The 99,899-nt window shown below is 72.4% G+C and carries 84 protein-coding genes, 1 tRNA gene and 1 pseudogene (1 of these 86 cut by a window edge); 31 read left to right on the top strand and 55 right to left on the bottom strand.

The window, feature by feature from the left end:
- Nucleotides 1–146: 146 nt before the first annotated feature.
- The 3 genes from ACIBO1_RS08795 to rsgA all read right to left on the bottom strand — a co-directional run bounded on the left by ACIBO1_RS08795 (nt 147) and on the right by rsgA (nt 4,926).
- Nucleotides 147–632 (bottom strand): Rieske (2Fe-2S) protein, encoded by a 486-nt coding sequence (locus ACIBO1_RS08795; protein WP_396742869.1) that lies wholly within the window; start codon nt 630–632, stop codon nt 147–149.
- Nucleotides 633–788: 156 nt separating this feature from the next.
- Nucleotides 789–3,770: an excinuclease ABC subunit UvrA gene (uvrA, locus tag ACIBO1_RS08790; protein ID WP_396742866.1), complete on the bottom strand. Its 2,982-nt coding sequence runs from the start codon at nt 3,768–3,770 to the stop codon at nt 789–791.
- Nucleotides 3,771–3,900: 130 nt separating this feature from the next.
- A complete protein-coding gene (gene rsgA / locus ACIBO1_RS08785) occupies nt 3,901–4,926 on the bottom strand; it encodes a ribosome small subunit-dependent GTPase A (RefSeq protein ID WP_396742863.1) in 1,026 nt (341 codons plus the stop codon).
- 121 nt (nt 4,927–5,047) lie between these two features.
- On the opposite strand from rsgA, the gene ACIBO1_RS08780 reads away from it, so the two are divergent.
- Nucleotides 5,048–5,764: a maleylpyruvate isomerase family mycothiol-dependent enzyme gene (locus ACIBO1_RS08780; RefSeq protein WP_396742860.1), complete on the top strand. Its 717-nt coding sequence runs from the start codon at nt 5,048–5,050 to the stop codon at nt 5,762–5,764.
- 7 nt (nt 5,765–5,771) lie between these two features.
- Nucleotides 5,772–6,425: an MBL fold metallo-hydrolase gene (locus tag ACIBO1_RS08775; RefSeq protein ID WP_396742857.1), complete on the top strand. Its 654-nt coding sequence runs from the start codon at nt 5,772–5,774 to the stop codon at nt 6,423–6,425.
- A gap of 126 nt (nt 6,426–6,551) precedes the next feature.
- Here the strand turns inward: ACIBO1_RS08775 and ACIBO1_RS08770 are convergent, their stop codons facing one another.
- Nucleotides 6,552–7,160: a DedA family protein gene (locus ACIBO1_RS08770; RefSeq protein WP_396742854.1), complete on the bottom strand. Its 609-nt coding sequence runs from the start codon at nt 7,158–7,160 to the stop codon at nt 6,552–6,554.
- Nucleotides 7,161–7,398: 238 nt separating this feature from the next.
- Here ACIBO1_RS08770 and ACIBO1_RS08765 point away from each other — a divergent pair, with 238 nt between their 5' ends.
- Entirely contained in the window at nt 7,399–7,602 is a 204-nt protein-coding gene (locus tag ACIBO1_RS08765) for a cold-shock protein (protein ID WP_111219891.1), read from the top strand.
- A gap of 63 nt (nt 7,603–7,665) precedes the next feature.
- Here the strand turns inward: ACIBO1_RS08765 and ACIBO1_RS08760 are convergent, their stop codons facing one another.
- The 3 genes from ACIBO1_RS08760 to ACIBO1_RS08750 all read right to left on the bottom strand — a co-directional run bounded on the left by ACIBO1_RS08760 (nt 7,666) and on the right by ACIBO1_RS08750 (nt 10,913).
- The gene (locus ACIBO1_RS08760) at nt 7,666–8,562 is read right to left on the bottom strand and encodes a hypothetical protein (RefSeq protein WP_396742850.1); all 897 of its coding nucleotides are present in this window, start codon (nt 8,560–8,562) and stop codon (nt 7,666–7,668) included.
- Nucleotides 8,563–8,725: 163 nt separating this feature from the next.
- Complete coding sequence (locus tag ACIBO1_RS08755) at nt 8,726–10,393, bottom strand: CocE/NonD family hydrolase (RefSeq protein ID WP_396742847.1); 1,668 nt, start codon at nt 10,391–10,393, stop codon at nt 8,726–8,728.
- Between the two features lie 4 nt (nt 10,394–10,397).
- Entirely contained in the window at nt 10,398–10,913 is a 516-nt protein-coding gene (locus ACIBO1_RS08750; RefSeq protein WP_396743300.1) for a MarR family winged helix-turn-helix transcriptional regulator, read from the bottom strand.
- Nucleotides 10,914–11,102: 189 nt separating this feature from the next.
- Between ACIBO1_RS08750 and ACIBO1_RS08745 the strand changes: the two genes are divergently transcribed.
- Nucleotides 11,103–13,232: an MMPL family transporter gene (locus tag ACIBO1_RS08745; RefSeq protein WP_396742844.1), complete on the top strand. Its 2,130-nt coding sequence runs from the start codon at nt 11,103–11,105 to the stop codon at nt 13,230–13,232.
- Here the strand turns inward: ACIBO1_RS08745 and ACIBO1_RS08740 are convergent.
- Together ACIBO1_RS08740 and ACIBO1_RS08735 are read right to left on the bottom strand one after the other, a co-directional pair.
- The gene (locus ACIBO1_RS08740) at nt 13,178–14,068 is read right to left on the bottom strand and encodes a transglycosylase SLT domain-containing protein (protein WP_396742841.1); all 891 of its coding nucleotides are present in this window, start codon (nt 14,066–14,068) and stop codon (nt 13,178–13,180) included. The genes ACIBO1_RS08745 and ACIBO1_RS08740 overlap by 55 nt on opposite strands.
- Nucleotides 14,069–14,170: 102 nt before the next feature.
- Nucleotides 14,171–15,541: a DedA family protein gene (locus tag ACIBO1_RS08735; RefSeq protein ID WP_396742838.1), complete on the bottom strand. Its 1,371-nt coding sequence runs from the start codon at nt 15,539–15,541 to the stop codon at nt 14,171–14,173.
- A gap of 126 nt (nt 15,542–15,667) precedes the next feature.
- On the opposite strand from ACIBO1_RS08735, the gene typA reads away from it, so the two are divergent.
- Both typA and ACIBO1_RS08725 read left to right on the top strand, forming a co-directional pair.
- Complete coding sequence (gene typA / locus ACIBO1_RS08730; RefSeq protein ID WP_396742835.1) at nt 15,668–17,536, top strand: translational GTPase TypA; 1,869 nt, start codon at nt 15,668–15,670, stop codon at nt 17,534–17,536.
- Between the two features lie 8 nt (nt 17,537–17,544).
- Nucleotides 17,545–18,444, top strand: a complete 900-nt coding sequence (locus ACIBO1_RS08725) for a serine hydrolase (RefSeq protein ID WP_396742832.1) — start codon at nt 17,545–17,547, stop codon at nt 18,442–18,444.
- On the opposite strand, the gene ACIBO1_RS08720 is transcribed toward ACIBO1_RS08725, so the two are convergent.
- On the bottom strand, nt 18,398–19,192 hold the full coding sequence (locus tag ACIBO1_RS08720; RefSeq protein WP_396743297.1) for a tyrosine-protein phosphatase: 795 nt from the start codon (nt 19,190–19,192) through the stop codon (nt 18,398–18,400). The genes ACIBO1_RS08725 and ACIBO1_RS08720 overlap by 47 nt on opposite strands.
- 185 nt (nt 19,193–19,377) lie before the next feature.
- Here ACIBO1_RS08720 and ACIBO1_RS08715 point away from each other — a divergent pair, with 185 nt between their 5' ends.
- Complete coding sequence (locus ACIBO1_RS08715; protein WP_396742829.1) at nt 19,378–20,295, top strand: NlpC/P60 family protein; 918 nt, start codon at nt 19,378–19,380, stop codon at nt 20,293–20,295.
- Nucleotides 20,296–20,337: 42 nt separating this feature from the next.
- Here the strand turns inward: ACIBO1_RS08715 and ACIBO1_RS08710 are convergent, their stop codons facing one another.
- Both ACIBO1_RS08710 and pnuC read right to left on the bottom strand, forming a co-directional pair.
- On the bottom strand, nt 20,338–21,459 hold the full coding sequence (locus tag ACIBO1_RS08710) for an AAA family ATPase (protein WP_396742826.1): 1,122 nt from the start codon (nt 21,457–21,459) through the stop codon (nt 20,338–20,340).
- Entirely contained in the window at nt 21,456–22,109 is a 654-nt protein-coding gene (gene pnuC, locus ACIBO1_RS08705) for a nicotinamide riboside transporter PnuC (protein ID WP_396742823.1), read from the bottom strand. The genes ACIBO1_RS08710 and pnuC overlap by 4 nt, the downstream gene beginning before the upstream one ends.
- A gap of 101 nt (nt 22,110–22,210) precedes the next feature.
- On the opposite strand from pnuC, the gene ACIBO1_RS08700 reads away from it, so the two are divergent.
- Entirely contained in the window at nt 22,211–22,504 is a 294-nt protein-coding gene (locus tag ACIBO1_RS08700; protein ID WP_350696498.1) for an antibiotic biosynthesis monooxygenase, read from the top strand.
- A 159-nt stretch (nt 22,505–22,663) separates the two neighbouring features.
- Here ACIBO1_RS08700 and ACIBO1_RS08695 read toward each other — a convergent pair whose 3' ends face one another.
- Together ACIBO1_RS08695 and uvrB are read right to left on the bottom strand one after the other, a co-directional pair.
- On the bottom strand, nt 22,664–23,623 hold the full coding sequence (locus ACIBO1_RS08695) for a helix-turn-helix domain-containing protein (RefSeq protein WP_396742818.1): 960 nt from the start codon (nt 23,621–23,623) through the stop codon (nt 22,664–22,666).
- A gap of 111 nt (nt 23,624–23,734) precedes the next feature.
- Entirely contained in the window at nt 23,735–25,843 is a 2,109-nt protein-coding gene (uvrB, locus tag ACIBO1_RS08690) for an excinuclease ABC subunit UvrB (protein WP_396742815.1), read from the bottom strand.
- 300 nt (nt 25,844–26,143) lie between these two features.
- On the opposite strand from uvrB, the gene ACIBO1_RS08685 reads away from it, so the two are divergent.
- Nucleotides 26,144–27,910 (top strand): hypothetical protein, encoded by a 1,767-nt coding sequence (locus tag ACIBO1_RS08685; RefSeq protein ID WP_396742812.1) that lies wholly within the window; start codon nt 26,144–26,146, stop codon nt 27,908–27,910.
- A gap of 10 nt (nt 27,911–27,920) precedes the next feature.
- Here the strand turns inward: ACIBO1_RS08685 and coaE are convergent, their stop codons facing one another.
- Both coaE and rpsA read right to left on the bottom strand, forming a co-directional pair.
- On the bottom strand, nt 27,921–29,099 hold the full coding sequence (coaE, locus tag ACIBO1_RS08680) for a dephospho-CoA kinase (protein ID WP_396742809.1): 1,179 nt from the start codon (nt 29,097–29,099) through the stop codon (nt 27,921–27,923).
- A gap of 139 nt (nt 29,100–29,238) precedes the next feature.
- Nucleotides 29,239–30,726, bottom strand: coding sequence for a 30S ribosomal protein S1 (gene rpsA / locus ACIBO1_RS08675; RefSeq protein ID WP_117227135.1), 1,488 nt, complete (start codon nt 30,724–30,726; stop codon nt 29,239–29,241).
- A 328-nt stretch (nt 30,727–31,054) separates the two neighbouring features.
- On the opposite strand from rpsA, the gene ACIBO1_RS08670 reads away from it, so the two are divergent.
- From ACIBO1_RS08670 to ACIBO1_RS08650, 5 genes are all read left to right on the top strand, one after another.
- Nucleotides 31,055–31,879: a class I SAM-dependent methyltransferase gene (locus ACIBO1_RS08670; protein WP_396742806.1), complete on the top strand. Its 825-nt coding sequence runs from the start codon at nt 31,055–31,057 to the stop codon at nt 31,877–31,879.
- A gap of 38 nt (nt 31,880–31,917) precedes the next feature.
- Complete coding sequence (locus ACIBO1_RS08665; RefSeq protein ID WP_396742803.1) at nt 31,918–32,136, top strand: DUF2945 domain-containing protein; 219 nt, start codon at nt 31,918–31,920, stop codon at nt 32,134–32,136.
- Nucleotides 32,123–32,551, top strand: coding sequence for a DUF3140 domain-containing protein (locus tag ACIBO1_RS08660; RefSeq protein ID WP_396742801.1), 429 nt, complete (start codon nt 32,123–32,125; stop codon nt 32,549–32,551). The genes ACIBO1_RS08665 and ACIBO1_RS08660 overlap by 14 nt, the downstream gene beginning before the upstream one ends.
- 142 nt (nt 32,552–32,693) lie before the next feature.
- On the top strand, nt 32,694–33,446 hold the full coding sequence (locus ACIBO1_RS08655) for an SDR family NAD(P)-dependent oxidoreductase (RefSeq protein ID WP_396742798.1): 753 nt from the start codon (nt 32,694–32,696) through the stop codon (nt 33,444–33,446).
- 7 nt (nt 33,447–33,453) lie between these two features.
- On the top strand, nt 33,454–33,870 hold the full coding sequence (locus ACIBO1_RS08650) for a MerR family transcriptional regulator (RefSeq protein ID WP_396742795.1): 417 nt from the start codon (nt 33,454–33,456) through the stop codon (nt 33,868–33,870).
- A 19-nt stretch (nt 33,871–33,889) separates the two neighbouring features.
- Here the strand turns inward: ACIBO1_RS08650 and polA are convergent, their stop codons facing one another.
- The 8 genes from polA to ACIBO1_RS08610 all read right to left on the bottom strand — a co-directional run bounded on the left by polA (nt 33,890) and on the right by ACIBO1_RS08610 (nt 43,985).
- Nucleotides 33,890–36,589 (bottom strand): DNA polymerase I, encoded by a 2,700-nt coding sequence (gene polA, locus ACIBO1_RS08645; RefSeq protein WP_396742792.1) that lies wholly within the window; start codon nt 36,587–36,589, stop codon nt 33,890–33,892.
- A 123-nt stretch (nt 36,590–36,712) separates the two neighbouring features.
- Nucleotides 36,713–37,423 (bottom strand): ABC transporter ATP-binding protein, encoded by a 711-nt coding sequence (locus ACIBO1_RS08640; RefSeq protein WP_131053259.1) that lies wholly within the window; start codon nt 37,421–37,423, stop codon nt 36,713–36,715.
- A complete protein-coding gene (locus ACIBO1_RS08635) occupies nt 37,413–38,372 on the bottom strand; it encodes an ABC transporter ATP-binding protein (RefSeq protein WP_396742788.1) in 960 nt (319 codons plus the stop codon). The genes ACIBO1_RS08640 and ACIBO1_RS08635 overlap by 11 nt, the downstream gene beginning before the upstream one ends.
- A complete protein-coding gene (locus ACIBO1_RS08630; protein ID WP_396742785.1) occupies nt 38,365–39,522 on the bottom strand; it encodes a branched-chain amino acid ABC transporter permease in 1,158 nt (385 codons plus the stop codon). Before ACIBO1_RS08630 ends, ACIBO1_RS08635 begins: the two co-directional genes overlap by 8 nt.
- Nucleotides 39,519–40,517 carry a branched-chain amino acid ABC transporter permease gene (locus ACIBO1_RS08625; RefSeq protein ID WP_396743294.1) on the bottom strand — a complete coding sequence of 333 codons (999 nt, stop codon included), beginning with the start codon at nt 40,515–40,517 and terminating at the stop codon, nt 39,519–39,521. The genes ACIBO1_RS08630 and ACIBO1_RS08625 overlap by 4 nt, the downstream gene beginning before the upstream one ends.
- Nucleotides 40,518–40,563: 46 nt before the next feature.
- Nucleotides 40,564–41,715, bottom strand: coding sequence for a branched-chain amino acid ABC transporter substrate-binding protein (locus tag ACIBO1_RS08620; protein WP_396742782.1), 1,152 nt, complete (start codon nt 41,713–41,715; stop codon nt 40,564–40,566).
- Between the two features lie 364 nt (nt 41,716–42,079).
- The gene (locus ACIBO1_RS08615) at nt 42,080–43,252 is read right to left on the bottom strand and encodes a hypothetical protein (RefSeq protein ID WP_396742779.1); all 1,173 of its coding nucleotides are present in this window, start codon (nt 43,250–43,252) and stop codon (nt 42,080–42,082) included.
- Between the two features lie 109 nt (nt 43,253–43,361).
- Nucleotides 43,362–43,985: an ANTAR domain-containing response regulator gene (locus ACIBO1_RS08610; protein ID WP_396742777.1), complete on the bottom strand. Its 624-nt coding sequence runs from the start codon at nt 43,983–43,985 to the stop codon at nt 43,362–43,364.
- A 106-nt stretch (nt 43,986–44,091) separates the two neighbouring features.
- Here ACIBO1_RS08610 and ACIBO1_RS08605 point away from each other — a divergent pair.
- A tRNA-Leu gene (locus ACIBO1_RS08605) sits at nt 44,092–44,168 on the top strand.
- A gap of 32 nt (nt 44,169–44,200) precedes the next feature.
- On the top strand, nt 44,201–44,947 hold the full coding sequence (locus ACIBO1_RS08600) for a helix-turn-helix domain-containing protein (protein WP_396742774.1): 747 nt from the start codon (nt 44,201–44,203) through the stop codon (nt 44,945–44,947).
- 15 nt (nt 44,948–44,962) lie between these two features.
- Here the strand turns inward: ACIBO1_RS08600 and ACIBO1_RS08595 are convergent, their stop codons facing one another.
- On the bottom strand, nt 44,963–46,120 hold the full coding sequence (locus ACIBO1_RS08595; protein ID WP_396742771.1) for a trans-sulfuration enzyme family protein: 1,158 nt from the start codon (nt 46,118–46,120) through the stop codon (nt 44,963–44,965).
- 102 nt (nt 46,121–46,222) lie between these two features.
- On the opposite strand from ACIBO1_RS08595, the gene ACIBO1_RS08590 reads away from it, so the two are divergent.
- Nucleotides 46,223–46,702 carry an Lrp/AsnC family transcriptional regulator gene (locus ACIBO1_RS08590; RefSeq protein WP_131053250.1) on the top strand — a complete coding sequence of 160 codons (480 nt, stop codon included), beginning with the start codon at nt 46,223–46,225 and terminating at the stop codon, nt 46,700–46,702.
- A gap of 56 nt (nt 46,703–46,758) precedes the next feature.
- Entirely contained in the window at nt 46,759–47,763 is a 1,005-nt protein-coding gene (locus ACIBO1_RS08585; protein ID WP_396743290.1) for an LLM class flavin-dependent oxidoreductase, read from the top strand.
- Between the two features lie 234 nt (nt 47,764–47,997).
- Here ACIBO1_RS08585 and ACIBO1_RS08580 read toward each other — a convergent pair whose 3' ends face one another.
- Nucleotides 47,998–50,268 (bottom strand): cellulose binding domain-containing protein, encoded by a 2,271-nt coding sequence (locus ACIBO1_RS08580; protein WP_396742768.1) that lies wholly within the window; start codon nt 50,266–50,268, stop codon nt 47,998–48,000.
- A 212-nt stretch (nt 50,269–50,480) separates the two neighbouring features.
- On the opposite strand from ACIBO1_RS08580, the gene ACIBO1_RS08575 reads away from it, so the two are divergent.
- Complete coding sequence (locus ACIBO1_RS08575; protein WP_396742765.1) at nt 50,481–51,911, top strand: pyridoxal-dependent decarboxylase; 1,431 nt, start codon at nt 50,481–50,483, stop codon at nt 51,909–51,911.
- A gap of 112 nt (nt 51,912–52,023) precedes the next feature.
- Here ACIBO1_RS08575 and ACIBO1_RS08570 read toward each other — a convergent pair whose 3' ends face one another.
- From ACIBO1_RS08570 to ACIBO1_RS08550, 5 genes are all read right to left on the bottom strand, one after another.
- A complete protein-coding gene (locus ACIBO1_RS08570; RefSeq protein WP_396742763.1) occupies nt 52,024–53,001 on the bottom strand; it encodes a sulfite exporter TauE/SafE family protein in 978 nt (325 codons plus the stop codon).
- Nucleotides 53,002–53,247: 246 nt separating this feature from the next.
- Entirely contained in the window at nt 53,248–53,709 is a 462-nt protein-coding gene (locus ACIBO1_RS08565; RefSeq protein WP_350696461.1) for an Rrf2 family transcriptional regulator, read from the bottom strand.
- 59 nt (nt 53,710–53,768) lie between these two features.
- Nucleotides 53,769–54,656, bottom strand: coding sequence for an acyl-CoA thioesterase (locus ACIBO1_RS08560; protein WP_396742760.1), 888 nt, complete (start codon nt 54,654–54,656; stop codon nt 53,769–53,771).
- Nucleotides 54,653–56,101, bottom strand: coding sequence for a pyruvate kinase (gene pyk / locus ACIBO1_RS08555; RefSeq protein WP_396742757.1), 1,449 nt, complete (start codon nt 56,099–56,101; stop codon nt 54,653–54,655). The genes ACIBO1_RS08560 and pyk overlap by 4 nt, the downstream gene beginning before the upstream one ends.
- A gap of 255 nt (nt 56,102–56,356) precedes the next feature.
- Entirely contained in the window at nt 56,357–56,725 is a 369-nt protein-coding gene (locus tag ACIBO1_RS08550; protein WP_117227117.1) for a YciI family protein, read from the bottom strand.
- A gap of 251 nt (nt 56,726–56,976) precedes the next feature.
- Here ACIBO1_RS08550 and ACIBO1_RS08545 point away from each other — a divergent pair, with 251 nt between their 5' ends.
- Complete coding sequence (locus ACIBO1_RS08545) at nt 56,977–57,849, top strand: aldo/keto reductase (RefSeq protein WP_396742753.1); 873 nt, start codon at nt 56,977–56,979, stop codon at nt 57,847–57,849.
- 246 nt (nt 57,850–58,095) lie between these two features.
- Here the strand turns inward: ACIBO1_RS08545 and ACIBO1_RS08540 are convergent, their stop codons facing one another.
- Both ACIBO1_RS08540 and ACIBO1_RS08535 read right to left on the bottom strand, forming a co-directional pair.
- On the bottom strand, nt 58,096–58,995 hold the full coding sequence (locus ACIBO1_RS08540) for an esterase/lipase family protein (protein WP_396742750.1): 900 nt from the start codon (nt 58,993–58,995) through the stop codon (nt 58,096–58,098).
- Between the two features lie 235 nt (nt 58,996–59,230).
- Nucleotides 59,231–60,040 carry a TerC family protein gene (locus ACIBO1_RS08535; protein ID WP_396742747.1) on the bottom strand — a complete coding sequence of 270 codons (810 nt, stop codon included), beginning with the start codon at nt 60,038–60,040 and terminating at the stop codon, nt 59,231–59,233.
- Between the two features lie 149 nt (nt 60,041–60,189).
- Between ACIBO1_RS08535 and ACIBO1_RS08530 the strand changes: the two genes are divergently transcribed.
- Nucleotides 60,190–61,542 (top strand): pentapeptide repeat-containing protein, encoded by a 1,353-nt coding sequence (locus ACIBO1_RS08530; protein WP_396742744.1) that lies wholly within the window; start codon nt 60,190–60,192, stop codon nt 61,540–61,542.
- A gap of 95 nt (nt 61,543–61,637) precedes the next feature.
- Here the strand turns inward: ACIBO1_RS08530 and ACIBO1_RS08525 are convergent, their stop codons facing one another.
- Entirely contained in the window at nt 61,638–62,441 is an 804-nt protein-coding gene (locus tag ACIBO1_RS08525) for an aminotransferase class IV family protein (protein WP_396742741.1), read from the bottom strand.
- Between the two features lie 25 nt (nt 62,442–62,466).
- Here ACIBO1_RS08525 and ACIBO1_RS08520 point away from each other — a divergent pair, with 25 nt between their 5' ends.
- Nucleotides 62,467–62,859 carry a MerR family transcriptional regulator gene (locus ACIBO1_RS08520; protein ID WP_396742738.1) on the top strand — a complete coding sequence of 131 codons (393 nt, stop codon included), beginning with the start codon at nt 62,467–62,469 and terminating at the stop codon, nt 62,857–62,859.
- A 184-nt stretch (nt 62,860–63,043) separates the two neighbouring features.
- Nucleotides 63,044–64,135 carry a J domain-containing protein gene (locus ACIBO1_RS08515; protein WP_396742735.1) on the top strand — a complete coding sequence of 364 codons (1,092 nt, stop codon included), beginning with the start codon at nt 63,044–63,046 and terminating at the stop codon, nt 64,133–64,135.
- A 17-nt stretch (nt 64,136–64,152) separates the two neighbouring features.
- On the opposite strand, the gene ACIBO1_RS08510 is transcribed toward ACIBO1_RS08515, so the two are convergent.
- The 7 genes from ACIBO1_RS08510 to gltB all read right to left on the bottom strand — a co-directional run bounded on the left by ACIBO1_RS08510 (nt 64,153) and on the right by gltB (nt 76,101).
- Nucleotides 64,153–64,575 carry a hypothetical protein gene (locus ACIBO1_RS08510; protein ID WP_396742732.1) on the bottom strand — a complete coding sequence of 141 codons (423 nt, stop codon included), beginning with the start codon at nt 64,573–64,575 and terminating at the stop codon, nt 64,153–64,155.
- 24 nt (nt 64,576–64,599) lie between these two features.
- Nucleotides 64,600–64,863, bottom strand: coding sequence for a DUF6244 family protein (locus ACIBO1_RS08505; protein WP_350696440.1), 264 nt, complete (start codon nt 64,861–64,863; stop codon nt 64,600–64,602).
- 206 nt (nt 64,864–65,069) lie between these two features.
- Nucleotides 65,070–66,032, bottom strand: coding sequence for a hypothetical protein (locus ACIBO1_RS08500; protein ID WP_396742729.1), 963 nt, complete (start codon nt 66,030–66,032; stop codon nt 65,070–65,072).
- 3 nt (nt 66,033–66,035) lie between these two features.
- Nucleotides 66,036–68,663: an FtsK/SpoIIIE domain-containing protein gene (locus tag ACIBO1_RS08495; protein WP_396743287.1), complete on the bottom strand. Its 2,628-nt coding sequence runs from the start codon at nt 68,661–68,663 to the stop codon at nt 66,036–66,038.
- Nucleotides 68,664–68,854: 191 nt separating this feature from the next.
- A complete protein-coding gene (locus ACIBO1_RS08490) occupies nt 68,855–69,655 on the bottom strand; it encodes an SGNH/GDSL hydrolase family protein (protein ID WP_396742726.1) in 801 nt (266 codons plus the stop codon).
- 214 nt (nt 69,656–69,869) lie between these two features.
- The gene (locus ACIBO1_RS08485; protein WP_396742723.1) at nt 69,870–71,378 is read right to left on the bottom strand and encodes a glutamate synthase subunit beta; all 1,509 of its coding nucleotides are present in this window, start codon (nt 71,376–71,378) and stop codon (nt 69,870–69,872) included.
- A complete protein-coding gene (gene gltB / locus ACIBO1_RS08480) occupies nt 71,371–76,101 on the bottom strand; it encodes a glutamate synthase large subunit (RefSeq protein WP_396742720.1) in 4,731 nt (1,576 codons plus the stop codon). The genes ACIBO1_RS08485 and gltB overlap by 8 nt, the downstream gene beginning before the upstream one ends.
- A 149-nt stretch (nt 76,102–76,250) precedes the next feature.
- Between gltB and ACIBO1_RS08475 the strand changes: the two genes are divergently transcribed.
- A complete protein-coding gene (locus tag ACIBO1_RS08475) occupies nt 76,251–77,096 on the top strand; it encodes a GNAT family N-acetyltransferase (RefSeq protein WP_396742717.1) in 846 nt (281 codons plus the stop codon).
- A 131-nt stretch (nt 77,097–77,227) separates the two neighbouring features.
- Here ACIBO1_RS08475 and ACIBO1_RS08470 read toward each other — a convergent pair whose 3' ends face one another.
- The 5 genes from ACIBO1_RS08470 to trpC all read right to left on the bottom strand — a co-directional run bounded on the left by ACIBO1_RS08470 (nt 77,228) and on the right by trpC (nt 82,795).
- Nucleotides 77,228–78,415, bottom strand: coding sequence for an FAD-dependent oxidoreductase (locus ACIBO1_RS08470; protein WP_396742714.1), 1,188 nt, complete (start codon nt 78,413–78,415; stop codon nt 77,228–77,230).
- A 4-nt stretch (nt 78,416–78,419) separates the two neighbouring features.
- Nucleotides 78,420–79,571, bottom strand: a complete 1,152-nt coding sequence (gene lgt, locus ACIBO1_RS08465) for a prolipoprotein diacylglyceryl transferase (RefSeq protein ID WP_396742711.1) — start codon at nt 79,569–79,571, stop codon at nt 78,420–78,422.
- A gap of 140 nt (nt 79,572–79,711) precedes the next feature.
- Entirely contained in the window at nt 79,712–80,515 is an 804-nt protein-coding gene (gene trpA / locus ACIBO1_RS08460; RefSeq protein ID WP_396742708.1) for a tryptophan synthase subunit alpha, read from the bottom strand.
- A 70-nt stretch (nt 80,516–80,585) separates the two neighbouring features.
- Entirely contained in the window at nt 80,586–81,821 is a 1,236-nt protein-coding gene (gene trpB, locus ACIBO1_RS08455) for a tryptophan synthase subunit beta (protein ID WP_396742705.1), read from the bottom strand.
- 170 nt (nt 81,822–81,991) lie between these two features.
- Complete coding sequence (gene trpC, locus ACIBO1_RS08450; RefSeq protein WP_350696790.1) at nt 81,992–82,795, bottom strand: indole-3-glycerol phosphate synthase TrpC; 804 nt, start codon at nt 82,793–82,795, stop codon at nt 81,992–81,994.
- Between the two features lie 442 nt (nt 82,796–83,237).
- On the opposite strand from trpC, the gene ACIBO1_RS08445 reads away from it, so the two are divergent.
- A complete protein-coding gene (locus tag ACIBO1_RS08445) occupies nt 83,238–83,498 on the top strand; it encodes a hypothetical protein (protein ID WP_396742702.1) in 261 nt (86 codons plus the stop codon).
- Between the two features lie 16 nt (nt 83,499–83,514).
- Here ACIBO1_RS08445 and ACIBO1_RS08440 read toward each other — a convergent pair whose 3' ends face one another.
- From ACIBO1_RS08440 to ACIBO1_RS08425, 4 genes and pseudogenes are all read right to left on the bottom strand, one after another.
- Nucleotides 83,515–84,093 carry a Trp biosynthesis-associated membrane protein gene (locus ACIBO1_RS08440; RefSeq protein WP_396742699.1) on the bottom strand — a complete coding sequence of 193 codons (579 nt, stop codon included), beginning with the start codon at nt 84,091–84,093 and terminating at the stop codon, nt 83,515–83,517.
- 114 nt (nt 84,094–84,207) lie between these two features.
- A complete protein-coding gene (locus ACIBO1_RS08435; protein WP_396742696.1) occupies nt 84,208–85,761 on the bottom strand; it encodes an anthranilate synthase component I in 1,554 nt (517 codons plus the stop codon).
- A 43-nt stretch (nt 85,762–85,804) separates the two neighbouring features.
- Entirely contained in the window at nt 85,805–86,236 is a 432-nt protein-coding gene (gene hisI, locus ACIBO1_RS08430; protein WP_396743283.1) for a phosphoribosyl-AMP cyclohydrolase, read from the bottom strand.
- A gap of 180 nt (nt 86,237–86,416) precedes the next feature.
- Nucleotides 86,417–86,740, bottom strand: a pseudogene (locus ACIBO1_RS08425) (phosphoribosyl-AMP cyclohydrolase); the annotation flags it as partial.
- Nucleotides 86,741–87,267: 527 nt separating this feature from the next.
- Here ACIBO1_RS08425 and ACIBO1_RS08420 point away from each other — a divergent pair.
- Genes ACIBO1_RS08420 through ACIBO1_RS08410 form a run of 3 tightly spaced genes read left to right on the top strand, consistent with a single transcriptional unit; the run spans nt 87,268 to nt 89,385 of the window.
- Nucleotides 87,268–88,005 carry an ABC transporter ATP-binding protein gene (locus tag ACIBO1_RS08420; protein WP_396742693.1) on the top strand — a complete coding sequence of 246 codons (738 nt, stop codon included), beginning with the start codon at nt 87,268–87,270 and terminating at the stop codon, nt 88,003–88,005.
- A complete protein-coding gene (locus ACIBO1_RS08415; RefSeq protein WP_396742690.1) occupies nt 88,005–88,760 on the top strand; it encodes an ABC transporter permease in 756 nt (251 codons plus the stop codon). The genes ACIBO1_RS08420 and ACIBO1_RS08415 overlap by 1 nt, the downstream gene beginning before the upstream one ends.
- Nucleotides 88,761–88,788: 28 nt before the next feature.
- Entirely contained in the window at nt 88,789–89,385 is a 597-nt protein-coding gene (locus ACIBO1_RS08410) for a TetR family transcriptional regulator (RefSeq protein WP_396742687.1), read from the top strand.
- 7 nt (nt 89,386–89,392) lie between these two features.
- On the opposite strand, the gene ACIBO1_RS08405 is transcribed toward ACIBO1_RS08410, so the two are convergent.
- From ACIBO1_RS08405 to ACIBO1_RS08395, 3 genes are all read right to left on the bottom strand, one after another.
- Nucleotides 89,393–90,127, bottom strand: coding sequence for a DUF2470 domain-containing protein (locus ACIBO1_RS08405; protein WP_396742684.1), 735 nt, complete (start codon nt 90,125–90,127; stop codon nt 89,393–89,395).
- A 110-nt stretch (nt 90,128–90,237) separates the two neighbouring features.
- Nucleotides 90,238–92,022: an ABC transporter ATP-binding protein gene (locus ACIBO1_RS08400; RefSeq protein WP_396742680.1), complete on the bottom strand. Its 1,785-nt coding sequence runs from the start codon at nt 92,020–92,022 to the stop codon at nt 90,238–90,240.
- Between the two features lie 55 nt (nt 92,023–92,077).
- Entirely contained in the window at nt 92,078–93,946 is a 1,869-nt protein-coding gene (locus tag ACIBO1_RS08395) for an ABC transporter ATP-binding protein (protein WP_396742677.1), read from the bottom strand.
- A gap of 147 nt (nt 93,947–94,093) precedes the next feature.
- On the opposite strand from ACIBO1_RS08395, the gene ACIBO1_RS08390 reads away from it, so the two are divergent.
- The 3 genes from ACIBO1_RS08390 to ACIBO1_RS08380 all read left to right on the top strand — a co-directional run bounded on the left by ACIBO1_RS08390 (nt 94,094) and on the right by ACIBO1_RS08380 (nt 97,748).
- Nucleotides 94,094–94,723, top strand: coding sequence for a TIGR03085 family metal-binding protein (locus tag ACIBO1_RS08390; protein ID WP_396742674.1), 630 nt, complete (start codon nt 94,094–94,096; stop codon nt 94,721–94,723).
- Nucleotides 94,724–94,847: 124 nt separating this feature from the next.
- Nucleotides 94,848–95,786, top strand: a complete 939-nt coding sequence (locus ACIBO1_RS08385) for a terpene synthase (RefSeq protein WP_396742672.1) — start codon at nt 94,848–94,850, stop codon at nt 95,784–95,786.
- Nucleotides 95,787–95,924: 138 nt separating this feature from the next.
- Nucleotides 95,925–97,748, top strand: a complete 1,824-nt coding sequence (locus tag ACIBO1_RS08380) for an AMP-dependent synthetase/ligase (RefSeq protein ID WP_396742669.1) — start codon at nt 95,925–95,927, stop codon at nt 97,746–97,748.
- Nucleotides 97,749–97,820: 72 nt separating this feature from the next.
- Here ACIBO1_RS08380 and ACIBO1_RS08375 read toward each other — a convergent pair whose 3' ends face one another.
- Nucleotides 97,821–99,131, bottom strand: coding sequence for a low temperature requirement protein A (locus tag ACIBO1_RS08375; RefSeq protein ID WP_396742667.1), 1,311 nt, complete (start codon nt 99,129–99,131; stop codon nt 97,821–97,823).
- A gap of 67 nt (nt 99,132–99,198) precedes the next feature.
- Nucleotides 99,199–99,899 carry the 3' portion of a PLP-dependent aminotransferase family protein gene (locus ACIBO1_RS08370; protein WP_396742664.1) on the bottom strand. The gene runs 757 nt beyond the window's last position, so the window shows 701 of its 1,458 coding nt (coding positions 758–1,458); its start codon lies off the right edge, out of view — the gene reads right to left on this strand; its stop codon occupies nt 99,199–99,201.

Here is a 99,899-nt window from a genome sequence, read left to right as displayed (position 1 = left end):
GGCGGGGGTGGGGGGGGGTGCGGCCCCCCCCGGCCACCCGGTTGGGGGGTGGGGGGGGGGGGGCGGGGGGCCCCCCCCCCCGGCCCCCGGGGGGGGGGGGGGGGGGCCCCCCCCCCCCCCCCCGCGCCCGTACTCACGTACCCCGGTCAGGCCAGCGAGATCTGGTCCCCGTCGACCTTGACCTCCTTGGCCGGCAGGCCGGTGGTCGCCGGCCCGGCCTTGACCGAGCCGTCCTCGATGGAGAACTTGCTGCCGTGACAGGTGCAGTTGATCGTCCCGCCGTCGACGTTCGACACCGGGCAGCCCTGGTGCGTGCAGATCGGGTCGAATCCCTTGAACTCGCCGGCACTGGGCTGGGTGATCACCACGCCCTGCGCGGCGAAGACCGCTCCCCCGCCGACCGGGATGTCGGCGGTCCTGGCCAGTGACTGGGCCCCTTCACGGTCCCCGCCGCCGGGGTCACCGGTGTTGGTGACCTCCGGGCCGCCGCTGGTCGGGGCCGCGCCGTCACCGGAGTCGTCACCGCCACCGCACCCGGCCAGCACCACCGCCGCACCGACCGCGCCCACGCCGGTCAGCAGGCTCCGTCGGGTACGCGTGTCCGGTCCGGCCAGCACCTGTTCGTCACTCATGCTGCCTCGCTTCTCTGTTCGGCTACCACCGTGCATGATCCGTGGCTACATCTCACGACACGCACCACTCTGCCCGGTGGTTCACCCGATCGGCCACTCGGGCGTACCCCAACGGGTGGCCCGGCCGTCGCCACGGGCGACGGCCGGGCCTGCCGATCAGCGGGTGGCGGCCGCCTTGCGAGCGCGCGTCGTGGCCCCGGTCGCCTTCGCACCGTTGGCCTTGGCACCGCCGGCCTTGGCACCGTTGGCCTTGGCGGCCCGGGCGGTGGCCGCCTTCGCGCCCTTGGCCGTGCCGTCGAGCTTGAGCACGCTCCGCAGGAACTGCCCGGTGTGGCTCTCGGTGACCTCGGCGACCTCCTCCGGGGTGCCGGTGGCGAGCACCGTGCCGCCCCGGTGGCCGCCCTCCGGGCCCATGTCGATCAGCCAGTCGGCACTCTTGATCACGTCGAGGTTGTGCTCGATGGTGATCACCGTGTTGCCCTTGTCGACCAGCCCCTCCAGCACCAGCAGCAGCTTGCGGATGTCCTCGAAGTGCAGGCCGGTGGTCGGCTCGTCGAGCACGTACACCGTCCGTCCGGTGGACCGCTTCTGCAGCTCGGAGGCGAGCTTGACGCGCTGCGCCTCACCGCCGGAGAGCGTCGGCGCCGGCTGGCCCAGCCGGACGTAGCCCAGGCCCACGTCGACGAGCGTCTTGAGGTGCCGGTGGATGGCCGGGATGGCGGAGAAGAACTCGGCCGCCTCCTCGATCGGCATCTCCAGCACGTCGGAGACGGTCTTGCCCTTGTAGTGCACCTCCAGGGTCTCCCGGTTGTACCGGGCGCCCTTGCAGACCTCGCACGGCACGTACACGTCGGGCAGGAAGTTCATCTCGATCTTGATGGTGCCGTCGCCGGAACACGCCTCGCAGCGCCCGCCCTTGACGTTGAACGAGAACCGCCCCGGCCCGTACCCGCGGACCTTGGCCTCGGTGGTCTCGGCGAACAGCTTGCGCACGTGGTCCCAGACGCCGGTGTAGGTGGCCGGGTTCGAGCGCGGCGTCCGGCCGATCGGTGACTGGTCGACCCCGACGACCTTGTCCACGTGCTCCAGCCCGCCGACCCGGGTGTGCCGACCGGGCACCAGCCGGGCGCCGTTGATCTGGTTGGCCAGCACCGCGTAGAGGATGTCGTTGACCAGGGTCGACTTGCCCGACCCGCTGACCCCGGTGACGGCGATCAACTGGCCCAGCGGGAAACTCACCGTCAGGTTGCGCAGGTTGTGCTCGCGGGCGCCCTGCACCACCAGTTCCCGGCCCGGCGTCTGCGGGCGACGCCTCGCCGGGATCGGGATCTCCCGGCGACCGGAGAGGTACGCCCCGGTCATCGACTCCGGGTTCGTCAGCAGTTCCGGCACCGAGCCGCTGTGCACGATCTGCCCGCCGTGCTCCCCGGCACCGGGACCGATGTCCACGATCCAGTCGGCGGTGCGGATGGTGTCCTCGTCGTGTTCGACCACGATCAGCGTGTTGCCCAGGCCGCGCAGCCGGACCAGGGTCTCGATCAGCCGGTGGTTGTCGCGCTGGTGCAGCCCGATCGACGGCTCGTCCAGCACGTAGAGCACGCCGACCAGGCCGGAACCGATCTGGGTGGCGAGCCGGATGCGCTGCGCCTCACCACCGGAGAGCGTGCCGGCGGCCCGGTCCAGGGAGAGGTAGTCCAGACCGACGTCGAGCAGGAACCGCAGCCGGGCGTTGATCTCCTTGAGCACCCGCTCGGCGATCAGCTTCTGCCGATCGGTCAGCTCGATGCCGGCCAGCAGGTCGGCGCACTCGCCGACGGACAGGTTGCACACCTCGGCGATGCTGCGCCCGGCCAGCGTGACGGCGAGCACTTCCGGCTTGAGCCGGGCACCGCCGCAGGCCGCACAGGGCACGTCACGCATGTACCCCTCGTACTTGTCCCGGGACCACTCCGACTCGGTGTCGGAGTGCCGGCGCTCGATCCACTGCACCACGCCCTCGAAGCCGGTGTAGTACGAGCGCTCCCGGCCGTACTTGTTGCGGTAGCGCACGTGCACCTGGTCGTCGGAGCCGTGCAGGATGGTCTTCTGCGCCCGCGACGGCAGCGCCCGCCACGGGGTGTCGACGGTGAAGTGCTCGGCCTCGCCGAGCGCCTCCAGCAGCCGCAGGAAGTACTCCAGGTTGTGTCCGGTCGCCCAGGGCTGGATCGCGCCCTCGCGCAGGCTGCGCTCCGGGTCCGGGACGACCAGCTCCGGGTCGACCTCCTTCTTGGTGCCCAGGCCGGTGCACTCCGGGCAGGCGCCGTACGGCGCGTTGAAGGAGAAGACCCGGGGCTCCAGGTCCTCGATCGCTAGCGGGTGGTCGTTCGGGCAGGCCAGGTGCTCGGAGTAGCGACGCTCCCGGTCCGGGTCGTCCTCGGCCAGGTCGACGAAGTCCAGCAGCACCAGCCCGGCGGAGAGCCCGAGCGCGGCTTCGACCGAGTCGGTCAGCCGCTGCTTGGCGCCGGCCTTGACGCTGAGCCGGTCGATCACCACCTCGATGGTGTGCTTCTCCTGCTTCTTGAGCTTCGGCGGGTCGGTGAGCTGGTGCACCACCCCGTCGACCCGGGCCCGGGCGTACCCCTTGGACTGCAGCTCGGCGAAGAGGTCGACGTACTCGCCCTTGCGGCCGCGCACCACCGGGGCGAGCACCATGAAGCGGGTGCCCTCCGCCATCGCCAGGACCCGGTCGACGATCTGCTGCGGGCTCTGCTTGGAGATCCGCTCGCCGCAGACCGGGCAGTGCGGCACGCCGACCCGGGCGAAGAGCAGCCGCAGGTAGTCGTAGACCTCGGTGATGGTGCCGACGGTCGAGCGCGGGTTGCGCGAGGTCGACTTCTGGTCGATCGAGACCGCCGGGCTCAGCCCCTCGATGAAGTCGACGTCCGGCTTGTCCATCTGGCCGAGGAACTGCCGCGCGTACGACGACAGCGACTCGACGTAACGGCGCTGCCCCTCGGCGAAGATCGTGTCGAAGGCCAGGCTCGACTTGCCCGACCCGGACAGCCCGGTGAACACGATCAGGGCGTCCCGGGGCAGGTCGAGGCTGACGTCACGCAGGTTGTGCTCACGTGCGCCACGAATGATCAAACGGTCGGCCACGGTCCGTGTACTCCCGGGTGAGAATGACGAAGGAAGATCTGTCCGCTTTCGGGTCGAACCCGAGGTTATGGGGGGTGCCCCAGCGGTTGTGCCGGCGCCGAAAAAGCGCCCCGGCAACTGTAGACCCGCCCTACGACAATCTGCCCCGACGGCGGGGCCGCCGGGCGGCGCGCCGCCGGGTTTCGTGAGCGATCTCGCGGTGCAACCGCCGCCAGCTCTCCCAGCGCCGGGCGGTCAGCTCGCCCGCCCGCAGCGCGTCCTGCACGGCGCAGCCCGGCTCGGCCTCGTGCCCGCAGTCGCCGTACCGGCACTCGGTGGCCAGGGCGGCGATGTCGCCGAAGGCCCGGTCGAGCCCGGCCGCGCCGTCGAGCAGACCGACCGCCCGGACGCCGGGGGTGTCCACCACCGCCCCACCGCCCGGCAGCGGCACGAGCGCCCGCCAGGTGGTGGTGTGCCGGCCCTTGCCGTCCACCCGCCGGATCGCCTGGGTCGGCATCACTGTCGCCCCGGCCAACGCGTTGACCAGGCTCGACTTGCCCGCACCGGAGGGCCCCAGCAGGCCGAGGGTGCGACCGGCACCGACCTCGGCGCGCAACGGGTCCAGACCGGTCCCGCGCTCGGCGCTGACCGGTAGCACCGGCACGCCGGGGGCGAGCGCCGCGAGCTGCCGCGCCACCGCGGCCGGGTCGGCCGCCAGGTCGGTCTTGGTCAGCACCACCAGGGGACGGGCGCCGGACTCGTGGGCCAGCGCCAGCAGCCGCTCGACGCGGGCGGCGTCCGGCTCCGGGTGCACCGCCTCCACCACGGCGGCCACGTCCAGGTTGGCGGCCAGCAGGTGACCGGCGGCGTCCTTGCCGGCGGTGCGCCGCACCAACGCGGTACGCCGGGGCAGCACCGCCTCCACCGTGATCCGGGCGTCGGGCCAGCGCCCGAGCAGCACCCAGTCGCCCACGCCGGGCAGCCGGGTGGGGTCACCGGCGGCGGCGACCAGCACCGCCCCACCCGAGGTGGCGCGCACCGGCCCCGCCTCGGTCAGGACGGTGCAGACCCCACGGTCGACCCGGGCCACCCGGCCCGGACGATGATCGGTACGGATCCGTCGCAGGTGCGCCGCCCGCTCGGCGTCCCAGCCCAGGGCGGTCAACGTGATACTCATGCTCGACCGCCACCTCTTCCACTCCGGCGTCGTCAGTCACCGCAGACGGTAGGCCCGGCGACGCCGCGCCGGAAGTGAATTCCCCGGCGACGCGGCACGCCCGGACGGCTAGGGTCGGAACGTGACGACGGATCCCCTTTTACTGACCGGTGACGTGACCGACGCCACCGCCCGGCTGCTGCGGACGGCGGCCGCTTTCGACACCGACGACCTCGCGACACCGTCGCTGCTGCCCGGCTGGACCCGCGGGCACGTGCTCGCCCACGTGGCCCGCAACGCCGACGGATTCGCCAACCTGCTCACCTCGGCGCGCACCGGCGAGCCGATCCCGCAGTACGCCAGCGCGGAGGCACGCGACGCCGACATCGAGACCGGCGCGTCCCGCCCGCCCGAGGAGCACCTGGACGACCTGCGCCGCAGCGCGGACCGCTTCATCGAGGCGGTCGCCGCGATGCCGGTGCCGGCCTGGGCCGCCACCGTCGAGACCCGACGGGGTCCCTGGCCGGCCGCCCTGCTGGTCTGGGGACGACTCCGGGAGTTGGAGATCCACCACGTCGACCTGGCCGCCGGTTACCAACCGGCGGACTGGTCGCCGACCTTCGGCCACCGGCTGCTGCACGAGGTGGCCACCGGCTTCGCCGGCCGCGACGACGCGCCGCCGATGGTGCTGCGCTTCGACGGCGCCGGCCACGAACTGGTGGTGGGCGAGCGCGCGGGGGCGCCCGTCGTCACCGGTCCGGCGGCGGAACTCGCCGCCTGGTTGACCGGCCGCAGCACCGGCACCGCCCTGACCGTCGCCCCCGACGGTGACCTGCCCCGCCCACCGGAATGGATCTAGGAAGACGATGACCTACAGCGGAGATGTCACCCCCGGCGGCCCGCCGGCCGTACGCGAACTCGACGCCCTGACCATCACCAAGGTGTCGGTCGGTCCGATGGACAACAACGCGTACCTGCTGCGCTGTCGGCACACCGGTGATCAGGTGCTGATCGACGCCGCCAACGAGGCGCCCCGGCTGCTGGAGCTGATCGGTGACGGCGGGCTGCGCACCGTGATCACCACCCACCAGCACATGGACCACTGGGTGGGGCTGGAGGAGGTCGTCGCCAAGACCGGGGCCCGCGCGCTGGTGCACGCCGACGACGCCCAGGGGCTGCCGATCGAGGCGCAGCCCCTGGCCGACGGCGACACGGTGCCGGTGGGTGACTGCACGCTCGAGGTCATCCACATCAAGGGGCACACGCCGGGTTCGGTGGCGCTGCTCTACCGCGACCCGGCCGGCACCGGGCACCTCTTCACCGGAGACAGCCTCTTCCCGGGTGGTGTTGGAAACACCGACCAGGACCCGGAGCGCTTCGCGGCGCTCATCGACGACGTGGAGCACAAGCTGTTCGACCGGCTGCCCGACGAGACCTGGTTCTATCCGGGCCACGGCCGGGACTCGACGCTCGGCGCGGAACGCCCGCACCTGGCGGAGTGGCGCGCCCGGGGCTGGTGAGGCCGGGGCAGATCGCGCCGCCAGGCGCGCGTCGCGGCGATGCCCCTCGTGGGTGCGCCGGGCCCGCGCCTGGCGCGCCCCGCACGGGTCCGACAACGCGCGGCGATCCGGACCGGTGTCCGCGGCTCAGGGTGTGACCTCGCGCAGCCGGCGCCGCACGCCGACCAGCACCAGGGCGGCCAGCAGGAGGCCGCCGACCATGGTGACCAGCATCGGGCTGGCACCACCGGGCAGCAGCCCGACCAGCGAGCGCGACGCGGTGCCCACCGCCAGATAGAGCCCGGCCCACGCGCCCGCGCCGAGCGAGGCGAAGCCGAGGAAGCGCGGATACGACATGTTCAGGCCGCCGGCCGCCAGCGGCAGCAGCGCGTTGAATACCGGCAGGAACGGGGCGACCAGCACCAGCCGGCCGCCGTTGCGACGCAGGATGACCTCCGCGGTGGCCCAGCGGCTCTCCCCGACCCAGCCACCGAAGCGGCTGCGACGCAGGTCCGCGCCCCACCGCCGGCCGACGAGGAAGGTCAGCGACCATCCGGCGAGGCATCCGGTGACCACGGCGACGAAGGTCGCCAGCCCCGTGGTCGGGCTGCCGACCGCCACGGCGGCGAGGATCGCCACGTCGCCGGGGACGAGGACACCGAACAGCGGGACCGCGTCGAAGAGCATGACCACCCCGAGCACCGCCATCAACAGGGCGACGGGAAGTTCTCCGACCTGGGCCAGCTGGTTCGCCATGCCCCGTACGCTATTGCCTGACCCTGGGTGTGGACATCAGGATTCCTCCCCACACTGCGGCTGGTGTGCTCCGGGTCATCCCTGATCCGGTTCTCCACCGCCTGGATCGCCCCGCCGACGACTCCCTGAGGCGCTTCGCCCCGCAAATCCGCTATTCACCGGTTACTGTCGGGAAGGTATCGGGCGGCCACCGGCGTGGAGTCCGGCGGTCGCCCGCCTGGAACAGGGAGAGAGACGCATGGCAACCGGCACCGTGAAGTGGTTCAACTCGGAAAAGGGCTTCGGCTTCATCGAACAGGATGGTGGAGGCCCGGACGTCTTCGTCCACTACTCGGCCATCGCGAGCAGTGGCTACCGGGAGCTGACCGAGGGCCAGAAGGTCGAGTTCGACGTGACCCAGGGGCAGAAGGGGCCGCAGGCGGACAACGTCCGACCGATGTGACCCGTGCCGGGGTGGCGGCGGCCGGCCCACCGGCCGCCGCCACACGTGCACCGGTGCCTCGCCTCAGGCGGCCAGCCGCCGGCCCAGTTCCTGCACGACCTGCTCGGCCACGGTCGGCGGGATCGCCGCCGCGATCTCCTCGGGGGTGAGCCCGGCCAACACGCCGGTGATGATCGCCTGCTCGTCGGTGAAGTCGCGGTTCGCCAGCGACTCCACCGCCGCCTGCAGCGCGGTCAACTGCGCGCCCAGGCTCCGCAGCGTCGGGTGCCCGACCTTGAACTTCGGGTCGGTGTGGTCCTCACCCATGGTCGTGCGGGTGTACGTCTGCCCGATCGGGTTGCGCCCGTCCAGGACGGTGAGGTTGCGGTGAACGGTCTTGAGCCAGTTGTGCTCCTCGGGGGTCATGTCCGTCTCCTCCTGCTCGGGCGTGATGAGTCCGATGGTGGTCAGGTAACGGCGGAACAGCGGCGTCTGGTCACGTCCCGCCTTGATCGAGTCGCGGAAGAAGCTGAAGTGGGTGTGCCACAGGTGGGAACGGTCGCCGGTGCTGCGCCGCCCCAGTCGGTCCCACCGCCGCACCACCTTGCCGTCCGGTGAGTAGATGATCTCGCGGATGTCCCGGGTGTCCGCCGTGTTGGCGGCGCACTGGGCCACACACCAGGTCGAGAACGTGGACAGGTCGTGGTGGCGACCGCCGCTGCTGACCCGGAACATGCCCACGTCCAGCGCGGCCGCGTCCAGGGTCAGACCGTTGCGGTCCCGGGGCGACTCGACCACCGAGTAGTCGTTCGCGACGACTCGGTCCGACCCGGTGTGGTACCCCCCGCGGTGGTTGGCGTCGCCGACGATGCCGACCTCGTTGGGTTCCAGGTCCTCGTCGCGTACCCGGTTCGGATCGCGGTTGAGGTGCTTGAGCAGCAAGCTGCGGACGGCCATCAGGTTCGCCGGTGCCCGCGTCATGGTTCCCCCTCTGCTGATTCGTCGGGGGCCGGGCACGGCAGTGACACCGCGTGCGCGGTAGGAAGGCTGCACAAGCGCTCCCGGCCAGTGGTTGCACAGCGCCGGGCGTACTCCCACCATAGCCCCACTTCTGGACGAATGCCCAGCTCAGAGCCGCTTTGTTTCAGCTTGGAGAAGGCTGTGAGGCAGAGTGGACGACCGATAGGACCACTGCGGACGGATGCTCCGGGTCGTGAATGATCTCCCGACGTCCACCACGGAGAGTGACGGCAGCGCCCAGTGGTTCACCGGTGCCCGGGTTGCGCGCGTACCGGGGATGGGCCCCGCCGGAGACCTGCAACCGCAACCGGTGCCCGGGGGCGAAGCGGTGGGCGGCCGGCCACATCTCCACCGGCACCGCGACCGCGCCGGTGGCGTCCGGCCGGAACCGTTGCGGGTCGACGCGTACCAGCCCGTCGCACACGTTCCAGGAACGGCCCCGCCGGTCCACGTCGCACAGTCGCACGAAGACGTCCAGGTGGGCCAGCTCGCTCCGCAGGTGGATCTCCGCCCGCACCGGACCGATCACCTCGACCGCGTGCGTCAGCGGGTCGGTGGTGAAGGTCAGCACGTCGGGCCGGGCCTCGACCGGACGGTTGTCGAACGGCCCGGCGCGCTGGGCCACCAGCAGCGGGCCGCCCAGCGAGGGGGTCGGGTCGGCCGGGTCGTACCAGAAGGCGTCCGGCGGTGACGGCACCGGCGCCGAGGTGCGCAGCGCGAAGCCCGGGTGCAGGTGCCACCGGACGGTCCGGGCCGGTGGTGGCCAGTCGGGCAGGTCACGCCAGCCGCCACCAGCACCGCCCAGGTGCACCCGCACCGGCGCGTCGCCGACCGGCTCGGCGGCGCGGTCGTTGAGGTGCTCGTCGAGCCAGCCCAACCCCTCGCGCAGCGCGGCCACGAACAGGCCGGGACTGCCGTGGGTCCACGGCCCCACCACCAGCCTCGGCCGGGCGCCGGTGGCGCGCAGGGCAGCGTAGTCGCGCAACTGGGCGGGCAGGAAGATGTCGTGCCACCCGCTGACCATCGCCACCGGGGCCCGCACCCGATCGAGCCGGTCGTCGAAGACCCGGGTACGCCAGTAGTCGGCCTGTGGGGTGTGGTGCTCCAGCCACTGCTGGAAGAACGGCACGGTGACCCCGGTGGCGATCCGGTCCGCCTCGACCAGCGGCAGGTGCGCCAGGGCGGCGGCCAGCCGGGGTTGGCCGCGTTTGAGCTCCCACTGCCGGGCCAGCCACGGCACGGTCTGCGCCTGGAGCAGCTCCACCCAGGTCAGCACCGTGTCCAGGGCGAACGACTCACCCGCGTAGGTGGAGTCGCGGGTGGTGGAGGCGGTGGCCACGGCGACCATCGCCCGCAGCTCCGGACCCGCGTCGGCGGCCAGCGCCCACTGCACGAAACCCTGATAGCTCGCGCCGAACATGCCGAACGCACCGCGCCACCAGGGCTGCCGGCGCAGCCAGTCGAGGGTGTCCAGCCCGTCGTCGCGCTCGAACACGAACGGGTCGAAGGACCCGCCGGAGCCGAAGGTGCCCCGGCAGGACTGGATGACCACGTGGAATCCACGCTCGGCGGCGAGCCGGCAGAGCAGCCGCATCGGCCCGCCCCGCCCGTACGGGGTACGGATCAGCACGGTGGCCGCGTCCGCCAGGTCGGGGCGGTAGTGGTCGGTGCGCAGGATCACCCCGTCGCGGGCCCGCACCGGGATGTCCCGGGTGACGGTGACCCGACGGGTACGCGCCGGCGGCAGTCGCAGCGCGGCCCCGGCGAGCGCCGACGTCAGCCGATCCCACATCGGCTCAGTCCGTCCGGCGGCGGGGCGACTCGGGTCGGGCGCCGCGGACCGTGTCCCGGTGTTCCCGCAGCGACGTGCCCATGGCCGAGATGAAGCGGTACACCACCTCCAGCTCGTCGTCGCGGAAGCCGCTCATCACCCGGTCGGTGCGCTCGCCCAGCGGCCGAAAGAAGTCCATCGCCAGCGCGGCACCCCGGTCGGCGTAGCGCAGCAGGATCTTGCGCCGGTCGGTGGGATCGCGGTCCCGCCGGATGTGCCCGCCCCGTTCCAGCCGGTCGATCAGGGCGGTGACCGATCCGGAGGAGATGCCGAGGTGTTCGCCGAGCCGCCCGGGCGTGATCGGCGCATCGGCCAGCTCGGCGTCCATCACCGCGATCAGCGCCTGCAGGTCGGTGACGTTGAGGCCGTGCTGCCCGGCGAAGGCGTGGCCCACGTGCTGGGCGTCCACGCCGTAGCGGCGCAGCTCCGCGGTGATCTCGGCGATCAGCAGGTCCCGGCGGGTATCCCGCCGCCGGTACATCCCCTGAGCCGCCACGTCGCGCCGCTTCCCCTCCCGAACGCCCGCGTCGGAGCATACCCAGCCGGACGCTCTCCACCGTTGTCGAGATTCTCACCCCGCCAGTAGTTGCCACATCTATCTTGATGGGTAAAACTCTCGACTGTCTAGATATCTGGCTGTCGAGAGACCTGTTTCGAGGGGCCCTTACGGATGTCCGTGTTAACCCGCGTCGCGCGCAGCCGCCGCGCAGCCTGGCTCACCGTTCTGCTGACGGTCGTCTTCGGCGCGATCGTCTTCGCCCTGCCCACCCCCGACAACCCGGCACCGGTCTCCGCCACCGGGCTGTCCGAGAGCTGGGAGTCGACCCAGGTCGAGCTACTCCAGGACGAACTACCCCAGAGCGACGTCGCCGCCGCCGTGGTCGTGGTCAGCCGCGACGACGACGCCCCGCTGACCGACGCCGACCGGGCCGCGATCACCAACGGCACCACCGGGCTCAGCGAGTTCGCCGTCGGCGGCCAGGTCGTCCCGCCCCAGGTCTCCCCCGACGGCACGGTCGCCCTGGTCATCGTGCCGATGTCCACCGCCGACGGCCAGGACGCGGTCACCGCACAGGTGGCCGAGCTGCGCGAGGCACTCACCGCACTGCCCGGGGAGCTGACCGTCGAGGTCACCGGCGGGCCCGCCTTCACCGCCGACCTGACCAAGGTCTTCGAGGGCGCCGACCTCACCCTGCTGGCCTTCACCGCCGCCGTCGTCGCGGTCCTGCTGCTGGTCACCTACCGCAGCCCGCTGCTCTGGCTGGTCCCGCTCACCATCGTGGCGGCCACCGAACAGATCACCCTGCGCGCCCTGGACACCATCATCCCGGCGGTCGGCATCAACTTCGCCGGTGGCGCCGTCACCGGCATCGCCAGCGTCCTCGTCTTCGGTGCCGCCACCAACTACGCCCTGCTGCTCATCGCCCGCTACCGCGAGGAACTGCGCCGCGAGGAGGACCGCTTCGTCGCGATGCGCAAGGCCCTGCGTCGCACCGCCGAACCGATCCTGGCCAGCGGCGGCACCGTCATGCTCGGCGTACTCACGCTGCTGCTCAGCGAACGGGAACTCAACCGTGCCCTCGCCGTGGCCTGCGCCACCGGCATCCTGCTCGCGATGGCCTCGGCGCTGCTGGTGCTGCCCGCCGCCCTAGTGCTCGGCGGCCGCCGCCTGTTCTGGCCGCTGGTGCCCGAGGTCGGCAGCGCCGGCCGCGAGGGCCGCATCTGGGGCCGCCTCGGCGCCGCCGTGATCCACCGCCCGGTGCCCGTCGCGGCACTGGCCACCCTGCTGCTGGCCGCGCTCGCCCTGGGTGGGCTGGGCCTGCGCACCGGCCTGTCCGAGACCGAGCAGTTCCGGGTCGAGCCGGAGGCGGTGGCCGGCGCGCAGACTCTCGGCCGTGCCTTCCCCGCCGGCACCACCCAACCCGTCGCCGTGATGACCAACCCGAGCGCCGTACCGGCCGTCACCGAGGCCGCCACCACCGTCGACGGGGTCGCCTCCGCCCGGCCCGGCCCCGCCGGAGACGCCGTCGCCCAGATCGACGTCGTCCTCGACGCCGAACCCGGCACCGCCGCTGCGAACCGCACCCTGGCCGCGCTGCGCGACGCCGTCGCCGCGGTACCCGACTCGGCGCCCCCGGCCCCGGCCGGCGTCGACGACGTCTCCGGCGCCCTGGTGGGCGGCAGCCTCGCCGGCGACTACGACTCCGCCGCCGCCGACAACCGGGACCTACGGGTGATCCTGCCGCTGATCCTGCTGCTGGTCGGCGCCGTGCTCGTCCTGCTGCTACGCGGCATCATCGCGCCGGTGCTGCTGGTGGTCACCGTGGTCGCCTCGTACTTCGCCAGCCTCGGCGGCGCGTGGCTGCTCTTCGACCACGTCCTGGGCTTCCCGGCACTGGACACCACGGTCCCGCTGCTGGCCTTCGTCTTCCTCGTCGCGCTCGGCGTGGACTACAACATCTTCCTGGTCACCCGGGCCCGGGAGGACGCCCGCGCCACCGGCACCCGCGAGGGAATGCTCTCCGCGCTCCGCGCCACCGGCGGCGTCATCACCAGCGCCGGCATCCTGCTCGCCGCCGTCTTCGCGCTGCTCGGCGTGCTGCCACTGATCACGCTGACCCAGATCGGCATCATCGTCTGCCTCGGCGTCCTGCTGGACACCCTGCTCGTCCGCACGGTCGTCGTGCCGGCGCTGGCGTTCCTGCTCGGCGAGAAGTTCTGGTGGCCGGGCCGGATCACCCGCGATCAGAACCCCAGGCAGACGCACTCCGACATGAGCGCCCGCACGTTGCGCACGTAACCCGGATTGGGGATGGCCAACGGCTCTCCTGGCCGGGCCACCGCCCCGTGACCGAAGTTGTACGCGGCGATCACCGCGTTGAGCAGGCAGGAGTCCAGTACGCCCGAGGTGCACAGGCTCGCGTCCAGCCGGTAGTCGGCGTCGAAGTACATGTCGCCGATGTACTTGGTGAGCCACGCCAGATAGGTGCCGCCGAGGTAGGCGTTGTCCCGGTAGTCCCACACGTCGTAGCTCTGCCCGAACCGCTGGTTCATCCAGGTCGCGGTGTCCGGCATCACCTGCATCAGGCCGATGCCCTCGTCGCAGGCGACGATGTTGGACTGCCACCCGCTCTCCTGCCAGGCGGTCGCCATGATCAGGTTCAGCGGGACGCGGATGTCCGGCGCGGAGGTCGGCCAGTAGGTCCGGCCTGCCGCGTCGGTCAGCGCCGCCTTGGCCTGCGCCCGGCTGGCCTGCTCGCCCTTGTACGTGGGCCGGCAGCCACTGGGCGCGGGCTTCGGCGGCTTCGGCGGCACGTTGGTCTCCGTCGGCGGCTTCGGCACCGCCCGGGGTGCCGGGGCGCTCCGTCGCGGTGTCGGCCGCACGCTCGCCGTCGGTGACGGCGCGGCAGCCGACCGGGGCGCGGCCCCCATCGACTGGACCGCCCTCGGCGTGGGACTGGCCTCGTCCGGCGCCTCCGACTCGGTGGCCGGCGTCGGCTCCGCCGCCTCCGTCGGCAACGCGACCGGCGCGGGCACCTCCGTCGCGGGAGCGTCCACTCTGGCGCAACCTCCCCCGGTCGCCAACAACACTCCGGCGAGCAGCGCGGCGCCCAGCCTGGTGACGCTCCGTCCCATGTCGACCCCCTTCGGCAGTGACGAGCCCGCCGCACCCTAACAGCCACAGGTCGTGATTCGGGGCCCGCACATCCACCCCGCCCAGGTCAACCCCCCTCTCGGCTACACCGCCGAGCCGTAGCCCGGATCGCCCCGCGGCCCGGCGGTCACCGCCCGGTCCCGAGTGGCCCACGCCACCATGAACACCGCCGGCCACGCCGCGCCCAGCAACACCGCGCCCACCGTCCCGCTGGCCGTGCTCATCCCCAGATAGAGCCGCGCCCCGCCGATGGCGACCACCCCGACCGCCGCGACCGTCCAGGCCGCCACCGCCAACGGCCACCGCGCACCCCGCGACAGCAACCAGGCCAGCGTGCACAGACTGGCGGTGACCACCACGTTCTGCGTGGAGAACAGCACCGTCCGACCTCCGGCGGCCAGGTCGGCCACCACCGCCAGCACCACCAACGGCACGAACGCGCCGACCGTGCCGACCACACTGAGCAGGTCCGCCTGCCACGGCCGGTGCCGCCACGCCTGCACCAGCGCCACCACCGCGACCACCACGATCAGCGACGAGCCACGCAGCACCGACACCGCCGCCTGCGTCGCCTCCACCGCGTCCGGCGTACGCCGGGCCGCGAACCATCCCGCGATCGCCCCGTCCACCAACGCGAGACCGCTGTGCCGGACCACCGTCCGCAACGTCCAGGTGATGACCAGACCGACCACGAACAACAGCACCACCCCGGCCGCCAGGTTCGCCAGCAACGCCCACGCCGGACCGAGCCGCAGGCTGAGCAGGAAGAACAGCAGCCCGTACCGGGCCGACAACCACCGCAGCGGCGGCAGCCGCGCGGCCCGGGTCAACAACGCCCGCGCCGGATCCGGATTACGCCCCAGCCACCGCCCGACCAGCACCACCGCGAGCAGGGCCGCGATCAGCACCAGCACCGCGCCGGTGGCCCGACCGAGCAGCCGCGACACCGTCTCGTACGACTCGCCCGCCAGGTGCCCCACCAGCACCGACCCGCCCACCCAGGTCGCCACCCCGGCCAGGTTCCACGGCGCGAACCGGCGGTACGGCATGCCCGCCGCACCCGCCAGCCGGGGCACCAGCGTCCGGGCGAACGCCACCCAGCGGGCGGTCAGCACACCCCGCCCGCCCATCCGGCCGAGCATCGCGTCCGCCCGCGCCCACCGCTGCGGTCCCACCCGCGCACCCCACCGGCTCGCCCGCAACCAGGGCCCGTAGCGCCGCCCGGCGCGGAACGCCACCGCGTCCCCCGTCGCCGCCGCGACGACCATCACCGCCAGCGCCGGACCGAGCCGCAACGTCCCCGTGTACGTGAGGAAGCCCACCAACAGCAGCGTGGCCTCGCCGGGCGCGACCAACCCGACGAGCAACGCCGTCTCGGCCGCGACCACCAGGGCCGCCACCACGTAGATCAGACCCGGTGGCAAGCTCTGCACCGAGTTCAGCAGGTCGTGCACGGCGCCCCCGGATCACCTCGGCAGGACTGCCCTGCAAGTGTGACAGTGCTCTCCGTCACCGCGCGGCCCCACTCTCTGGTGACCCCGACGCCACGCGGCTACCGACCAGGCGGGAGGATGGAGCTCATGCAGCTGCGCACCGACCTTCGCAACGTCGCCATCATCGCTCACGTCGACCACGGCAAGACCACCCTGGTCGATGCCATGTTGCGGCAGGCCGGCGCCTATGGCGCCCGGGGCGAGGTGACCGAGCGGGTGATGGACTCGATGGACCTCGAACGCGAGAAGGGCATCACCATCCTCGCCAAGAACACCGGCGTGCGCTACCTGCCGGCGGACGGCTCCGACCCGGTCACCATCAACATCATCGACACCCCCGGCCACGCCGACTTCGGCGGCGAGGTCGAGCGCGGCCTGACCATGGTCGACGGCGTGGTGTTGCTGGTCGACGCCAGCGAGGGCCCGCTGCCGCAGACCCGGTTCGTGCTCCGCAAGGCCCTCAAGGCCCGGATGCCGATCATCCTCGTGATCAACAAGGTGGACCGACCCGACGCCCGGATCAAAGAGGTCGTCGACGACACCTACGAGCTCTTCCTCGACCTCGACGCCGACGAGGAGCAGATCGACTTCCCGATCGTCTACGCCTGCGCCCGCGACGGCATCGCCTCGCTGACCCAGCCCGCCGACGGCTCCGTACCCCAGGACAGCCAGAGCCTGGAGCCGCTGTTCCGCACCCTGCTGGACACCATCCCGCCGCCCGCGTACGACGAGCAGGCCCCGCTGCAGGCCCACGTCACCAACCTCGACGCCTCCCCGTTCCTCGGCCGCCTCGCGCTGTGCCGGGTCCGGCAGGGCACCATCGCCAAGGGCCAGACCGTGGCCTGGTGCCGCACCGACGGCAGCACCCAGCGGGTCCGCATCTCCGAGCTGCTGATGACCGAGGGCCTGGAGCGCAAGCCCGCCGACTCGGCCGGCCCGGGCGACATCATCGCCGTCGCCGGCATCCCGGAGATCATGATCGGTGAGACGCTCGCCGACGCGGAGAACCCGCAGCCGCTGCCGCTGATCACCGTCGACGAGCCGGCCATCTCGATGACCATCGGCACCAACACCTCGCCGCTGGTCGGCCGGGTCAAGGGCGCCAAGGTCACCGCCCGCATGGTCAAGGACCGGCTGGACAAGGAACTCATCGGCAACGTGTCGCTGCGGGTCCTGCCCACCGAGCGCCCGGACGCCTGGGAGGTGCAGGGCCGGGGCGAGCTGGCGCTGGCGATCCTGGTCGAGCAGATGCGCCGCGAGTCCTTCGAACTGACCGTCGGCAAGCCGCAGGTGGTCACCCGCGAGATCGACGGCCGCACCTGCGAGCCGGTGGAGCGGCTCACCATCGACTCGCCCGACGAGTACCTCGGCGCGATCACCCAGCTCCTGGCCACCCGCAAGGGCCGGATGGAGCAACTGGTCAACCACGGCACCGGCTGGATCCGGATGGAGTGGCTGGTCCCGGCGCGCGGCCTGATCGGCTTCCGCACCGAGTTCCTCACCGAGACCCGCGGCACCGGCATCCTGCACCACGTCTTCGAGTCGTATGAGCCGTGGTTCGGCGAGCTGCGGACCCGCAACAACGGCTCGCTGGTCGCCGACCGGTCCGGCGCGGTCACCGCCTTCGCGATGACCAACCTCCAGGAACGCGGCCAGCTCTTCGTCGAGCCCACCACCGAGGTGTACGAGGGCATGATCGTCGGGGAGAACTCCCGCTCCGACGACATGGACGTCAACATCACCAAGGAGAAGAAGCTCACCAACATGCGCTCCTCCACGGCCGACGAGACCGAGAAGCTGATCCCGCCGCGCAAGCTGTCGCTGGAGCAGGCCCTCGAGTTCTGCCGCGAGGACGAGTGCGTCGAGGTCACCCCCGCCGCCGTACGCATCCGCAAGGTCGTGCTCGACCAGACCCAGCGGGCGCGCACCGCCGCCCGCCGCAAGCACGCCGGCTGACCCCTGCCATGTCCGCCGACGACCTCGACGCGCGGCTGGACCGGGAACCCGGCACGATCTCGGTGTACGCGGGGCGGCTCGACGCCCCGCCCACCTGGACCCGACACGCCGAGGCCACCCACTACGCGGCGAGCACCATGAAACTCGCGGTGCTCGCCGCGTTGCACCGCACCGCCGAGACCGGACGGCTCGACCTGGACACCCCGGTGCCGGTCCGCAACCGGTTCACCTCCGCACTCCCGGACGCACCCGCGTACTCCTGCGTCCGGGAGTACGACAACGACCAGGACGTCTGGCACCGGCTCGGGCGGGAGGAACCACTGCGCTGGCTCGCCGAACGGATGATCGTCCGGTCCAGCAACCTCGCCACCAACCTGGTCCTCGAACACGTCGGCCGACCCGCCGTCGCCGAGGTCTGGGCGGCGGCCGGCGCCCGGCACAGCGTCACCGCCCGGGGCATCGAGGACCTCGCCGCCCGCGACGCGGGCATCACCAACCTGGTCACCGCCGCCGACCTGGCCGCCCTGCTGCGCGAAGTCGCCGTGGGGGCCACCCGCCCCGGACCGATCGCCGCACCCACCGCCTGCACCGCGATGCTCGACGTGCTCTGCGCCCAGCAGGTCCGTCAGGACATCGCCGAGGGCCTGCCCGCCGGCACCCGGCTGGCCCACAAGAACGGCTGGGTACGCGGGGTACGCCACGGCGCCGCAGTGGTCTTCCCCACCGACGCCGACCCGTACCTGCTGGCGGTGTGCACCACCACCCCGCTGACCGCGCAGCAGCCCAGCGGCCCGGCCGACGCGCACGCCCGCCGGCTGGTCGCCGACATCTCGTCCCGGCTGTGGCGCGACCGGCACCACCTCACTCCAACAGGTTCGCCCGCAACGCCGCCACCGTCTCGTCGGTGACCCCCAGCCCGTCCCGCAGGTACGCGTCGAACGACCCGTGCACCCGCCGCACCTGCGCGTACCCGGCGTCCAGATACTCCGGGCGGACCTCCAGCACCGGACGCACCGCCGCGTCGTCCACCCCCGGGTGCCGCCGCCGCATCGCCTCGATCAGCACCTCGCGCAGGCTCTCGGTCAACTCGTTGTTGGCCAGGTAGTCGGCCCGGATCGCGGCCTCGTCCACGCCCAGGGCGTGCAGCAGCACCACGGTCAGCCAACCGGTGCGGTCCTTGCCCGCCGAGCAGTGGTACACCAGCGGCAGGTTCGCCGACTCGGCCGCCAGCCGCACGGCAGCGCCGAAGCCCGCCCGGGCCGACTCCCCGGTCACGAACCAGCGATAGATGTCTGCCATCGCCGCCGGTGTCCCCTGCCGCGCCAGGTCCGCGTACCCGTCCAGGTCGTGCCCGAGCAGCACCGCCGAGACATAGGTGAAGACCGGATGGGCCGGGTCGTGCACCGGCAGGTGCACCACGGTCGGCGCGCCGACCAACCGGTCCGGCGGGGCCACAGACACCTCCGAGCGGTCCCGCAGGTCCACCACGCACGCCGGACCGAGCCCGGCCAGCACCGTCAGGTCCTCGTCGGTCAGCCGGCCCAGCGCCGGGGTACGGATCAGCCGCCCCGGCCGTACCCGCCGTCCCCGCGCACCGACCAGACCACCCAGGTCCCGCGCGTTGGGCGCGCCCACGAGCCGCCAGTCCCGTTCCAGGCCCACGTTCTCACCTTCCCCTCGCCGTACCCCGCGCCCACCAGGGTGCCCGATCCGACGATCACCACCGCACGCCCGGTGCAGGCAGAAGTGACCACGCCACCCGGAGTAAAGATGCGGACTGAGGATTGTCGACCGTCGAGAACTTTCCTATCGTCCGGACCCAGGGGTGCAACCGGCCGGGGGTGGGTGTGCGACACGGTGCCGAAGCGGTGGTCCGGGTCGCCGTCGCCACCCTCTGGCGATGTCCCGACGAGGTGCGGGCGGTCGACGCCCCGGCACTCGGCGCACCGGCCGAGGTCGGGGCGTGGATCGCCGGCCTGGACGCCGGTCAGCAGGTCGACTCCTGCGTGCTGAGCCAACTCCTGCTCGGCGAGCGGGTGCTGGTCACCGAGGTCCGACCGGACGGCTGGGCGCACGTGGTGGCGCTCGAACAGCCCTCGGCACGGCTCGATCCGCGCGGCTATCCGGGCTGGTTGTCCGCCGCCCAACTCGCCCCGTTCACCGCCGCCGAGCGTGACACGCCGGTGGTCGTCGACGCCCGGGTCACCGCGCTGCGCACCGGCCCGAGCGGACGTGTCGTGCTCCCCGGCGTCGTCCTCGGCACCCGACTGGCCGCCGCCGGTGCGGCCGTCGACGGCTGGCGTCCGGTGCACGCCCCCGGGTACGCCGACCCGCTGTGGCTGCCGGCGGCGCACCTGGCGACCGCGCCGACCGCTCCACCCGACGTCGCGCAGGTGGCCGCCCTGGCGGCACGACTCGTCGACGTCGGCTACCTGTGGGGCGGCCTGTCCGCGTACGGGATCGACTGCTCGGGCCTGGTGCACCTGGCCTGGCGACGGCTCGGAGTGCGACTCCCCCGCGACGCCGCCGACCAGGCCGTCGCCACCCACCCGGTGGCGCTCGGCGCCGAACGGCCGGGTGACCTGTACACCTTCGCCCGGCCCGGCGAGCGGATCCACCACATCGGCATCGTCACCGCCGCTCCCCGGCGACACGACGAGCGGCGGATGCTGCACGCCTGTTTCCGGCACCGCCGGGTGGTGGAGGAACGGCTGCCCGAGGAGCGCACCGCCACTCTCGTCGGCGCGCACCGCATCTGAGCCGCCCGTCAGGGTGACCTGGCACGCTCTCGCTAGAGCTTCCTAGGAGGCTAGGTGTCGTGGGGTGGCCGGGAGCAGCGGATCGGCCAGGGACCACCCGGCCGCCAGCAGCGCGTCGCAGGCGGCCACCGCGGTGGCCAGCCGCTCGGCGTGCGAGCCGCGTAACGCCACCGTCGGCACCCCGCACCCGGCCAACTCGGTACGGAACCGCTCGGTCATCCAGGCCCGCAGGTGCTCGCCGTCGCGCAGGCCGTCGTCGTCGAAGGGCACGCCCTCGTGGTCGGTCAGCAGATACTGCGCCGGACGCCGGGCCGCCGCCCGCACCGCCGGTGAGGTCGAGCCCAGATACCGCTCCTCCCAGACGGCCGTCGCCCGGGCGTCCGTGTCGCAGAACAGCAGTGGGCCGCTGACCCGGGCCGCCGCGTCCTCGGCCGCCTGCTGACCACGGACCACCTCGACGAAGTCGTCCCGATCCCAGGTCACGTCGAAGACCGTCGCCGAGGGCTCCCGCCGACGCAGTCGCGCCAGCTTGCGGGCGGTCAACTCGCGGCCGTACTCGGGGACCCACACCGTGCCGTAGTGCGCGGCCAGGGCCTGCGCCATCGTCGTGGTGCCGCTCGACTCGGCGCCCACCACTACGACCCGGCGGACGAACCAGGCCCGCACCGCCGGACTCAACCACCGCCAGTGCGCCACCGGATCGGCCCGGACCGCCGTGCCGGAGACCGGCACCGTACGCCGGTCCAGGTCCACGCAGACCGCCACCGCGTCGAAGCGACGGGCCAGCTCCGCGCCGTACTCCTCGGAGGAGAAGACCGCGTCCACCGGCTCGGGCCCGACCGCCTCCCGGAACACCGCGCAGTGCGCGTCCCACACCGCCGGATCGGCGTAGTCGACCGGATGGTCGTCGTAGCGACCCACCACCCGCACCCGGCCGCTGCCCGCGTGCGCCTCCCGTAACCAGGCGACCCGCTCGGCGAGCGGAATCGACTCCCGCCGCGACGGCGCGACCACCACGGTCACCGTCGCGCAACGGGCCGCCGCCGCCTCGATCAACGCGTGGTGCCCGGCATGCGGCGGATAGAACTTCCCGACCACCATGCCGTGCCGGAACCGGGACGCGGCCCCGGACGAGGTGGGCGTCGGGTCGGTCTCGCCGCTCACGCGACCACCGGCGCCGGACCGGGCGGCACCGGCGCGGGTGACTCACGCCGCCGCAGGTCCGACCGCCACGCCCGCAGACCCACCACGCAGAGACCGAGGAAGATCACGTACAGCACGGCGGTCAGCCAGAGTCCCTTGTACCCGTACAGCGGGATGTAGATCAGGTCGGCGGCGATCCACAGCCACCAGCTCTCCACCAGCTTGCGGGTCTGCCCGTACGTGGCCAGCAACGACAGCGCGGTGGTGAGCGCGTCGGGCAGCGGCACGGTCGAGTCGGTGGCCCGGTCCAGCAGCAGCCAGATCGCACCGGTGAGCAGCACCCCGGCCACGCCGAGCCCCAGCCACTCCCGCCGTCCGGTGCGGGTCACGGTGAGCCGGCTGCGCCGCTCGCCGCCGTAGAGCCAGTGCCACCACCCGTAGCAGCCGAGAGCCACGTAGACCAGTTGCAGGCTCGCGTCGGCGTACAGGCCGGCGGTCCAGAACAGCAGCCCGAGCAGCAACACGTTGGCGATGCCGATCGCCCAGTTGGCGATGTGCTGCCGGGCGATCAGCCAGACGTTCACCACGCCGGTGCCGAAGCCCAGCAGCTCCGCCCAGCTGATGCCCGCCCCGGCGACGCTGAACGCCGTGCTGGTGAGCCAGTCGATCACAGGTCCTCCCGGTCCTTCGCGGGCTCACCCTAGAGCGCCGACCGGCGGCGGAACAGACCCCGGCGGCCACCTCGACCCCGCCGCCGTGCGAGGCTGCTGACATGGTGCTTGAAGTCGCGCTGATCGACGTGATTCCCGGGCAGGAGGACGAGTTCGCCGCCGCGTACCGCACGGCGCACCCGGTCCTTGCCGACACGCCCGGCTGCCGGTCGGTCCGGATGACCCGGGGTGTCGAGTCCCCCACCCGGTTCGTGCTGCTGGTCGAGTGGGACTCGGTCGAGGCGCACGAGGTCAACTTCCGGCAGACCGACCGCTTCGCGCAGTGGCGCGGGCTGATCGGCCCGTACTTCGCCGGTCCGCCGCTCGTCGAGCACTTCGTCGACGTACCCGCCTGACGACACCGGCTGCCGGGCTGCCACCCGGGAAGTGTCGTACCCCTCGTCTATCGTGCCCGCGACGCGCGGTCGCCGGTCCCGACGGGCTCGGGGGCGCGCCGGGCCCGACGGCCGCGCGTCCCCATCCGATCACCCGCGTCCCGTCAGAAGCGGGCCGCGTCAGCCGGCGAGGCGCTCCGCGTCGCGCTCCACGGCCGGGGCCTCCTCGGCGGGTGGCGGCACGGCGTCCTCGACGGGGTCGGCGGGCCGGGGGATCTCCGGCCGCTCGACCTGCCGGGCCAGCACCGAGGCGGTCTCCGTGGCCGGCAGCGCCACCGCGGACAGCCAGTCGATCATCCGTTCGTAGCGCGCGATGTCGGCCTCGGCGACCAACCGCAGGTCGGTGGTGAGCGTCTCCAGCATCACCGTGCGGGGATCCGCCGGATCGGGAAAGACATACCAGGAGAACCCGGCCAGCGGGTGCACACCGTGGTGCGGCGCGGCGTCACCGGGCACCAGCCGGATGGTGACGTGCGGCAGCTCGGTCAACGCCACCAGGTGCCACACCTGCTCCCGCCAGACGTCCACCGGCATGCCGTCGGGGGCGCAGACCCGCTCGTCCAGCAGGGCCGTGTAGTGCGGCGGATCGTCCCGACGCAGCACCTGCTGCCGCAGCCCGCGAGCCCGCACCTCGGCCTCCAGGTCCAGCTCGGGAGCGATCAGCGCCGCGGCGGTCAGCCTCAGCCGGGCGTACGCCGGGGTCTGCAACAACCCGGGCAGCACAGCAGGCTGGTATTCGACGATGCCGGCCGCACCCGCCTCCAACTCCGCGTACGCGCGTTGCCGCTCCCCCATCTCACCCAGCGCCCGGGACCAGCCGCGACCGGCCGCCGCGTCCCGAGCGATGACGATCAACGCCTCACGCTGCGGTGCCGGCACCTGATAGACGTCGAGCAGGTCGAGCACGTCGGCCAGGTCCGGCCGGCTCTGGCCCAGCTCGATGCGGGACAACTTGGACGTGGACGCCCACCCGAGCTGACCACAGACCTGCTCCAAGGTGAGCGACTCCCCGCGGCGTAGCTGGCGCAACTCTGCACCGAGCCGTACCCGGCGGATGACAGGACTTGCTGACAACGGCATCCCGGCCTCCCCACCGTCGGAGAGTACGCAGGACAGTCACGCACGGCAATACCTCGCTTGCGCTATGCAACGAACCGATATCACCGCGCGCCACCACACCCGCTGCGGCGGTCAGGTCACCCCGGCAGCGTCCATCCCCCGCAACTCCTTCTTGAGGTCGGCGACCTCGTCGCGGATCCGGGCGGCCAACTCGAACTGCAACTCCCGCGCGGCAGCCAGCATCTGGTCGTTGAGCTCCTGGATGAGCTGCGCCAACTCGGCCCGCGCCATGCCCTCGCGAGCCGGGGTGGCCGCACCGCCTCGGGACCGGCTGCGGGTCTCCTTGACCGGCGCCTTGCCCCGCGACAACTGACGCACCGCACCACCGACCCGGGTCGCCTCGGTGTCCTCCGCCTCGCGGTAGATGTCGTCGAGAATGTCGTGGATCTTCTTGCGCAGCGGCTCGGGACTGATCCCGTGCGCCTCGTTGTGCGCGATCTGCTTGGCCCGGCGCCGGTCGGTCTCCTCGATCGCGGCCGCCATCGACGGAGTGATCTTGTCGGCGTACATGTGCACCTGGCCGGAGACGTTCCGGGCCGCCCGACCGATGGTCTGGATCAACGACCGGCCACTGCGCAGGAAGCCCTCCTTGTCCGCGTCCAGGATCGCCACCAACGACACCTCGGGCAGGTCCAGACCCTCCCGCAGCAGGTTGATGCCGACCAGCACGTCGTAGTCGCCCCGGCGCAACTCCCGCAGCAGCTCGACCCGACGCAACGTGTCCACCTCGGAGTGCAGGTAACGCACCCGGATGCCGTTCTCCAGCAGATAGTCCGACAGGTCCTCGGCCATCTTCTTGGTCAACGTGGTGACCAGGATCCGCTCGTCGCGCTCGGTGCGCAGCTTGATCTCGTGCATCAGATCGTCGATCTGGCCCTTGGTGGGCTTGACCACGACCTCCGGGTCCACCAGGCCGGTCGGGCGGATCACCTGCTCGACGTACTCACCCTGGGCGTGCTCCAGCTCCCACGGCCCCGGGGTGGCCGACAGGAAGACCATCTGGCCGACCCGCTCCAGGAACTCGTCGAAGCGCAACGGACGGTTGTCGGCGGCGCTGGGCAGCCGGAACCCGTGGTCGATCAGCATCCGCTTACGCGAGGCGTCGCCCTCGAACATGCCGCCGATCTGCGGGATCGTCACGTGCGACTCGTCGACCACCGTGAGGAAGTCGTCGGGGAAGTAGTCGAGCAGACAGTGCGGCGGACTGCCGGGCAACCGGCCGTCGATGTGCATCGAGTAGTTCTCGATGCCGGAGCAGAAGCCGACCTGCCGCATCATCTCGATGTCGTACGTGGTGCGCATCCGCAGGCGCTGCGCCTCCAGCAGCTTGCCCTGCCGCTCCAGCTCCTCCAGGCGCTCACCCAACTCGGCCTCGATGTCGCGGACCGCCCGCTCCATCCGCTCCGGCCCGGCGGCGTAGTGCGTCGCCGGGAAGATCAGCAGATGGTCGACCTCGCGCACCACGTCCCCGGTCAGCGGGTTGAGGTAGTAGAGCTTCTCCACCTCGTCGCCGAAGAGCTCGATGCGGACGGCGAGTTCCTCGTACGCCGGGATGATCTCCAACGTGTCGCCCCGGACCCGGAACGTGCCCCGCTGGAAGGCCATGTCGTTGCGGGTGTACTGGATGTCGACCAGCCGGCGCAGCAACTGGTCCCGGTCGAGTTCCTGGCCGACGGCGACCCGCACCGCGCGGTCCAGGTATTCCTCCGGGGTGCCCAGGCCGTAGATCGCCGAGACGGTCGCCACCACCACCACGTCGCGCCGGGTGAGCAGCGACATGGTGGCCGAGTGCCGCAGCCGCTCGACCTCCTCGTTGATCGAGGAGTCCTTCTCGATGTACGTGTCGGTCTGCGGGATGTACGCCTCGGGCTGGTAGTAGTCGTAGTACGAGACGAAGTACTCCACCGCGTTGTCCGGCAGCAGCTCGCTGAACTCCTTGGCGAGCTGGGCGCAGAGCGTCTTGTTGGGCGCCAGCACCAGCGTGGGCCGTTGCAGCCGCTCGACCAGCCAGGCGGTGGTGGCGCTCTTGCCGGTGCCGGTCGCGCCGAGCAACACCGTGTGCCGGTCACCACGGCGGACCCGTCGCTCCAGGTCGTCGATCGCCGCCGGCTGGTCACCGGCCGGCTGGAAATCGCTGACGACCTGGAAACGGCCGTCGAGCCGGGGAATGTCGAGCGCCATGACGTCAACCGTACGCCCGGGGACCGACACTCCGCCGCGACTACAGGCGGCACCTGATCGGCTTCGATATTCTCATTGTGTGGTTCTTCTCACCCGGCTACGATTTTTCCGTAGGCCGCTCGCGGCGGCCGACCGGGCCGGTGGCGGGCCCCACAGGCCACGCCGCCCCCGGCACCGAAGGCCGCAGCACCCGGCATGCCCGGCGTGCGCGCCCGACGTGGTCGCGCCGAACGCGCAGACCGGCCGCCGCGAGCGCCGCCACCTCGTCACCCCAGCCCGGTCCGTCCCGTTCAACCTCCCGTGAAGGACACCTCACGACCGGCCTCCGACGACACCGGCCCCGGCGACCCGCCCGACGCGCACACCCCGCCTCCGGCGCACACCCCGGCGGACGCGCGCATCCCGCCGGACGCGCACACCCCGGCCGACGCGCACACGACGGCCGACGCGCACCTCACGGCCGACCGTCCGACGGACGGCCCCTCCGGACGGGACAGCCGCCGCCACCGCGCCGGTGCCCGTCGGCACCGCTCCGGCATCACCCCACCGGCGATCCTGGGCCTGACCGGGCCCGATCCGGCCACCGGAGCACCCCGACCGCGCCCCGGCGTCCGCCGGGCGGCCGTGGTGCACGGCATGCTCGACCCGGCGGCCGGCAACCCGGCCGAGGACGACGACCTCACCGGCGCCGACCAGGAGGTCGAGCAGTTCCGGCAGGCCGCCGCCCGACGTCGCCGCGTCGTCCTGGCCGCACTCGCACTGACCGCCGCGGCCTCCGCCGTCACCCTGGTCGCGACGCTGGTGAACTGGACGCCCGCCGCGCCGCCCGCCCGCGAGCTGACGGCGGCCGAGCGGGACCGGTTGGCCGCCATGCGGGTCGTCAACTACCGGGACGTCCGCGCCGGGCTGCACCTCACCGTCAGCGGCACCGCCGGCCGCACCGACCTGCTCGGCTGGGTCGACTGGGCCCGCCGACTGGTCTACCTCGACGTCAGCGGTCCCGGCGCCGGCCCGCTGCGCGGACTGGCCCAGGCCACCCCCACGGTGACCGTGGTCCGCCCCGACCCGGAGGCGATGTCGACCCCCGCCATGCCACCGCTGATGCCCCCGGGCGGCGGCTGGCGACTGCCCGCCGACCCGAGCCTCGCCCCCCTGCTTCACCTGCTCTTCGACCTCGCCCGCGACCGGCCCGAACCCGCCGACCACCTGACCGGCCGCTGGCTGCGACACGAGCAGGTCGACGGCGAGACGGTCGACGTGCTGGAGGCGACCCTGCCGCGCCCCGCCCCCTCCCCGACCGGGTCGCCCACCGCCGCGCCCCGCACCGCCCCCGGCGACACCGCCCGGTACTGGCTGGACGCGGCCGGACGGCTGCACCGGCTCGAGACCGCACTGCCCGGCGTCGGCACGGTGCACCTGGAAGTGCACCGCGCCGACCGACCCACGCTGCGCCCGGTCGACGCGTTGGGCGGCCGACCCGGCCTGCCCCGTGCCCTCACCACCGCCGAGCGGGACCGCTGGCGACGGCTGCCGGCCCGACTGCGCGCCGCCGGTGGCGCCACCGTCACCCTGGTCGGCCCGGTCGGCACCGGCCTCGACCTGCGTGGCTCCGGCTGGTTGAGCTGGACGGCGGGCACCGCGTACCTGGGCGTCACCGAACTCGACGCCACGGACCGCCGCGTCCTGGTCCGGCACGACCGACATGCGGTGACGCGGATCGAGACCCGGCCCGCCACGGATCCGGCGGCACGGCCACCGCTGCCACCCCCGGCCACCGGCTGGCGGACCGGCCCGCATCCCACCTCGGCGCTGGATCCGCTGGTGTCCGCCGCGCTGCGGGCCGCCCGGGGCACCGGTCCGCAGGGCAGTACCCGCCGGGTGCGCGGCGACAGCCACGACGGCGTCCCGGTGGACGTCGTCGAGGTCCAGACCGCCCGGGGACCGACCCGTTACTGGGTGGACCGCACCGGGCTGCTGCGCCGACTGGAGGCCCGGACCCCGGCCGGGGCCTGGGCACAGCTCGACCTGACCGTCGAGCGGGTGCCCCGGCTGACCCCGCCGACCTGAGAGCGTCCGGTCAGGGACGCCACCCCGTCTGGGCGGCCCACTCCTCGGCGCGCAGGTGCTCCTCGTCGAACCACGGGTCCTTCGCCGTGGCGTACGCGCCGCTCTCCGGCGCGGAGGCGGCCAGCTCCCGCTTGAGTCCCAGGTACGCGGCCCGCCGGTCCGGATCGGCGCGCAGGTGGTCGCGCATCAGCAGGGCGTACCGCCAGCCGGGTGAGCCGGTCTCCCGGATGTGCAGGTGCACCGGACGGCCCGGATCGGCGCTGCCGTGCAGCCGCTTCTCCCACCGGCCGCCGCCGGTGCGCGCGGTGTCCCACCACTCGCCGGGCAACCGGGGGAACCCGGCGTCGGCGAGCCGGTCGGCCATCGGCCCGTCCGCCTCGGCCAACGACGACACGCTGAGCTGGATGTCGACGACGTCCTTGGCGGCCAGTCCGGTGACCGCGGTCGACCCGATGTGGTCCACGCGCAGGTCGGCGGGGGCGACCGCGTGCCGGATCCGGGCGGCCAGCCGGGCGTACTGCTGCGGCCAGGTCGGATCGGGTTCGATCAGGCGTACCCGGTCCAGCCGGACCGGCCGTCGCTGCCGCAGGTTGGCCTCGTAGGGCACCAGCCGGTCCCGCCAGAGCGCGTCGACCGCCGCGTGCAACTCGTCGAGGGTGCCGTCGTTGGTGAGCAGCGCGTCCGCCGCCGCCGCGCGTCGGGCGTCGTCGGCCTGCGCGGCGATCCGCCGCTCCACCTCGTCGCGGCTCATCCCCCGGTCGCGGGCCAACCGGCGCAGCCGGGTCTCCACCTCCGCGCGCACCACGACCACCAGGTGGTACGTGGCGGCCAGCCCCACCTCCACCAGCAGCGGCACGTCGTTGACCACCACGGCGTCCGGTGGCGCCGCGGCGACCAGTTCCGCCGTACGGGCCCGCACCCGGCCGTGCACGATGGCCTCCAGCCGGCGGCGGGCCGACTCGTCGGCGAAGACCAGTTCGCCGAGGGCGGCCCGGTCCAGGGTGCCGTCGGCGGCGAGTACCCGTTCGGAGAAGGTCGCGACGACCTCGGCCAACCCGTCGGTGCCGGGGGCGACGACCTCCCGCGCGATCCGGTCGGCGTCGACGAGTACCGCCCCGCGCTCGACCAGCCGGCGCGCCACCGCGCTCTTGCCCGAGCCGATCCCGCCGGTGAGTCCGATCTTCAACACGGCACCAGTCAACCTGACCAGGACGGTTGCGCCAAGCCCGGGTGGCGGGGGTCGCGCGTGCGGGCCGGTCGACGGCGAGGGCCCCGCCTCGACCCGGTTGATCCAGGTCGGGGCGGGGCCCGTCGTCGTCAGCAGCGGGTCACTTACCGCCGGCGAGCTTCTCCCGCAGAGCGGCGAGCGCCTCGTCGGTGGCCAGGGTGCCCGCGGGCTCCTCGGCCTGACGGCTCGGGGCCGCGCTGGTCGAGGTGGTGGTGCCGGTCGGGGCGGGCTGCGGGTTGGCAGCGGCCTCGGCCTCGGCGGCCCGAGAGGTCTGCACCTGCTTCTGGTGCGCCTCCCAGCGCTGCCGCGCCTCGGCGTACTGGTTCTCCCAGGTCTCGCGCTGCTTGTCGTACCCCTCGAGCCACTCGCCCGTCTCCGGGTCGAAGCCCTCCGGGTAGATGTAGTTGCCCTCGTTGTCGTACGTCGCGGCCATGCCGTAGAGGGTCGGGTCGAAGTGCTCCTCGCCCTCGACGAAGCCCTCGTTGGCCTGCTTGAGCGACAGCGAGATCCGGCGGCGCTCCAGGTCGATGTCGATGACCTTGACCATGACCTCGGAGCCGACCTGCACGACCTGCTCGGGGATCTCCACGTGGCGCTCGGCCAGCTCGGAGATGTGCACCAGGCCCTCGATGCCGTCGTCGACGCGGACGAACGCGCCGAACGGCACCAGCTTGGTGACCTTACCCGGCACGATCTGCTGGATCGCGTGGGTGCGGGCGAACTGCCGCCACGGGTCCTCCTGGGTCGCCTTCAGCGACAGCGAGACCCGCTCGCGGTCCAGGTCGACGTCCAGGACCTCGACCTCGACCTCCTGGCCCACCTCGACCACCTCGGAGGGGTGGTCGATGTGCTTCCAGGACAGCTCGGAGACGTGCACCAGACCGTCCACGCCGCCGAGGTCGACGAACGCGCCGAAGTTGACGATCGAGGAGACGACGCCCTTGCGGACCTGCCCCTTCTGGAGCTTGTTGAGGAACTCGGTGCGCACCTCGGACTGCGTCTGCTCCAGCCAGGCACGACGGGACAGGACCACGTTGTTGCGGTTCTTGTCCAGCTCGATGATCTTGGCTTCGAGCTCGCGGCCGACGTACGGTTGCAGGTCGCGCACACGCCGCATCTCGACCAGGGAGGCGGGCAGGAAGCCGCGCAGCCCGATGTCGAGGATGAGGCCACCCTTGACCACCTCGATGACCGAACCGCGGACGACACCGTCCTCGTCCTTGATCTTCTCGATCGTGCCCCAGGCCCGCTCGTACTGCGCCCGCTTCTTGGAGAGGATCAGCCGACCCTCCTTGTCCTCCTTCTGGAGGACGAGGGCCTCGATGTGGTCACCGACCGAGACGACCTCTGCCGGGTCCACGTCGTGCTTGATCGACAACTCACGAGAGGGGATGACACCCTCGGTCTTGTAGCCGATGTCGAGCAGGACCTCGTCCCGATCGACCTTGACGACGGTGCCTTCGACAATGTCGCCGTCGTTGAAGTACTTGATGGTCTCGTCGATCGCGGCGAGGAAAGCCTCCTCAGAGCCGAGATCGTCGACGGTGACCTTGGTGGCGCTCGAGGGGGCCTCGATGCTGCTCGTCATGTGGGCGGTTGCTCCGGTCGGATGGTGTGTCACAGCAGGCTGGTGTCGCGGTGACCTGTGCGCGCCAACGGATCCGCCGGCGGACCCACCACCCGGAAATCGCTGAACGAGATCTTGATGTGACTCCGTCGACCGCGCACCTGCTCCCTGCCGAGGCACACGATCCGCGAGCGCATCGTCTACCCTACCCGCTGCATTACCACAGCGTGCAAGCCCTCCCGTCTCCTCATCACCTCACCACCCGCGAAAGCGGAGATTTCGGCCAGCCGGTGCCACGACACCCCGGCCCACCGTCGTACCACCCCCTCCGGACGCCTAGCGTGAGCGGGTGAACGACGACAACCGGGTGACCCGGCGCCGGGTCGGCGACGCCGAGATCCGCCACGCCAACCGCCGCTGGTGGGACACCGACGCCGACGCCTACCAGGCCGAACACGGGGCCTTCCTGGGCGACGTGGACTTCGTCTGGTGCCCGGAGGGGCTGCGCGAGGCCGACGCCCGGCTGCTCGGCGAGCTGGCTGGACGCCGGGTGCTGGAGGTTGGCGCGGGCGCGGCGTCCTGCGCCCGCTGGCTGGCCACCGAAGGTGCCCACCCGGTCGCGGTGGACCTGTCCGCCGGCATGTTGCGCCACGCCGCCCGCGCCGCCGAGCGCAGCGGCGTACGCGTACCGCTGGCCCAGGCCGACGCGCTGGCGCTGCCCTTCGCCGACGCCAGCTTCGACATCGCCTGCACGGCGTTCGGCGCGGTGCCGTTCGTCGACGACTCGGCGGCCCTGATGCGCGAGGTGCACCGGATCCTGCGCCCCGGCGGTCGCTGGGTCTTCTCGGTCACCCACCCGATGCGCTGGATCTTCCTCGACGACCCCGGCGAAGGCGGACTGACCGCCGTGCACTCCTACTTCGACCGGCAGCCGTACGTGGAGCAGGACGAGGGCGGCGTGGCCACCTACGTCGAGCAGCACCGCACCCTCGGCGACCGGATCCGCGAACTGGTCGGTGCCGGATTCCGCCTGGTGGACCTGGTGGAGCCGGAGTGGCCGGCGGGACACGAGGGGATCTGGGGGCAGTGGAGCCCGCTGCGCGGCCGGCTCTTCCCCGGCACCGCGATCTTCGTCACCGAGCGACCCGACCGAACTGTCGGCGCGCGCCCGTAGCCGCCGTTTCCGTCCCACTCCCCCGGGTAACCCGCGACATGGCCGAGAAGGAGTTCCGCCGAGGCGACCACGTCTCCTGGGCCAGCCACAGCGGCCGGGCGCACGGCGTGGTGCAGGAGAAACTGACCGAACGCACCCGGGTACGCGGACACACCGTCGACGCGTCCCCGCAGGCCCCGCAGTACCGCATCCGCAACGACGACTCGGGCCGGGACGTCGCCCACCATCCGGAGGTGCTGCGCCGTGAGCGGGACTGACGACCAGCAGACCTACCGGGAGTTCACCGAGGCGGTGAACATGAAGCCCGGCGAGCTCCAGCAGTGGCTGGAGACGCCGGAGTCCAAGCACGTCGGCTGGCAGAAGAAGGGGACCGAGGGCGGCGAGTCGGTCGGCCACGAATCCGGCCGCCGGATCGTCGACCTGCTCCGCCGTAAGCGGGACCAGCTCAGCGCGGCCGACTACAAGCACATGCGCAAGGTCGTCGGCTACGTCCGGCGGCACATGGCCCAGCGACCCAGCGGCGACGTCCGCGAGACACGCTGGCGGTACTCGCTCATGAACTGGGGTCACGACCCGGTCAAGGCCCCGCTGCCCCCGCCCGGCGGCCCGTCCCGCAAGGCACTGGAACGACACGGCAGCCCACCGAAGAACCGGCGCGGCCCGGCACGCTGATCCCGACGCGGCCAGCGCCCCGACCCAGGTGCGGTCGAGCGTGCCGAGTTCCGCGCAGCCCGGCGCGGCGACCTCGGCGGACCTGCCCCGGCCGAGGTGCGGCTTGACCCTGCCACTGACGGCAAGGTCGGACGATCGCGGCATGAACGATCACATGCCACGCCGGGTCGTCGTCGTGACGGGTGCCGGCACCGGAATCGGCCGGGCCGCCGCCCGGGCGTTCAGCTCCGCCGGGGCCCACGTCATCGCGGTGGGCCGCCGCGCCGCGCCGCTGGCGGAGACCGCCGCCGACCACCCGCTGATCGCCCCGCTGGCCGTCGACGTCACCGCCGCCGACGCGCCCGACCGGGTGCTCCGCGCCGCCGTCGACCGCCACGGACGCCTGGACGTACTGGTCAACAACGCCGGCATCGCCGGCGGCGGTGACCTGGCCGACCTGGACGAGACGGCAGCCCGCCGGCAACTGGAGACCAACCTGCTCGCCCCGGTCCGGCTGGCGCACGCCGCCGTTCCGGCGCTGACCGCCACCCGGGGCGTGATCGTCAACGTCACCACGGCGGTCGGACAGCGCGCCTGGCCCGGCTCCGCGCTCTACGCCGCCGGCAAGACCGCCCTCGACTCGCTGACCCGAAGCTGGGCGGTGGAACTGGCGCCGCGCGGCATCCGGGTGGTGGCGGTCGCCCCCGGCGCGATCGACACCCCGATCGGTACGCACCAGGGCCTCGACCCGCAACAGCGCGCGGCGGTACGCGCCTGGCAGCTCGCGCACACCCCGCTGGGCCGGATCGGCCACCCCGAGGAGGTAGCGTGGGCGATCCTGCGGCTCTGCGAACCGGCAGCCGCCTTCGTCACCGGGGTGGTGCTGCCGGTCGACGGCGGAGCGGTCGTCGCATGAGAGGACGGTGCCCGGATTGCGGATCGGGGAACTGGCCCGGGTCACCGGCAGCACGCCCCGGGCGCTGCGCCACTACGAGGAACACGGCCTGATCGACTCGCACCGGACCGCCAACGGCTACCGCGAGTACGACGACCGGGCCGTCGTCCGGGTCCGCAACATCCGGCACCTGCTGGCCGCCGGGCTGACGCTGACCGACGTCCGGGCGTTCCTGCCCTGCCTCGACGGGGACGTGGCCGCCGCGGCGCCCTCCCCCGTCGGGCTCCGGATCGCCCGGGACCGTCTGGCCGTGCTGGACGCCCGCATCGCCGCCCAGGTGGCGCTCCGCGACCGGCTCGCCGCCGCGCTGCGCGACGCCACCCCGGCCACCGGCCTCGACACCGCCACGCCGGCCGCGTCCCCGGACACCGCGCTCACCGTCTGACCGCTGACCGCCGTACGGGTCAGTGGTCGGCGCTGTTCCAGTCCCGGCCCTCGCCGACCGACACCTCCAGCGGCACGGAGAGCGGGTAGGCCGCACCCATCTCGCGGCGTACCAGCTCCTCCAGCGCCGTCCGTTCGCCCGGCGCCACCTCGAAGACCAGTTCGTCGTGCACCTGCAACAGCATCCGGGACCCCAGGCCCGCCTCCCGCAACGCGGTGTCGACGTGCAGCATGGCGACCTTGATGATGTCCGCCGCCGAGCCCTGGATCGGGGCGTTGAGGGCCATCCGCTCGGCCATCTCACGCCGCTGCCGGTTGTCGCTGACCAGGTCGGGCAGGTATCGGCGGCGACCGAGGATGGTGGAGGTGTAGCCGTCCTGGCGGGCCCGCGCCACCACCTCGTGCAGGTAGTCGCGGACCCCGCCGAACCCGGCGAAGTAGTCCTCCATCAGTCCCCGCGCCTCCTCGGCGGTGATGCCGAGCTGCTGGGACAGACCGAACGCGCTCAACCCGTACGCCAGGCCGTAGTTCATCGCCTTGATCTTGCGGCGCTGGTCCGGCGTGACCTCGGTGACCGGCACCCCGAAGACCGACGAGGCGGTGGCGGCGTGGAAGTCGGCGCCGGAGTTGAACGCCTCGATCAACGCGTCGTCCGTCGACAGGTGCGCCATGATCCGCATCTCGATCTGGCTGTAGTCGGCGGTGAGCAGGCATTCGTATCCCTCGCCCACCACGAACGCGCGACGGATCCGGCGCCCCTCCTCGGTGCGGATCGGGATGTTCTGCAGGTTCGGCTCGGTGGAGGAGAGTCGGCCGGTGGCGGCCACCGTCTGGTTGAACGTGGTGTGGATGCGCCCGTCGTCGGAGACCGATTTGAGCAGACCGTCCACGGTCGACTTGAGCTTGGCCACGTCACGGTGCCGCAGCAGGTGGTGCAGCAACGGGTGCTCGGTCTGCGCGTAGAGCCACTGCAGGGCGTCCGCGTCGGTGGTGTAACCGGTCTTGATCTTCTTGGTCTTGGGCAGGTTCAGCTCACCGAAGAGGATCTCCTGGAGCTGCTTGGGTGAACCCAGGTTGAACTCCCGGTCGACCACCGCGTACGCGCCCTGGGCGGCGGCCTTCACCTCGGCGGCGAAGTGCGCCTCCAACTCCGAGAGGTAGTCGGTGTCGGCCGCGATGCCGATGCGCTCCATGGCGGCCAGCACCCGCATCAGCGGCAGCTCCACCCCGGCCATCAGCCGCGCCGACTGCTCCCCGTCGCGGGACAGCTCGGCGTCGATCGCCTCGGCCAGGTCGAGGGTGGCCCGGGCGTGCAGCATCAGGTTCTGCTCGGCCTCGCCGTCACCGCCCAGCCCGTCCAGCGTGAGCTGGCCGTCGTCGGGCGTGTCGACCCGCAGCTCGCGGTGCAGGTAGCGCAGCGCCAGGTCGGTCAGGTCGTACGAGCGCTGGTCCGGGCGGGCCAGGTAGGCCGCGATCTGGGTGTCCCGGGCGATGCCGGCCAGGGACCAGCCGTGCGCGCCGAAGGCCAGCACGGCCGGTTTGCTGTCGTGCAGCACCTTGGGCCGGCTCTCGTCGGCCAGCCACCCCGCCAGGGCGGTCTCGTCGTCCTGCGCCAGCGCGGCGGGGTCGAACCAGGCCGCCGCGCCGTCGGCGGTGGCCAGCGCCATGCCGGTGACCGCGGCGGTGTGCCGGCGGTTGGGGCCGGTGTCCAGCTTCACCGCGACGCCGACCGGCGTGCCGGCCGTCGCGTGCGTCTCCAGCCACCCGGCCAGCGCACCGGGCGCGGCGAGCACCTCGCCGGTCAGGTCGAAGCCGGCCTCCGCCTCCGGCTCCACGGCGTCGAGGTACTGGTAGAGCCGGTCCCGCAGGATGCGGAACTGGAGGGTGTCGAAGACCTGGTGCACCGCCTCGCGGTCCCACCCCTGCCAGCGGGCGTCCTCCGGCCGCACCGGCAGGTCGAGGTCGGTGACCAGGCAGTTGATCTCGTAGTTGCGGATCACGTCGGCCAGCCGCTCGCGCAGGCTGTCACCGGCCTTGCCCTTGATCTCGTCGGCGCGGGCGATCACACCCTCCACCCCGCCGTACGTGTTGATCCACTTGGCCGCGGTCTTCGGGCCGACGCCCGGGACACCGGGCAGGTTGTCGCTGGTCTCGCCGACCAGCGCGGCCAGGTCGCGGTAACGCTGCGGGCCGACGCCGTACTTCGTCTCGATCGCGGCCGGGTCCATCCGGGCCAGGTCGGAGACGCCCTTACGCGGATAGAGCACGGTGACGTGGTCGCCGACGAGTTGGAAGGCGTCCCGGTCACCGGTGCAGATCAGCACCGGCATGCCCTGGTCACGGGCCTGGCAGGCGAGCGTGGCGATGACGTCGTCGGCCTCGTAGCCCTCCTTCTCCACCACCGGCACCCGCAACGCCTCCAGGACCTCCTTGACCAGGCTGACCTGGCCCTTGAAGTCGGTCGGCGTCTCGCTGCGGCCGGCCTTGTACTCCGCGTACTTCTCGGTGCGGAAGGAACGGCGGGACACGTCGAAGGCGACCACGATGTGCGTCGGCTGCTCGTCGCGCAGCACGTTGATCAGCATGGAGGTGAAGCCGTAGACGGCGTTGGTCGGCTGCCCGGTCGTGGTGGAGAAGTTCTCCACCGGCAGGGCGAAGAACGCCCGGTATGCCAGGGAGTGTCCGTCGACGAGGAGCAGGCGCGGCGTCGTAGCTGTCACGGCAGCGACTCTAGCCCGTACCCCCGACACCCCCCGCGCGGCGGCACCGGCGGCCGACCGGAAACGTCGACGGCCGCCCACCCCCGGACACGGGGACGGGCGGCCGTCGACGGCACGCGGCGACTAGGCCACGCCCAGGTACGCCTCCTTGATCGAGGGGTCGTGCAGGAGCTCCTGCCCGGTTCCCTCCTTGACGATCCGCCCGGTCTCCAGGACGTACGCCCGGTGCGCGCGGGAGAGCGCCTGCTGCGCGTTCTGCTCCACCAGCAGCACCGTGGTGCCCTGCTGGTTGATCTCCACGATGATGTCGAAGATCTGCTGGATGATCATCGGGGCCAAGCCCATCGACGGCTCGTCCAGCAGCAGCAACTTCGGCCGGCTCATCAGCGCCCGACCGACGGCGAGCATCTGCTGCTCACCGCCGGAGAGCGTGCCACCGGCCTGCTTGCGACGCTCGCGCAGCCGGGGGAACAGCTCCAGCACCTTCTCCAGGTCGGCGGCGATGCCGGCGTGGTCCCGCCGGGTGTACGCCCCCATGTCCAGGTTCTCCAGCACCGTCATGCCGGGGAAGATCTGCCGACCCTCGGGTGACTGGCACAGACCCCGGACCACCCGCAGGTCGGCACGGAGCTTGCTGATGTCCTCGCCGTCGAAGGTGATCCGACCGCCGGACAGTGAACGGATACCGGAGATCGCCCGCATGGTGGTGGTCTTGCCGGCGCCGTTGGCACCGATCAGGGCCACCACCTCGCCCTCGTTGACGGTGAGGCTGATGCCGTGCAACGCCTCGATCCGACCGTACGAGACGCTGACGTCGTTCAACTCAAGCAGCATCGGCGGGCTCCCCCAGGTACGCCGCGATCACCCGCGGGTCTCGACTGACCTCGGCCGGCAGACCATCGGCGATCTTGCTGCCGAACTCCAGCACCACGATCCGGTCGGTGACACCCATCACCAGCCGCATGTCGTGCTCGATCAGCAGCACCGTCACGCCCTTGTCCCGGATCCGGCGGATCAGCCCGAGCAGATCCTCCTTCTCGGCCGGGTTGAACCCGGCCGCCGGCTCGTCCAGGCAGAGCAGCTTCGGCTCGGTGCCGAGCGCCCGGGCGATCTCCAGTCGTCGCTGGTAGCCGTACGGGAGGTTGCGCGCCGCGTCGTTCGCCCGGTCGGCGATGCCGACGAAGCGCAGCAGCTCCATCGCCTTCTCCTCGGCCGCCCGCTCCTCCAGGATGTGCCGGGACAGACCGAAGGTCTTGGCGAAGGAACGCCGCACCTGCTGCCAGGTCCGCACGATCCCGCCGGAGGCGGTGACCTGCGGCAGCTCCTCCTCCTTGGGCCGCACCCGGTAGAGCCGGAACAGCGCGCCGGGCACGCTCGTCTTGTGCCGGGAGTCCGTCCCGACCATGACGTTTTCCAGCGCGGACATCTCCGGGAACAACCGGATGTTCTGGAACGTCCGGGAGATGCCCATCCGGCTGATCTGGTGCGGCTTACGGCCGGTGACCCGCTCACCGCGGAACCGGACCGCGCCCGACGTCGGCTTGTAGACCCCGGTCATCACGTTGAAGCAGGTGGTCTTGCCGGCGCCGTTCGGCCCGATCAGGCCGAGGATCTCGCCTTCCTTGATCTCGAAGCTGATCCCGTTGAGCGCGACCACGCCACCGAAGCGCAGCGTGACGTCGTCGATCTCCAGCAGCGTCTTGCGTGGTCCCGGCTGCGCCGGGATCTTCGGCGCCGCCGGGGTCTCGGTCTCGTCGGACGGGGTGTTGGTCTCGTCAGACATGAGCGGGCGCCTCCTCTGCCTCCGCCGCGCGGTCCTTCAGCTCACGGGCCCGCCGTCCGCTGGGGATCAGGCCCTGCGGACGCAGGATCATCACCAGCACCATGGCCAGACCGAAGGCCAGCCACCGGTAGTCGGCGACCTCACGGAACCGCTCCGGAAGGTACGCCAGCAGCACCGCGCCCACCGAGACGCCGACCATGTTGCCGGACCCACCGACCACGACCATCGCCACGAACAGGATGGACAGGTTCACGTTGAACTGGGTCGGGTCGATGAAGGCGTACCGGCTGGCGAACAGGAAGCCGGCGAAACCGCCGAGCGCCGCACCGATGGCGAACGCCCAGAGCTTGAACTTGAACGGGTAGACACCCATCACCGCCGCGGCGTCCTCGTCCTCCCGGATGGCCAGCCAGGACCGGCCGACCCGGCTGTTCTCCAGCCGGCGCACCGCGAAGACCATGAGCAGCACGACGCTGATCGCCAGCCAGTACCACGGCTTGACGTCGACCAGCCCGAAGACCTGGTTGTCCGGCGAGGGCGGACCCTCCGGCCCGGGAATCGCCGAGATGCCCTGCGGGCCCCGGGTGACGCCCTCCAGGTTGCGGGCCACGATCCGGATGATCTCGCCGAAGCCGAGCGTCACGATGGCCAGGTAGTCACCGCGCAGTCGCAGCGTCGGCCAGCCCAGGATCACCCCGGAGATCAGCGACATCACCAACGCGATGAACACACAGATCGCCCAGGCCACCGCCCAGGTCGTCGGGAGGTTGAACTCCGCCTGGATCCACTTCACGACCGGCGAGTTCACCGAGCCGAACAGCGCCACTGCGTACGCGCCGATGGCGAAGAAGCCGATATAGCCCAGGTCCAGCAGACCGGCCAGGCCGATCACGACGTTGAGACCGATCGCCACCAACACGTAGATGGCGCAGGTGAACAGCACACCGGCCCAGTTGCTACCGCCCGAGATCGAGTCGGTGCGCAGCCAGGTCAGGCCGGGGATGCCGAGCAGCGGCAGGTAGTAGAGGAAGATCACGAAGGCCACGAAGGACAGCGACCGCTGCCACTTCGGCAGTGCCCGCCACCGGTCGCCGACCGAATGCAGCGCATTGGTGCGCTTACGGTCCAGGTCACGAATCTTGTCGATCATGCTCGGGCCCTCCCCAGCGACTCGCCCAGAATGCCGGTCGGGCGGAACATCAGCACCACGACCAACACCACGAAGGCGATGACGTCCTCCCAGTTGGACGCGAAGATGGTGGCGCCGTAGACCTCGACGATGCCGAGGAACAGGCCGCCCAGCAACGCGCCGCGCAGGTTACCGATGCCGCCGAGGACGGCCGCGGTGAACGCCTTGAGGCCGAGCACGAAACCGATGCTGTTCTGCGTGAAGCCGAAACGCATGCCCCACAGCAGCGCCGCCGCGCCCGCCATGATGCCACCGAGCACGAAGATCAGCATGATCACGCGCTCCTGGTTGACGCCCATCAGGGCCGCCGTCTCCGGGTTCTGCGCCACCGCCCGCACACCCCGGCCGTACCGGGTGCGGTTGATGAACCAGTCCAGCACCGCCATCATCGCCACCGCGGACACGATCACGATCAACTGAACGTTGTTGATCTCCGTGTTGCCGATCGTGAACAGGGTCTTCTGCTCGATGATCGTCGGCATGCCGAGGATGATCCGGCCGCGGCCGAACATGGACGGCACCAGATCGCCCAGCAGCTTCGGCAACACCAGGCCGAAGACCTCCACCAACACCAGCGACAGACCGATCGCGGTGATCAGGAAGATGAGGGGCGGCGCGTTCTTGCGCCGCAGCGGTCGGTACGCGACCCGTTCGATCGCCAGGGCCGTGCCGCCGGAGGCTATCGCCGCGACTATCAGGCCGAGTACCAGGAAGAGCACCGCTTGACCGAGCGGCGGGTTGTTCTCCACCCCGAAGGCCGTCCACAGGCCGAGCACCGCGAAGGTGCCCACCATGAAAACCTCGGAGTGAGCAAAGTTGATCAGGCGCAGGACGCCGTACACCAGGGTGTAGCCGAGAGCGATCAGGGCATAGATCGCCCCCTTGGACAACCCGTCGACGGTGTGCTGACCGATGTGGCTGAAGAGGTCCGCGAAATTCACCAGGTCTCCTTGCATCGAGTGCGGCCGGGGGATCACCCCGGCCGCACCCCGATACTGTTCGTCAGCTGAGCTTGAGCTCCTGCAGCGGAGAGATCTCCGTGCCCTTGATCTGGTAGGCCCAGATGACAACCCTCGACGGGTCCACGTCGCCGTTGGCGTCGAACTTGATGTACTTCGACACGCCCTGCTTGTCGTAGCTCTTCACGTACTCCAGGACGTCTGCACGGGTGTTCTTGCCGTCCTTGAAGGCGTCGATGAAGATCTGCGCGGCGTCGAAGCCCTCAGCGCCGTACGAACCCGGCAGCTGGCCGTACTCGGCCTGGTAGTCGGCGGTGAAGGTGCCACCGGCCTTGTCCGGCGGGAGGCACGGGCAGGTGATGATGGAGCCGTCGGCGCCACCGGACGCACCGGCCGGGAACGCCGGGTCGTACAGGCCGTCCGGACCGATGAACTTCGCCTGCACACCGGCGGCACGCATCTGGCGGACCAGCGGCGCGGCCTCACGGGTGTAGCCACCGTAGAAGACGAAGTCGGCGTTCGCCGCCTTGATCTTGGAGATCGTCGCCTCGAACTGCGACTGCCGCTCCTGGATCTTGTCGCTGGCGGCGATCGTGGCACCCAGGTTCTTGGTCAGCTCGGCGGTGATACCGGCGCCGTAGGCGCTGGCGTCGTCGATCAGGAAGACCCGCTGCGCGTTCTCGCCCTTCAGGTAGGTCGCCACGGCGCCCGCCTGGGTGCCGTCGTTGCCGACCACCCGGTAGAAGGACTTGTTGCCCTTCTGGGTCAGGTCGGTCCGGGTCGCCGACGGGGCGACCATCACGAGACCGGCGGCCTCGTAGACCGGCATGGTGGCGTCCGACTCACCGGAGAAGTGACCACCGATGACACCGAGGAACGAGTTGTCACCCGCGACCTGGTTCGCGACCGGGGTGGCCTGCGCCGGGTCACCCTGGGTGTCGAACTCGACCATCTCGACCTTGCAGTCGGCGTTCGCGTCGTTGTGCTGCTTGACCGCGAGCTTCGCGGCGTTCAGCGACGGCAGCACCAGACCCGCGTTGTCGCCGGTGAACGCACCGAAGATGGCGATCTTGCCACCGCAGTCACCGGACGCGGTGTTGTCGCCGCTGCCGCCGGCGTCCTGGCACCCAGCGGCGGCGACCAGCACCGCGGCGAGCGCGGCAGTACCCAGCGCCCTTGAATAGCTTCGCCTCACGGCTTCCTGACCTCCTCCAGAAGCAGGTGGGCACCGGGACCCGGCGGGGCGGCGACAAGGTGTGGCCCGTCCACCGCGCACCGGGCAGGGACGCCCCCTGCATTACGGCTCGTGCTGGCGGAGCGTACCCACACTCATTCGGCCAAGGAAGAGGTCGGAGCGGGGTCTGCGAAACCGTTACGAAGAGAGACGCCAACCCTGCCACTCCCGTAACAGGTCAATCCGCTGACCGGTCGTTAGCCGACACCTGTCCGCCAGTTGGAACACCCCGGAACACCGCCGACACGCCCGGCCGGACCTGCCGTACGGCACCCCCGTGAAGATCAGGTTTCCACCTCGAAAACCACCGAGAGTGACGACTGGATCACTCCGACGACGGGTCGGGGCGGCCCACCCACACCGAGGTCCGCACCCCGTCGTCGACCGCCAACCACCACCGCCCACCGTCCGCCGACAGAGCCACCGCCCGAGCCGCCCCGACCGGCGCCGCCACCGGTAGGTCCACCGGCCGCCAACCGTCACCCCGGTCGCCGGAGAGCCAACCGCCGTACCGCTCGCCGTCGGAGACCACCGCAAGCACCTGCCCGCCGGAGACGGCCAGCCCACCGACCGACGGCACCCCGCCCGCGACCTGACCGAACCCGCCCGCCGCCGTCCACCCGGCCGGCTCCTGACGCCACGCGCCGAACGCCCGCCCGCGCAACCCCACCCCCAGCGGCACCCCGTCGACCAGGACCACCCGCTGCATCTCCTCGTACTCCTGGCCGCCCGGCAGGACCGTCCGCCGCCAGGTACGCCCGTCCGGCGAGGTCCACGCCGCCGGATCCCGGTCGATCCGCCCCGGCGCCAACAGCCCGCCCACCGCCACCCAGCCGGACGGCCCCGCCACCGCGTCGAACGCCCAGGTCACGCCCTGGCCGTCACTGGCCAACTCCGGCGCCCCCTCGACGATCGCGAACTCCGCCGCGTCCGACGACACCCAGGCCGCCGCCCCGCCGGCCCGGTTCCCGACGATCAACCACCCGTCCGGGCCACCGGTCAACCGGGACACGTTGACCGCCTTCGGGCCGCCGTACAACTCGAACGAGGCCGCCACCTCGACCAGCGTGCCGTCCCGACGCTGCCACCAGGTGCTCACCCGGGGATTGCCGTGCGCGCCACCGACCTTGCCGCCGACCGCGGCGACCGCGCCGTCCCGGCAGCCCACGGAGAACAGCACACTCTGCCGTCCATAGAACGAGTCCGCGATCATCGGCACCGGCGTCCACGTCGCACCGTCCAGGCTGGACCAGACCGCCGGACTGGTGGCCCCGGCCGGATCCGCCACCGCGCCGGCCGCATACCAGTGCCCGGCGCACACCACCAGATCGCGCACCAGGACCCGGCCCGACTCAGACGGGCTCGGCAACTCCACGCGCTCCCAGTGCAGCTGTGCCGGCTGCGGGCCGGCGTCGTCCCGCTGCGGCGCCGGACACCCCGCCAGCACCATCGCCAGCAGGCCACTCACCACCAGGAACAACCGCCGAACACGGGACACGCCCAGACGACGCGCCCCGGATCGCCGCGTCAGCGTGGAACGCCGGGCACCCATGCCGCCAGATGCTAACGGCCGCCCGGCATCGCGACTGCCCCGTGACGGCGAGCGGTCAGGGAGCCGGGCGGGTGGCCTCGCCGCCACCGGCGGTCTCGGCGAGAATCCGCTCGGAGACCTCCTTCATGGTCATCCGGTGGTCCATCGCGGTGCGCTGGATCCACTTGAACGCCTGCGGCTCGGTCATGTTGTAGGTGGTCATCAGCGCGCCCTTGGCCCGCTCGACGCTCTTGCGGACCTCCAGCCGGTCGTTGAGCCCGGCGACCTCGGCCTCCAGCGCGGCGATCTCCGAGTAGCGGGAGAGGGCGATCTCCACCGCCGGCACCAGGTCGGACTTCTGGAACGGCTTGACCAGGTACGCCATCGCGCCGGCCGCCCGGGCCCGCTCGACCAGGTCACGCTGGCTGAACGCGGTCAGGATGATCACCGGGGCGATCCGGGCACCGGCGATCCGCTCGGCGGCGGCCAGTCCGTCCATGATCGGCATCTTGATGTCGAGAATGACCAGATCGGGCTTGAGCTCCTCGGCCAGGCGTACGGCGGTCTCGCCGTCGCCGGCCTCCCCGACCACCTCGTAGCCTTCCTCGGCCAACATCTCGGCCAGGTCCAGCCGGATCAGCGCCTCGTCCTCGGCGATCAACACCCGCCTGCGCGCGGCATCCGTCTGCGTCTCGGCCACGAGCCACTCCCACCCAGTCTGTGCCCGACACCCGCGGTACCGGGTGTCGCCGCTCCTAGCGTAGTGGGTAACCTATGGGCCGACGCGACAGGCGTTGAGCGCGAACGTCCCCGTATTCCAATTGGCAGAGAAACGGAGCTCAAACCTCCGACAGTGTGGGTTCGAGTCCCACCGGGGACACCAGAAGTGTCGCACGGGCGTTCGAGAATGCCCCGGTGCACCCACCCGATCTGCGTCTCCGAGCGCTGCGGTTGCACCGCGACGGCGCGACCGTCGCGGAGGTCGCCCGCGTCGTCGGGCTCCCCTACCCCACCGTCCGCCACTGGTGCCGGGTCCAGCCGGAGCCGAGGCAGCGGAGCACGGCAGCGCGCTGTTTCCGGTGCCGCGACGTCGAGAATCCGACAGACCCCGGCCAGTACGCCTACCTGCTCGGTCTCTATCTCGGTGACGGACACCTGGTCACCGCCGCCCGGGTGCCGGTGCTCCGGATCGCCTGTTCGCAGACCTGGCCGGGGCTGGTCGACGCGGCCGAGACCGCCATGAGAAGCGTCCTCGCCTTCTCGGTGCAACGCGTCCCGTCCGCCGGCTGCGTCAGCGTGCAGAGCTACGGCACCCACTGGCCGTGCCTGTTGCCGCAGCACGGTCCGGGCCCCAAACACCGCCGGCCGATCGTGCTGACGGCCTGGCAACGGCCGATCGTGCAGGCACACGCCGGCAGCTTCCTGCGCGGCCTGTTCCACTCCGACGGCTGCCGGTTCGCCAATCGGGTCACGGTGCGGGGCCGGACGTACGTCTATCCGCGCTACATGTTCGTCAACGAGTCGACCGACATCATGGCGTTGTGCCAGTGGGCACTGGACCTGCTCGGTGTGGCCTGGCGGATGAACCGCCGCAACAGCCTCTCCGTCGCGCGCCGGGAGGCGGTCGCCGTGCTGGACCGTCACGTCGGGCCGAAGTGCTGACCGCGCCCCGACGGGTCAGACGGTGGCGAGCGCCTGGGCCAGGTCGACGCAGAGGTCCTCGGGGTCCTCCAGTCCGACCGAGAGCCGCAGCAGGCCGCCGTCGGGTTTCGCGTCGCCGTCGACCGGGCGGTGGGTCAGCGACGCGGGGTGCTGGACGAGGGTGTCGACGCCGCCGAGCGAGACCGCGTGGGTGATCAGCCGGCAGGCACCGGCGACCGCCGCCGCGGCGGGGGCGCCACCGCGTACCCGGAAGGCGAGCAGGCTGCCGGGACCGGCGAGCTGGCGGCCGATCAGCCCGGCGTGGTCGTCGAGTCCGGGGTGGTGCACGCGCGCGACGGCGGGGTGGTCGGCGAGCCAGGCGGCGATCTTCTCCGCGCCGGCCTGTTGGGCGCGGACCCGCAGCGGCAGCGTCTGCAGTCCCCGGTGCAGCAGGTACGCGCCGAGCGGGTGCAGGACCGCACCGGTGAGCGCGCGGACCTGGCGCAGCCGGGCGGCCCAGTGCGGATCGCAGGCGACCACGCCGGCGAGGACATCGCCGTGGCCGCCGATGCTCTTGGTGGCGCTGTGCAGCACGAGCGCGGCGCCGTGGCGGGCGGGTTGTTGGAGGACCGGGGTGGCGACGGTGTTGTCGATCAGCAGCGGTACGTCGCCGGCGGCGTCGGCGAGGGCGCGGATGTCGACGAGGTCGAGGGTGGGGTTGGCGGGGGTCTCGGCGACGACCAGGGCGGTGTCGGGGCGGACCGCGGCGGCGACCTCGTCGGGACGGGCCCAGGTGACGTCGGTGCCGAGCAGACCGGTGGCGAGCACATGGTCGGTGCCGCCGTAGAGCGGGCGGACGGCGACCAGGTGTCGTTTCCCGTCGCGGGTGGCGGCCAGCAGGGCGGCGGTGAGTGCGGCCATGCCGCTGGCGAAGGCGACCGCGTCGGTGGTGCCTTCGAGTTCGGCGAGGGCGGTCTCGAAGCGGGCCACGGTGGGGTTCCACAGCCGCTGGTAGACGGCGCTGGTGCCGGGGGTCGGGGTGCCGCCGGTGGCGAGGAGTTCGTACGCGTCGCCGCCGTCGTGGACCGAGGGCAGCGGGTTGGTGGTGGAGAGGTCGATCGGGGGCACGTGGACGCCCAGCGCGGCGAGGTCGTCGCGGCCGGCGTGCACGGCTCGGGTGTCCACGGTCGTCATGGCGGCAAGGATCGAACATCACGCACTGAGGGGGCAATACTTCCGAAGATCATTCGCTCTTACCCCTATCGGGCGTGATGATGTTCAGTGGAGGATGGTGTCATGCCCCTCGTTCCGAACGATGTGCGGCCGTTCGCGGCCCTGGACGACACCGATCGCGCGATCCTGACCGAGTTGGCCGCCGACGGGCGGTTACCGAACAACGCGCTGGCCGAGCGGGTGGGGGTGGCGCCGTCGACGTGTCTGGCGCGTACCCGGGCGTTGCGGGAGTGCGGGGCGATCCGGGGTTTCCACGCCGAGGTGGATCCGGCGGCGGTGGGGTTGCCGTTGCAGGCGCTGGTGTCGGTGCGGCTCACCGAGCACGCGCGGGCGGCGGTGGACGCGTTCCGGACGCGTTCGGTCCGGCTGCCGGGGGTGGTGTCGGTGTTCCACGTGGCCGGGGCGGAGGACTACGTGCTGCACGTGCGGGCGGCGTCGGCGGAGGCGTTGCGGGACTTCGTCCTCGACTACCTGGCCGTCGATCCGGCGGTGCAGCACAGCCAGACCAGCCTGATCTTCGAGCAGGCGCGGGGAATGGGCTGACTCACGTCGGCCGCCGGTGGGGAACAAAGGCGGCCTCCGGCGGGTTGGCCAGCCGTGTGATCGACGTACCGTTGTCTGTCCTCGACCTGGCCCCCGTCGCGGCCGGCGCCTCCGCGACCGAGGCGTTGCGGCACACCACCGAGTTGGCGCGGCGTACCGACGAGTGGGGCTACCACCGGTTCTGGGTGGCCGAGCACCACAACATGCCGGCCATCGCGTCGTCGGCGCCGGCGGTGCTGCTCGCGCACCTGGCCGCGCACACCGAGACCATCCGCCTAGGGTCCGGTGGGGTGATGTTGCCGAACCACGCGCCGCTGGTGGTCGCGGAGCAGTTCGGCACGTTGGAGGCGTTGCATCCGGGCCGCATCGACCTGGGTATCGGTCGCGCGCCCGGCACCGACCAGGTGACCGCGTTGGCGTTGCGCCGGACGATGGAGGGGTTGTCGGCGGAGGGTTTCCCCCGGGAACTGGCCGACCTGATGGAGTACTTCAGCGAGGACGGGTCAGGGCCGATCACGGCCACCCCGGGGCGGGGGCAGCGGCCGGCGGTGTGGTTGCTCGGGTCCAGTGGGTTCAGTGCCCGGCTGGCGGGTGCGCTGGGGTTGCCGTTCTCGTTCGCGCATCACTTCAGCGCACAGAACACGCTGCCGGCGTTGGCGTTGTACCGGCAGAGTTTCCGGCCGTCGCAGTGGTTGGAGCGGCCGTACGCGATGGTGGCGGTGAACGCGGTGTGTGCGGAGACCGACGAGCGTGCCGAGTGGTTGTCCGGGCCGGCAGGGTTGTCGTTCCTGCGGCTGCGGTCGGGGCGGCCGGAGCCGCTCGCCTCACCGGAGGAGGCGGCGGCGTATCCGTACACGGATCTGGAGCGGGAGTTCGTGGTGCAGCGCCGGGAGGGTCAGGCGCTCGGTTCGCCGGAGACGGTCCGTCGGCAGTTGGGTGAGTTGCTGGCGCGGACCGGTGCGGACGAGTTGATGCTGACCGCGATGGTCTACGACGTGGCCGACCGGGTGCGCTCGTTCGAGCTGATCGCGACCGAGGTGGCCGGGGGTTTGCGTCACTGAGGGAGTAACGCAGGTCACAGCGGTTCGGCGGGCGTGAAACACGATCTTCACGACAGCGTCACCCTCGCGACGCGGAGGCCGCTTAACTTTATTACCGGTGGTGGTACGGCACTCCCCGGTCGGGACGGGTCGGGGGTGCCGCGGTGTGGGGCACCGGGCTGCGATTGTGCGGATTCCGCGATCGCGGCCCGGTGCCTGTCCGTTTCTCGGCCTGCCGCCTTCTCCCCTTCGACGTCAACGCAGGTAGATGCGCGGTGCCGGCGGGGTGCTCATGCCGTCGCCGAGGAAGAAGCTCGGGTGCGGCGGCTGGTTGTAGGCGGTGTTCTGCCAGGCGACGGCCACCCGGTACTGCAGGTCGTGCATGAGGGTGGGCAGGCGGGTGCCGGTCTGCGTGGGCGTGCTGTAGATCCGCAGGGCCCGGTTGTCGCTGGTCCGCCAGACGACCTCCTCCCGCCAGTCGCCGAGGATGTCGCCGGAGAGCGCGGGCGTCGACTTGGTGCCGTTGTTCGAGGCCACGTCGCTGCCGGTGAGCAGGCGGGTGTCGCCGTTGGGGCCGTACTTGTCGATGCGGGTGGCGTCGAGCAGTTCGCGGACGGGGTCGCCGTCCCACCAGATCAGGAAGTTGGTGGAGGACGGTTTGCGGCCGACGTTCTGGCCTCGGGTGTTGGTCAGGCCGCTGACGGCGGACGACCAGGATTCGGCCCCGGGGCTGCCGGCCCAGATGTCACCGGCGACGCCTCGGCCGTTGTCGCCGGCGGCCGGGGTGGACCAGATGCGCTGTCCGGTGCGGGCGTCGGCGAGGTAGGAGCTGGGCTGGCTGCCGCTCTCGTTGACCTTGAACACTTCCAGGCCGGGACGGGTCGGGTCGAGGTCGCCGACGTGCATGGCGTCGCCGTGGCCGGTGCCGGTGGAGTGCAGCAGGCGGCCGTTGTCGTCGATGGTGGCGGCGCCGTAGACGATCTCCTGTCGGCCGTCGCCGTCGACGTCGGCCACGGAGAGGTTGTGGTTGCCCTGGCCGGCGGCGGCGCCGTTACCGGAGGCGTTGGAGTCGAAGGTCCAGCGCTTGGTCAGGCTGCCGTTGCGGAAGTCCCAGGCGGCGATCACCGCGCGGGTGTAGTAGCCCCGGGCCATGATCAGCGAGGGGCGCTGTCCGTCGAGGTAGGCGGTGGCGGCGAGGAACCGGTCCACCCGGTTGCCGTAGTTGTCGCCCCAGGAGGAGACGGTGCCGCGGGGCGGGTCGTAGGCCACGGTGGACAGGGCGGTGCCGGTGCGGCCGTCGAACATGGTCAGGTATTCGGAGCCGGCGAGCACGTATCCGCTGGAGTTGCGGTGGTCGGCACTGGCGTTGCCGATGACCTGGCCGGTGCCGGAGCGGGTGCCGTCGGCGGTCTTCATGGCCACCTCGGCGTCACCGTCGCCGTCGTAGTCGTACACCTGGAACTGGGTGTAGTGGGCGCCGGCCCGGATGTTGCGTCCCAGGTCGATGCGCCACAGGCGGGTGCCGGTCAGGGTGTACGCGTCGACGTAGACGTTGCCGGTGTAGCCGGACTGCGCGTTGTCCTTGGCGTTGGAGGGGTCCCACTTGACGACGAACTCGTAGCGGCCGTCGCCGTCGAGGTCGCCGACGCTGGCGTCGTTGGCGGCGTAGGTGTAAGCCTCGCCGCTGGGCGTGGTGCCGCCCGGCGGGATCTGCAACGGCACGTCGAGGTAGCCGGCGGGGAACTGGAGCGCGGGCGCCGAGGCGGCCTGTTCGACGCCGCCGACGACGGCCCGCACGGTGTACGTGCTGCCGGCGGCGGCACCGTTGTCCAGGTAGTTGGTGGCGCCGGTGATCGGGGTGGCGGTGACCCGGGTGCCGCCACGGTAGAGGTGGAACGCCACGCCGGAGGTCTCGGTGCCCAGCAGCCGCCAGGAGACCAGGTTGCCGGAACCTGCGCGGACGCTGACGAGTCCCCGGTCGAGGTTCTCCGCCTGCATGGTGCCGGCCGGCGGGGTGGTGGGCGGCGGAGTCGTCGGCGGCGGTGTGGTGGGCGGTGGCGGTGTGGTCGGGGTGGGCGTGACGGGCGGGAGCGTGGTGGTCGGCGGGGTCGTGCCGCCGGTGCAGGTGGTGCCGTTGACGGCGAAGACGGTCGGCGCGGGGTTGCTGCCGGACCAGGAGCCGTTGAAGCCGAAGGCGGTGCTGGCTCCGGTGCCGAGCGCGGCGTTGTAGTCCACGTTGCGGGCGGTGACCTGGGTGCCGGACTGGCTGACGGTGGCGTTCCAGGCCTGGCTGACCTGCTGACCGGCAGGCCAGGTCCAGGTGACGGTCCAGCCGGTGAGCGGGTCGCCGAGGTTGGTCACCGTGACGCCGGCGCCGAAGCCGCCGGACCACTGGTTGGTGACCCGGTAGTCGACGCGGCAGCCGGCGGCGGCGGCCGAGGCGGTGAGGGTGGTCAGCCCTCCGGCCGCGACGATGGCGGCGGTGGCCGTGGCCAGCAGAGCGGCCCGGCGGGTGGTGCGAGGCATGGTCGTCCCTCCGAAGGAGGTCACGCGCGGTACCCGCCCGTGCGCCGGCGTGCCCTGTCCGACGGTGACGTCCCGCGCTGAAGGCAGAGATTCCGACGCATCGACGTCGGTACACGCGGCCCCGCGCAGCTGTGATGCTAGGGCAAGCGCTTTCTCGACACAATCGCGCCGGATGCTTGCCACCACGTCCCCCTTCTTGATCGACTCACGCCATGGCAGGGCACATGACACCCGACGAGTTCCGTCAGGCCGGGTACGCGGTCGTCGACTGGATCGCCGACTACTGGGCCACCCTCGACAAACGGCTGGTCACCTCGCCGGACCCGCCCGGCACCGTCGCCGCCCGGCTACCGGCCGGACCGCCCACCCACGGCGAACCCCTGGAGGCACTCCTCGCCGACCTGGACTCGCTGGTGACGCCCGGGCTCACCCACTGGCAGCACCCCGGCTTCTTCGGCTACTTCCCGGCCAACACCAGCGGACCCAGCGTGCTGGGCGACATGGTCAGCGCCGGGCTCGGCGTGCAGGGGATGCTCTGGGCAACCGGCCCGGCCTGCACCGAGATGGAGACGGTGCTGCTCGACTGGCTGGCCGACCTGATGGACCTGCCGCAGAGGTTCCGCTCCACCGGCCCCGGCGGCGGGGTCATCCAGGACTCCGCCTCCTCCGCCACGCTGGTGGCCACCCTGGTGGCGGTGCACCGGGCCGCGCGGGGACGGTGGCGGCAGGTCGGCGTGGACCGGCGGTACCGCGTCTACACCTCCACCGAGGGGCACTCCTCTGTGGAGAAGGCGGCCCGCATCGCCGGGCTCGGCGCCGACGGCGTACGGCTGATCGAGGTGGACCCGGACACCCGGGCCATGTCGGCGTCGGCGCTGCGCGCCGCGATCGAGGCGGACATCTCCGCCGGGGTGATTCCCGCCCTGGTGGTGGCGACCGTCGGCACCACCTCCACCACCGCCGTGGACCCGTTGCCGCAGATCGGGCCGATCTGCGCCGAGCACGGCGTCTTCCTGCACGTCGACGCCGCGTACGCGGGCTCCGCCGCGGTCTGTCCCGAACTGCGGTTCGGCCACGACGGGCTGGAGTACGCCGACTCCTACTGCTTCGACCCGCACAAGTGGCTGCTGACCGGCTTCGACTGCGACGCGTTCTGGGTGGCCGACGCCGGTGAGCTGGTCGAGGCGTTGACCGTGCTGCCCGAGTACCTGCGCAACGCGGCCACCGAGTCCGGTGCGGTGATCGACTACCGGGACTGGCAGGTGCCGCTGGGCCGGCGCTTCCGCGCGCTCAAGCTGTGGTTCGTGCTGCGCTGGTACGGCGTCGAGGGACTACGGGCGCACATCCGCAGCGGTGTCGCCCTGGCCGCCCGCTTCGCCGACCGGGTACGCGCCGACGACCGCTTCGAACTGGTCACCGGGCACCCGTACGCCCTGGTCTGTTTCCGGCTGCGCGGCGACGACGAACCGAACGAGCGGCTGCTGGCGGCGGTGAACGCCACCGGTCGCGTCTATCTGACGCACACCCGGGTCGCCGGCCGGCACACGCTGCGGCTGGCCGTCGGCGCGCCGCAGACCACCGAGGTCCACGTGGACGAGGCGTGGGAGTTGGTGTCGCAGGCCGCTCGCACCGACGCCGACTGAGTCGGGCACCGGCGCGAGGTCCGGGCCGGGACCACCCGGGCCGCGGGCGCGGGCCCTCGGCGTGCCGGGAGCGGGTCGCCGAGGGCGGTGCGGCAGCGGGTGACGCGGGCGGTCAGCGGTCCGCGCCGGAGAGGGCGCGGGTGCTGCTGTCGGCCTCGGTCGGCGCGGCGTCCGCCTCGGCGGGCGACGTGGCAGCGTCGGTCGGTGCGGTGGCCGCCGCGAGCGCGTCCGCGCGGCGGGTCCGCCGCAGCACCCGCACCGCCAGCACCAGCGCGGCCGCCCAGCCGGCGGCCAGCAGCAGGTAGACCACCACCGGCACGGCGCTGGGCAGCTCGGCGGCGCCCAGCAGGACGCGGGCGTTGGTCAGCACGATCACGCCGCCGACCGCCGCGCCGAGCATCTGGGCCGGGATGATCCGCACCAGGTAGGCCGCGATCGGCGCGGCGATCAGACCACCGGCGAGCAGGGCGAGCACGATCGGCAGCAGGAAGCCTTCGGTGCCGAGGCCGATCAGGAAGCCGAGGCTGGCCGAGGAGGCGACGACGAACTCGGAGGTGTCCACCGAGCCGATCACCTTGCGCGGCTCCATCCGCCCGGACGCCAGCAGGGCCGGCGTGGCGACCGGCCCCCATCCGCCGCCGCCGGTGGCGTCGACGAAGCCGGCGACCAACCCGAGCGGGCCGAGGAAGCGCCCGCGCAGCCGGCCCGCGGCCGGGTTGCGGCGCAGCGGCCGGGAGAACCGGACGAGCAGGTACGCGCCGAGGGTGAACAGGATGGCGGCCATCCAGGGGGCAGCCGAGTCGGTGGAGAGCCAACTGAGGAAGGTGGCCCCGGCGAACGCGCCGATCGCGCCCGGCAGGGCGATGCGGCGTACCACCCGCCAGTCGACGTTGCCGAACCGCCAGTGCGCCGCTCCGGAGGCGAGCGTGGTGCCGATCTCGGCCAGGTGCACCGAGGCGGACGCCGCAGCCGGCGCGATGCCGACCACCAGCAACAGGGTCGTGGACGTCAGTCCGTAGGCCATGCCGAGCGCACCGTCGACCAGCTGCGCGGCCAGCCCGACCAGTGCGATGACGAGCAACTTGCGCACGGACGCCCCCTACTTTTCGGCATCTCCTATCAACTTGGTCGAGAATGCGGTACGCAGTGCCCTCCGGTCAACCCCCTGATCGGTCAGTGAGACGACGCATGGATGTCGCACCCCGGACCGCGCGCGTGATCGTGGCAGTGCACCTGCACGACACGCCGGGCCGGGACCACCTACGCCGCCACGGTCAGGGCCGTCGGCTTTCCCGGCGAGCGGGATCAGGGCCGTCGGCTCCCCCGGTGGGCGGGATCAGGTCCAGGCGCGCGGGTCGGCGACCAGCTTGGTGACCTGCTCGGGCAGGGTGCCCTGGGCCACGTCGGCCACGGTGACCAGTTCCAGGATCTGGCGTTCGCTGGCGCGCAGGGCGATCCAGACGTCCTGCAGGGCGCGGGCCGCGCCGTGGTAGCCGAGTTGTTCGGGGCGCTGGCCACGGATGTGGGCCAGTGGTCCGTCGATCACCCGGATCACCTCGGCCAGGGAGATCTCCTCGGCCGGACGGGCCAGCCAGTAGCCGCCCTCCGGTCCCCGCTGTGCCTGCACGATGCCGCCCCGGCGCATCTGCAGCAGGATGCTCTCCAGGAACTTCGGAGGGATCTCCTGGGCGCGGGCGATCTGGTCGGCGGTCACCGGGCGACCGCGCCCGGCCCCGGTCACCGAGGCCAGCTCGGTGACCGCGCGGAGGGCGTAGTCCACCCGAGCGGAGAGTCGCATGCCGGACAGGTTAGCGGGCCGCCCGATCCGGCCGGACGATCACCCCTTGACCGATCGGTTTACTCCCCCACCCGGCGCAGCAGACCCTCCTGCACGACGCTCGCGATGTGCCGGCCGTCGACGGTGAACAACTGGCCGGTGGCCAGACCGCGCGCACCGGAGGCGGACGGGCTGCCGCAGTCGTAGAGGAACCACTCGTCGGCGCGGAACGGGCGGTGGAACCACAGGGCGTGGTCCAGGCTCGCCCCGACCACCCCGCCCGGCCCCCACACCTCACCGTGTACGGAGAGCACCGAGTCGAGCAGGGTCAGGTCGGAGGCGTACGTGAGGGCGCAGGCGTGCAGCAGCGGGTCGTCGGGAAGTTTGCCGTCGATCCGCATCCACACCCGCTGGTGCTTCTCGGCCGGGCGGTCGCCGGGGCGTACCCAACCGGGTTCGCCGACGTACCGCACGTCGATCGGGCGCGGGATCTGCCCCCAGATGCCGAGCCGTTCCGGATAGCGGGCCAGCCGGTCGGACATCGTCGGCACGTCCTGTGGGGCGGGCACGTCCGGCGGGACCGGGGTCTGGTGGTCGAGCCCCTCCTCGTGCCGCTGGAACGAGGCGGACATGAAGAAGATCGGCTTGCCGTGTTGCAGGGCGACCGAGCGGCGGACCGAGAAGGACCGGCCGTCGCGGATGTTCTCCACCTCGTACGCGATCGGCTCGGCCGGATCCCCGGCCCGGACGAAGTAGCCGTGCAGCGAGTGGACCACCCGGTCCGGGGCGACGGTGCGCCCGGCCGCGACCAGTGCCTGGCCGGCGACCTGACCGCCATAGACCCGCTGCGGGCCGACCGGAGGACTCATCCCCCGGAACGACATGGTGCCCGTCGACTCCAGGTCGAGCACCTCCAACAACTGGTCGACGGCGGCCTGGCCGACGATGGTCCCCTCGCCTTCGGTCACTGCAACGCCCTCGCGGTGGCGGCGTCGACGAGCGATCCGAGCTGGTGCACCCGCAGCGTGTTGGTCGAGCCGGGGCTGCCGGGCGGGCTGCCCGCCACGACCACCACCAGGTCACCGGGGTTGCCCCGGTTGAGTCCGAGCAGCGCCTGGTCGACCTGCCGGAACATGTCGTCGGTGTGCTGGACGAACGGCATCAGAAAGGTCTCCACGCCCCAGCAGAGGGCGAGCTGCTGGCGCACCTCGGGGACCGGGGTGAAGGCCAGCAGCGGCAGGTCGCAGTGCAGCCGGCTGAGCCGACGCACGGTGTCACCGGTCTGCGAGAACGCGACCAGCGCCTTCGCCCCGATGGCCCGGGCGATGGAGGAGGCGGCGACGGTGAGCGCTCCGCCGTGCGTACGAGGGTCGTGCTGGAGCCGGGGCACGGCGATGGACCCGGCCTCGGTGGTGGTGACGATCTTGGCCATGGTGCTGACCGTGAGCACCGGGTACTTGCCGACGCTGGTCTCGCCGGAGAGCATCACCGCGTCGGCACCGTCGAGCACGGCGTTGGCCACGTCGGAGGCCTCGGCGCGGGTCGGCCGCGAGTTCTCGATCATCGAGTCGAGCATCTGGGTGGCCACGATGACCGGCTTGGCGTTCTCGCGGCAGAGCTGCACGGCGCGCTTCTGCACCAGCGGGACCTCGTCCAGCGGCAGCTCCACGCCGAGGTCGCCACGGGCGACCATGACCCCGTCGAAGGCCAGCACGATCGCTTCCAGGTGGTCGACGGCCTCCGGCTTCTCGACCTTGGCGAGTACGGGCCGGTGCACGCCGACCTCACTCATGATCGAGTGGCAGAGCTTGATGTCGTCGGCGGAGCGGACGAACGAGAGCGCCACCAGGTCGACACCGAGACCGAGCGCGAACCGCAGGTCGGCGGCGTCCTTCTCGGAGAGGGCCGGCACGCTGACCGCGACGTTGGGCAGCGAGACGCCCTTGTTGTTACTGACCGGCCCGCCCTCGGTGACCAGCACCCGGATGTCGTTGCCGGTCACGTCGGTGACCTCGACGGCGACCCGGCCGTCGTCGATCAGCAGCCGGTCACCGGGCTTGACCTCCTGCGGAAGGCGGCGGTACGTGCAGGAGACGCGCTCCTTGCTGCCCAGGATCTCGTCGCCGGTGATCACGACGGAGTCGCCGGTACGCCACTCGTGCGGCCCGTCGGCGAACCGGCCCAGCCGGATCTTCGGTCCCTGCAGGTCGGCCAGGATCGCTACCGGCTGACCGGTCGCCTCGGCTGCCTCCCGGACGAGCCGATAGACGGCCTCGTGGTCGGCGTGGCTGCCGTGGCTGAAGTTGAGCCTCGCCACATTCATGCCGGCCTCGACGAGCCCACGGATGCGCTCGGGCGACGAGGTGGCGGGGCCAAGAGTGCAGACGATCTTCGCGCGGCGTGTCACGCCCATCAGGCTAGTCTCTCCTCCAGGTCGGACCACGGGCCGACCCCTTGCGCATGGCGGAACGATTGTCCAACGCTGCGCGCCGTAACGCGCGCAGCCGGCGGGCGAAAGCCGCACCGGACGTCAACGGCGGGCAACAGCGACCGCGCGCCGGAATGGTACGCCCCTGACACCAATGGGCGGCGAGGCGCTCCACTCCGGTGACCGAGGGTACTCGCGACATCACGGTACGAAGATCGTCCGCCGAATCCCGTCCCCGCCTCAGCTTTCTGTCTTGGCCAGCGGAAACTCCAACGAGCCCGCCGGGCAGAGGAAGGTCATCACGTCCACCCGGTAGAGCTCGGCCTGCACGGCCGGGTCGGCCTCCATCACGCTGCGTACGTCGTCCACGGAGCCGGTGCGCGCCAGCCCGAATCCGAGCGGCGGGTCCGGTTCCCGGGCGTCGTTGCCGTCCACCGCGCCGGCCACCAGGATGATCCCCCGGCGCTGCAACGCCGCCATGTGCTCGGCGTGCTCGGCCTGGAGGCGCTGGATGGTCTCGGCCGGCAACGCCCGCCCGGCGGCACCCGGATACAGCACGATGCACTCGAACGTGTCGAGCGCGAAGTCGACCCGCGGCTCTCCTGCCATCACGTTCCTTTCCGCAGCTCACCCGCGCCCTGCGGCGGCACGCACGGCGGTACCCCCGAGCGTCTCACGCCACCGGTGACCGGCACCGGCAGCTCATCGGATTCCACCCAGCCGTGCCGGTTGATCAACATGGTCGGGGCGGGCCACGATCGGATACCCGCTCGCGGCGGTGTATCCGCCGCACCAGGGGAAAGGTGTATCCCAGGGTGACCAGCGCCGGTCATCGACGAACGACACGATGGGAACGACGAATGGCGAGCGAGACCGACCCGCGACCCGCGAAGTCCTCCGGCACCTACCGCATCGGCGGTGAACTGACCGTCGACCGGCTCGGCTACGGGGCCATGCAGATCACCGGCCCGGGCGTCTGGGGTGACCCGAAGGACCCGGCCGAGGCTGTCCGGGTGTTGCGCCGGGCCTACGAGCTGGGCGTCACCTTCATCGACACCGCCGACTCGTACGGGCCGTTCGTCTCCGAGCTGTTGATCAAGAAGGCGCTGCACCCGTACGCCGACGATCTGGTCATCGCGACCAAGGCCGGCCTCACCCGCAGCGGCCCGGGCGTGTGGCGCCCGGTGGGTCGACCGGAGTATCTGCGCCAGCAGTGCGAGCTGAGCCTGCGCCACCTGGGCCTGGAGAGCATCGCGCTCTACCAGTTGCACCGCATCGACGCGAAGGTGCCGCTGGAGGACCAGCTCGGCGAGCTGGTGCTGCTGCGCCAGGAAGGCAAGATCCAGCACATCGGGCTCTCCGAGGTGACCGTCGCGCAGGTCGAGGCGGCCCGCCGGATCGCGCCGATCGTCTCGGTGCAGAACCTCTACAACGTGGCCGACCGCAGCGCCGAGGAGGTGCTGACCTACTGCGAGGCGAACGACATCGCGTTCATCCCGTGGTTCCCGATCGCCACCGGCGAGCTGGCCCGCCCCGGCGGCCCGCTGGACGCCATCTCCACCGAGCACGGCGCGACGCCCGCCCAGCTCGCGCTCGCCTGGCTGCTGCGCCGCTCGCCGGTGATGCTGCCGATCCCCGGCACGTCGTCGGTGGCCCACCTGGAGGAGAACGTCGCCGCCGCCACCATAGAGCTGACCGACGCCGAGTACGAGTCCCTCGCCACCGCCACCTGACCCACCCCACGACCCTCACCGCCACGACTCTCCGCGCGACGGCCCTCCGCGCGACGGCCCTCCGCGCGACGGCCCTCCGCGCGACGGCCCTCCGCGCGACGGCCCTCCGCGCCGATCATGGAGTTGTGGTGGCGACGAAACGGGCGCAATCGCCACCTTTCTTCGCCACAACTCCATGATCGCCGAGGCGGGCGGGGCGGGATGCGGGCGGGGAGGGGCGGGGGCGGAGTGGGGTGGGAGGGGTGGTCAGAGGGCCAGGCAGGCGGGGTTGACGGGTTGGTCGCGGAGGGCTTGGCGGATCACGGAGTACGTGGTGCCGTCGGCCACCAGACCGAGGTGCCCGACGACGCGGAGTGGACACCTGGACTGGATCAGCACGTTCGTCGCCCCGTCGGCCAGCGTGGCGTTGTCGACCGGGCGGACCAACTCGTCCTGCCAGGTACGCACGGTGGTCCAGCGGACCTGGCCGGGGGTGTCGTCACCGGCGTTGAGGGCGGCGAGGAACGGCGAGCCGATCGTCATCTGCTGGCAGGCGACCACTCCCGCACAACTGCCCAGGCCGAGGAAGGCCACGATGTTGGCGACGTACGTGCCGTACTGCGGGGTGCCCAGGCTGACGTACCGCCCGACGGCGTCCCCGCCGCCCAGGTTCTTGATGTAGTAGCGGCTGACCAGGCCGCCTTCGGAGTGGGCGACCAGGTCGACCTTTGCCGCGCCGGTGCCGGCGCGGATCTGGCTGACAAAACTGCGCAGGCTTCCGGCGGACGCGGTGATGTCGCCGAGCCCGAGGTTCGGCAGCGGATAGATCCAGACGCGGTACCCGTCGGCGCGCAGTCGCGCGGCGAGCGGTTCGTAGACGGCGGCGAAACCGCTGAGCCCGCCGACGACGATGACCGGGTTGGCCCCGGCGAGGGCCCGCAGTCCGTCGGCGGCGGCGGGGATGGGGTCCCCGGAGACGGAGCCGACCGAGGCAGCGCTTCCGGGAGTGACGCCGGTGGGCCTGGCGGCTCCGGAGACGGTGGCGGCGGTCGCGTTCGCTGGTGTCGCCGCACCGTCGGGGACGGTGCGGGCGGCGGCGGCGGCGGGGAACGTCAGCACGGCGGTGAGGGCGAGGGCCAGGACGGGGACAGCCTTTCGGAGCAGCATCGCTGCACCTCCCAAGGGGGATCCCGGGATCTCCGGGTGGAGGTGGTGGGGGTGTCCGATCGACCGTGCCTCGATGATGCGGGCCACAATCCGGAAACGTCAATGAAAAGTTACGCGCGGGTAGCGATCTCTTCGCCGCCACCGCACGAACACCGCGGAGAGCGGAGCACACCGCCGGACGGCGGACGCCGCACGCACCGACCGGGTGCGTGCGGCGTCCAGAGTGGTACGGGCGTCAGCCGGCCGGGGCCTTCTCCGGCTCGGGCTCGGCCTCGGGTCGGGCGTGACCGTTCTTGACGTACGTCGGGTGCAGTTGCACCGGCTGGTTCTCCTGACGGCGTCGCTGACGCGACCGGACCCGCAGGTTGAGGAACTCCACGAAGATCGAGAAGGCGATCGGGCCGTACACGTAGCCCTTCGGGATGTGCTGGTCGAGACCCTCCGCGATCAGGCTGGCGCCGATGATCAGCAGGAACGACAGGGCGAGCATCTTGACCGTCGGATGCTGGTTGACGAAGGCGCTCACCGCATTGACCGAGACCAACATGATGATCATCGCGATCACCACGGCGGCCACCATGATGGCGAGTTCGTCGACCATGCCGACCGCGGTGATCACCGAGTCGAGCGAGAAGACCACGTCCAGCACCAGGATCTGCGCGATGACCACACCGAACGAGGCGGCCTTCTTGCCCGACTTGGCGTGGTCGGATCCCTCCAGGTGCTCGTGGATCTCGTACGTCGCCTTGCCGACCAGGAACAACCCGCCGAGCAGCAGGATCAGGTCCCGCCCGGAGATCTCCTGTCCGAGCACGGTGAACAGCGGAGCGGTCAGGCCGATGATCCAGGACAACGAGGCCAGCAGGATCAGACGGGTGATCAGGGCGAGCGAGATGCCGATCATCCGGGCGCGGGCCTGCTGATGCTCAGGTAACCGGCCGGACAGGATCGAGATGAACACGACGTTGTCGATGCCCAGCACGATCTCCAGCAGGAGCAGGGTCGCGAACGCGATCCACAGCTCGGGACTGGTCAAGAATTCCATTCCATCCTCGACTTCCAGACCGCCGCCGGGTGGGCCCCCGGAGACATCGGCGGATCTGCGTACGCATGGCGTACCGTGCCGGAGGTCCCGCCGCAACCCCAGACGGGCGGCACCGGCGGACGGCGCAGTTCGATGGCATGCTGTGAGCCGTGCGCGGCACCTCGCCCCCCGACGAGCGTCTCCGGGTCATGCCCTGGTGGCTGATCCTGATCGGGCTGCTGGTCGCCGCCCTGCTTGGCTGGTGGGTGCTGGACTGGCTGCTCGGTGAGGCCGACCGGGCCGCCGCCCCGGACACCCGGGCCGGCCTGCGCATCGACGCGATCCGCACTGGACTGACCGTGGTCGCCGGCACCGGCGGCGGGCTGGCCCTGCTGCTCGCCGCCCGCCGGCAGTGGATCAGCGAGCGGGCGCAACGACACCAGGAGACCGTCGCCGCCCGGGACCAGGAACACCGCGACCGGGTGCAGGCGCACGTCGAGGCGGTCGCCGAGGCCGGGCAGCGGCACCAGGAGAGTCAGGCCGACGCCGCCGCGTACGACGCCGCCGAGCGCCGACTCACCGAGCTGTACACCCGGGCCGTGGAGCTACTCGGCAACGACAACGCGGCGGTACGCCTCGGTGGACTGCACGCCCTGGAACGCCTCGGTCAGGACAACCCGGCACAGCGCCCGACCATCGTGGCGGTGCTCTGCGCGTACCTGCGGATGCCGCCGCCGGACGACGACGCGCGCGAGTCGGAGGTACGCCGTACCGCGCAGCGGGTGGTGACCGCGCACCTGCGCGCGGACGGCGACGCGTTCTGGCCCGGTATGCGACTGGACCTGACCGGCGCCCGCCTGCACGACCTCGACGCGTCCGGGTGCACCCTCGACGACGCCGACCTGACCGGTGCGACGTGCACCGGCGTCACCCGGTTACGCGGTGCCCGGCTCGGTGGTCGGTTGGTGCTCGCGGCCACCTTCGACGAGCTGGTGCTGGACGCGGTCACCGGCGACGCGGAGATCGTGCTGGACGACGCCCGGGTCACCGGCGGGCTGTACGCCGACGACGCCGAGTTCGGCGGGCGGGTCACCGCCCGGCACGCCACACTCGGCGAGACCTTCTGGCGCGGCGCCACGTTCCGCCGGTCGGTCACCTTCGACCACGCCACGTTCGGCGGCAGCGCGTTCTTCCCCCAGGCGTCGTTCCTCGGCGGACTGTCCATGGAGCACACCGCCTTCGGCGGCCACGTCGATTTCCGGAGCACCCACTTCGCCGACCTGGCCCTGTTCCGCTGGACCGAGTTCGCCGCCGATGTCTGGTTCACCGGCGCCCACTTCCCCGGCACGGCGAACTTCGGTCGTGCCCGCTTCCACGGCCCGGTCAGCTTCGAGTCCGCCACGCTGGCCCACCGCCCCCGGGTCGACCGGGCCCGCGCGACGACGTCCGCCGCCCACGTCTGGCCCGACGGCACCACGGTCGCGCCCCTGGACGACGACTGGCTCCTGCTCACCGACCCGTGAACCGGGCCGAGCAGTTCGGCCTGGACTCCCCCACCCCCGCCCCCGCCCCGTCGCCGTCGCCGGTGAGCAGGAGCCCGTTTGTCATGCCCCTTTCCTCATGGCGAGGTGAGCGGTTCGGCCCGGTAGGCCCGGTGCAGCAGGGACACGAAGGACGGCGCCTCGGGCAACGGCACCGCGTCGATCCGGTGCACCGGCACACCCGGCGTCCAGGAGTTCATCACCACGCACCCCGCCATCGTCGGCAGGTCGGCAACGGTGACCTCCTGCACGCGCTGCGGGACGCCGAGGCGGTCCACCTGGCGGCGGACGATGCCCATCGTGGTCCCGCCGAGCATCTCCGCGTCGGGCCACACCACCGACGTGCCGTCCCAGAAGGCCAGGTTCCAGATCGTCCCCTCACTCAACCGTCCCCGCCGGTCGACGAAGGCGGCGTCGTCGGCACCTCGCCCCACGGCCTGACGGAGAAGATGCGTCTTGGCCACCTCGCCGACGTGTTTCACCTCCGGGAGGACCCGTTCGTACTCGACCGTCGCCAGCGTCAGCGGCCCCGGCGGCCCGGAGGCCGCCGGCCCGGTCCGGACCAGCACCGCCAGTTCGTCGTCCGGAGCGGGCAGGGTGAACTCGCCCGCCGACGAGTACACGGTGGCCAGCAACGAGACATCGTCCGGGCTCTGCGCCAGCGCCGCCCGAAGGTGGGCACGGACCCGCTCGTCGGGCACCACCCGACCGAACATCCGTGCCGAGGCGGACCGCAGCCGCTCCAGGTGCAGGTCGAGGCCCCGCACCTGTCCCCCGCGTACCTGCATGGCGGTGAAGTGCGCGTGGCCCGCGAAGGCCAGCGGCGCCAGGTCCTCAGCGGTCGCCGTCCGGCCGTCGCGCTGCACAACGAAGTACGTCATATCGGCACCGTACGATCTGACATCGGTGTCAGTTTCCAGTGCGGATGAGGCAGATCACATCGGGATGAAGATCGGCGAACTGTCACGCCTCACCGGCGTCAGCCCCCGGCTCCTGCGCTACTACGAGGAGCAGGAACTGCTCACCTCGGACCGGACCGGGCGTGGCCACCGGCGTTACACCGGCGACGCCCCGATGGTGGTCGGCCACATCCGGGCGCTGCTCGCCGCCGGGCTGACCACCAGCGTCATCCGCGAGGTGCTGTCCTGCGTGCGGGGCCCCGGCCTGGAACTCGAACACTGTGCCGCACCGACCCTGTCGGACCAGCTCCGCAGCCTCGACGCCCGGATCTCCACCCTCCAGAACGCCCGGACCGCGCTCGTCCGACTCCTCACCACCACCGCCGAACAGCCCAGGTGACCACCACACCTGCCCGTCGGCCCGGATCGTGGCAGTGCAGCTGGCACCGGCCCGGCGTGTCGAACAGCTACAGTGCCACGCTCCTGCTCGGTGGGTCGCAGGCGATTCGACGACCGCGCGGATCGACGGACACTGTTACCATCGCCGCAGCCAACGCTCCGCACTCGTGAAGACCGGCGAACACATGTCTCCTGACGGCCAGGATCCGTACCTTCTCCTCGGCGTCACCCGGGATTCGACGCCGGCACAGATTCGGGAGCGCTATCGCATTCTCGTGCAGGTCTGGCACCCGGACCGGCACCAGTCGAGTCCGGAGAATGTCCGAGCCGAGGCGACCCGGCAGATGCAGCAGATCAACGCCGCGTACAAACTGCTCCTCGACGGTCATGGTCGGGACAGCCGCGAAGATCGGACCAGCGGCGGCGGGACCGGCAGCGGCGGCGGGAACGGTCAGCGCGAGACCTTCGAGCAGGAACAGGAGCGGCGCACACGGGAGCGCGACGCCCACGAACGGGACATGCGGGAACGCGAGGCCCGTAGGCGTGCCACCGAGGAACGGGAGGCGCGCGAGCGCGAGGCCGAGGAACGCGAGGCCCGCGAACGCGAGACGCGCGAGCGGGAACGGCAGGAACGCGAACGGGAGGCCCGCGAACGCCAGCATCCCTCGGCACGGTGGACACATCCGTCGTACGATCCGGCGGCGCTACCGGAGTCACCGGCCATCCGCCCGATCACCGTGTCACTGCCGAACGGCGAGGAAGGGTACACACTCCGGGCGTACGTCGACGATCAGAAAGAGCAGGCCCTCTTCCTCGGTGCCGACGGTGACCTGCTCCTGTTCCGGTCACCGGAATCGTTGCACCGGTATCTGACCGAGCCCGGAGCCCACGAACTGGCCGCCGTACCCGGTTGGGACGATTTCATGAACTGGGCGCTCCGGACGGGGATGCGCGACGACGACGAGCAGTCGTACGACTTCGACCTGATCGTCTACAACCTAAGGTTCCCGATCACCGAATGGGTGCCGCGTCTGTTCATCGGCCACCGCGACCTCGTCCTGGAACTCGCGGAGGCGTTCGAGTGGGACGACGTACGCCGCCTGTTACGCGTGGGATCGCCGCTTGACGAACTCGACGATCTGATGCGCGTGGCGGACCGGCCGCTCAGCGGGTGGAAGGCACGCCGCCAGCTCGGCCAACTCCAGTCTGGGCCCGTCAACCGTGCCTGGCGACAGGTGATCCGGCTCGTCGGAGCCCACGTCCGCTGGCTGCGGTGAGCAGGTCGCCCCGGCGGTCACGCCACGTCGTCGGGGGCGACGCGTACGGCCAGCGCGGTCGCCGCGAGCGCCTCGGCGAACTCCGGGGTCGTCAGCACGGTGACGGCGACACCGGGTCCGACCAGCCAGAACGCCTGCACATCGTCGGTCAGCCCAGGACCGTCGCCGTGCGGGAACTCGGTCAGCCGCCACTGCGCCGGATCACGCTCGTGATACTCGGTAAGGAAGTCGCGCACCGCGTCGAGGTCGGCCAGGCGCTCACCCCGCAGCACGTGGACGCGGAGGTCCACCTGGTGGCCGTCGGCCGTCGGCCGCTCCCAGAACCGGCTGGTGAGGCGGACGTCCTCCCACTCGCTGGCGAAGTCCGACACCTCGTCGCCGACACCGGGCGGCACGTGCCCGATGTGGAACCCGTCGACCGTCCCGCCGTCGCGGTCCACCCGCCACCTCCTTGATCGCCCCGGTCAGTTGCCCAGCGCGCGTACCTTGGTGATCGTCTCCTGGACGTGCTGCCGGGCCGGGCCACCGCCCTCGGCGGCCTGCGCGAGCGCCTGCCGGTACGAGTCGATCATCCCGATCAGCGGACCGGCGGCCACACCCTGCAACGCGCCCGCGACGAGTTGCCGCGCCTCGGCCGCATCCTGGGCGGCGGCGGCCGTCTTCGCCTTCGCCTCGTCCAGCTTCTGCGCGGCTGCCGCCAACCGGGCGATCATCTCCGCTGCGCTCACATGCCCTCCCCGGCTCGACCGCCCCCGCGACCACACAGGAGCGTACGAGATCCGTCCCCACACCGCGACCACCCGCACCGCGCACCGGGGTTCACTGAGAGGTGGGTAGATCTGTTGTCGTTCCAGCGACAACAGATCTACCCACCTGAAACACGCAGCGCAGCCGGGCCACGCAGCGCAGCGACCATGCCGGCGCAGGGGCCGGGTCAGCGCAGCGCGCGGAACAGCAGCAGGTAGCCGCAGTAGGCGAGCGGCACGGCGAGGAAGCAGAGCAGGAAGCCCAGCAGCGGGTACCGGGGCGGCGTGGCGGCACCGCTGGCGGGCCGCCCCCACTTGCCGAGCACCAGCCAGGCGCCGATCAGGGCCGCTGCGGGCAGACCGGCGCACATCCAGGCGATCAGGGTGCCGAAGCCGACCGCACCGACGCCGGAGGCGAGCACCATCACCAGCATCAGCACCACGGCGACACCGGAGAAGCCGAGGTACACGGCGACCGCCCGAGCCATCGGCGACCAGCCCGGCAGCAGCGCCGGCCGCTGGGCCAGCATCTCGGCCTGCTGGGCGTACCTGTCCGCCTCGTCCGCCCAGCGCCGCGCCAACTCCAGCTCCGTGGCCGGGTCGACCGTTCCGGCCCGCTGGGCCGGCACCCCCGCCTCCGTCGCGCTCACCGCCACCGGCAACGCCCGGTCCGTCTGCCCCGACTGCGGGTACGCCCCGACACCCGACCGCCCCGGCGCGGCGGCTGCGCCGCCGATCCCCACCGTCCCCGGCGAACCCGACGGGCCCCCGGACACCGGCTGGTGGCCGGCGGCAGCCGGTGGCTCGGGCATCCCCGAGACCGACCCGGCACCCGACGTTCCGCCCGACGGCCCGGAATCGGGCGATCCGGAGACCGGCACACCCGACACCGGCGCGGCACCCGGGGGCATCGGCGGGCCGGAACCGGGCGGGAAACCCGGCGGCGGGACCGCGGTGCCCGGGTCCACGCCGATGGTGCGGCCGAGGTGGTCGAGGCGCTGGCCCTGGGCGAGCAGGCGTCGGTGCAGGTAGTCCACGGTGGCACCGAGGTGACGGTGTCGTTCGGTCTTGGCGGCGGTGTCCTGTTCACCGGCGCGCTGCTGTGCGGAGAGGTGCCGCAGCAGCGCGGCGTACTCGTCGAAGCTGGACACGCCTCACTCCTGCCCGTCGGGGGTGTGCCCGTCCCGGGCGAACGGCACGATCAACCGGACCCGCTGGTCGTGCCGGTCCACCAGCAGCGCCCGGTCGGCCCGGGGCGTGTACGCGAGGTCGTGCACGCCGAGGTGCAGACCGAGGTCGGCGCCGGGCACGTTCAACGCGACCAGGCAGGCCACGTCGTCGCGGTTCTGGGTGCCGCCGAGGTCGTCGGCGAGTCGACGCAGGCCACGCCACCAGCCGAGCAGGTGTACCCCGTGGCCGGGGCCCTGGCGCAGCAGGGTCCGCAGGTCGTCGTGGCCGGAGCGGAAGGTCGCCGGATCGGTCTCGGCGAGCCGTCCGGCGGCGGCGTCCACCCCGAACACCACCAGATAGGTACGCGCCGCAGCGACCGGTCCGCCGGACGGCGCAGACGGGTCGGGCGCGCCGGCCCCGGGCACGCCGGGATCGGACGTACCGGCGTCGGGAGTGGCGGCCCCGAGGGTGCCGATCCGGGCGCGCAGGGCGGCGGTGTCGAGCCGCTGCACCGGATGCCCGGCGGCGGTGAGTTCGGCGGCGGTGTCGTCGGCGGCCGAGTCGGCGGCGGCGACCAGCGGGGCGAGCAGGAAGGTTGCCTCGCCGGGGGTGTGCTGCCGGGCGAGGCTCAGAGTCGCGGCGCGCAGCACCTCGGCACCGGTGGGCGAGGTGCCCACCACGGCCAGGTGCCGGCCGGGGGCGGTGTCCATGATGAACATGGCGGTGGTGCCGTCCACGTCGACCGTCCGGCCGACCAGCGCCAGGGGACGCCGTCCGCCGGGGCGTAGACCGGTGAAGGTGGCGTCGGCCTCGACGCGCGCGGTGTCGTACCCCCGGAACACCGACGGTGGGCGCGCGCCGGGCGGGCGGGCCTGCCACAGGTCGTGCCGTAGCCGGGTCAGCTCGCCACCGGCGGCGTGCGCGTCGGGGAACCGGATCACGGTGTTCGCGCCGGGCGCACCGGCGGCGGTGTTGACCACGGCTGAGCCGACCGGCAGCGTCGCCGCCGCGTCGTTGAGCTGGTCGAGCACTCCCCCGCCGCCGGCCAGCGCCACCCGCAGCGCGAACTGACCGAAGACCGCCTCGGCCCGCCCGTAGAGCGCCTCGATCCCCGTCGTGCTCTGGCTGGCGAGCACCAGGTGTACGCCGTACGAGCGGCCCTTGCGGGCCAATTCCTCCAGCAGGTCCACCGATTCGCGGGCGAGCGGGTCGTTGGCGGCCAGCAGCACCTGGAACTCGTCGATCACGGCGACGATCCGGGGCACCGGCGTGTCGGCGGGCAGGTCGGCGAGCTTGGTGACGCCGTGGCGTTTGAGTGCGGTGGCCCGCCGGTGCAGTTCGCGGCGCAGCTCGCGGAGCACGGCCACGCCGTACTCGCGGTCGCTCTCGATGCCGACGGCACGGGCGTGCGGCAACCACGACGGGTCGTGTCCGGTGGGGACGAACTCGGTGAAGCTCACCCCCTCCTTGAAGTCGAGGAGGTAGAGCTGCAACTCGGCCGGCGAGTAGCGGGCGGCCAGGCCGTAGAGCACGTCGAGCAGGAAGACCGTCTTGCCGGCGCCGGTGCGTCCGCCGACCAGCCAGTGCGGGGTGGCGTCGTCGAAGGCCATGCTGAACGGGTCGCGTCCGGCGCGGCCCACCACGGTACGCAGGCCGGCGCGGGCGGAGGCGGTCCAGCGCTGCCCGGGCAGCAGGTCGGCGAAGCTGACCGCCGCGCCGCGCCGGGCGGCGTCGCCCAGGTGGGTGGCGAGGGCGGCGACCGAGGCCGGCGGCGCGTCGCCGTCCAGACGCACCGGGACGCTCAGCCCGCTGCCGTCGGCGCTGAACGGCGTTCCGGGCGGGTCACCGACCCGGGCCAGCCTGCCGACGTCCCCGGATGACGGCCCGCCCTGCCCGCCACCGACGTGGGACTGGTCGCCGGCCAGCCGCACCACGGTGGTGTGGCCCAGGGGTGGCGCGGACTCCCCCGGGCCGGTCGCCGGCCAGCCGGCCAGCAGGACGCAGACCGCTGCGGCGGGCCCGGCGTGGGTGAGCGCGGCGAGCCGGGCCGCCTCGCGGGGCGACGGGACGGACGCGGCGACCACCAGCAGGAGTTCCTGGTCGGGCCGGTCGGCGCGACGCGCGTCCCGGGCGTGCTGTTCGGCGGCGTCGAGCAGGGCGGTGACATCGGCGTCGGTGGTGGCCGGTGGGTCGATCACCCCGGCGTCGGTCAGGGGCCGCAGTGGACCGAAGGTGGCACCGAGAGCGGCCGTGTCCAGCCCGGCGACCCGGACGCCGCCGGGCGCGGCGGTGGCCAGCAACCGCAGCACGAGTGCCCGCAGCAGGGCGGCCACGGCCGGGTCACGGGCGTCGGTGTCGACCGCCAGATGGTGCCCGGCACCGAGCGGCAGCAGCACCGGGAATCCGCCACCGGCGACGACCGCTGCACCGACGCGTACCGGCACGGGCTGGTGCACCAGGGGCGTACCCGGCGTCGGGGTGGCCAACGCGGTGCCGACCCGGGCCAGCCGGGCCACCAGGTCGGTGTCGGCCGCCGGGGTGATCGGCACCGCACCGCGCAGCGCGTCACGGGCGGAGTCGAGGTGGGCCCGGGCGGCCCGGTGGGCGGCCATCGCCTGCCCGTACGCCGACGCGAGCCTGCCCAACGTGTGCCCCTCCGCCGACGGCCGCCTGGTCCGCTGAAACCCTAACGGACAGCGGCGATCCGGGCACGGTCCCGTCACCGCCGGGCGTGTGATGAAAGGAAGGGTCCCCTGCTAACGCCTCGTGTATAGCAGGGGACCCTTCCTAACATCGCGAGCGGTCAGCCGGTGACCGCGTTGAGCGCGGGCAGGTAGCCGTACCGGTAGCCGTCGGCGTTGGGGTGGTACGCCTCGATGACGCCGGTGACGTCGCGGATCCATGGCTGGGCGCCGCAGACGCCGTGGCCGGCGAAGGTGGGCCGGGTGTCGGCGAAGGTGGCGCCGGCTGCGGCCGCCCGGTCGGCGGTCACCTCGGCGAGGACGTCGGCCGCCTCGTTGAGGATGGTGCGCTTGTAGGTGCTCATCGCCAGCAGCCCGCAGGAGCGGGTCTCGAACAGACGCGGGTAGCCGAGCACGATCAGCCGTGCGTTCGGAGCGCGCTCGCGGATGGCCGCGTACGTGCGGTCCAGCCGGGCCGGAAGGGTGCCGGTGGCGAAGGCCTTGGCCTCGTTGACCGCGCTGGTGCAGGTGGAGGTGCTGCCGAACCGGCAACTGGTCATCACGTCGGCGAATCCGGCGTCGTTGCCGCCGACGGTGATGGTGACCATCGTGGTGGTGGCGCTGAGCGCGCCGAGTTGGTTGGCGAGCACGTCGGCGGTGACCGCGCCGCCGCAGGCCGGGAAGCGGAAGCTGGCCACCGCGTTGGCGGCGGCCCACAGTGGCGCGTACGACTTCTGGCTGCGTAGGCAGGTGGACAGGTCGTACGGGCCGGCGCCGACCCCGGAGGAGTACGAGTCGCCGAGCGCGACGTAGTGCACGGGTGCGGCGGCCTGGGCGGCGGTGGGGACGGCCAACGCGCCGAGGGTGGCGGTGGCGAGGGCGACCAGCGTGGCGAGGGCACGGGCCAGCGGACGGTGGGACATGACGGACCTCCACAGAGGGTGGTGGTGGAGCCCGTGGACCGCGCGCGTGGCCAGGGGTTGTTACTAGCCGGTAATGCTATCGAAACATGCAGATGAAGTGAATAGCCCGCGCTTCGCAGACACGACACGCCCGGCCGATCGCGGCCGGGCGTGTGTGTGCGGTTGTTAGGAGGGGTCCCCTGCTATGCACGAGGCGTTAACAGGGGGCCCTTCCTTACACAGCGAGGGGTTGGGACGTGGCGTGCACGGGTGCCGGGAGGGTGCCGACACCACCGAGGTACTCGTGGATCGCGGCGGCGGCGGCCCGGCCCTCGGCGATGGCCCAGACGATCAGCGACGCTCCCCGGTGCATGTCACCGGCGACGAAGACCCCGTCGGCCTCGGTCTGCCAGTCGCCCCGCGAGTCGATCGCGCCCCGCGCGTTGCGGGTCACCCCGAACTGGGTCAGCAGCGGCTGCGCCTCGGTGCCCTCGAAGCCGATGGCCAGCAGCACCAGGTCGGCGGGCAACTCCCGTTCGGTCCCCGGGACAGTGGTGACGATGCGCCGGCCGTCCCGCTTCTCGACGGTCACCTCGGCGATCCGCACCGCACGGACCGCACCGGTGCCGTCGTCGACGAACTCCTGCACCGCGACCGCGAAGACGCGCTCGCCGCCCTCCTCGTGCGCCGCGTACTCGCGCAGCACCCACGGCCAGGTCGGCCACGGGTCGCGCGCCTCGTCGCGGGCCTGCGGCGGTCGCGGGTACAGGTCGAGCTGGTGTACGCCGGCCGCGCCCTGCCGGTGCGCCACCCCGAGGCAGTCGGCCGCGGTGTCGCCACCACCGATGATGACCACGTGCTTGCCGGCCGCGTCGATCGGCGTACCGTCCGGCAGGGTGGCCAGCGCGGGACGGCCCGCGCCGGCCGCGGCGACCACCCGGTTGGCGGCGACCAGGTGCGCCATCGCCTGGTGCACCCCGCGCAGCTGCCGGCCCACGGTGTCGGTGTCCCGGCCCTGCAACGCCCCGCAGGCCAGCAGCACCGCGTCGTGCTGGCCGCGGAGCTGCGCGGCGGTGACGTCGACGCCGACGTTCACGCCGGTCCGGAACACCACGCCCTCGGCGGTCAACTGCGCCAGCCGGGCGTCGATGTGCCGCTTCTCCAGCTTGAAGTCGGGGATGCCGTACCGCAGCAGGCCGCCCGGGGTGTCGTCGCGCTCGTACACGGTGACGGCGTGCCCGGCACGGGCGAGTTGCTGCGCGGCGGCCAGCCCGGCCGGGCCGGAGCCGACCACCGCCACCGACCGCCCGGACGGGGTCGGACTCGGCTGCGGGGTCAGCCCTCGGGCCACCGCGGCGTCGGCGATCTCCACCTCGACCTGCTTGATGGTCACCGGGGCGCCCCCGCCGATGCCGAGCACGCAGGCCGACTCGCAGGGCGCCGGGCAGAGCCGGCCGGTGAACTCGGGGAAGTTGTTGGTGGCGTGCAGCGACTCCACCGCCGCGTCCCAGTTGCCGGTGCGGACCAGGTCGTTCCAGTCCGGGATGCGGTTGCCCAGCGGACAGCCGGCGGTGTCGCTGTGGCAGAACGGGATGCCGCAGTCCATGCACCGGGTGGCCTGCTCGCGGATCAGCTCCTCACCGGCGGGCGGGTAGACCTCGCGCCAGTCGCTGATCCGCACCGGTACCGGCCGACGCGCCGGCATCCGCCGGGGGTAGCGCAGGAAACCGTTCGGGTCAGGCACGAGCCACCTCCTGGGCGATCGCCCGCGACGCGGACGGAACCGGCATCGACGCGGGTGCCGCCTGCGGCGGCTGCGCGGTCGGTGCGAGCGCACTCATCACCGCGTCGTCGACGTTCTGGCCGGCGGCTTCGGCGGCCCGCATGATCTCCATCACCCGGCGGTAGTCCCGGGGTACCACGGCGGTGAATTCCTCCACCGCTTCCGGCCAGCGCTTGAGCAGCGCCTCGGCGACCGCCGAGTCGGTCTCCGCGAAGTGCCGCTGCACCAGCTCGTGCAGCCGGACCCGCTCCTGCTCGCCGGGGGCGGCGAGGTCGACCAGCTCGGTGTTGACCCGCCGCCGGTCGAGGTTCCAGACGAACGCGGTGCCGCCGGACATACCGGCCGCGAAGTTGCGCCCGGTCGGGCCGAGCACCACCACCGTGCCGCCGGTCATGTACTCGCAGCCGTGGTCGCCGACGCCCTCGACGACGGCCACCGCGCCGGAGTTGCGCACCGCGAACCGCTCGCCCACCCGGCCACGCAGGAACACCTCGCCCTCGGTGGCGCCGTACAGGATGGTGTTGCCGGCGATGATCTGGTCCTCGGCGCGCCGGCCGACCTCGGCACCGGTGCCGACGAACGGCGCCGACGCGTCCGGCCGGACGACCAGCCGCCCGCCGGAGAGGCCCTTGCCGACGTAGTCGTTGGCGTCGCCGTGCAGCCGCATGGTGACCCCGCGCGGCAGGAACGCGCCGAACGACTGCCCGGCCGTGCCGCGCAGGGTGAACTCGACGGTGTCGGCGGGCAGCCCGGCACCGCCGTACCGGCGGGTCACCTCGCCGCCCAGCATGGCGCCGACGCTGCGGTGCTCGTTGCGGATCGTCACCTCGGCCCGAACCGGACCGACCGGCGTCCCGTCGGCCGGTGACGCGTCCAGCACCGGGGCGGCCAGCGCGATCAGCTCGTTGTCCAGCGCCAGCTCCAGGCCGTGGTCCTGGGCCCGGACGCCCCGGCGCGCGGCGCCCTCCGGCAGCTCCGGCAGATGCAGTACGCGACCGAGGTCGACCCCACCGGCCTTCCAGTGCGCGACGGCGGGCGCGACGTCGAGCAGCTCGGTCCGGCCGATCGCCTCGTCGATGCTGCGCAGGCCCAGCTCGGCCAGGTAACCGCGGATCTCCTCGGCGAGGAAGAGGAAGAAGTTCTCCACGAACTCCGGCTTGCCGTTGAAGCGCTCGCGCAGCACCGGGTTCTGGGTGGCGATGCCGACCGGGCAGGTGTCCAGGTGACACACGCGCATCATCACGCAGCCGGAGACGATCAGCGGCGCGGTGGCGAAACCGAACTCCTCGGCACCGAGCAGCGCCGCCACCACCACGTCCCGGCCGGTCTTGAGCTGGCCGTCGACCTGCACGGTGACCCGGTCCCGCAGCTTGTTGAGCAGCAGCGTCTGCTGTGCCTCGGCCAGGCCCAGCTCCCAGGGGGTGCCGGCGTGCTTGAGCGAGTTCAGCGGGGAGGCGCCGGTACCGCCGTCGTGACCGGAGATCAGGATGACGTCGGCCTTGAGCTTGGCCACCCCGGCGGCCACCGTGCCGACACCCACCTCGCTGACCAGCTTGACGTGCACCCGGGCGGCCGGGTTGACGCACTTGAGGTCGTGTACGAGCTGGGCGAGGTCCTCGATCGAATAGATGTCGTGGTGCGGCGGCGGCGAGATCAACCCGACCCCGGGAGTGGCGTGCCGGGTCCGGGCGATCCACGGCCACACCTTGTTGCCGGGGAGCTGACCGCCCTCGCCGGGCTTGGCGCCCTGGGCCATCTTGATCTGGAGGTCGTCGGCGTTGACCAGGTATTCGCTGGTGACGCCGAAGCGGCCACTGGCGATCTGCTTGACCGACGAGCGGCGGGCCGGGTCGTAGAGGCGCTCGACGTCCTCGCCGCCCTCGCCGGTGTTGGACTTGCCGCCGAGCCGGTTCATCGCGATCGCCAGGGTCTCGTGCGACTCCGCCGAGATCGACCCGTACGACATGGCGCCGGTGGCGAACCGCTTGACGATCTCGCTGACCGGCTCGACCTCCTCGATCGGCACCGGCGTCCGGTCGCCGGTCCGCAGCCGGAACAGCCCGCGCAGCGACCCGGCCTTCGCGGCCAGCTCGTCGACCTTGGTGGTGTACGCGCGGAACACGTCGTACTGCCGGGTCCGGGTGGCGTGCTGGAGCAGGAAGACCGTCTCCGGGTTGAACAGGTGCAGCTCGCCCTCGCGACGCCACTGGTACTCACCGCCGACCGGCAGCCCGTCGGCGGCCTCGGCGCCCGGCGGCGGCCAGGCCAGCGCGTGCCGGGCGGCCACCTCGGCGTGGATGCCGTCCAGCCCGACGCCGCTGATCGTGCTCGGCGTGCCCCGGAAGTACCGCTGCACCAGGCGGGTCTCCAGGCCGACCGCCTCGAAGACCTGCGCCCCGCAGTACGACGACACGGTGGAGATGCCCATCTTGGACATGATCTTCAGGACGCCCTTGCCGAGCGCCTTGACGTAGTTGCGGATCGCGGTCCGCGGCTCGACCCCGGCCAGCGACCCGGTGGAGATCATGTCCTCGACCGACTCGAAGGCGAGGTACGGGTTGACCGCCGCCGCGCCGTAGCCGATGAGCACCGCCGCGTGGTGCACCTCGCGGCAGTCCCCGGACTCCACGATGAGCGCCACCTGGGTCCGCGTCTGCTCCCGGACCAGGTGCTGGTGCACCGCGGCGGTGAGCAGCAGGGACGGGATCGGCGCGAGGTCGGCGTTGGAGTCCCGGTCGGAGAGCACCAGGATGCGGACGCCGTCCTCGATCGCCTCGGAGACGTGCCGGCAGATCTCGGTCAGCCGGGCCTTGATGCCGGCGCCGCCGTCCCGGATCCGGTAGAGCCCGGAGACCCGGACCGCCTTGAAGCCGGGCAGGTCACCGTCCTCGTCGACGGAGAGGATCTTGGCCAGCTCGTCGTTGTCGATCACCGGGTAGGGCAGCACGATCTGCCGGCAGCTCGCCGGGCCCGGGTCGAGCAGGTTGCCCTCCGGCCCGATGGTCGTCGCCAGGCTGGTCACCAACTCCTCGCGGATGGCGTCCAGCGGCGGGTTGGTGACCTGGGCGAAGAGCTGGTGGAAGTAGTCGTAGAGCAGCCGTGGCCGGGTGGACAGCGGGGCGATCGGGGTGTCCGTGCCCATCGAGCCGATCGGCTCCGCACCGGTGCGGGCCATCGGGGCGAGCAGGATCTTCAGCTCCTCCTCGGTGTAGCCGAAGGTCTGCTGGCGACGGCGTACCGAGTCGTGGGTGTAGACCTCGTGCTCGCGGTGCGGCAGGTCGTCCATCTCGATCAGCCCGGCGTGCAGCCAGTCCGCGTACGGCTGGGCGGCGGCCAGCTCGGTTTTGATCTCGTCGTCGTGCACGATCCGACCGGCGGTGGTGTCGACCAGGAACATCTTGCCGGGCTGGAGCCGGCCCTTGGCGACCACGGTGGCCGGGTCGAGGTCGAGCACGCCCGCCTCGCTGCCCAGCACCACGAGTCCGTCGGCGGTCTGCCACCAGCGGCCCGGACGCAGCCCGTTGCGGTCGAGCACCGCGCCGACGATCTCGCCGTCGGTGAAGGCGACCGAGGCCGGGCCGTCCCACGGCTCCATCAGGCTGGCGTGGAACCGGTAGAAGGCGCGCTTGTCGGCGGCCATGTCCGGGTCGTTCTCCCACGCCTCCGGAATCATCATCAGCACCGCGTGCGGCAGGCTGCGCCCGGCCAGGTGCAGCAGCTCCAGGACCTCGTCGAAGTTGGCCGAGTCGGAGGCTGCCGGGGTGCAGATCGGGAAGACCCGGCGGATGTTGCCGGACAGCTCCGGCGTCCGCAGCAGCGCCTCGCGGGCCTGCATCCAGTTCCGGTTGCCGCGGATCGTGTTGATCTCACCGTTGTGCGCGATGAACCGGTACGGGTGCGCCAGCGGCCAGGACGGGAACGTGTTCGTGGAGAAGCGCGAGTGCACCAACGCGATGGCGCTGTCCACCCGCTCGTCGGTCAGGTCCGGATAGAACGCGGGCAACTGGTCCGGGGTGAGCATCCCCTTGTAGACCATGGTCCGCCCGGACAGCGACGGGAAGTACGCCGGGACGCCGCGCTCGGCCGACTCACGCTCGGCCTGCTTGCGGACGCAGAACGCGACCCGCTCCAGCTCGATGCCGCGCAGCGGGGAGCCGGCCGGACCGGCGGGGGTGCCGGTCAGCCGGTCCGCGGCGAGGAACAGCTGCCGCACCCGGGGCATCGCTGCCAGGGCCGTCTCGCCGAGGTCGGAGGCGTCCACCGGGACGTCCCGCCAGCCGAGCAGCTCGGCACCCTCCACCAGGGCGTACTTCTCGATCACCTGGCGGGCGCGGGCCTCGGCGGCGTCGTCGTCCGGGAAGAAGACCAGGCCGGTGGCGTACTCGCCAGCCGGAGGCAGCGGGAAGTCGACCACCGCGCGCAGGAAGGCGTCCGGAACCTGGATCATGATGCCCGCGCCGTCACCGGTGTTCGGTTCGGCGCCCCGGGCACCTCGGTGGTCCAGCCGACACAGGGCGCCGAGACCGCTGGCGACCACCGTGTGCGAGCGCCGGCCGTGCAGGTCCGCCACGAATGCCACACCACACGCGTCGTGCTCGTGGGAGGCGTCGTACAGGCCGGCAGGGGACGCTACCTGGCCGTCGCGCGGTGCCGGCTGGGGGTGGTGTGGGTACGCAAAGGCCACCCGGGCCTCCTGTCGTCACTCAGGCGTGGATCATGGTCGGGACGACGTCGGCCCTGTATCGGACTATTGAGTCTACGTTAGGGCGCGGTACGCAAGGCCAGTGCAGATTGATCACACCGTCCAGACTCTGGGACGTGTAGTCTCGCGCGGTGGATAGACCGTACGCCGACCTGCTGGATCGGCTGGAGCGCTTCTACGACGCGGTGCCCCGCGACGCCGCCCGCGCGGAGGAACACGGCGGGTGTGTGCTGTTCGTCCGCGAAGGCCCCGGATGGCCGTTCTATGCCCGTCCACGCCTCGGTGCCGACCGACCGCCCTCGCTGGCCGACCTGACGACGGTTCGCAACCGACAGCGGGAACTCGGCCTGCCCGAGGCCCTGGAATGGGTGCACGAGATCAATCCGGACCTGCTCGCGGTCGCCCGCTCGGCCGGACTCGGCGTACTGGAAGCCCCGCTGATGGTGCTCGACCCGGAGGCCGTCGGCGACCCGGCGACGTACACCGACGTACCGGTGCGGATGCTGGCCGCCGCCGCGCCGGACCTCGCCGCCGACGTGGCCGCCCGCCGGGCCGTCGCGGCCGTCGGCTTCGCCGCGCCCGGCACCAGCCGAGGCGCCGGCGGCCCGGCCGAACGCGACGCCGCCATGATCGGCCTCGACGTCGCCGCCCTGGACGAGGAACGGGCTCGGATCGCCGACGGCAGTCGACTCTCCGCCCTGGCCGAGACCCCCACCGAGGGCGCCCTGGCCAGCGGGATGGCCATGCGGGTCGGCGATGTGGCCGAGATCGCCGGAGTGGCCACCCTGCCCAGCGCGCGCCGTCGGGGCCTGGCCGCTGCGGTCACCGCCACCCTGGCCCGCGCCCTGCTCGCCGACGGCACCGGCCTGGTCTTCCTCTCCGCCGGCAGCGAAGAGATCGCCCGGGTCTACCTGCGCGTCGGCTTCCGCCGCATCGGCACCGCCTGCATAGCCGAACCCGCCACAGTCACCCCCTGACCGCCCCGCCGCGTTGGTCACCCACCGCTGCGTTGATCAAGAGGTTTGGTCGCTCCCGGAGATCAACTAGCGCCAAAACCTCTTGATCAACGCAGCAGACGGGCGGGGGCGGCGGGGGGTGGGGGGGTGGGTCAGGTTGGGGGGCGCCACTGGGCGGCCACGGAGGCAGCGCTGCCCAGGAGGCGGGGGGTGATGGTGCCGAGGGCGGCGTCTCGGGCGCGTAGGGCCAGCCGGCCACGGGTCTGCAGCACCGCCGACATGCGGCGGGTCTGGCGGACCACGGTGGCCGCGCGGGGGCGGCGCGTCCGGTCGTACGCCACCACCGCGTCCGGCAGCGTGGACTCCCGCAGCAGCGCGGCGAGCGTGACGGCGTCCTCGAAGGCCAGACAGGCGCCCTGCCCGAGGTGCGGTGGCATGGCGTGGGCGGCGTCACCGAGCAGCACCACCCCGCCCGGTCCGACCGGGAAGCCGTACGACTTGGGCAGCGGACGCAGCTCGCGGATCTCCTGCTGCACCAGATCGGCCGGGTCGGTGGCGGCCAGCAGCTCGTCGACCGGGGCGGGCCAGCCCGCGTACCAGCGTCGCAGCAGCGCCAACTGGGTCTCCGGCGGCTCCGGGCGGGGTGCCCCGGCGGCGGTGGCCATCCAGTAGATGCCGCCCCGGCTGGACGCGCCGGAGGAGCCGCGCTCGCCCAGCGAGGCGGCGGCGAAGCGGTATCCGGCACCGAGGACCTCCCCACCGACGGGCCCGCCGTCGGCCAGGTTCGGTGCGCGGTACCAGGGGACCACCGCGCGCCAGGCGGCACAGCCGGAGCTGACCACGCTCGCCTCCGGGGCGAGTTGGCGGCGGATCACGCTGTCCGCGCCGTCGGCCGCGACCACCAGGTCGGCCTCGAACGTCTGCCGGCCGTCACCGACCGCCGGGCGGGCGCCCGGGGCGGCGCGTACGGTGCGTACCGTCACGCCGGTCCGCAGCTCGACCCGCTCGCCCAGGCCCGCGATCAGCGCGTCGTGCAGGTCCTCCCGGTGCACCACGACCGGCAGGCGCTCGGCCGGGGTCTGCCGGGGCTGCACCAGCCAGTGCCCGTCCGGGCGGCGCACGCCGCCATCCGGCAGCGGGGTGGCGATGGCGTCCAGGCCGGCACCGAGATCGAGGGCACGCAGCGCGCGGACGCCGTTGGGCCAGAGCACCACGGCGGTCGGCTCGGGCCGGATCCGGTCGGCCCGTTCCAGCAGGGTGACCTGCCACCCCGAGCGGGCGAGCGCACCGGAGACCGCCAGGCCGCCCAGCCCGCCGCCGACCACGACCGCGCTGCGCATGGCCTCAGCTGTCGCGATCGGCCGGACGTGCCGCCGCGCCCTCGGCGGCGGTCGGGGTGTCCCCGTCGTCGGTCGAGGCGCCGGCGGCCGGGTCGGAGTCAGGGTCGGTGCCCGGGGCGGGGTCGGCGGGGTTGGTCACCTCGCCGGGGGCCTCACCGGTCTGCCGCCAGTGCGCGAACTGCTCCTCGCTGACCACCCGGTAGCCCTCCGGCACCGCCGGCTCGGTCCGGCCGCCGCGCGTCGCCGACAGGTCGACCTGGGAGACGTCGGAGCCGGCCGGTGCCGCGGTGGCGGCCGGCAGTCCGACCGGGATCAGGTACTCACGCGGCCCGCGCACCCGCAGGAAGTAGATCAACGCGCCGACGAAGACCAGGGCCGCCGTCCAGACGTTGAGGCGTACGCCGAGGATGCTGGTGGCATCGTCGGTCCGCATCATCTCGATCCAGAACCGGCCGGCCGTGTAGCCCATCACATAGAGGGCGAACGCCCGGCCCCGGCCGAGACGCAGCTTGCGGTCGAGGAAGAACACCAACGCGGCGACGCCCACGTTCCAGAGCGCCTCGTAGGCGAAGGTCGGGTGGTAGAGCCCCTCCTCCAGGATCGGCCGCCCCGCCTCGTCACGCAGCGCCTGACCGCCGTCCATCCGGTGGATCTCCAGCCCCCAGGGCAGGTCCGTCCGGCCGCCGTACAGCTCGTTGTTGAACCAGTTGCCCAGCCGGCCGATCGCCTGCGCCAGCGGCAGGCCCGGCGCCAGCGCGTCGGCGACCACCGCGAACGGGATGCCGAGCTGCCGGGCGGCGATGTAGGCGCCGACCGCGCCACCGGCGACCGCACCCCAGATACCCAGGCCGCCCTCGTGGATGAAGAAGACCTTGATCGGGTCACCGCCGGTGCCGAAGTACGCCGCCGGTGAGGTGATCACGTGGTAGATCCGGGCGCCGATGATGCCGGCCGGCACCGCCCAGAGGGCGATGTCGAGCACCGCGCCGGGGGCCACGCCGCGCTGGCGCAACCGTCGCTCGGTGACCCAGCAGGCCACCACGATGCCGGCGATGATGCACAGCGCGTACGCCCGCAGCGGGATCGGGCCGAGATGCCATACGGCGGTGCTCGGGCTGGGCAGGGCGGCCAGGGACGTCGGCGAGGCGAGACTCACGGGTGCACACGCTACCGCTGCGGACCCCCGGAACGTCACCCCGGTCCGCCTCAGCCGCCCGGGTTCCGTGGCCCGTCGGGGCTTTTGTCCCTCGGAACGTCGCGCGCGTCGGCCCCACCCCAGGTGGCGTACCGGTCGGGTCAGCGGGCCGGGTTGCGTACGCCCTCGGCCAACTCCGCGCTGAGCGTCCGCAGAGCGGCCAGCCCGGCCTCCTGGTCGGGGGCGTCGAGCAGGCAGCGGATCAGGGCGCTGCCGACGATCACCGCGTCGGCGTACCCGGCGACGGTGGCGGCCTGCTCCCCGGTGCCCACGCCCAGCCCGACGCCGACCGGGATCTCGCTGATCTCCCGGACCCGCGACACCAGCACCGGCGCTGCCTCCGAGGTCTGCGCGCGGGCCCCGGTGACCCCCATGATCGCGGTGGCGTAGACGAAACCACGGCAGTGTTCGACGGTCATCGCCAGCCGGGCGTCGGTGGACGAGGGGGCGACCAGGAACGTGCGGTCCAGTCCGTGCGCGTCCGAGGCGGCCAGCCACTCCTGGGCCTCGTCGGGGATCAGGTCGGGGGTGACCAGCCCGGTGCCGCCGGCCGCCGCGTAGTCCCGGGCGAAGGCGTCCACGCCGTACCGCTCGATCGGGTTCCAGTAGGTCATCGTCACCACCGGGGCACCGGTGGCCGCGACCTCCTCCACGATGCGCAGCGTGTCCCGGGTGCGTACCCCGCCGGCCAGCGCGATGTCGCTGGCCCGCTGGATGACCGGGCCGTCCATCACCGGATCGGAGTACGGGATCTCCACCTCGATCACGTCGACGCCCGCCGAGACCATCGCCTTCATCGCAGCGATGCTGCCCTCGACCGTCGGGAAGCCGGCCGGCATGCAGCCCACCAGCAGCGCCCGGCCGTCGGCCCGAGCCTTCTCGAACGCCCCACCGATCCGGCTCATGCCGCCGCTCCGCTTCGCTCCGCGCCGTCACGAGACACCAGGGCGAGATGATTCGCTCGCTGACGCTCGCTCATGCCGCCACTCCGCTTCGCTCCGAACCCAGGATGCCGAAGTACTCGCCGGCGGTGTGCACGTCCTTGTCGCCGCGACCGGAGAGGTTGACCACGATGGTGGGTTCCCGGCCCAACTCGGCGGCGAGCTTCGGGGCCACGGCCAGGGTGCCGGCGAGCGCGTGCGCGCTCTCGATCGCCGGGATGATCCCCTCGGTACGGCAGAGCAGCTCGAACGCGGACATCGCCTCGTCGTCGGTGACCGGCAGGTAGCGGGCCCGGCCGGTGTCGTGCAGCCAGGCGTGCTCCGGGCCGACGCCCGGGTAGTCCAGGCCGGCCGAGATCGAGTGCGACTCGACGGTCTGGCCGTCCTCGTCCTGCAGCACGAAGGTCCGCGTGCCGTGCAGCACGCCGGTGGAGCCGCCGGTGATGCTGGCCGCGTGCCGTCCGGTGGCCACCCCGTCGCCGCCGGCCTCGAAGCCGTAGAGGCGTACCTGTGGGTCGTCGACGAAGGCGTGGAAGATCCCCAACGCGTTGGAGCCGCCGCCGACGCAGGCCGTGACGGCGTCCGGCAGGCCGCCGGTGAGCTCCTGGCACTGGGCCCGCGCCTCGTCGCCGATGCCGCGCACGAAGTCGCGCACCAGAGCCGGGAACGGGTGCGGGCCGGCCGCCGTCCCGATCAGGTAGTGCGTGTCGTCGACGTTGGCGACCCAGTCCCGCATCGCCTCGTTCATCGCGTCCTTGAGCGTGCGCGAGCCGTTCGTGACCGGCACCACCTCGGCACCGAGCATCCGCATCCGGGCCACGTTGAGCGCCTGCCGCTCGGTGTCGACCTGGCCCATGTAGACCACGCAGTCCAGGTCGAACAGGGCGGCGGCGGTGGCGGTGGCGACACCGTGCTGACCGGCCCCGGTCTCGGCGATCACCCGCTTCTTGCCCATCCGCCGGGTCAGCAGCGCCTGACCGAGCACGTTGCGCACCTTGTGCGCGCCGGTGTGGTTGAGGTCCTCCCGCTTGAGCAGCACCCGGGCGCCGACACGCGCGGAGAACCGGCGGGCCTCGTAGAGCAGCGACGGGGTGCCGGCGTAGTCGCGCAGCAGGGCGGCGAACTCCGCCCGGAACGACTCGTCGGCCATCGCCGCGCGGTGCGCCGCGTCCAGCTCGTCCAGAGCGGCGACCAGCGCCTCCGGCACGAACCGGCCACCGAACCGGCCGAAATGCCCGGCCGCGTCCGGAAAAGACGCCTGCTCGCTCACGCTGACACTCCGCTCCGCTGCGTGCCCCCGTGAGGCACCACCGCACCGATGATTCGCTCGACAGGCTCGCTCATGCCGACACTCCGCTCCGCTGCGCGCCGCCATCAGCCACCGCGTGGATGACTCGCTCGAAGGACTCGCTCATGTCGGATCCTCTCGCCGCGACGGCGTCAGCGCACCGGGCGGGGCGTGGCGGGGTGGTTGCCGGCGTTGACCAGCTCGGCCACCGCCTCCCGCGGGCTCTTCTGGGTGACCAGGCCCTCACCGACCAGCACCGCGTCCGCCCCGGCCGAGGCGTACCGGATCAGGTCGTGTGGACCACGGACACCGGACTCGGCGATCTTGACGACGTTGCTCGGCAGACCGGGCGCGATCCGCTCGAACACCGACCGGTCGACCTCCAGCGTACGCAGATCGCGGGCGTTGACCCCGATCACCTGCGCGCCGGCCTCCAGGGCCCGGTCGGCCTCCTCCTCGTCGTGCACCTCGACCAGCGCGGTCATGCCCAGCGACTCGATCCGCTCCAGCAGGCCGACCAGCACGTTCTGCTCCAGCGCGGCGACGATCAGCAGCACCAGGTCGGCGCCGTGCGCGCGGGCCTCGTGCACCTGATAGCTGGAGACCACGAAGTCCTTGCGCAGCACCGGGACGCTGACCGCGGCCCGGACGGCGGCGAGGTCCTCCAGCGAACCGCCGAACCAGCGCCCCTCGGTGAGCACGCTGATCGCCCGGGCGCCACCGGCCGCGTAGTCACCGGCCAGGTCCGCCGGGTCGGCGATGTCGGCGATCTTGCCCTTGGACGGCGAGGAACGCTTCACCTCGGCGATGACCGCGACGCCGGGCCGACGCAGCGCGGCGTACGCGTCCAGCGGCGGCGGGGCGGCGGCGGCGAGTTCGCGGATCCGCTCCATCGGGACCTGCTCCTGCCGCCGGTCCACGTCCTCGCGGACGCCGGCCAGGATCTCGTCGAGCACGCTGACGGACGCTGCCGGGCCGGCCTCGTTCCCTTCCGCGTGCGGATGCTCAGCAGTCACCAACGGACTCCCCTCTCCGGGTGTCATGGGCCGATGCTAGGTGCCGCCACCTGGCACCGACCGGTGGGGGTATGGCGCGCCTCACGAAATGGGCTGCGGCATAATGACCGACCTGCGCGAACAGGGCGTGACGCTGCGTCACCCCCTTATCGACGCCCACCCATATCGACGGCAGCCCCGACCTTACCGGTCAGCTTCCGTCGAGGTCGGTCGATGCTGTGAGCAAGCTCAAGGCCGAACGGCCCTTTGCCTGCTCAGACCCCCTGCCGCAGTGTTGATGTCGTGGTCATCACCACGAAACGTGAACCGGGCAGCATCGGACTCGGGCACACTCGATGACGCGCCTACCCCATCGCCACGACGATCTCTCCCCGGGGTGATCATGAATTCCTCCGCGCCGCAGCAGACCATCGGACTCACCACCATCTCGCGTACCGTCGCGTCGCTCGCCGTCGGTGTCGTCCACACGCTGGAGCGCGCCGTGGTCGGCCCGACCCGGATCCGGACCGCCCGCGGCAACGCCTGGGAGGCCATCTGCGCCGACCGGGCCCGAGCCGACCAGCGGGCCGCACTGGACCGGCTGGTCGCCGAACTCGCCGCCAGCCGGTCGGCCGACGCCCGGGACCGCCAGCCGGTCGCCTGACCCCGGTCCGGCCCGCTCAGCGCTCGGTCGGGTCCTCGCCCCGGTCGAGCGCGTCCCACGCCTCGACGGTGCCGGCCCCACGGATCGGGCCCGCCGCCGGTGCCGACTGCCGGGACGGGCGCTCGTACCGGGCACCCATCGCCGGCCAGTCCCGCCCGCGCAGCGCCGTCAACAGCCCGCCGGCCGCCGCCAGCAACCCGCCGAGCAGGGTGAGCGCCGGCCACTGCCGGGCCACCTCGCCGCCGATCTCGGCGACCAGCCCGTATCCGCCGCCGCCGACGATCATCAGGCCGAGCAGCGCCAGCAACCCGCCGAGCACCTGCCGCAGCCGGCCACGGGTGGCCAGCACCGCGCCGCCACCGGCCAGCCCGACCAGGGCGAGCGCGGGCAGCCAGGGCAGCAGTTGCGTCCCGGTCCGCCCTTCGTCCGCCAACGGTGTCGGTACGCCGACCACGTCGGTGTCCACCGCCCAGGTGCGGGTCACCGCCCAGAGCGCCAGCCCCGCACCGGCCAGGCAGAGCAGCACGGCGTACGCCAACTCGCGCCGGCCCGACGCGGACGGCGCGTCGCCCCCGGGCGAGGTCTGCTCACTCACTGGGCTTGCCTTTCGCTCGCGACTGCGGGACTCCGCTGCGCTGCGTTCCTCGCGCTCACCGAACCCACCCTCCGCTCGCGACTGCGGGACTCCGCTGCGCTGCGTTCCTCGCGCTCACCGAGCCGGCCTGAGTGTCTCGGCGGCGGCGATGGCGGCGAGCACCGCGGCGGCCTTGTTGCGGGTCTCCTGGTCCTCGGCGGCCGGATCGGAGTCGGCCACCACCCCGGCACCGGCCTGCACGTACGCGCGACCGGCCCGGATCAGCGCGGTGCGGATGGCGATGGCCATGTCGAGGTCGCCACCGAAGCCGAAGTAGCCGACGGTGCCGCCGTACAGGCCCCGGCGTACCGGCTCCAGCTCCTCGATGATCTCCATGGCGCGCACCTTCGGCGCCCCGGACAGGGTGCCCGCCGGGAACGTCGCGGCCAGCGCGTCGAAGGCGGTGCGGTCGGCGCGCAGTGTCCCGACCACGGTGGAGACGATGTGCATGACATGGCTGTACCGCTCGATGGTGGCGAACTCCGGCACCTCGACGGTGCCCGGTCGGCAGACCCGCCCCAGGTCGTTGCGGCCCAGGTCGACGAGCATCACGTGCTCGGCGCGTTCCTTCGGGTCGGCGAGCAGTTCGGCGGCGAGCCGTGCGTCGGCCTCCGGGGTGGCCCCGCGCGGGCGGGTGCCCGCGATCGGGTGCAGCAGCGCGCGCCGCTCGCCGTCGACCTCGCCGGTCACCTTCAGGTGCGCCTCCGGGGAGGAGCCGACGATGTCGAAGTCGTCGAAGCGCAGCAGGTACATGTACGGGCTCGGGTTGGTGGTGCGCAGCACCCGGTAGACGTCCAGCGGGTCGGCGTCGGTGTCGCGCTCGAACCGTTGGGCGAGCACGATCTGGAAGCACTCGCCGGCCCGGATCGCCTCCTTGGCCGCCTCGACCGCCTTGGGGTAGCCCCCCTCGGGGGTACGGCTGCGTACCTCGCCGGCACTGGGGCGGCGGACCGTGGAGACCATCGGCGGGATCGGCCGGGACAGCGCGGTGGTCATCGCGTCCAGCCGACCCACCGCGTGGTGGTAGGCGGCGGCCACCTGCGCCTCGCGGTCCGGGTCGTCGAGCGGGGGCAGGACCGCGTTGGCGACCAGGATGGCCGAGCCGTCGAAGTGGTCCAGCACCACCAGGTCGGTGGCGAGCATCATGCCCAGCTCGGGTACGCGCAGGTCGTCCTCGGTGAGCGAGGGCAGCCGCTCGAAGCGGCGGATCAGGTCGTACCCGAGGTAGCCGACCATGCCACCGGTCAGCGGGGGCATGGTCCCGTCCGGCTCGCCGGGCGGACCGGCCAGCGCCGCCACCGTGGCCCGCAGCACCTCGACCGGGTCGCCTGCGGTGGGCAGTCCGGCGGGCGGCTCGCCGAGCCAGGCCGCCGAGCCGTCCCGTTCGACCAGGGTGGCGCTGCTGCGCACGCCGACGAAGGAGTACCGGGACCAGGCCAGCCCCGACGAGCCGACGCCCTGCTCGGCGGACTCCAGCAGGAACGTGCCGGGCCCGCCGGCGAGCTTGCGGTAGACCCCGACCGGCGTCTCCGCGTCGGCCAGCAGTCGCCGGGTGACCGGCACCACCCGCCAGCGGGCGGCCAAGTCGGTGAAGGTGGCCAGATCCGGGCTGACCATGCCGTCGGTCATGCCGACGCTCCGGGGCGTCCGAGGAGTCGCGCGTGGTGCCCGTTCACGAGGACACCTCGCCGGAGGTGACCGGGAGTTCGGTGGAGAAGCAGGTGCGCCGGCCGGTGTGGCAGGCCGCGCCGACCTGCTCGACGCTGACCAGCACCGCGTCACCGTCGCAGTCCAGCGCCACGGACCGCACGTACTGGTGGTGGCCGGAGGTGGCGCCCTTGACCCAGTACTCGCGGCGGCTGCGCGACCAGTAGGTGGCCCGGCCGGTGGTCAGGGTGCGGTGCAGGGCCTCGTCGTCCATCCAGGCCACCATCAGCACCTCACCGCTGTCGTGCTGGCGGACCACGGCGGCCACCAGGCCGTCGGGGGTGCGGCGCAGCCGCGCGGCGATCTCCGGATCGAGTCGCGACGGCCGGTCCGGGCCGCCCGGCGGCTCCGGCGGGGAGAGGTGGGCGCCGCTCGTCGGCGCGTCAGGTACGGGCACAGTGACCCATTGTCCCGCACGCGGCGCCGGTACCCCAGTGGGCTCCCGGCTGGCGGACGGCGCAGGGCCGACGGGCTGGCGCAACTGGGTGACGTACCGGTCCAGGCGCCCGTCGAGCAGGGCGTCGGCGAAGTCGGTGCCGGCCACCTCGGCCACCTCGGCAGCGAACGGGCGGATCAGCGGCAGGGTGCCGGCGACCAGCCGGACCGCCGCCGCCCAGAGTTGCCCGGTCGATCCGGGCAGCAGGCCGAGGCAGCGCAGCATGTCCTGCCGGTAGCCGGGCGGGGCCACCGGCAGGTCGAGCGCGGCGGCGAAGGCCGAGCGGCGGGACACCACCCGGACCGAGGGGTTCGCCAACCGCAGCACCGAGGGGCAGAGCCGGGCCAGGTCGGCGGCGGCCAGCCGGACGCCGAGCGGGTCGTCGGCGTCGCGCGCGGCGGCCACCTTGCCGAGGGTGGCGATCAGTTCCTCCAACCGGGGTTCGTCGGCCGGCTGGCAGAGCACGGTCAGGTCGATCCGGTCCCGCCAGTGCGGGTCGGCCCAGAGCAGCCGCGCGGGTGCCGTCACCGGCAGCCCGAACGCCCAGTCGGCCGGCTCCCCCAGCCGCGTCACCCAGGACCGGATGTCGCGGGCGGCGACCGAGACGTGGGTCAGGCGCCCGGAGTGCTCCGTGAGGTACGCCCGTCGTACGGCGTACGGGGCTCCGTTGACCAGCACGTCGACGTCGACGTCGCTGTGCGGGGTGGCGGCTCGACGGGCGTGGCTTCCGCGCAGCAGGATGCCGACCACGGGCCGGTCGGCGGTCGCCCGCAGCCGCGCGGCCCAGTCGTCGAAGAACCCACTGTCCGGTGACGGAGCGTGATCCACTGCGCCATCGTGCCGCAGGTCCGATCCGGGCGCAATGCCCTACAACGGACATGCTGTCCGATACGAAGGCTAAAGCCCGTGCTATGGCGATATCGCACTCTAGCTCGCCCCACGGAATTCAACTACCGTTGATTTCAACAGATGATGAGTTTCGGAGGTGGGCGATGGCGGAGGCGATCGCCGTCCGGGACCTGGTCGTGGACCGGGGCGGACGGCGGGTACTGCACGGGATCGACGCCGGGGTGCCGCGCGGCGCGGTCACCGGGCTGCTCGGCCCCAGCGGCAGCGGCAAGACCACACTGATGCGCGCGATCGTCGGGGTGCAGGTGGTCACCGCCGGTACGGTGACCGTGCTGGGACACCCGGCGGGCGCGACCGAGCTGCGCCACCGGGTCGGCTACGTCACCCAGGCGCCGAGCGTCTACGCGGACCTGACGGTGCGGGAGAACGCCCGCTACTTCGCCGCCCTGCACGACCGGGGCCGGGCCGAGGCGGACCGGGCGGTGTCCGACGTCGGGCTGGCAGCGGCGGCGGGCCAGATCGTCGGCACCCTCTCCGGCGGGCAACGCAGCCGGGCGTCACTGGCCTGCGCGCTGGTCGGCGAGCCGGAGCTGATCGTGCTCGACGAACCCACCGTCGGCCAGGACCCGGTGCTGCGCGCCGAGCTCTGGGCGAGGTTCCACGCCCTCGCCGCGGCCGGGACGACCCTGCTGGTGTCCAGTCACGTGATGGACGAGGCGGCCCGCTGCGACCGGCTGCTGCTGATCCGCGCGGGGCGGCTGGTCGCCGACGACACCCCGGCCGCGATCCGGGCCGCCGCCGGGGTCGACGACCTCGACGAGGCGTTCCTGCGGCTGATCCGGGCGGCCCAGGCCGACGACCAGACCGGCGGGGAGGCGTGATGAACCTACGGATCCTGGCCGCCACCGTCGGCCGCATCCTGCGGCAACTGCGCCACGACCGGCGTACGGTGGCGCTGCTGGTGGTCGTCCCCACCGTGCTGCTCACCCTGGTCTACTACATGTACGCCGACCAGCCCACCCCGCCCGGCCAGCCGTCCACCTTCGACCGGATCGCGCTGGTGATGCTCGGCTTCTTCCCGTTCCTCATCATGTTCCTGGTGACCAGCATCGCCATGCTGCGCGAGCGGACCAGCGGCACGCTGGAACGGCTGCTCACCACCCCGCTGTCCCGCACCGACCTGCTCTTCGGGTACGGCATCGCGTTCGGGCTGGCCGGCGCGGTGCAGGCCACCATCGCCTCGGCCGTGGCGTACTGGGTCTTCGGTCTCCAGACCGCCGGCAGCAGCGCACTGGTGATCCTGGTCGCGGCGCTGAACGCCGTGCTCGCCGTCGCGCTCGGGCTGCTGTGCAGTGCCTTCGCCCGCACCGAGTTCCAGGCCGTACAGTTCATGCCGGTCGTGGTCGCCCCACAACTGCTGCTCTGCGGGCTCTTCGTGCCGCGCGACGAGATGGCCGGCTGGTTGCAGGCGATCAGCGACGTGCTCCCCCTGTCGTACGCCGTCGAGGCCCTTCAGGAGGTCGGCGCGCACGCCGAGCCGACCGCGACGATGTGGCGGGACGTGGCGGTGGTCGCCGGTGCGGCGGTGCTGGCGCTGGTGCTCGCCTCGGCCACGCTGCGACGGCGCAGCGGCTGACGGGGCCACCGAGCGGGAAGAGAGGGCGATGGCACGGCGCAGCGGACGGCGACCCGGCAACCCGGCGACCCGGGACGCGATCCTGGCGGCGGCCCGCACCGCCTTCGCGGAGCGGGGTTTCGACGCCGCCACCATCCGGGCCGTCGCCGCCGCCGCCGAGGTCGACCCAGCCCTGGTGCACCACTACTTCGGCAGCAAGGAGCAGTTGTTCCTGGCCGCCGTGCAGGCGCCGGTCGACCCTCGGGAGCTGCTGCCGGCGGTGCTCGAAGGCGGCCGCGACGGGATCGGGGAACGACTGGTCCGTACGTTCGTCGCGGTGTGGGACTCGCCGGCCGGCGCCGCCGGGGTGGCCCTGCTGCGGTCGGCGGTCGGCAACGAGTGGACCGCCCGGCTGGTCCGGGAGTTCCTGACCACCCAGGTGTTGCGCCGGATCCTCGATCACCTCGACGTCGACCCGGCCCAGCTTCCGTTGCGCGGCGGGCTGGTGGCGACCCAGTTGATCGGGCTGGCCGTCATGCGGCACGTCATCCGGCTGGAGCCGATCGCCTCCGCCGAGCCGGAGACCCTGGTCGCCACCGTCGGGCCGACCGTGCAGCGCTACCTCACCGGCGAGTTGGTCGACTGAGGCGCGCTCAGGCGCCGGCCGCCGGGTGCAGCATCTCGTCGAAGATCCGGGGCAGCTCGTCGTGTCCGGCCACCGGGCGCGCGAAGGCGAGCCGGGTCCGGTGCCGGGCACCCGCGTGCCCGAACGAGACCAGCATCCCGTACCTGTCGATCCGCTCCAGCCGAGGCGTCACGTCGCCGTCGGTCAGGCCCAGCCGGCGGCGCAGGTAGGCGGTCAGCCGGCCGGCGTACCGGTCGGCCAGGTCGGCCAGCAGCACCGCCTCGACCGGGTGCAGCGGGTCCGGCTCCGCCTCGGCGTACGCCGCCGGGTCGACCCGGCGCAGCGTGCCGGCGCGGTCCCACTGGGCCTGCTCCACCTCGAAGCGGCACAGCCGGAACCGGGTGCCGACGTCGAGCAGGTCCCCGGTGGCGTCCACCTCGGCGAAGTCCAGCGCGGCGGCGCGTTCCTCGGGGCCGCTCAACTGGCGTACCCAGCCGGAGACCAGCGCGCGGCCCAGCGACGGTGCGCCCGCGGCGGGCGGCAGGTCCAGCACGTCCAGCGCCACGGCGAGCGGGCGGTCCGGACCGGTGGTACGCAGGGCGGCGGTGAGGTCACTGACCACCGGCACCAGCAGCAGCACCCGGCCGTCGCGGTCGGTGACGTGGCGGACGTGGTGCAGACCGGGTCGGCAGGCCACGTGAACGAGACCGGCCAACCGGCCCGCGACGAGGGTACGAACGATCTCGGCAGGGCTCGGCCGCATGGCACGACCTCCTTCTAAGGTTAGGCTTACCTAACCCGAAGACTAGGGCATCGCGCCGATCACGTCCACCGGATCCGGGCACCGGCCTCGCCGGGACACGTCCGCGCCGATCACCGCGTCTGCTCCAGCCAGGAGGCGTAGAGCAGGCCGTAGACCGAGTCCGGGTCCCGGATCAACTCCTCGTGCGGCCCACGCTGCACGATCCGACCCCGGTCCACCACGATCACCTCGTCGGCGCCCTGCGCGGTGGAGAGCCGGTGCGCGATCGCCAGCGTGGTCCGCCCCCGGGTCACCGCGTCCAGCGTCCGTTGCAGGCGTACCTCGGTGGCCGGGTCGACCGCGCTGGTCGCCTCGTCCAACACCAGCAGATCCGGGTCGGCCACGTACGCCCGGGCCAGCGCCACCAACTGCCGCTCCCCCACGCTCAACGCCTCACCGCGCTCACCCACCCCGGTGGCCAACCCGGCCGGTAGCCCGTCCAGCCAGTCGGCCAGCCCCAGGTCGCTGAAGGCCGCGGTGAGCTGCTCGTCGGTCAACTCGGGACGACCGAACCGCACGTTGTCCGCCACCGACGCGTCGAACAGGAAGCCGTCCTGCGGCACCATCACCACCCGGGACCGCAACGAGTCGAACCGGACGTCGGTCAACGGCACCCCGGACAGCAGCACCGCACCCGCCGACGGGTCCATCAACCGGGTCAGCAGCTTGGCGAAGGTGGTCTTGCCGCTGCCCGTCTCGCCCACCACCGCGACCCGACTCTTCGCCGGGATCTCCAGGCTGACGTCGTGCAACACGGTCGGCCCGTCCGGGTAGGCGAAACGCACCTGCGCGAAGCGGATGTCCAGCGGCCCACCGGGCAGCTCCCGCCCCTGCGGACCCGGGTCGGCCACGTCCGGCGAGACGTCCAGCACGTCCAGCACCCGCCGCCACCCGGCGATCGCGTTCTGCGCCTCGTTGAGCACCTCCGTGGCGATCTGCACCGGCTGGATGAAGAGCGTCACCAGGAACAGGAACGCGGTGACCGCGCCGATGCTCAACGTCTGGTCGGCGCCGAGGAGCACGCCGAGCACCACCACACCGGCCAGCGCCATCCCGGCCGCCAACTCCCCCACGGAGCTGCCGAGGATGCTGATCCGGATGGCCTTGCGCTGCGCCTGCTGCTGACTGTCGATCGCTTCGTCCAGCCGCCGCGACGTCCGGCCGGCGATGCCGTACGCGCGGATCACCGGCGCGCCGACCACGCTCTCGCCGACCGCCGCCAGCAACGTGCCGGTCCGCTGCCGCACCACCCCGTACGCGGCGGCGAGTCGACGCTGGATCAACCGGATCACCAGCACCGCCGGCACGAACGCCGCGAAGACCACGAGCGTCAGTTGCCACGAGTACGCCAGCATCACCGCCGTCGTCACCACCAACTGACCCAGGTTCACCAGCAGGATCACACCGCCCCACTGGAGGAACTGGGTGATCTGGTCGACGTCGCTGGTGACCCGGGAGACCAGCGAGCCCCGCCGCTCGGACTGCTGGTGCAGCATCGACAGGTCGTGCACGTGCCGGAACGCCCGCACCCGGACCCCGGCCAACGCCGTCTCGCTGACCGTGAACAGCCGCCGCATCATCAGATAGCCGCAGGCGGTGGTCACCACCAGCACGGCGGCGGTGACCGCCACGACGACGAACAACGCGTTCAGGTCGAGCCCACCGACGATGCCCCGGTCGATGCCCTGCTGCACCGCCACCGGCACGGCCACCCGGCCGACCATGTAGACCAGTGCCAGGCCGAGGGTGGCGCCCAGGCCGACCCGCAGCTCCGGCGACAGCGCCAACCCCCGGCGCAGCGTCCGCCAGGTCGACTCCGCCGGCTCCGGCACCTCCGTGGTCACACTCGCGCTCACCGGTGCCGTCCTTCGTTCACGACTGCGGTACTCCGCTGCGCTGCGTTCCTCGCGCTCACCGGTCCACCTCCAGGGAGGAGGCCAGCGGGGTGACCTCGTCGTACGTCGGTTGCCGCTCGTGGTCCACCTCGGCCTGCTCGTACGCGGTGACCAGGTTGGCGTAGCCGGGCACGGTGGCCAGCAGCGTGGTGTGGGTGCCCCGCGCGATCACCCGGCCCTGCTCCAGGTAGATGACCTCGTCGGCGAGGGCGATGGTGGCCCGGCGGTAGGCCACCACCAGGATCGACGCTCCCGGGCCGCCCGCCTCGGACGAGCGCAGCGCGGCCAGGATGGCGGCCTCCACGCGCGGGTCGACCGCGCTGGTGGCGTCGTCGAGCACCAGCAGGCGGGGACGCCCGGCCAACGCCCGGGCCAGGGTGAGACGCTGTCGCTGCCCGCCGGAGAGCGAGGTGCCCCGCTCGCCGACCCTGGTGTCCAGCCCGTCGGGCAGCGCGGCGACGAACCCGTCGGCCTCGGCCAGCCGCAACGCGGCCCACACGGCCTCGTCGTCGATGCCCGCCCGGTCCAGCGAGACGTTGGCGCGGACGGTGTCGTCGAAGACGAACGGCACCTGCGCCACCAACGCCACGGTGCCGGCGAGTGAGTCGGCGGCCAGCTCGCGCACGTCCACGCCGTCGAGGCGTACGGTCCCGGCGCGGGGGTCGATCAACCGCACCGCCAGCGACGCCACGGTGGACTTGCCGGAGCCGGTCGGTCCGACCAGGGCCACGGTCTTGCCGGCCGGCACGGTGAAGGTGACCTCGCCGAGCACCTCGGTACCGGGCAGGTGCGCCTCGGCCGGCTCGTAGGCGAAGGCGACGTCGGTGAAGGAGAGCGTGGCGGGCGCCTCGGCGTCCGGGTCGAGCCGGGTGCTGCCGTACGGCATCTCGCCGGTGGCGTCGAGCACCCGGCGGACCCGGTCCCACCCGGCGACGCTGCGCGGAAGTTCGGCCAGGACCCAGCCGATGGCCCGCACCGGGAAGGCCAGCACGGTGAAGAGGAACGCGACGCTGACCAGCTCGGCGACCGAGATGGCGCCCTGCTGCAACCGGTACGCGCCGACCACCAGCACGGCGAGCGTGCCGAGGCTGGGCAGGGTCTCCAGCATCGGGTCGAAGATGCCGCGCAGCCGCCCGACCGAGATCAGGGCGTCGCGCAACTGACCGGCGCGGGCCGCGAACCGGTCGGTCTCCTGGGCCTCCCGACCCATCGTCTTGACCACCAGAGCGCCGTCGAAGCTCTCGTGCGCGATGCCACTGACCTCGGCACGCAGCCGCTGCGCGCGGGCCTGACGCGGGGCCATCCGGCGGGAGTAGGCCACGTTGAGCGCGAACAACGCCGGGAACACGGCCAGCCCGACCAGGGCCAGGGCCCAGTCGGTGACGAAGAGCGATCCGACCGCGCCGACCAGCATCACCAGCGTGCCGACCGCGAACGGCAGCGGCGCGATCGGGTGCCAGGCGGCCTCCACGTCCGAGTTCGCGTTGGACAGCAGGGTGCCGGTGGCGTTGCGGTGGTGCCAGGACAGCGGTAGTTCGAGGTATCGGCGGGTGACCCGGCGTCGGTAGTCGGCCTGGAGGCGGTACTGCATGTATCCCGCGCCGAGCCGCCGGCCGAAGATGCCGACCACCCGCAGCACGCTGATCCCGAGCAGCGCGGCGGCGGCCAGGGCCAGTACGCCCACGCCGACCGACCCGCTTTCGATGGCCGGGACCACCACGTCGCCGACCACCGCGCCGACCACGAACGCGCTGCCCACCACCATCACACCGAACAGCACACTGCCGCTGACCGCGACCGCGAAGATCCTCGGTTGTTCCCGGATGGCCCGCCACAGGACGGCCAGCCCGCGACCGAGCACCTCCCGACTAGTCCCGCTCGCCACGTATCTCCCCCGCCGTAAGCCGCCACAATCCTCCCTCATCCTTACCGCAGCGCGCCCATCCCGCCGACCCGCGGCAATATGTCCGACGTCACCTCGCACGTCGGCACGAACCCGGCGGACCGACCGTGCTCCGCCTACGATCACGACATGCCGCGCTACGCCCGGTCGGAGCGCGAGGCGCTCACCGACCTGATGTCTTCCCTGGGTCCGGACGCCCCGACGCTCAACGAGGGCTGGACCACCCGTGATCTGGCCGCGCACCTGGTGGTGCGGGAGCGGCGGCCGGACGCCGCCGCCGGCATCCTGATCGGGCCGCTGCGCGATTACGCCGAGCGGGTCCGGCGCGAGATCGCCGCGCAGGACTGGGCCGACCTGCTCGCCGAGGTACGCCGGCCACCGGTGTGGAGCCCGGTGAGCAACCCGCTCACCGACGAGCTGGCCAACACGATGGAGTTCTTCATCCACCACGAGGACGTCCGGCGGGCCCAGCCCGAGTGGCAGCCCCGCGCGCTGCCCACCGGACTGGAGCAGGTGTTGTGGCGACGGGCCGCCACCCTGGCGCGGATGGCCCTGCGCCGGTTCCCGGCCGAGGTGTCCGTCCGGGCACCGGGGCTCGGCGAGGTGACCGCCGGTCGGGGCGGCGAGGCGCTGGGGCTGATCGGCGCCCCGGGCGAGCTGGTGCTGTTCCTGAGCGGCCGGCAGCGCGCGTCGCGGGTGCAGGTCGAGGGCGGTGCCGAGTCCGCGGATCGGCTCCGCAGCGCCAACCTGGGCTTCTAACCGTCTGTGCGGAACCGGTCACGGCGATATCCGAAACGTTATTTGTCCGATCTCCCGGCCCTCCGCGCCGCTCCCGTACGCTGGCCGCGCCGCCTCGTGGGGAAGCGGCGCGACAGGGAGCCCGATGCGAAGCTTTGCGGTCTCGGCCCTGCGGGAGCCCCCGTTCTCCGGCGCCCGGCATCACGACACCGAGCAGGTTGCCCGGGAGAGCACGGACTGGGCGCAGCACCTGGGTCTGATCAGTAACGGGCAACGACTACGCCGGGCCGATGCGGCCGGGCTGGCCGGACGGGCCTGCCCGGAAGCGTCGCTGGACGGCCTGCGCCTGCTGGCCGACCTGATCTCCTGGCTGTTCGTGATGGACGACGCCTGCGACGAGGACGGCCTGGGCAGCGACCCGACCCGACTCGCGCCGACCGTGGCCGCACTGCTCGACGTACTGGACCGCCAGGGCACGCCGACGGAGTCGGCGGTCGGCACGGCCGGGCCCCTGGGGCTCGCGCTGGCCGACCTGTGCGGGCGCGTCCGGGCCCGTCAACGCCCGGCGGTGCTGCTGCACTTCACCTCGGCCATGCGGGGCTACCTGCTCGCGCTGCTGTGGGAGGCGGCCAACCGCGAACACGGCCGGGTGCCGCCGGTCGACGAGTACGTCCAGATGCGCCGGCACACCGGCGGCGTCTATCCCAGCATCACGCTCACCGATCTGGCGCTGGACGGTTTCCCACCGGCCGACCAGCGGGCCGACCCCGACTGGGCCGAGTTGGACCTGCTCGCCGCCGACCTGGTCTGCTGGTGCAACGACGTCTTCTCCTACGGCAAGGAGCACCGGGACGGCCCGGACGCGCACAACCTGGTCACCGTGCTGGCCGGGGAGACCGGCGACGAGTCGACGGCGCTGCGGGCCGCCGCGGAGCGGTTCAACGACGGGCTGAGCGCATATCTGACCGCCGAGCACGAGTTGCTGGCCAGTCACGGCGACGCGGTCCGGCCGGCGCTGGCGGCCCGCCGCAACTGGATCCGGGCCACCTACGACTGGTCCCGGGCCGCCGAGCGGTACGCGTGACACGACGGCGTCATCGACCGGCACGGGGGCGGCGATGATCGTCAGGGCTAGCCGATGCCCCGGCGCAGGCAATACCCTTCGGTAACGAACACCGACGTGACGACCGTCACGCCTCCACCCCCGAAGGCGGCTACAGCGATGGCTCTCGATGTACCGTACCGTTCCATTCCTGACATGTTCCTCAAGCGTGTGGCGGCCACCCCCGACCGCCATGCTTTCGCCCACCCCGGTCCGGACAACACGCCGGTCTGGCTGACCTGGACGCAGGTCGCCACCCGGGCGAAGGCGGTCGCCGCTGGTCTGCACGGCCTGGGCGTCGGCCAGGAGGACCCGGTGGCGATCCTGGCGAACACCCGGCTCGACTGGGTGATCGCCGACTTCGGCGTCATGTGCGCCAGCGGCGCGACGACCACGGTCTACCCGACGACCGAACCGCAGGACGCCACCTACATCCTCGCCGACTCCGCCTCCAAGGTGCTGTTCGCCGAGGACCCGTCCCAGGCGGCCAAGATCGCCGGCGCGGACCTGCCCGCGCTGACCCATGTGGTCCTCTTCGACGGCGAGCCCGACCCGACGGCGGCGGTGCCCCAACTGACCCTCGTCCAGTTGGAGGAGCAGGGCGCCCAGCGACTCGCCGAGGACCCGGAGCTGGTCGACCGCATCGTGGCCGGCATCGGCCCCGAGCACCTGGCCACCCTGATCTACACCTCCGGCACCACCGGACGACCCAAGGGCGTCGAGCTGCTGCACGGCGGCTGGTGCTGGGAGGGTGTGGCGCAGGAGGCGGTGGGCCTGCTGCGCGAGGACGACCTTCAGTACCTCTGGTTGCCGCTGTCGCACTCGTTCGGCAAGACGCTGCTCTGCGGCACCACCCACGTGGGCATGCCGACGTACGTGGACGGGCGGGTCGACAAGCTCGTCGAGCTGCTCTCGGTGGTCCGTCCGACGCTGATGTGCGGCGCGCCCCGGGTCTTCGAGAAGGTCTACAACAAGTCGGTGACGACCGCGCAGGGCGCCGGCGGCGCGAAGGCGAAGATCTTCGCCTGGGCGGTCGGCGTCGGCAAGGAGAAGGTCGCCCTCGACCAGGCCGGCAAGCCGGTGCCGGGCGGCCTGAAGCTCAAGTACGCGGTGGCCGAGAAGCTGGTCTTCAGCAAGCTCCAGGCCCGCCTCGGCGGGCGGATCCGGGTGCTGGTGTCCGGTGCCGCCCCGCTCAGCCCGGAGATCGCGACCTTCTTCGCCGCCGCGAACCTGCCGATCTCCGAGGGCTACGGGCTGACCGAGAGCAGCGCCGGCAACTTCGTCAATCCGCCCGGCAAACTGCGGATCGGCACCGTCGGCAAGGCCATGGGCGACCTGGAGTGCCGCATCGACAGCGACGGCGAAATCCTGATCAAGGGTCGGCCGGTCATGCGCGGCTACCACAACCTGCCGGAGGAGACGGCCGCCGTCTTCACCGAGGACGGCTTCTTCCGGACCGGCGACATCGGCAGCCTCGACGCCGACGGCTACCTGCGCATCACCGACCGGAAGAAGGACCTGGTCAAGACGTCCGGCGGCAAGTACATCGCGCCGTCGCACATCGAGGGCATGTTCAAGGCCACCTGCCCGTACACCTCCCAGGCGGTGGTGATCGCGCAGGCCCGCAACTTCTGCACCCTGCTGGTCACGCTGGACCCGGACGCCATCGCCGGCTGGGCCGCGGGCACCCCGCTGGAGGGTCGCCCGTACGCCGAGATCGTCTCCTCGTCGGAGGCGCAGGCCATGGTCGATGGGTACGTGGCCGAGCTCAACACCAAGCTGAACCGCTGGGAGACCATCAAGAAGGTCACCATCCTGCCGCGCGACCTGACCATCGAGGACGGCGAGATCACCCCGTCGCTCAAGATCAAGCGGCGTGGGGTGGAGAGCAACTTCTCCGCCGAGATCGACAAGATGTACGCGGGCACGGTCGCCGAGATCTGACCCTCGTCGACAGCGGAACGCACGTCGTCGGCCCCGCGCCCACCGGTGGGTGCGGGGCCGAGGCGTACCCGCTCACAGGTGGCGTCCCCGCCAGGTGGTCTGCTCGGCCTCGGCGGCGAGCTGCTCGGCCATCGCCACCTCCCGGACCTGGTGGCGCAGCGGCGCATCGGTCAGCGTCTGCACCACCGCCACCGCCAGCACGACCACGGTGAGCAGCGCCAGGGCGACCAGTTCCGGCACCTGGGCGGCGACCGGGACCAGCAGCACCAGCAGGCACACACCGCCGAGGGTCGGCCACCGCATCGTGTGCAGGACCCGCCAGCCCAGCACCACCAGCGTCACCAGATAGAGCGCCACCCCGCCGTGCAACACCAGCAGGTCCCCGCCGGGCAACAGGCTCCCGGCCGGGGTGGCCGGCTCGGCGGCACCGCTGAGCACCCGTTTGAGCCCGAGCGCGAACAGGATCGGGCCGGCGACCAGCGGCAGGTGCAGGTAGGTGTAGGCGTCGCGGGCCAGCGCCGACCGCGCTCGCGGGTCCCGGGTGCGGTGCAGCACCTGTTCCAGCGCCAGCGCCAGCGTGTCGAAGTACGACCACCAGAGCGCGGCGACCACCGCCACCGCGAGCATCGCCGAGATGATCACCAGCCAGGTCAGCGGCAGTTCGACGACGAAGCCCGCGCCGAGCCCCAACGCGATGATCGTCTCGCCGAGCGCCACCAGCACGATCAGGGCGTGCCGCTCGGCCCAGTGCCCGGCCGAGAGCAGGGTCCAGTTGCTGCTGCCCAGGGCCACCGCCGTGCCGTACTCGACGACGATCGCCGCGATCCAGAACAGCAGCCGCAGCCCGACCTCGCCCGGCTCGTCGGCGAGCCGCTGCGGCAACAGCGCGGCGGCCAGCACCAGCGTGCCGACCACCGCCGCCCGTCCCGTCGCGGCCAGGAAGCGGCGACGCAGCTCGGGATCGCCCCGGGCCAGCCAGCCCAGGATGCCCACCTGGATGGCCCGGACGAGGAAGTAGCAGATCGCGAAGACCAGCGGCCCGGACAGCCCGCCGGCCTCGCTGCGGAAGGCCTGCGGCATGGCGAGCGCGAAGACCAGGGCCCCACCGATGGTGGCGAACGCGAGGAAGGGCAGCACCCCCTGGTCGGTACGGACCAGGTTGCCGATCACCGCGAAGCCGGTCCAGGCCCACCAGAGCAGCACCAGCACGACCACGCACTGGAGCAGGCCACGCGGCGTGAAGTTGTCGGCGGTGAGCGTGGTGACCTGGATGAAGGCGAAGACGAAGACCAGGTCGTAGAAGAGCTCCAGGCGGGTGGCGCGGGACCCGGGTGCACCCGGTCGCACCCCGCGCGACCAGCGCACGCCCCTGAGTCCGTCCACCCCGGCAGTCTGCCCGGCACCGACCGGCAGGCGGGGTCGATCAGCCGGATCGACCGGCGGGCCACGCTCAGGCGATGACGCTCGGCTCCCGCCACCGGGGCAGGCCGGCGCGGTCCAGGTCGTACCGGACCGCGGCGATCCGGCCCACCGCCTCGACCAGGTCCGCGGCGGGCAGGGTGAAAGGCAGCCGCAGGAAGCGTTCCAGCGTGCCGTCCAGGCCGAACCGGGGTCCCGGCGCCAGGCGTACGCCGACCTCCTCCGTCGCCCGGGCCAGCGCGCTGGAGATCGGGCCGTCCAGTTCGGCCCAGAGCGTGACGCCGCCGCGCGGCACGGTGACCCGCCACTCCGGCAGCCGGTCGGCCAGCGCGCCGAGCAACGCGTCCCGTTGCACTGCCAGTTGCGTACGCCGGGCGGCGACGATGCCGGGCGCGGCGGCCAGCAGGTGCACGGCGACGAGTTGGTCCAGCACCGGACTGGACATGTCGACGCCGACCCGGGCCGCGGCCAGCCGCTGCACCTGCGGCGCGGAGGCCCTGATCCAACCGATCCGCAGGCCGCCCCAGAAGGGCTTGCTCATGCCGCCGATGCTGACCACCCGGGAGTGCCGGTCGAAGCTCGCGGTCGGCGGCGGCAGTGTGGTGCCGTCCAGCGGCAGGTCCACGAAGGACTCGTCGATCACCAGGTCGGTGCCGACGGCATGCGCGGTGGTCACCAGCCGCTCGCGCAGCTCCGCCGCCATCAGGTGCCCGGTCGGGTTCTGGAAGTCCG

The sequence above is a fragment of the Micromonospora sp. NPDC049903 genome, assembly GCF_044460945.1.
Taxonomy (GTDB): Bacteria; Actinomycetota; Actinomycetes; order Mycobacteriales; family Micromonosporaceae; genus Micromonospora.
Note: the sequence above shows the minus strand (reverse complement) of the source record. Positions and strands in the feature narration are given on the sequence as shown.

What these genes read in the sequence shown, in the direction of transcription:
- ACIBO1_RS08695 (WP_396742818.1), bottom strand. Translation starts at nt 23,623, where the DNA reads ATGCCGTTGTCAGCAAGTCCTGTCATCCGCCGGGTACGGCTCGGTGCA.
- ACIBO1_RS08420 (WP_396742693.1), top strand. Translation starts at nt 87,268, where the DNA reads ATGGCGGAGGCGATCGCCGTCCGGGACCTGGTCGTGGACCGGGGCGGA.
- ACIBO1_RS08385 (WP_396742672.1), top strand. Translation starts at nt 94,848, where the DNA reads ATGCGAAGCTTTGCGGTCTCGGCCCTGCGGGAGCCCCCGTTCTCCGGC.
- ACIBO1_RS08700 (WP_350696498.1), top strand. Translation starts at nt 22,211, where the DNA reads ATGGTGCTTGAAGTCGCGCTGATCGACGTGATTCCCGGGCAGGAGGAC.
- ACIBO1_RS08640 (WP_131053259.1), bottom strand. Translation starts at nt 37,423, where the DNA reads ATGCTGCTTGAGTTGAACGACGTCAGCGTCTCGTACGGTCGGATCGAG.
- uvrB (WP_396742815.1), bottom strand. Translation starts at nt 25,843, where the DNA reads ATGGCGCTCGACATTCCCCGGCTCGACGGCCGTTTCCAGGTCGTCAGC.
- ACIBO1_RS08795 (WP_396742869.1), bottom strand. Translation starts at nt 632, where the DNA reads ATGAGTGACGAACAGGTGCTGGCCGGACCGGACACGCGTACCCGACGG.
- rpsA (WP_117227135.1), bottom strand. Translation starts at nt 30,726, where the DNA reads ATGACGAGCAGCATCGAGGCCCCCTCGAGCGCCACCAAGGTCACCGTC.
- rsgA (WP_396742863.1), bottom strand. Translation starts at nt 4,926, where the DNA reads ATGAGTATCACGTTGACCGCCCTGGGCTGGGACGCCGAGCGGGCGGCG.
- ACIBO1_RS08380 (WP_396742669.1), top strand. Translation starts at nt 95,925, where the DNA reads ATGGCTCTCGATGTACCGTACCGTTCCATTCCTGACATGTTCCTCAAG.
- ACIBO1_RS08435 (WP_396742696.1), bottom strand. Translation starts at nt 85,761, where the DNA reads ATGACCGACGGCATGGTCAGCCCGGATCTGGCCACCTTCACCGACTTG.
- ACIBO1_RS08405 (WP_396742684.1), bottom strand. Translation starts at nt 90,127, where the DNA reads ATGCGGCCGAGCCCTGCCGAGATCGTTCGTACCCTCGTCGCGGGCCGG.
- ACIBO1_RS08625 (WP_396743294.1), bottom strand. Translation starts at nt 40,517, where the DNA reads ATGCAAGGAGACCTGGTGAATTTCGCGGACCTCTTCAGCCACATCGGT.
- ACIBO1_RS08535 (WP_396742747.1), bottom strand. Translation starts at nt 60,040, where the DNA reads ATGGAATTCTTGACCAGTCCCGAGCTGTGGATCGCGTTCGCGACCCTG.
- typA (WP_396742835.1), top strand. Translation starts at nt 15,668, where the DNA reads ATGCAGCTGCGCACCGACCTTCGCAACGTCGCCATCATCGCTCACGTC.
- trpA (WP_396742708.1), bottom strand. Translation starts at nt 80,515, where the DNA reads ATGAGCCGGATCGGTGGGGCGTTCGAGAAGGCTCGGGCCGACGGCCGG.
- ACIBO1_RS08495 (WP_396743287.1), bottom strand. Translation starts at nt 68,663, where the DNA reads ATGGCCGCCCACCGGGCCGCCCGGGCCCACCTCGACTCCGCCCGTGAC.
- ACIBO1_RS08410 (WP_396742687.1), top strand. Translation starts at nt 88,789, where the DNA reads ATGGCACGGCGCAGCGGACGGCGACCCGGCAACCCGGCGACCCGGGAC.
- ACIBO1_RS08745 (WP_396742844.1), top strand. Translation starts at nt 11,103, where the DNA reads ATGTCCGTGTTAACCCGCGTCGCGCGCAGCCGCCGCGCAGCCTGGCTC.
- ACIBO1_RS08490 (WP_396742726.1), bottom strand. Translation starts at nt 69,655, where the DNA reads ATGTCCCACCGTCCGCTGGCCCGTGCCCTCGCCACGCTGGTCGCCCTC.
- ACIBO1_RS08550 (WP_117227117.1), bottom strand. Translation starts at nt 56,725, where the DNA reads ATGGCAGGAGAGCCGCGGGTCGACTTCGCGCTCGACACGTTCGAGTGC.
- ACIBO1_RS08595 (WP_396742771.1), bottom strand. Translation starts at nt 46,120, where the DNA reads ATGACGACCGTGGACACCCGAGCCGTGCACGCCGGCCGCGACGACCTC.
- ACIBO1_RS08390 (WP_396742674.1), top strand. Translation starts at nt 94,094, where the DNA reads ATGCCGCGCTACGCCCGGTCGGAGCGCGAGGCGCTCACCGACCTGATG.
- ACIBO1_RS08740 (WP_396742841.1), bottom strand. Translation starts at nt 14,068, where the DNA reads ATGGGACGGAGCGTCACCAGGCTGGGCGCCGCGCTGCTCGCCGGAGTG.
- ACIBO1_RS08415 (WP_396742690.1), top strand. Translation starts at nt 88,005, where the DNA reads ATGAACCTACGGATCCTGGCCGCCACCGTCGGCCGCATCCTGCGGCAA.
- ACIBO1_RS08760 (WP_396742850.1), bottom strand. Translation starts at nt 8,562, where the DNA reads ATGACGCGGGCACCGGCGAACCTGATGGCCGTCCGCAGCTTGCTGCTC.
- ACIBO1_RS08580 (WP_396742768.1), bottom strand. Translation starts at nt 50,268, where the DNA reads ATGCCTCGCACCACCCGCCGGGCCGCTCTGCTGGCCACGGCCACCGCC.
- ACIBO1_RS08545 (WP_396742753.1), top strand. Translation starts at nt 56,977, where the DNA reads ATGGCGAGCGAGACCGACCCGCGACCCGCGAAGTCCTCCGGCACCTAC.
- ACIBO1_RS08655 (WP_396742798.1), top strand. Translation starts at nt 32,694, where the DNA reads ATGAACGATCACATGCCACGCCGGGTCGTCGTCGTGACGGGTGCCGGC.
- ACIBO1_RS08755 (WP_396742847.1), bottom strand. Translation starts at nt 10,393, where the DNA reads ATGTGGGATCGGCTGACGTCGGCGCTCGCCGGGGCCGCGCTGCGACTG.
- ACIBO1_RS08770 (WP_396742854.1), bottom strand. Translation starts at nt 7,160, where the DNA reads ATGGCGAACCAGCTGGCCCAGGTCGGAGAACTTCCCGTCGCCCTGTTG.
- ACIBO1_RS08665 (WP_396742803.1), top strand. Translation starts at nt 31,918, where the DNA reads ATGGCCGAGAAGGAGTTCCGCCGAGGCGACCACGTCTCCTGGGCCAGC.
- ACIBO1_RS08470 (WP_396742714.1), bottom strand. Translation starts at nt 78,415, where the DNA reads ATGCGCAGCGCGGTCGTGGTCGGCGGCGGGCTGGGCGGCCTGGCGGTC.
- ACIBO1_RS08750 (WP_396743300.1), bottom strand. Translation starts at nt 10,913, where the DNA reads ATGTACCGGCGGCGGGATACCCGCCGGGACCTGCTGATCGCCGAGATC.
- ACIBO1_RS08540 (WP_396742750.1), bottom strand. Translation starts at nt 58,995, where the DNA reads ATGCTGCTCCGAAAGGCTGTCCCCGTCCTGGCCCTCGCCCTCACCGCC.
- ACIBO1_RS08575 (WP_396742765.1), top strand. Translation starts at nt 50,481, where the DNA reads ATGGCAGGGCACATGACACCCGACGAGTTCCGTCAGGCCGGGTACGCG.
- pyk (WP_396742757.1), bottom strand. Translation starts at nt 56,101, where the DNA reads ATGGGCGTGACACGCCGCGCGAAGATCGTCTGCACTCTTGGCCCCGCC.
- ACIBO1_RS08445 (WP_396742702.1), top strand. Translation starts at nt 83,238, where the DNA reads ATGAATTCCTCCGCGCCGCAGCAGACCATCGGACTCACCACCATCTCG.
- ACIBO1_RS08635 (WP_396742788.1), bottom strand. Translation starts at nt 38,372, where the DNA reads ATGTCTGACGAGACCAACACCCCGTCCGACGAGACCGAGACCCCGGCG.
- ACIBO1_RS08775 (WP_396742857.1), top strand. Translation starts at nt 5,772, where the DNA reads ATGACCTACAGCGGAGATGTCACCCCCGGCGGCCCGCCGGCCGTACGC.
- ACIBO1_RS08765 (WP_111219891.1), top strand. Translation starts at nt 7,399, where the DNA reads ATGGCAACCGGCACCGTGAAGTGGTTCAACTCGGAAAAGGGCTTCGGC.
- ACIBO1_RS08565 (WP_350696461.1), bottom strand. Translation starts at nt 53,709, where the DNA reads ATGCGACTCTCCGCTCGGGTGGACTACGCCCTCCGCGCGGTCACCGAG.
- ACIBO1_RS08515 (WP_396742735.1), top strand. Translation starts at nt 63,044, where the DNA reads ATGTCTCCTGACGGCCAGGATCCGTACCTTCTCCTCGGCGTCACCCGG.
- ACIBO1_RS08630 (WP_396742785.1), bottom strand. Translation starts at nt 39,522, where the DNA reads ATGATCGACAAGATTCGTGACCTGGACCGTAAGCGCACCAATGCGCTG.
- ACIBO1_RS08525 (WP_396742741.1), bottom strand. Translation starts at nt 62,441, where the DNA reads ATGACGTACTTCGTTGTGCAGCGCGACGGCCGGACGGCGACCGCTGAG.
- ACIBO1_RS08725 (WP_396742832.1), top strand. Translation starts at nt 17,545, where the DNA reads ATGTCCGCCGACGACCTCGACGCGCGGCTGGACCGGGAACCCGGCACG.
- ACIBO1_RS08590 (WP_131053250.1), top strand. Translation starts at nt 46,223, where the DNA reads ATGCCCCTCGTTCCGAACGATGTGCGGCCGTTCGCGGCCCTGGACGAC.